Origin of the sequence: Glutamicibacter protophormiae (genome assembly GCF_014647495.1) — a bacterium.
GTDB lineage: Bacteria > Actinomycetota > Actinomycetes > Actinomycetales > Micrococcaceae > Glutamicibacter > Glutamicibacter protophormiae.
In genome coordinates this window covers 1-115,343 of sequence record NZ_BMPH01000013.1, presented here as the reverse complement: position 1 = coordinate 115,343, position 115,343 = coordinate 1, and the positions used below count along the sequence as shown (strand labels likewise).

Below are 115,343 nucleotides of genomic sequence, written 5' to 3'. Positions count from 1 at the left end.
TCCGGTGGCCCAGTCCGGAGCCGAATCTTCCGCGGATTCAGGCGAACTGCTTGAGCGGTTCGGGCTCCAGGGGTTGGACCCGGCGCAGATCATCGACCATCTGGAGCAGCTTCCGGTCGCCGAGCGCCCCGCCAACCTGATGGCCTCTGTCCGGCCGGGCCAGCTGGTGCTCAGCGACGAGGCCGGTCGCCAAGCCGCCATGCAGCTGCCCGAGGACAAGTTCTACCTTTCCGTCGCTCCCTACGAGAGCCAGACCCATGACTGCCACTTCCACAGTCTCACCACCTGCCTCGGGGAGCTGCAGAATGCTGACGTCATCATCGATTTCACGACAAACGATGGCACAAAGGTTCTGGACGGCAAGAAGCTGGCAACCAATGACAACGGGTTCGTCGGCCTCTGGCTCCCCAGCGGAGTCACCGGTGAACTGACGATCACCGCCGATGGCAAGACCTCGACGCAGTCCATCTCCACGGCAGGGTCCGAGGACGCCACCTGCCTGACCACCATGCAGGTCGCCTAGGGCCGGATCCCCATGGCCAGATTCGGCACCGCAGGGCGCTGCGGTGTCGAACCGGTAGGGGCAAGAACCCCAAATATGCGATTTCCTGCCCGAGTTCGGGCGCATTGCGCGCTCGCGTGGCGCGAAAATCGCCAAGCTCCTAAGGAAATCTGGCCGTTACCGTTTTGTCCCCGAATAGCCGTTGACCGGCCATGGGGGCGCTCCTACATTTAAGGTGACTCCCGTCGGGGGCCCTCTGAAATCTCATGTTGGAGGTCGGATTCAAATGAAGAAATGGACTCGGTGGCAAGACTGGGTCGGTGTCGTGGCAGGTCTGTATGCCGCAATCGCATCCATCTGGCTCAATGGAACAACAACATCCATGACGCTGATGATGGTCTTCGGTTTGCTGATGGTCGTCACCGCAGTGTGGAGCGTTGCGATGCCGCGTCTCGTTTCGATGGAATGGGCACTTGCCATTTCCGGTGCGCTGCTCTTCGCCTCACCGTGGATGGGACAGTTCACCAGCTATTCCATGAGCACTTGGGTGTCGTGGATCTGCGGTGCCGTTGGTGTCGCCGCCGGCTTGATGGCTCTGGCCCCGGCCATGGAAATGCGCCATGCAACAGGGGGATCGAGCACCGCGCACTAGATTCCACGCATACGATCTGTGAATTCGCATTGCCTGGGCTCCGGATGAATTACGATCCGGAGCCCAGGCAATGGTTCGTCACGAGTTCAGGCGCCTTCAGCGGTGAAAGCGGCATCGAGCTCAGGGATACCCTCAAGCAACCACTCAGCTAAATGCTGCGTGGGCGCCCTCGGCGACGTAGCGGAGTTCCAGATGGCAGCCGATGGCTTCCGCATGCCGGCGCAGGGTGGCCAGCTGGATGCGGTCCAGGTCTCCCGACTCAAGCTTCTGCACCCGGTCGGTGCTGGTCTTGAGTCTCCCGGCGAGCTCCTTGGTACTCAAGCCTGTAAGTTCGCGAAGTTGTGCCAGTGAATTTTCCTTTGAGGATTTCTGGGTTCGAGCTTCATGCTGGCGGCGATGGACTTCTAGGTCCTGTCGTTGTTGCGCCGATAGTTCGCGCGGATCAAGGAAACCAAATCCCATGGGTGCTGTTCTCCCCCGAATGATCGAACATCTGTCAACCTAAAGCCAGTGTAGGTTCGGCAAGTTGCCCGAAGATTGCGGCTCGGGGGCTACAGCATGAACGCGACTTGCGGTTCGGGAGCCAAACTGCGCGGGCGGCCAACACAAGGTTTCCTAACGCCCCAAACCAACAACGCTGCTGACGCGGGCGCAAGGGAGGATACGCCGGCTGCTGGCTTCGGCAGTTGGGCAGGATGATCCGTGGGAGTGTCGGTCGTGTTTCTAAATGCGACCGATTCTGCGTGCTTCGAGCCGCCGGCGTACCGCGGTTCCGGCTTGTTCCACGGAATCGGCGATGTCCAGACCTTGATGCAGCCCTGCCACGATCGAGGCGGCCATGACGTCCCCGGTTCCCTTGACGCGCACGTCCAGGCGCTCGTAGCCGATGGCGGCGACCTCGTCTGCTGTCACCACGAGATCCTCACCGTGTTGCCTGTCCTGTCCGTCCAGGCCGGTGGCAACCACCCATTGGCAGCGTCCGTGCAGCAGTCGGCGCGCGTCCTTGATGATCTGGTCGACGGGCTGGTCGCGCTCCGGGGAACTTTCAAGCAGGTGCTGCAGTTCAAAGAGGTTCGGAACGATCCCGGTCGCCAGCGGGAGCAGCTCCTTGCGCAGGGCCGAAGCCACCTCGGGATCGGTGTAGGCGCCCACGTCGTAGTCCCCAAGCGTGGGGTCGACGACGACGCGCAGCTGCGGGCGGCGTTCCAGCAGCACGCGAAGCCAGCCGGCTACGGCGATTACCTGGGCCGGCCCGGCGAAGTACCCGGTGTAGACGGTGGAGACCTCATCTGCGATGCCGAGCGCGGTCAGGTCATGCAGCGCGTCCGCAACCCACGGGCCCGACAGATCGGCGGCATGTACCTGCGGGTAGTGCGGCAGGTTGCTGAGCATGGCGGTGGGCAGCGCCGCGACCTTCAGGCCGCGCTCCGTCAACACCGGCACCGAAGCGCTCAGGCCGACCGTGCCGTAAACCACCTGGGAGCCGATGGCGATGACATCCGCCGGGCGGGAATCCAGTTCCCAGCGTTCCCGCGACAAGGCGCTGTGCTCATCCAGTTGTTCCACACCCATATCTTAACGGGAGAGGACCCATGACGCTCATTCGGAGTGCTTCGATTAAACGCCAACGGGTGGCGTACTCCCCTTGCGGAGAGTGCGCCACCCGTTGAACAGAAAGCAGGTCTAGAAGACTTACTTCTTTGCAGCAGCAACAACCTGCAGGCGCAGGTTTGCAACGACGTCCTCGTGAATGCGAACGGTTGCGGTGTAGTTGCCAGTCGACTTGATGTGGTCGCTGACCTCAATGTTGCGCTTGTCGATCTTGCCCAGACCAGCGTTTGCAACAGCAGCAGCAATGTCTGCGGTCTTCACGGTGCCGAACAGGCGGCCGTTGGAGCCAGCCTTGACGGTAACCTTGACCGGCTGGGACTTCAGCGATGCTGCAAGAGCCTGAGCTTCCTCAAGGTTTGCAACGGCGCGAGCAGCGCGAGCAGCCTTGATGGAATCAACCTGCTTCTCACCGCCCTGGGTCCAGACGATTGCGAAACCGCGTGGCAGCAGGTAGTTACGGGCGTAGCCGTTCTTTACCTCGACAATATCGCCAGCAGCACCGAGACCGGATACTTCGTGAGTCAGAATGATCTTTGCCATTTTGCTATCCCTTCTTCCTTAGCCTCGGCCAGCGCCGGAGTAAGGCAGCAGGGCAACTTCACGTGCGTTCTTGATTGCCTGTGCGATCTTGCGCTGTTCCTGCACGGAAACGCCGGTCACACGACGAGCGCGGATCTTGCCGCGGTCGGAGATGAACTTGCGCAGCAATGCGGTGTCCTTGTAGTCGATGACGGTGATGTCAGCGGCCTTCAAGGGGTTGGACTTTGGTTTGGGCTTACGGATTTCAGCCTTAGCCATCGTGGAGCTCCTTTAGTTTTGGAGCCCGCAGATTCTTCTGCGGGATGGTGAATAAATTGTGGTTAGAAAGGCGGTTCGTCGTTGCCCGGGTTGCCCCAGCCGCCACCGTTGTTTCCGCCAGTGCTCCACGGGTCGTTGGCTGGAGCGTTCCAGCCGCCACCCTGCTGCGGCTGCTGTTGCTGCGGCTGCTGTGGTGCATTTTGCTGTGGTGCGTTGGAGAAGCCTCCCCCACCAAATCCGCCGCCGCCACCGCCGGAGCGCTGGGTGCGGGTTACCTTGGCGGACGCAAAGCGGAGCGACGGGCCGATTTCATCGACTTCGAGCTCCATAACGGTGCGACGTTCGCCTTCCTTGGTGTCGTAAGAACGCGAGCGTAAACGACCCTGGGCGATGACGCGCATGCCCTTGGTCAGCGTTTCTGCAACGTTCTCTGCAGCCTCGCGCCATACCGATGCACGCAAGAACAGGGCTTCCCCGTCCTTCCATTCATTGGTCTGGCGGTCAAAGGTGCGAGGAGTCGAAGCGATCGTGAAGTTCGCTACGGCTGAACCGGACGGCGTAAAACGCAGCTCCGGATCGGCGGTCAGGTTTCCGATAACGGTAATAACAGTCTCGCCTGCCATTGACTCTCCTTAGAAAAGTTTGAACGTTTGTTCTACGACGGAAGTACTTGCGTAATTAAACGCGAGCCTCTTCCGGGCGGGTGACCTTGTGGCGCAGGATCAGTTCGTTGATCTTCAGCTGACGCTCAAGCTCAGCCGAAGTAGCTGGATCTGCGGTGTAGTTCACCACGATGTAGGTGGCTTCTGCCTTCTTCTTGATCTCGTAAGCCATCTTGCGACGACCCCAGACATCAACCTTGTCGATGGTGCCACCGTGGGAGCGAACAACCTCGAGGTACTTCTCGATGGTTGGCTCTACGGTGCGGTCATCGACCTCTGGATCGATGAGGACCATAAGTTCATAAGCACGCATGTGAACCCACCTCCTTTGGGCTAAACGGTCGCGGCATTTCCGCAACAGGAGGTTCTTGCGTTGCCTGAGCCGGACACACCCAAGTTTCGGGCATGCGGTAGCACAGACCTTCCAAGCTTACCCGAGGGGACCCGTCATGCAGTAGTCATGGTGTCGCAGATCATGAAATGGGTGTCGTCCCAGGGTTTATCGGCAACGTCCTAGTTCCCCAGATCCCGGTCGATCAGCGGCTGGATCCGCTCGATGAACTCCGGGGCCACGGTGCGCATATACGTATCCGAGACATGGTGCTTGTCCCGGTACACCAGAACGTTGCCCACGAGCGCAGGGCAATCTTCGCTGGTGCAGAATTCATCGGTGAGGTCCAGGACCTGCACCCGCGGTTCCAGCCTGCCGGCTTCTTCTGTGACGTCCCCGGGCGGAAGCGCCTTGGTCCGCGGGGTCGCGCACCTCTGCGGATCCCCGGGATTCTCCGCCAAGCAATCCCTGGCGTAGCCCTTGAGTGCCGGGCGAGGTGTATCAACCAGCGAGATGACGTTGATCCCGGCATCTTCGAGCTCGGACCAGGCCTCGGCGAAACCTCGTGCCGGGTCCGAAGCGTAAGCCGGTTCAGCCCAATTGGCGGTCAGCACCACGTCGATGTCGCCGCGCTCGGCCAGCCGCCGCGCGGTCTCCGTGTTGGCCTCGCTGCAGGAAATCGATCCGTCCGCCTCGGCAGTGCGCTGGGCCGTGGAGAAAGGGCAGGAGTCTTTCAGATAGGTGACCAGCTTCCAATCGTTGGCATCAACCAGCGCCTGCACCGCCTGATACCAGTGCGTGGCGTGCGAATCGCCGACCAGCGCAATGGTGGTCTGGGCTGACGGGTTGCCGAATTCGCATTCCTTGGATTCCTCGGACTGGGGCTTTTGCACACAATCGCCGATCTGCGGGGAATCACCGCTGGCTTCACTGAGCATGGGAACGATCTGCCGGTTCTCTCCCAGATAGGCCGGCGCCCCCTGGGCCAGCGAGGCGGCGCCGAAACCGGGAGGAGGATTGCGGGTCAGCTCGGCGGCTTGCTCGTTCTGCTTCTCAGCAAGGGCGGACTGCGCCTGCTGCGGGACGAACCCCAGCGTTGCGACAAGCCCCACGGCGGCAGCCCCGGCCAGCACTGTGCGGCCGGCCCCGCGCGACAGCGCTGGCCAGCGGCGCACCGGATTCTCGACATAGCGGAAGCTGAGCTGCGCCAGCAGCAGCGACAAGGCGAGCAGCCCCACGGATTCCAGCGGGCCGGGATCGCCGCCCATGAGCTGGGTGGCAAAAACGATCAACGGCCAATGCCACAGGTACAGGGAGTAGGACACCGCTCCGACCCATTGGACCGGGCCGCTGTCGACCACCGGATGCAGCGAAAGCCGTCCTTCGGTGCGCTCCGCAGAGATGATCAGAACGGTGGCCAGGACCGGGACCAAGGCGGCAATGCCGGGAAAAGCGGTGGCGCCGCTGTAGGTAAACGCCGCACCGGCAAGCGCGGCCAGGGCGAAAAGAACCAGGACGTTGCGCAGCACTGCGGGGATCCCTTCCAGAATTCTCTGCCCGGAGCGTGCTCGCCGCGCGGCCACCAATGCCAGCAATCCACCGGTCGCCAGCTCCCAGACACGGGTGGTGGTGACGAAATAGCCGCTGGGATCCCCGGTGAAACCCAGGTAGGCCGAATAGGCCAGCGAAGCCAGCGCTGTCGCGGAAAAGCCGATCCACAGTGCACGGGTGGTCCATCGGCGACATATGCCGGCATAGGCGGCTACAACCAGCAAGGGCCAGAACACGTAGAACTGCTCTTCAACTCCCAAGGACCAAAAATGCTGCAGTGCGCTCGGCGCCTCCTCCGCCGCAAGATAGTCCACCGACGAAGCCGCCAGCACCCAGTTCTGCACCGAAAGAGCCGAAGCCACAGCTTGAATTCCGAGCGACTTCCACATGGTGCTGGGCAGGATCAGCAGCGCGCCCGCCACTACCACCACGATGACCAGCAATGCCGCTGGAAGGATTCGCCGAACCCTCCCGGCGTAGAAGGAGAGCAAGTCGATGCGGCCGGTGCGTTCGGCTTCGCGCAGCAGATGGGAGGTGATCAGGAAACCCGAGATCACCAGGAAGATATCCACCCCGATATATCCTCCCGGCAGGATCCGCGGCTCCAGATGATAGATCACCACCAGCAAGACCGCCAGGGCGCGCAACGCCTGGATCTCAGGCCGGAAATTTCTGATCGGGGCGGCAAACGAACTCATAATGCTTGATCGAACCAGCCCCGGGTAAACATCCGGTGAGCACCAGTCAACGGGCACAGAAACGGACAGTTTGAAATGACTGGAAGGGCGGGCGTAATTCAATTGTTTCGCGAGTCATTCGTCGGTAGCGTTGCCTGATGTTCCGTTGATTTTCCGCGCCACCCGACGTAAGGACATGCAATGCCCCAAGCCAAGTCGTTTGCAGTGGTAGGCGCTGGGATTATCGGCGCCGCTGTATCCCGCGAGCTGCTGGCCAGATACCCCGAGGCAAGCATCACTATCGTGGAAAAGGAACACAGCGCGGCCGCACACCAGACTGGACACAACTCGGGCGTGGTCCACGCTGGCCTGTATTACGAGCCAGGGGGCCTGAAGGCCAAGCTGTGCCGCCGCGGAGTCGAATTGCTCAAGGAACTTGCGGTGTCCCGCTCCCTCCCCTATGAGGAATGCGGAAAACTCGTGGTTGCACTGAACCCCGAGGAAGAACAGCGGTTGGAGAACATCTTCGAACGGGCACAGGCCAACGGGGTACCCGGGATCTCCATGCTCGGCCCGGACGGCATCAAAGCCATTGAACCCAACGCTACGGGGCGCATGGCGCTGCACTCCCCCAGTACGGCGATCATCAGCTATGCCGCGGTGACCGAGGCGCTGATTGACGAGGTCCGTCTGGCGGGCGGCGACGTACGATTCGGCTGCACTGTCGAGCGCATTGAGGAACTGGCCACCGGGGTCCGCCTGCACACCAGTACAGGGCAGATTCGCGCGGATCACGTCATCGTCTGCGCAGGTTCCCAGTCCGACCGCCTGGCACGTGGTTCCGGCGCCAGTGCCCAGCCGAGCGTGGTGCCGTTCTTCGGACAATATTTCCAACTGGAGGAAAGCTACCGCACCATCCTCAACGGGCTGGTCTATCCAGTGCCGGATCCGAAATACCCGTTCCTCGGTGTCCACCTGACCAAGCGGGTGGATGGACAGATGATGGTGGGACCCAATGCATTCCTCTCGCTGTCGCGGGAAAAGTACCGGGGACTTGGCCTGGATTTCAAGGATCTCGGCGAAGTTCTGGCCAACACCGGCTTTTGGAAGTTCGCCGCCCGGAACATGCCGACCGCGGTGCGTGAAGCCCGCACAGTGATCTCGGAGCAGTTCTTCTTGAAGGAAGCCGCCAAGTATGTTCCCTCCCTGGAGGGAGCCAAGGCAACCCGGCTAACCCGCGGCATCCGCGCCCAGGCCATGGACGCCGACGGCAAGCTGCTTGATGATTTCGCCATCGACTACCGCGAACATGCCACGCATATCCGCAACGCCCCGTCCCCCGGCGCCACGAGCTCGCTGGCCATCGCCGAATACATCGTGGATTCGCTGGCGCGCAAGAGCATCGCCTAGTCGCGCTTTTGCTTCTCCCGGATCAGGTCCAGGGCGAGCACCGAGCCGACGCCCACCAAACGATGGCCTGCGCTGATATTCGGGGCGAGCCGCACCGAGTAGGTGGATTTGCCCATCAAGGCGTTGCCCAGGCCAGACCAGTTGCGCGACACCGTCGCGATGACTCCGTCCGGTGCGCTGATCTGGAACTCGAAGTCCCAGAGATCGCCGATCAGATCGATCTGTTCACCCTGGAATTCCACGGTCACCCGGGTCTTGAACATGGTGATCCGTTTAACCAGGCTGGCGACCGGGCGGCCTTGGCCGTCCAGGATCTCCATGCGTTCACGCCCCAGGGTCATGGTGTCCTTGACCTGGAGGACCGGATTGCCCGGGCCGTCGAACACCGTTAGCTGCCGGGAACCGGCGAACATGCGACCCAGTGCGCTTCCTCCGGTCTCCACGTGGGCGACTTGCATCCCCTCGCCGTCCAGGATCGCAAAATCGTTCTTCATAAGGTTCTTGGTCTGTTGGATGACCAGCACGTCCGGTTCGAAGATCGTCATGCCAGCGATTATGCCATCAGCGCTTGGCCGCCACAGGCCAATCGGGACCGTTTGACCTCGCGCGGTTCGCTGCGAGTCAGCCAAGGATGCCGCGGTCGGCCTTGGATAGCGGGTACCGCTCGTCGAGCTTCGGATCCAGTGCCAGCCGGAAGACCGCTTCCAGCACCAGCCGCCCGGCACCCCAGTACACCGGGATCGCCAGCCAGCTGAACCAGCCCCAGTTCATCGAGAAGGCAAGGATCACCGTGGCGAAAACCAGCACAATGCCCACGCCTCGATAGATCAGCACCACGCCCTTGGTATAGGAATCGCGCTGCTCCTGTTGCTGGGCCATCCGTTGCTCCAGGCCGTCGACGGATGCCTGGAACTGCGGAGTCTGGACACTGGCAAACAGCTCACCCACCGGCACCTGGAGGGCGGCGGCGATCCTGGAGAGGGTGTCCATGCTGGCGTCCTGCCCGGCTTCCAGCCGCTGGATCGTCCGGACTGTGACCGAGCTTTGGGCGGCCAGCCGTTCCTGCGTCCAGCCCTTGGAACGGCGAATTTCTGCAATTCGTGATTCATTCATACCAGTCACCCTAGCCATGCTCGGCCCGACAGCACCACGACTTCGACCCGACAACTACCCGACAGCACCGCGACATGGCACGGAAGAGCGGTCCGACAGACCCCAACTCCCACTATATTCCTCAAAGGGCATAGATCCTGGCGGTGCCTGCCGCGGCAGGATTCCATGGACGGGAGTCCTGCCGCGGTCTGGATGCCGCTACTCGCCGAAGAAGACGCGGGCCACCTTGGACAGGTACCACGGGTCATCCACGCCGCACATCTCGCGAGCCGAGTGCATGGACAGCAGCGCCACGCCCACATCCACGGTGCGGATGCCGATGCGGGTCGCGGTCAGCGGACCGATGGTCGAGCCGCAGGGAACCCGGTTGTTGGAGACGAACTCCTGGTAGGGCACCCCGGCGGCTTCGCACCAACCGGCAAATGCGGCGGCGCCCACGGCATCGGTGGCGTAGCGCTGGTTGGCGTTGATCTTCAGCAGCGGGCCGGCGTTGACCTGCGGGCGGTTCGCCGGGTCGTGGCGCTCGGCGTAATTCGGGTGCACTGCATGGCCGGCGTCGGCCGACAGGCATACGGAGTTGGCCAGCGCGCGGGCGGTGTCCTCCACCGAGGCGCCCAGCGAAGCCTGGATGCGCGCCAGCAGTTCCTCCAGGAACGGGCCGCTGGCGCCCGAACGCGACTCGGAGCCCAGTTCCTCGTGGTCGAATGCCGCCAGCATGGCGATGCGTCGGCCCTCGGGCTTACGCGCATAGTCGGTCAGCGCGATCAGGCCCGCGTGCACCGAGGACAGGTTGTCCAGGCGCGAGGAGGCGAAGAAGTTCTTGCCTTCGCCGAACACCTCGCCGCGCTGCGCCGGGGCGGTCAGCACGTCGTAGCCGGCGATGTGGGCCGGGTCCACGCCGGCTGAGGCGGCCAGCACGGCCAGGATATCCGCGTCGGCCAGATCGCCGGCGCCGAAAATCGGGTTGGTGTGGGTCTGGCGATCCAGGGCCAGTCCGTCGTTGACCTGGCGGTCCAGATGGATGGCCAGCTGCGGGATGCGCAGCAGCGGCTCGGTCTGCGCCAGATGCACCGAGCCGTCGCGCAACACCAGGCGGCCGGCGAGTACCAGTTCGCGGTCAAGCCACGAGTTCAGCAGCGGCCCGCCGTAGACCTCGACCCCGGCCTGCCACCACCCATTGGATCCGGTGGTCGGCTTCGGCTTCAGCTTGAAGCCAGGCGAGTCGGTGTGCGCGCCGAGGATGTGGAAGCCGGTCGTGGCGGTGGCGCCCTCGGGCTGCACCCAGGCGATGACCGCGCCGTCGCGCACCACATAGTAGGCGCCGGGCCCGAGGTTCCATGCCTCGGCTTCGTCCAGCGCGGTGAATCCAGCGGCATCCAGCCGCTTCGCCGCGCTCGCGGCGGCGTGGTAACTCGACGGGGAGGTCGCTACGTATTCGGCCAAATCTGCAATGTGTGCCATTGCCGCGGCTTGTGCCATGACTGGATGCTCACTTCTTTCGAGATCGGTTGTCATCAAGTGCTGCTGCCCGACGGGATCTGCCGGGTTATCTCCAGCTTAGTAGCCTGCGTCGTGGATTGGCTCGGTGCATGGCCCGGACCGCGCCAGCCGGGGAAATGCCCGCGAATTGCGCCACCGGGCTTGACGTGGACCTCGCTCGGCGTAAATGCTGTGATCAGGCCTACGCCGACCAAGAAAGCGAGTACAACATGCCAAAGACCAACCGCACGCCCGAAGATTTCCCGGAGCACCGTGAATCCCTCGAGCCGCAGTCGGAGACCGAGGCCGGAGTAGACCTTGAGCCGGTCGATGAGCCGAGCACCACGCTGAGTTCAGGCCCTGCAATTGTCGACACCGAGCCCTACGTCCCGGCGGAGCCGGACCCCGAGGGGATGCGTCCGCTGCCGGTGGAGGACACCGAGGACCGGGCCCAGTCGACCAGGCTCGCCCGGCTGTGGACGGCGACCGTCATCAGCGTGCTGCTGCTGATCCTGCTGATTGTTTTTATCGCGCAGAACCAGAATCCCGTGACCGTGCAGTACTTCGGGCTGCGCGGCGAAATCAGCCTGGGGCTGGCCCTGTTCATCGGGGCGCTGGGCGGCGCACTGGTGGTCGCGGCCATCGGGGCGGCGCGCGTGATCCAGCTGCGCGCCACGGCCCGCAAGAAGCGCAAGGCCGAGCGGAAGAGCCGGTAGCTAGAAATCCAGTCCCTGCGAGGGGATGACCAGCCCGGTCTCGTAGGCGTAGACCACCGCCTGCACCCGGTCGCGCAGGTGCAGCTTGGTCAGGATGCGTCTCACGTGGGTTTTCACCGTCGCTTCCGAGAGGAAGAAACGGTGGGCGATCTCCGCGTTGGACAGCCCCTCGGCGAGCGCGCGCAGCACTTCCTGCTCCCGAGGGGTCAGATCGTCCAGCAGCGGGTCGCGCTGCGGCGTGGCGGCGGTCTGCGCCTTGCCGCCGTTGCGCACATAGGTCTCCAGCAGCCTGGCGGTCACGCGCGGCGCCACCACGGCGTCGCCTGAGGCCACCAGGCGCACGGCGGAGACCAGCTCCTCCGGGGCGACGTCCTTGAGCAGGAAGGCGCTGGCACCGGCCTGCAGCCCGGAGAATGCGTATTCGTCCAGGTCGAAAGTCGTCAGGATGATGATCTTGGTATCCGGGTGCGCCTTGGCGATGTGGTCGGTGGCTTCGATCCCGTCCATGTTGGGCATGCGCACGTCCATGAGCACCACGTCCGGGTGCAGGGCCGCGGTCTGCGCCAGCGACTCCAGCCCGTCGGCCGCTTCGCCGACGATCTGGATGTCGTCCTCGCCCTCGAGGATCAGGCGGAAGCCCATCCGCAGCAGGGGTTGGTCGTCGACCAGAAGCACCTTGATTGTTTCGTCCATGTCCTACCCCTTTGCAGCTTTCTGGTTACCATTCTTCGCGCTGCACTCGGGCAGCTGCAACATCGCCTTCACAATCCAGCCGCCGCTGGCCACGGGGCCGGCGTCCACCGTGCCGTCGAAGAGCTCGGCGCGCTCGCGCATGCCGCGCAAGCCCCGGCCGCTGCCCACGCTCGGCACCCGGGTGGCGTCCCCGTTGTCCATGATCTCCAGCCGCACCTGGTGCCTGCCGCGTTCCAGGCGGACCTGGACGTCGCTGACGTTGCGCGCGTAGCGCAGCGAGTTGGTCAAGGACTCCTGGATGATGCGGAAGATGGTCAGCGCGAACGCCTTGTCATCCGGCAGCGGCTCGCCCACGTAGGTGTAGGTCAGCGGCAGGCCGGCGGCCCGGAAGCCCTCGAGCAGGTGCTCGATGCCGCCTGAGGTGGGCTGCGGGGCCAGGTCCCCGCCCTCGCCCTCGCGCAGCACGCCGAGCATCCGGCGCATGTCCGCCAGCGCGGCGCGGCCGGTGCCGGACAGCTCGGCAAGCACCTCCTCGGCGCGCTCCTGGTCGCGGCGGCCCACCACGCGGGCGCCTTCGGCCAGCGCGATCATCACCGACAGCGAGTGCGCCACCACGTCGTGCATCTCGCGGGCAATGCGGTTGCGCTCCTGCACCTGCGCCAGCCGCGAGACCTGCGAGGCCCAGTGGTTCAGCTCGGCCTCGTGGATGCGGGTGTTGCGGATGTACACGCCGATGGCGGCCGCGGTGACATAGAAGCCGATGAGGAACGCCGCGAACACCCCGATGATGACGATGGCCAGCGTGGATTCGCTGATTCCGTCCGAGGGGTCGATCTCCATGCCGCTCATGTCCGGGAAGCCGACCAGCACCATCAGCACCATCTGGAAGCTGCCGGCCAGGATGGCCAGCGGAATGGAGCGCCGGGCCGAATAGCTGGTGGCCACCATGTAGAGGGCGATTATCATGCCCAGGCCCTCGGCCCCGTAGACCGAGCCGACGTCCAGGACCGAGATGCATTCCAGGGCGAACACGATGCACAGCACCGTCATGGGCGCCCGGCGGCGGAACAGCAGCGTGCCGGCGGTGGCCAGGGTGATCAGCAGCAGCACCAGCCCGTGGTTGCCCGGCATGTCGGCCATCAACAGCACCCCGGGCAGTGTTCCGAGCAGGTAGAAGATCACGACGCCGACGGACACCAAACGCGGATGGGTCCTCAGGTACCTGCGTACCCGGCCCATCCGCTTGGCGGCCAGTTCGTCGAAGGAGGCTACCGACTCCTGCAGCGAAAGGTTGCTCATGGTTTCCAGTCTAGTTTTCCGGTTCCTACTTGATATCGCGGCTCTTGAGCAGGATGCCGGCCAGCAGCAGCGGGAGCAGAACCCATCCCGCCACCCCTGCCAGCTGCTGCCAGCTTTCCAGCGTGCTCGGGTAGCTCAGCGGCAGGGCCAGCCCCAGCCCCAGCTGGTCCGGCATGAACCGCGCGTAGTCCTTGAACCAGTCGGTCACCGCCATCAGGATCTGCGCGATCAGCGGCAGCACGAAGAACACCGCCACCAGGCTGGTGATGCCGCCGGCGGAGTTGCGCAGCAGCAGGCCCAGCGCCAGTCCCAGCAGGGAGGCCATCACCACGGCGAGCGCCCCGTACCAGAGCACGCGCTGGAACGCCTCGCCGCCCAGGTCCAGGGTCAGCGAGTAGTTCTCGGCCAGCGGGCGGCACACCAGATAGGCGGCCAGCGTGGATACCAGCTGCACCACTGCGCTCAGCCCGGTGATCACGATGATCTTGGCGGCCAGCACGCGCAGCCGCTGCGGGCTGGCCAGGAAGGTGCTCACCGCAGAACCGGTGGTGAATTCGCCGCTGAACAGCAGCACGCCGAGCACGCCGAGGATCAGCTGGGAGAACATCAGCCCCGAGGCCATGGTTTCCACGGTGAAGTCGGCGGTGCCCATGCTTTCGGTGCCCGGGATCTGCCCGGCATCCGGTGCGCTCTGCAAGAAGGAGCCCACGCCCCACACGCCGACCGCGGCGATGCCGATGTAGACCACCATCGAGACCAGGATCAGGATGCGCGTGGAGTTCAGGGAGAAGAAGCGGATCATTTCACTGCGCAGCACGCCGCCCAGGGTGACCTTTCCGCCGGTGCGCGGTGCGGCCGGTGCCGCAAGTTCGGTGCTCATGGTTTCCTACTTCCCAGCCGGATTGTCGTTGGACACCTGCGAGCGGTACTCGATGGCGTCGCGGGTCAGTTCCATGTAGGCGTCTTCCAGGGTGCGCTGCAGCGGACGCAGTTCGCTGAGCACGATCCCGGCTTCCAGCGCACGGCGGCCGATGTCCTCGGATTCCGGCCCGGTGACCTCCAGCGTGGTGGCGTCCAGCCGGCGCAGCTGCACCCCCTCGGCCGCCAGGGCGTTCATCAGCAGTTCGATGTCCCGGGCGCGGACCACCGTCTGGGCCAGCCCGTTGTCGATGAATTCGCTGATCGGGGCATCGGCCATGATCCGGCCCTTGCCGATCACGATCAGGTGGTCTGCGGTCTGCGCCATCTCGCTCATCAGGTGAGAGGAGATGAACACGGTTTTCCCGGCGGCCGCCTGCTGGCGGGCCAGGTTGCGGATCCAGGCCACGCCTTCGGGGTCCAGTCCGTTGACCGGCTCGTCGAGGATGAGCACCTGCGGGTCGCCCAGCAGGGCGGTGGCGATGCCTAGGCGCTGTCCCATGCCCAGGGAGAAGCCGCCGACCTTCTTGCGCTGCACCGGCCCCAGGCCGGTCAGCTCCAGCACCTCGTCCACCCGGGACTTGCCCAGGCCCGCGGTGGCCGCCATGGCCCTCAGGTGGGAGCGCGGGGTCAGCGACTTGTGGACCGATTTGGCTTCCAACAGGGTGCCGACCTCGGTCAGCGGGTGGGTGGAGGACTTGAAGTTCTTCCCGTTCACGAGCACCTGCCCGCGGGTGGGGTTTGCCAATCCAACGATCATTCGCATGGTAGTTGATTTGCCTGCGCCGTTGGGGCCGAGGAATCCGGTGACGATCCCCGGTTGAACCGTGAACGACGCGTGGTCGACCACGGTTTTTGCACCGTAGTTCTTGGTCAGTTCCTGTACCTGGATCATATATCCAGCATAGGAACCCGCCGGGGTTCGCGAACCGGCCGGAATGCTGATCTTGGGCCTCCCTCGAAAGGAGGATCCGCATCCGCCCCGGCGCCGTTCCATGCACCCGAGGGTGCATTAATCGGGGTGTGCTCCGGGTTTCGGGGTGCGGGTCCTAGGAGACCGAGGTGGCGACGAACAGTGCGCCGACTATCATCAGCGCGAACGGCAGGCCCAGGAGGAGCATGAACTTCAGGTTGTCGCGGGCGATCGCCACGCATTCGCGCAGGAAGGCGCTGGGACGGTAGTAGGCGGCGGTTTTGCCGCCGAACGAGCGCGCGTCCAGCCCCAGCGTCCGCGAGGCCAGCCCTGCACGCAGCGCGTGGTAGTCGCTGGTGACCAGCCACAGGCGCCCGTCACCGCGCTGTGCCCGGACCAGCTGGTTGGAGAATTCCAGGTTTTCGATAGTGTCCTTGGCCCGGTCCTCGACCAGGATCTGCTCCTGCGGGATCCCCTGCTCCGCCAGGTAGCGGCCCATGCTCACGCCTTCGGGCTCGATCTCGTCGCGCCCCTGTCCCCCGGTGGGAACCATGTAGGGTTTCGGGTCGCGCTGGGAGCCGTAGAGCTCGATGCCCTTGTCCAACCGCCCGCGCAGCAGCGGGGTGACCTGGCCGTTGATGGTCCGGGCACCGAGCACGATCACCGCGGCGCCCCGGCCCTTGGCCGGGAACCTGGCGTTCACCCAGGAATACAGCAGCAGCATGGCGAAGATGCTGGCGCTGAACACGGAGGCGAAGAACATGATGAATGCCAGGGACAAGCTCCACCATTGGGAGATCATCACCAGGCCGAGGGCCGCCACCGGTAGCGCGAACACCAGGATTCCCGCGATCAGCGAGAGCAGGTTGGGGATCTTCGCGCCCTCGCGCCGCCACATCAGGATGCCGTTGTAGATCAGCGCCCCGCCGAACACCACCAGCATCAGCGGCATGAGCACAACCAGGATCGCCATCAGGAACCCGAAACCGGGCACGAAGCTCGTGAGCATTTCGGAGATCGTGGACAAGGTGAGCAGCACCAGCGGCAGCAGGGCCGCGGCGAGCACGAGCCTGCGCGGCTCCTTGCGGTACAGCAGGATGAATGCCGTCCACAGCACCGCGAGGAACGCCAGGGAAATTAAGTCGTAGCCGAAGTCTTCCATCACGATCCAGCTTAGAGATCGCGCCAATAGGAGTGAAACATCCGCAGTAAGTATTAACGCCAGCGTAATCAACCACGCCAGGCACGTCATCAGGCAATGAAGCAGGCACGGACAGCGTCAAGCAGGGTTTGCCGGGAACCGTTTACACGAGAAGGTCACGCGCCTGCCCTCCCGAGATTGTCAGGTTGTTTGCGTAAGCCCCTCGTCACGTCCATGCTGCAGGGCTTCGTCATACTTATCGGTGGGATGCAAGGCCCAATCGAAAGCCTTCAGAACCAGCTGTTTCCTGTTGGCACCGTCTCTTAGATGGAATCCTCCCAAGTGATGCCGAATTCTCGTTTCAGCATCGACTTGGCGCCGAGGAACCCTCCCATGCCGTGGACCGATGGTCCGGGCGGGACTGCCGAGGAGACCAGGTAAAGCCCCTTGCTGCCCAGGTACCAGGGATCGGTTGAAATCACCGGACGGCGGATGCTGCCCAACAGGTCCATGGTGCCGCCGGACAGATCGCCGCCCACCAGCGCGGCGTTCTGCGCTTCCAGCCCCTGCGCGGTGACTACATGGGATTCGATGATCAGCTCGCTGAATCCCGGGGCGGCGGCCTCGATCATCGAGCGGATCTGTCCGCTCATGTCCGCAGGGGAGCCCAGCGGCACATGGCAGTAGGCCCAGAGAACCTGCCGGCCGTGCGGCGCGCGCGAGCCGTCGAAGACCGAAGGCTGGGAAACGATCATGAACGGCTTGCCCGGCGCGCGGTGCTTGGCTTCGCGCTCCGCGCGGCCCACCTGCGCGGCTGTCCCGCCCAGGTGCACGGTCCCGGCCTGCGCCAGCACCGGGTCTTTCCAGGGCACCGGCTCCGAGAGCACGAAATGGACCAGGCAGCTGCCCGGAGACCGACGTGTGGCCGCCAGCGCCTTGGACAGCTTGGACGGCAGCCGGTTTCCGGCGATCTGCCCGGCCATCTCCGCGGACGTGTCGAACAGGACGACGTCTTCGGGCAGCTGGCCGAGGCTGGTGACCCGCTGGCCGGTGCGCAGGCGCCCGCCGCGGGCTTTGACCTGTTCGGCGAGCGCATAGGAAATCGCCTGGGATCCGCCGCGCGGAATGGGCCAGCCCTTGGCATGGGCCGCCGCCGCAAGGAACAATCCCGCACCCGCGTTGGCCGGGCCGCGCGATCCCCCGGCCACGTGGGCGGAACAACCGGCGTACAGCGCCGCGGCCCGTTCGTGCTTCGAGGAGAACAGGTCCTTCAGCCCCATGCCGCCCAGTGTGCTGGCGCCGAAGGCGGCCAGCGTCACCGGGTGCGAGGGGACCTTCAGCAGCGGGTTGAGCAGGGTGTCGCCCAGCTCGTCCATCCGCTGCACCAGCGGAGACAGCAGCCGGGAGTACAGAGCCCCGCCGGCGCCCAGGTCCTGCGCGGTGCGCTCGAGGTCCCGCCAGGCGTAGGCGGTGCGATCGTCGAGCACATGGGCGAAGGACAGCTCCGGGATGATGAAGTCCACCGCGTCCAGCACCCCCAGCTCGCGCATCGCCGGGGACTGCAGGGCCATGGGATGCACTGCGCTGCCCAAATCGAAGCGGGCCGCCGACCCGCCCAGCGGCTGCGTGCGCGCCGCCCCGCCCAGGGTGTCGTTGGCCTCGTACACGGTGACGTCCAGGCCTGCACTGGCGGCGACCGCGGCGGCGGCCAGCCCGTTCGGGCCGGAGCCGATGACCGCTACGGCGCTCATGCGGTGGGTCCCGTGGTGGTCGATGCGGGTTCGGGATGGCCTGTGGATTCCACTGGTTCCTTTTCTTTCTGCGGGTTCCGGGTCCCGCGGGCCCTCGAGCCGCGCAGGGTGAAGGCGTCGGGCACGCCGGCGAACGGGCCGGCCAGCGGGTCGTCCTGCCCCACTGCGCGGATGGGATCGCGGCGCGGATCGAGCACCGAACGCGCTACCAGATACATCAGGTACGCCAGCATCAGCATGTGGGCGAGGACCAGGAAGATGTAGCCGTTTTCCGGGAACACCTTGTGGATGTCGTCGGCGTCCAGCGAGTCCAGGTAGAACCAGAGCCCGTAGAAGTGGGCGACTTCCACCAGCATCCAGATCGCGAATTCACGCCAGCGCGGCAGGGCCAGGGCGAACAGCGGGATCAGCCAGACGACGAACTGCGGCGAATACACCTTGTTGACCATGACGAAGGAAGCCACGATCAAAAATGCCAGCGAGCCCAGCCGCGGGGTCCGCTGCGCGGCCAGGCCGAGCACCGCGATGCCCGCGCAGCATAGGAAGAAGATGGCCAGCCCCCAGAAGGACATCTGCTCGGCGTTGACAGGCTCGAGCACCTCGGACTTGCCGGCCAGCAGGTTCCAGACGTGCCAGAAGCTGGAGAAGCCGGCGCCGCGTTCGGAGGAGAAGGCGAAGAAGTGCTTGAACGAGTCCGGGTAGGCCAGCGCATAGGGCAGGTTGACCAGGGCCCAAGTCAGCGTCGCGGTGCCGGCCGTGACCCAGAATGGTTTGAGTTTTCCGGTGCGCACCGCGATCACCAGCACCGCGCCGAGCACGAAGAACGGGTAGATCTTCATGGCGGCGCCCAGGCCGATGAGGATGCCTGCCAGCACGGTGTGCCGGCGCGCGAAGCTGAGCATGCCCAAGGCAAGCAGGGCCACGGCCCACAGGTCCCAGTTGATGCTCCCGGCTAGGATGATGCCCGGGGCAATGGCCACCATCGCGGCGTCCCACGGGCGGCGGCCTCCCATGCGCAGCGTGCAGACAACCGTGATGATCCACAGGATGGCCACGAGGAGCAGGTTCATGTCGAAGTAGAGCAGCGAGCGGTTGGCGGCCCCCTCGGGCACCAGCCAGGCCACCACGGAGGCGACCGCGCTCATCAGCACCGGATACTCGAACTGCGCTTGCGCGGAGAAGGGCACCCACGGGTTCTCGGCGAAGCCGCGGGCGCCGAAGAGCGGCACCCAGTCGCTGTAGCAGGCGTAGACATAGGGGTTGCTGCCGCCCCAGCCGTTGAGACGGCAGGGGTTCTTGGCCAGCAGCATCAGCAGCGATGCGGCGACGGTCATCAGGATCAGCACGCGTTCCACCGTGAAGAATCCGGGATTCACCCGTCCGGGGTCGCTGTGCCTGCCTAGCGGGCCGCCGATCACTGCGGTGAATTGGCGCAGGAAACCGTCGGCCCTCGAGGGCACGGTGATCCGCAACGGGCCCCGGGTGGACTGTGGCTGCTTTGACTCGCGCATACCCTCCAGCCTAGTAGCTCGGCCTATTTGTACGGTGCTGCCAGCGACTGTTTCATCACTTGGGTTCACAAAATTACGGAGGGCGCGGCGTGCAGGACACCGCAGGTCCCGACCGGTCCTGCGCGGGCGGGCGGGCGCCGCCCGAACCCTGCCCCTGCCCCGGAACATGGCATCGAAAGGGTTGCTGACAAGGCGTTCAGCAAACCAGCAGGTAATTAAACCCGCACTTCACCCTGCGTTTACCCGAGTGCCCCCGGATGGTTAACTCCGGTGATTAACGTCGAACCCGTGAGCAACACCAACCAGCCGCAGGTCCTGGCGATCATCCCCGCACGGGGAGGGTCCAAGGGCATCGAGCTTAAGAACCTACGCCGGATCCATGGCAAGTCCCTGCTGGGACGCGCCATCGAATCCGCCCAGGCCGCAGCGTCAGTCAGCGATGTTGTGGTGAGCACCGACCATCCCGGGATCAAGGCCGAAGCCTTGTCCTACGGGGCCCGCGTGGTGGACCGCCCGGCAGAAATCGCCGGCGATACCGCCACCAGCGAATCCGTCCTGGTTCACGTGCTTGAACGCGAACCGGCCTTGCCGCAGGCGACCGTCTTCATCCAGTGCACCAGCCCGTTCATCGATCCGACGGATCTCGACGCGGCAGTCAACCGGGTGCTGCGCGGCGAGCTGGACGTCAGCTTCGCCGCCGTCGCGGACCATGGATTCCACTGGTCGCTGGATTCCGCCGGGCTCGCCCAGGCGGTAGGCCACGACAAGTCGGTTCGTCCGCGCCGGCAGGACCGCGAGCAGCGTTTCCGCGAAACCGGCGCGTTCTACGCCATGGATTCTGCGGGATTCTTGGCAGCAAACCACCGATTCTTCGGCCGGGTCGCGATCCAAGAGGTGCCCGCCGAGCACGGAATCGACATCGACACCGAAGCGGACCTGATGCTGGCCTCCCTGCAGGAGGAACAGCATCCGGACCCGGTGCTGGTGGACGCGGTCGTCACCGATTTCGACGGGGTGCACACCCCGGACACTGCCTACGTCGACCAGTTCGGCACCGAAACCGTACGGGTTTCCCGTTCGGACGGCATGGGCGTCTCCCGGCTGCGCGCCGCCGGGGTGAAGTTCCTGATCCTGTCCAAGGAGACGAACCCCGTGGTCGCCGCCCGCGCCGCCAAGCTGAAGGTCGAAGTGGCGCACGGCATCGAGAACAAGGCCGAATACCTGGCCCGCTGGCTGGCCGACGAGTCGATCAACCCGGCCCGCGTGGCCTACGTCGGCAACGACGTGAACGACCTGGGCGCCATGGCCTTGGTCGGTTGGCCGGTCGCCGTCGCCGACGCCCAGCCTCGTGTCGCCCAGGCGGCCCGACTGAACCTGTCCCGCAACGGCGGGCACGGGGCGGTGCGCGAGGTGGCCGAGCTGGTGCTCGCAGCCCGCAGCGACGCCGAAGCCGCAGCCAAAAGTTTCCCAAGTTTCACCCACTGAAAGGCAATACCATGACCTCTATTACCACTGACATCAAGCCGGTAGCCATCGGCGAAAACCTGCTCGGCGCAGGACAGCAGGTTTACGTGATCGGCGAGATCGGCATCAACCACAACGGCGACATTGAAATCGCCAAGCAGCTGATCGACATCTCCGCCGAGGCCGGCGCCAACGCGGTGAAGTTCCAGAAGCGCACCCCGGAGATCTCCACCCCGATGGACATGCGCGACAAGATCCGCTCCACTCCGTGGGGTGACATGACCTACATGGACTACCGCTACCGCGTGGAGTTCGACGCCGCGCAGTACAAGGAACTGATCTCCTACGCCGCCTCCAAGGGCCTGCACGCCTTCGCCTCCCCGTGGGACGTCCCATCGGTCGAGTTCATGGAGGAGCAGGGCGCGGTGACCCACAAGGTAGCCTCCGCCTCGGTCACCGACATCGAGCTGCTCACCGCCCTGCGCGAAACCGGCAAGCCGATCATCCTGTCCACCGGCATGTCCACCATCGAGCAGATCGACAAGGCCGTGGAGACCCTGGGCACCAACAACCTGGTGCTGATGCACGCCACCAGCACCTACCCGCTGCCTCCGGAAGAGGCCAACCTGCGCATGATCGAGACCCTGCGCGACCGCTACCAGGTTCCGGTGGGCTACTCGGGCCACGAGCGCGGCCTGCAGATCTCGCTGGCCGCCGTCGCCCTGGGCGCGGTGACCGTGGAGCGCCACATCACCCTGGACCGCACCATGTGGGGCTCCGACCAGGCGTCCAGCCTCGAGCCGAAGGGCTTCGCCGCGCTGATCCGCGACATCCGCATCCTGGAAGAAGCCATGGGCGACGGCGTCAAGAAGGTCTTCCCGGGCGAGCTGGCACCGCTGTCCCGCCTGCGCCGCGTCGACGGCTAAGCAGCACACGCACCGCATATCCGGCGGCCGGACCATCCCGGTCCGGCCGCCGGATGCTACCCACCGACGTCAGCACCGAATACAAGGAAGCCGAGCAGCAATGACGAGCTTGACCCCCGGCCGCATCTCCGTGGTCATCCCGGCCTACAACCAGGAGGCGTATATTTGCGATGCGCTGGCCTCGCTGGCCCGGCAGAAGCTGGGCCGCTGGGACCTCGAGGTGCTGGTGGTGGACGACGCCTCCACCGACGCGACCGCCGCGCTGGCGGACAGCTTCCGCGACTCGCTGCCCGGGCTCCAGCTGATCCGGCTGGAGCAGAACGCGGGCGTCTCCGCGGCCCGCAATGCCGGGCTGCAGCGGGCGACCGGCGAGTACTTCACCTTCCTGGACCCGGACGACTGGTACAGCCCCGAGCACCTGTCCGTGCTGGCCGACGCCCTGACCGGGCTGCATGTGGACTTCGTGCGCAGCGACCACGTGCGCGTCACCGGCACCAACCGCGTCATCCACCGCGCCCCGCAAGCGCTGCGCGGCATGCCGCTGAACCCGGCGGACGACATCGAGCCGATCGATTCGCCTTCCATGGTCGACTACGCGTTCGTCTGGGCGGGCATGTACCGCACCGAGTTGATGCGCCAGCGCGGCCTGTTCTACTTCGACGAGGACCTGAGCAGCGCCGAGGACCGGCTGTGGCTGTGGAAGGTACATCTGGACACCGCCCGCTACGCCGTGGTCTCCTCCCCCAGCGTGTTCTACCGCCGCGGGCTGCCCGGTTCGCTGACCCAGGTGTTCGACGAACGCCAGCTCGGGTTCATCCCCGCCTACGAGCGGATCCTGTCCGCCGTGCGCAGCCACCCTGACGCCGAGTGCCACCTGCCCAAGGCGCTGCGCCAGTTCTTCGCGATCGTCTGCCACCACGAGAAGCGCGCCAAGCACTACCCGCCGGCGGTGCGGCTGGCCATGAAACAGCGGCTGCGCCAGGTCTTCACCTCGATCGACCCGCAGTCCGCCCTGCAGGTGGCGCTGGAGATGGATGTGGCCCGACGCCGGCACATCCTCTCCTTCCTGCAGCCCGGAACGATCGGAGCCGCAAAGTGATCGCATTAGTCGAGGCCAGCAGCTACTTCCAGCTCGCCTCCCTGGCCGCCATGGCCGACGCCGGCCTGCTCCCGGCCGCCGACGAGCGCATCCTGGTGCTGGCCAACGGTTCCCAGGTGCCGGAGCTGACCACCGCATTGCAGGACGCCCCCGGTTTCGAGCAGCTGGCCTCCCGCTTCGACCGCGTGGTGGACTACGCCCAGCTGATGGCCCCGCGCCGCCCCGCGCAGTTCAACCCGCGCGAGGACGAGCTGCTGGTCTTCGAACGCCTGCTGCGCGACGCCTGGGACCTGGACGACGAGCCGCTGGTACTGGTGCTTGAATCCATACAAGTCAATCCATCGCAGGCACTGGCCAGGATCTTCTTCGACGCGGAGATCTGGGTGCACTCGGACGGGCTGATGTCCTACGGGCCAACCCGCAACCGACTGGCCATGCCGTTGCGCCAGCGCATCACCCGCACCCTCCATGTTGACCTGGTGCCGGGGCTTGAACCGGCGCTGCTGGCCGAGCTGAATCCGCTGCGCGAGGTGCTGCCGGCTTCCGCGTTGGCCGCCGTGTTCGAGCAGCTGGCCGCGCAGGCGGCCCTCGAGCTGCCGCAGGGAGCGGCGCTGGTGCTCGGGCAGTACCTGGGCTCCCTGGGCTTGCTGGATGCCGAGGAGGAATTCGAGCTGCACCTGCAGATGCTGCGCGAGGTCGGCCACGCCGGGCTCGGCACCGTGCTGTTCAAGGCCCATCCGTCCGCCAGCCCCACCGCCGCCGTCCGGCTGGCACAGGCCGCCGCGGACCTTGGCCTGGAATTCCGGCTGCTGCGCACCGACCACCTGGCCGAAACCGTGATCGCGCTGGCCCGGCCGCAACTGGTGGTCTCCTGCTTCTCCACGGGCTTGGCGACCGCCCGCTACATCCTGGGCACCGAGGTGCGCGCAGTGGGCACCGGCATGATGCTGCAGGCGCTGGCGCCGTACGAGAATTCGAACCGGATCCCGCTGTCAATCATCCATGCACTGTTCGTCCAGGACCTGCCGGTCCCCCGCGACAGCGGAATTCCTGCCGGACAAGACATGCTGTCGCGCCTGCTGGCGGCCGTTTCCTTCTGCATGCAGTCGGCCCGGGTCCCGCACCTGCGCGAGCAGGCATCCGCTTTCCTGGACGAGCACTACGCCGAGTATTCCGTGCATTTCAAGCGGCGCCGCATCACCAAGCTGGAGCTGCCGCCGCGCTGGGCCCACCTGCCCACCCGCCGCAGCCTGCCCTCGAAGGTTCGCGGGGCATCGCGCCAAGTGCTGCGCCGCGGTTCCAAGGGGTTAGACTCCTTGTCCAAGTCGCTGAGCCGCCTGGCCCAATGACTTCCGCCGTCCGCAGCGAAGGAATCGCCCGTTCCATGTCCATGAACCTGTCCCGCCGCGATACCTCCGAGGTGCCGCGACCGCGCTTCGGCGCGGCCTCGGTCTGGGTGGAGTCCCCGCTGCAGCTGCTCTCCGCGGTGGAAACCCACGCGGCCGGGCTGCTGGGCCACGAGGTACGCATCGTGCCGAGGCAGGGCATGCCGCTGGAAGCCACGACCCAGGCGCTGCTGTCGAAGGCCCCGGCCGGCGTGGAATTCATGCGGGCTTCCCGCAGGCCTCCTGCGCCGAAATACTCCACTGACCGCTTCGTCGCGGGGGATGCCTACTCTGGCAAGGTCCAGCGAGCACTGCTGGCCGGGGTGAAGGCCAAAGAAGTCATCATCATCGATGACGGCCTGGCCACGCTGGCACTGATCAACCAGCTGGTGGCCGGGGAACCGACCCCGCTGGTCCGCGCTCGAGCGAGGAATTCCGCGGCGCGCAGCGCCATGGGCCTGGCCATGTGGCATCGGCTGCGCCAGCTGGCCCGCGAAGGGCGGCTGCTGATCGTCTCCGCGCTGCTGGTTTCCCCTGCGACCCAGCGCCGCATGGCCGAGCTGGGCATCAAGTTCGCGCAGCACAAGTTCGAATGGCTTTCGACCCAGCCGGTGGCCGAACGATTCACCGAGCCGACGCTCCTGATCGGCTCCGCCATGGTCGCCGACGGGCTGATCCACGAGGAGCCCTACCGCGAATGGATCAGCTCCATCGCCGCCGACGGGCCGGTCGCCTATTTTCCGCACCGACGCGAAAGCACGGAATTTCTGGAGAAAATCAGCCAGATCAAGAACGTTGTTCCCAAGCAGCACACGGTTCCGATCGAAATGCGGCTGCGTGAGCTGCGGCCCGGCCAGGAGATCCGCGCACTGCCTTCGACCGTCATCCCGTCCTTGCGCCTTCTGCTGGGCAAAGACGCGCGTCAGCTCTACCCCCAAGCAGTCCCGGAATCATGGTGGACTGAGTCGACCCCGGTGACGCTGCGCGAACACCTTTCCAGCTCCTTGAAGGTTTGACATGTCAGCGAATCAATCCATTCTCGCCATCGCCGATTCAGATTCCTACCTGAAGCTGGCCGTGACCTTTCTCGACCGACTCGGCCCGGCATGGGACAGGCGGGTTGCCCTGGTGCGCACGCCGGTAATACCTACCGAGGAACAAATTGCCGCAGCGTTTGACGGCACGAGCCTTGATCCGCAGGATTTGCAGTTCATGACCCTGCATCAGCTGAATGCGGAGTCGATCCCCGAAGACATCGTCTTCGCTGCGGCCACCGGTCCGGTGGTTGCCGATGCCTATGCTCGGATCCTGCGCACGGAGCCGGCGCAGGCCCGCCGTACCGCCCTGATCTCCGCACTACCGGGTGTCGCCTACCCTGCGACGGCCAAGGGGTGGAACTACCGCCGTGCCGGAGATGCGTTCATCTGCCATTCCCACGCCGAAGCCCGGGATTTCTCCTTCATGACCGAGGAACAACCAGGACACCAGCCAACGATCATGGTCAGCAAGCTGCCCTTCCTGCATTCGTCGGGTTTCCCACCGGAACCGCATGGGGAGATCCAGAGGGTCGTCTTTGCTCCGCAGGCGAAGGTGCCTTTCACCCGCGAGGATCGCGAAGCGATCCTGTTGACCCTCGAGCGGACCGCTCGGTTGAACCCCGGCCTCGAGGTGATCGTGAAGTTGAGGGCCCGCGAGGGAGAACCGCAAACCCACCTTGAAGCTTTTCCCTATGATCAGCTCTGCAACGAGTTGCAGGCTACCGGCAGGCTGGGACCGAATTCCCACCTACGGTTCGAAACCGGCACCATGTCCAATGTACTGACACCCCGCAGCGCTCTGGTCACCGTGTCATCGACCGCCGCACTCGAATCACTCGACCGGGGCCTTCCGACGATGATCCTCTCCGATTTCGGAGTGAACGAGCAAATGATCAATGAAGTCTTCCGCGGCTCGAATATTCTTGGATCCATGCAGGATCTTGAAGCGCTCTCTTTCGCGGTTCCCACCAAGGCCTGGTTACGGGAGAACTATTTTCACCGCATGGACGGCAGTTTCAACGAGTCGATGGCGATTTTGGCCTCACAAGCCCGCAAAGGACGACTAACGACCAACCCAGAAGTTCTTGCACTCATCAGAAACCCACCGATGCGTCAGCGGCTGCGAACGGTGCTTCCCACGCCCGTAGTGCGCATGTTGCAGAAAATAAGAAGATTCCTGAACAGCCAGGGCCGAAAGAATCTCAGATCCACGTCATGAACAAAAATAATTTTGATACTGACATTGATTTGACCTTGAATTCCTCGGCAGTGTCATTATTAAACTTATTTATAGCCCTGTACAAAGTACCTTCGAAACGCCGTCATGGGCAACTACAACATTGATCTGATCTGACCCGCGTTCAGGGCACGATTCGTTGACCTACTGTGATTACCGGCAATTCCGGGAATGTTTCAGGGCCCTAAGGACTTAAGATCAATAGGGGCATATCTCTGTGCCGCGTCTTCTGCGCGCCCAGTTGCCCGGAGGTTTATACATTTCAATAAGGAGTTCATGTGTCGGCGAACCCGATTCGCGTTGCCATCGTTGGCGTAGGCAACTGCGCCACTTCACTTATCCAAGGTGTCGAGTACTACCGGAATGCCGATGCAAATTCCACCGTTCCCGGTTTAATGCATGTGCAGTTCGGCGAGTACCACGTCGGCGACGTGCAGTTCGTCAGCGCCTTCGACGTTGACGCCAAGAAGGTTGGCCTCGATCTGTCCGAGGCAATCCTCGCCAGCGAGAACAACACCATCAAGATTGCTGACGTCCCGACCACGGGCGTGACCGTTCAGCGTGGCCACACAATGGATGGCCTGGGCAAGTACTACCGCGAGACCATCGAAGAGTCGGCGGCCGAGCCGGTCGACATCGTCCAGTCGCTGAAGGACGACAAGGTCGACGTACTGGTTTGCTATCTGCCGGTTGGTTCCGAAAAGGCCGCAAAGTTCTATGCCCAGTGCGCCATTGACGCCGGCGTCGCCTTCGTCAATGCCCTGCCCGTCTTCATCGCAGGCACCCCTGAGTGGGCCCAGAAGTTCACTGATGCAGGCGTCCCGATTGTTGGCGATGACATCAAGTCCCAGATTGGCGCCACCATCACCCACCGCGTGATGGCGAAGCTCTTTGAAGACCGCGGCGTGGTGCTCGATCGCACTTACCAGCTGAACGTCGGCGGCAACATGGACTTCAAGAACATGCTCGAGCGCGACCGCTTGGAATCCAAGAAGATTTCCAAGACCCAGGCCGTCACCTCCAACACCTCGGCCGAACTGGGCGAGGACGACGTGCACATCGGCCCGTCGGACTACGTTGCTTGGCTTGACGACCGCAAGTGGGCGTTCGTGCGCCTTGAGGGCCGCAACTTCGGCGACGCCCCGGTCAACCTGGAATACAAGCTCGAGGTCTGGGATTCCCCGAACTCCGCCGGCGTGATCATCGACGCTGTGCGCGCCGCCAAGATCGCACTGGACCGTGGTATCGGTGGACCAATCCTGTCGGCATCCAGCTACTTCATGAAGTCGCCACCAGAGCAGTACGACGATGAAAGCGCCCGCCAGAAGGTCGAAGCCTTCATCCGGGGCGACATCGAGCGCTAAGCCTCATTGAATCAGCAGCCGGTGCCGGGATCATTGATTCCAGCACCGGCTGCTTTTTTGTTGCCCGCAACCCCCGAATCAAAACCATGGCTGGTCTATTTCCGATTGGCGGCCGCATTTGGCACTTAATGCGGGAAGCCCGCCGGCTTGCAGGCCGGCGGGCCTCTGAGAATTGATCGGCGAGTTCATGATGTACTCCTAGGTTCAATGGTGCTGATAACGGTAATGGCGTTATCAGCATCTATCGAATGCGGAAGTACATTTCTGGCGGCACGTGGTTCTTCAACTCACGCTGGCGCATGTTGCGGCTGAATTCGGCGCTGTCAAGGTAGTTGATCTTGCGCTTGTCCTGGCGTTTGGTCATTTGCTTTCCCTCCCTTCGCGCAGCATCAAAGGGGCAGGAAGATCTTGACGGGTAGTAGAGATTGCACGAGCCTTCAGGCTTTCCGGTCCAGCGAAGATTAGTTCCGAGGTCCGAACTGCACGTTGGGCTGCCGTGGCGAAAAGTGGAGCAGACATGAAAAAAGTTCCTAAGGTGGGAGTCGATTACTGACTTTCAACCTCAGGAACTTTGTCTGGATACCTAGATGATGTTAGGAGTCCGCTGTTCCGGAGGTTGGGGAGACGAAGCGATGGCCGTTGGGCGCAGAAATGCCTTTGCCGAATCGCACCGGGCGATCGATCACATAAGTCTGATTCATATTCATCGTGTCCCACCTCCTAAAATCTGCTCTGAGTCAATCGCGTGCAACGCGAGACTGTGTTCGGATAACTTTTCGATTCGAAATTCTCATTGAGACTTCCCAATCACAATATTCAGCATACATGCACGACGAGACGCACGCTAGCTATTTCAACATTTTATTTAAGAAAATTTCAGCCGCGCATGCGAAGAGCCGGATTCCCTGCGGGGAATCCGGCTCTTCGCTGCTGAACTAGTCAGACGCTACTATTCAGTAACTCCCGCTTGCGCCTCCGGTTGCAGTGCCCACCATTGACGGAGCCGCTCACCGGCAGTTTCCTCACCAAGCACGCCTTCATCAAGACGCAAATTAAGCATGAATTTATAGGCCCGCCCCACGACGGGGCCCGGGCGAATTCCGAGGATGGCCATGATCTGTTCGCCGTCCAAGTCCGGGCGGATCGAATCAAGCTCCTCCTGCTCCGCAATGGCTGCAATGCGTGCCTCGAGATCGTCATAGGCGAAAGCGAGCCGCTCTGCCTTCCTACGATTGCGCGTAGTGACATCCGAACGAGTCAGGCGATGCAGCCGCTCCAGCAAGCTGCCGGCATCCGTGACATAGCGGCGCACCGCCGAGTCGGTCCACCCGGCATCGCCGTAGCCGTAGAAGCGCATGTGCAGTTCGACCAAGCGGGCCACGGCCTTTGTGGTGTCCTTGTCGAAGCGCAGGGCGCGCATGCGCGCCTTGACCAGTTTGGAACCAACCATGTCGTGATGGCGGAAGGACACCGCGCCGCTAGGCTCGAACTTCCGGGTTGCCGGCTTCCCCGCATCGTGCATGAGCGCAGCGAAACGCAGAACAAAATCCGGGCCCGGAACGGCTCCCTCCGCGTCCGTTTCCAGTTCCATGGCCTGTTCTAGCACCGTCAGAGAATGCTGGTACACGTCCTTGTGGCGGTGGTGTTCGTCGATTTCCAGACGCAGGGCGGACACCTCGGGCAGGACGCGATCGGCAAGACCGGTATCCACCAGCAGGTCGATGCCAGCACGGGGATCCGCTCCGTTGATCAGCTTGACCAATTCATCACGCACGCGCTCTGCGGAGATGATTTCGATGCGGTCGGTCATTTCACTCATGGCCTGGCGCACTTCCGGGCTCACTTCGATCTTCAGTTGCGAAGCGAAACGTGCCGCTCGCATCATGCGCAGCGGATCGTCCGAGAAGGAGATATCCGGCGAACCGGGAGTCCTGATCTGTTGGTCGGTCAGCGACGAGACACCGTCGAACGGGTCGACCAGCTCTAGCTCGGGCAGACGCAAGGCCATGGCATTCATGGTGAAGTCGCGGCGGAAAAGATCATCATGCAAGTTGTCGCCGAAGGCCACTACCGGCTTGCGTGAATCCTTGTCATAGGCATCAGCTCGGTAGGTCGTGACTTCGAGCGTGTATGTGCCCTTTTTGAAGGCAATGGTGCCGAACTCCCGACCCACATCCCACGTATTGTCTGCCCAGCCGGCAATAATTTTCAGGGTATCCTCGGGCCGTGCACTGGTGGTGAAGTCGAGATCGGGTGAAACCCGGCCGAGGTACAGGTCGCGGACCGGACCGCCCACCAGGGATAGCTCATGACCTGCCCGGACGAATCGGTCGGCGAGCTCAAAAATGACCGAGGGCAGGATTTGACGCAGTGCGTCATGAGTGGGGAGTACATGCATAGTTCCTTAAGCGTGCCAGAAATCCCGCAAGTTTGCTTCAAAAATCAGTGACATTGCCAGCGAGATCACTTACTTGCCCACGTCGATAAGGCGAAGGAGGGCACTTTCTAGATAGAGTGGATCCATGAACCGACCGATCCCGTCTGCCCCAAAGCGCACGCCGTTGACTGCGTCAATGGCCCGCGCGCAGGCAACTGGCGGTCATACGAGTCTGCCGACCGTCGAGGAAGTCTCCTCCGGAGGCATCGTCATCGACTTCGAAAAACCGGATTTTCCGGTGGCGATCATCGCTCGGTATAACCGCGGCGGGCGCCTGGAATGGTGCCTTCCCAAGGGGCACCCGGAGGGCGAAGAAACCAACGAGGAAGCGGCCATCCGCGAAATCGAGGAGGAAACCGGCATCGCCGGCAAGATCCTCGCACCCTTGGGTTCGGTTGACTACTGGTTCACCGTGACTAACTACCGGGTGCACAAGACCGTACACCATTTCCTATTGGAAGCCACCGGCGGGCATCTGACCATCGAAAACGATCCAGATCACGAAGCCGTGGATGTTGCCTGGGTGCCGCTCGATGCCCTGGGCAAACGCCTGTCCTTCCCTAATGAGCGCCGGATCGCAGAACTGGCACGCGAGGTTCTAACGAAGTATGTCTCAGGTTCCTAATTCGTTTCAGGGCTCCGACCAACCGGTAACAGGAGCGTTGGAAATGGTTCCCGAACCAGTGGCCAAAACCCCGGCTGCCTCCGGCGGCTCCAGGTCAAAGGTCTATGCCCTGATGGCCTCCGGCACCTTGGTGTCCAGAATCCTGGGCTTCGTGCGCACTGCCCTGCTGGCCTTGGCCATCGGATCGGTGACATCGGTGGCGGACATCTTCGAGAAGGCGAACGTCATCCCGACGATCATCTTCATGCTGCTGGCCGGCGGCATCTTCAACGTGGTGCTGATCCCGCAGCTGATCAAGGCATCCAAGGCCGCGGACCGGGGCGCCGCCTACACCTCCAAACTGATCACCCTCACCATGGTCGTCATGGGCGCGATGGCACTGGTCCTCACGCTGTTCGCCAGGCCCCTGATCGTGGCGCTGACCCACAACTGGACCGAACCGATGATTGTGCTGGGCACGGCCTTCGCCTACTGGTCGCTGCCCCAAGTCTTCTTCTACGGCCTGTATGCCGTGCTCGGCCAGGTGCTCAACGCCAACGGCAGGTTCGCCGCATTTATGTGGGCCCCGGCGGTCAACAACATCATCCAGCTGCTGGTCATCGGCGCATTCATCATCACTTTCGGCGCCTATTCCTCCGGGGACCCGATGGATACCTGGACCACCGGCAAAACCATCTGGCTGGCCGGCGGCGCAACACTGGGAATCATGATGCAATCGGTAGTGCTGCTGTGGCCGTTGAAGAAGACCGGCCTACAGCTCAAACTCGATTTTTCCTGGCGTGGCATGGGCCTGCGCCACGTGGGCAAGCTGGCCATCTGGACTCTGGCAGCCATGGTCATCGGCAACGTCTCCTCGCTGCTGTACTCGAAGATCGTCTCCGCTGCGACGGCCGCCCGAACCGAGCTGCCTGCGGAGCAGGCGGCCTCCGTGGCCGGCGAATACGCGCTGAACACCTCTCAGTTGATCACCGTGCTGCCGCATTCGCTGTTCGCGCTGACCGTCGCCACCGTGCTGTTCAACGACTTCACTCGGGCCTTCCACGAGAACCGCCGGCATGACGTGGGTGGGCTGCTCAGCCAGGGAATGCGCTCGACAGCCATACCCATCATCTTCTGCACGCTGGTTTTCATCGTGCTCGCTGGTCCGCTGGGGCGTCTCTTCGCCGGCAACTCCGAATACGCCGCCCAGGCCGCCGGAGCGCTGGGCCAGTTGCTGGTGCTCACTGCGCTGGGCCTTCCGTTCAAGTCCCTGCAGTTCTTCATGCTGCGCGTGTTCTTCGCCGATGAGGACACCCGCACCCCCATGTTGATCCAGACTGCCACCGCCGCCCTGGGTCTGGTGCTCGCCTTCACCGCGGCCGCAGTGGTCGACCCGCTGCACATCGCCGCGGCCATCGCCTTCATCTACGGCCTGACCAACGTGCTCGGCGCCATCGGCACACACTATTTGGTCAAGCACAGGTACGGGGACTACGGCATCACCCGGGTGATCGACACCTACGTGCGCATCGGCTGGATGGCAACCATTTCCGCATTGGTGGGCTGCTTGGTGCTGTGGTTCATGGGCGGTTTCAACTTCGGATTCGCCTACGATTCGCTGATCACCGCCATCATCACCGTGATCGTCGTGGGTGGCGTGATGGCCGTGGTCTTCATCGGTTTGCTCTACAAGACCAAGGTTCCGGAACTGGACGGGTTCCTGGGCCCCCTGCTGCGCCGAATCCCGGGACTTAAGCGCTAGCAGCGGCGCCGCGAAGAACCAAGGTGATTCTGCCCAAATAGCCACCAATCCGCCGACATCGGCAGGTAACATGGCAGATGGCGGTGCCTCACTGCCATCGAACCGCAAACCAACCCCTTGGAGATGCACGTGTCGCAGCCAATCGATGTCGGCTCCGTTCTCAGCGGCCGTTACCAGGTCACCGAGACCGTTTTGTCATCCGCAGAAGGCGATCTGGTCCTAAGCGGCATCGATCAGGTGCTCAACCGCGCGGTCAGCATCATGGTGGCTTCGGTTCACAATTCATCCCAGCTGGCCACCAGCGCCCGTGAAATCGCCATGGGCGAGCGTACGTCCAATGTCCAGGTTCTTGACTTGGGCATCACCGATTCAAATCAGACCTATCTGGTCGCCAACGTGGCCCGTTCGTCGGACATGCTTGATCTGGTGCTGGAAACCGACGAGGCGCCGTACGTGGAGCCGTTCTTCACCGACACCCTGGGCACCGAGATCTTCGGCGAATCGCGCCAGTCCGTCCCGGAGACCTACGCGGACGATGACGAGTACTACGAGAACCTTCGCTACGAGGACGCGTCCGAACAGCAGGGCAAGGTCGGCACCGCGCTGTCCAACGGCTTCGCCGGCTTCAAAAACCGCTTCGGCAAGAAAAACCAGCAGCAGTCTGCCGAGGACGTCTACGACGATTCCGGCTACCAGGAAGACGACGGCCAGCAATATGCGGCTCCGGCCGATGTCGACGACCAGACCGCTCCGAATGTCCAGGTGACTCCGACCGCCGCTACCCCGGTGGCTCCTGCGCAGCCCGAGGCTCCCAAGCCGAAGGTCACGCGGCTGGACGACAAGGTCGAGCCCAACGTCACCGCAACCGCTGCCCTGGCCGCCGCGGCACAGTCCAAGGGCCAGGCTCCCAAGGCCAAACCGGAAGAATCCAGGCCCCAGCAGCAGAAGCAGCAGCCCAAGTCTGCCGCTGCCTCGAGCGACGCCAAGAAGAAGGCCGCAGCGGCGGCTGCCGGCGTTGCAGCGGGTGCGGCCAGCGCAGCTGCACCCAAGGCCTCGACTTTCCCGGCAGCGGCCAAGAACGCTCCGGTGCAGAACCAGGCCGTCGAACAGGTTGACGAGGAGGAGAGCACCTCGCGCGGCACCCGCCTGCTGGTCGGTGCCGTACTAGTGATCGTTCTGGTCATCGGCGTGGTCTTTGCCTTCAACTTCCTGGGCGGCGACAAGGACAACCAGGCGGATGACAACGGGGCCCCGACCGTCAACGAAGCTCCAACCACCCCGGGTGAGTCCAATACCCCGGAGGAATCCGAGACCCCGTCACTGCCGGCTCCGGCTGTCGCCGACGTCTCCCGACTGGTTCCGGGCAATCAGGAATTGAATTCGGCAACCGACGATACTTTGTCGAAGATGACTGACGGGAATGCCTCGAGCAGCTACAAGTCCTTCTCCTACACCACAGGCAACTTCGGCGGATTCGCCTCGAACATGGTTTTCATCCTCGAGCTTGAAGAGAAGTCGGCTGTTTCCGAGATCTCGCTGGATGGCCTGAACGCCACCGGTGGCGCCTACGAAATTCTCGTGGGCAGTTCGGATGATCTGGGCAGCGCCACGTCCGTGGCCAAGGGTTCCTTCTCCGGCCCATCGGTCACCGTCCCGGTCAAGGATGGGGACAAGGACTTCATGGAAGGCCAGTACATCTTCCTGAATGTCACCGATCTGCCTCGCCGGGCCTCGGGTGCCAATCCTGATCGTCCATACGGTCTGCAGATCGGCGAATTCTCCGCCAAGTAACACGCGCGGAATTTTTTACCAAAGCAATGCGTTGAGGTGGATAGTGAGGTTAGCCCTCGCTATCCACCTCGCATTATAAGAACGAAAGGGTTCTACCCCCGTGACTTCAGTACAGAACGATGAAATCCGCGACGTAATCATCGTGGGTTCCGGCCCTGCCGGTTACACCGCTGCGATCTACACCGCGCGAGCAAACTTGAATCCCTTGGTGATTGCAGGTTCCGTAACCGCAGGTGGCGAGCTGATGAATACCACGGACGTGGAGAACTTCCCGGGCTTCCCTCAGGGCATCATGGGCCCGGACCTGATGGACAACATGCAGCAGCAGGCAGAGCGCTTTGGTGCCGAGATCCTCTTCGACGATGTCACCGAAATGAATCTAGAAGGCGAGATCAAGACCCTCTCGCTGGCCGACGGCACTGTGTACCGTGCCCGTTCCATCATTGTTTCCACCGGCTCCGCATACCGCGAGCTGGGATTGGCCGATGAGAAGCGCTTGTCCGGACACGGCGTTTCCTGGTGCGCTACCTGCGACGGTTTCTTCTTCCGCGAACAGACCATCGCCGTGATCGGCGGTGGCGACTCGGCCATGGAAGAAGCACTGTTCCTGACCAAGTTCGCTTCCAAGGTCATCGTCGTGCACCGCCGCAGCGAGCTGCGTGCTTCCAAGATCATGGCTGACCGTGCCCTGGCGCACGAGAAGATCGAGTTCGTCTGGGACTCCGAGGTTGTCGGCATCACCGGTGCGGACAAGGTCAACGGACTAGTCGTCAAGAACCGTAACACCGGAGAAGTGTCCACTTTGGACGTTACCGGTGTCTTCGTGGCCATCGGTAACGACCCTCGCGTGGATTTGGTCAAGGACCAGCTTGAGCTGACTGCAGAAGGCACCATCGCCGTCGACGGACGCAGCTCCAAGACTTCGCTGCCAGGCGTGTTCGCCGCGGGCGACGTCATCGATTCCACCTACCGTCAGGCCATCACTGCTGCCGGCTCCGGCTGCGCAGCGGCGCAGGACGTCGAGCACTTCCTGGCCAACGTCAAGACCCCGGCAGAAGCCGCAAACTAATTCCTCAGAAAGGGGTTGCATCTCATGAGCAACGCTAAAGCAGTTACCGAAGCAACGTTCCAGGCAGAGGTTCTGGAATCCGACAAGCCGGTCATCGTAGACTTCTGGGCAGAATGGTGCGGTCCATGCCGCCAGCTCGGCCCTATCCTGGACCAGATCGCTGAAGAGCACGCTGAAAAGGTCACCGTCGTGAAGCTGAACATCGACGAGAACCAGGCCCTGTCCGCCAAGTACGGGATTACCTCCATCCCAGCCATGTTCGTGTTCCAGAACGGCGAGCACGTAGCTTCTTCCCTGGGTGCCAAGCCCAAGGCTGTCATCGAGAAAGAATTTGCAGCCTACCTGTAGCCAGTAGCCGGCATTTTGAGTGGTGCGGCGGGAATTGTTCCCGCCGCACCACTTTTTTGTCTAAAAGGGATCACAACTGCCCTTACCATTGTTCGAGTGAGCGAGGCGTTCTACCTTAGAGACGTTACGCGCATCATTCCAGTTAAACATATTCATACGCTTGTTTTTCACTGAACTACAAGAGGTGATCCTTTATCTCTCGTTGTCGTCCGTGCCAGCTGTGCATAACTGTAAGCAGTTGATGCAGGCTTTCACCAAAGTCGCCAGAACCTCGTCCTCCAGTCGTATAGGAGATTCTGATCCGCGGCTCCAATCCGCAGGCAGCCGAATCTTGGTGAATCGCATTATTCTGATCTCGAACTGGCAGGATGCTGATTGTATTGGTTCGGAAAGCCCTGGCCCCTACGAGCTACCAACTCCCGTCACCGTCGAGCGAACACTCCGTCCGGATATCTGAACAGTCGATATCGGGACCTCCCTGCCGCCATTCCACGCGGAAAAGACCCGTACCTGCAAAGTTAGCCATTACACCAGTAAACGATTTCACTCAATCCGATAGAACCTTTGCGTCCTAGGGCTTGCCCGCACCACCCCACATAACTGGAACACAATTGAAAGAGAGCGGAATTTCTTAGGCCATCAAAACGAAACCATTCTGGGTCCGGAACTTGTATGCCTTGAGCAAAGGCTACCGAAACTTGGTCACTCAAGACGCGACCAAGCCTGCAGTCCTCAGCGTCATTGTATCGGCGCCCGATGGCTCAACGCCAAGTTCATATAATCGGCAGCACTGCAAATCGTCGGCCCAAAGATTCCCCGATGCGTGAATATTCGAATCGTCGAGAGCCATCAATATTGCCGTTCATGGCCAGTAGCGGAGAACAACATTATTGTCGGTGAGGGGCACCAGATGTTCTCTTTCAGAGCCACCACGCGCCGCTGTTTAGACTCCCGACCACCGTTCCCCCAAGCACTGACTGCGCAGGAGATTCCGACTGCCACTGCTTCCGTGTGATTTACAGCGAAAGCGATGAGAGTCCTTGCATCTGCTGCCGCAGAAATCTTCCGAGACCTTAGGAGTGGTCTTCGCGCGCCGGCACAATTCTATCGACCATCAGTGATGGGTATTTTCCTGCCTGTCGTTGGGCAGAAACCAATCTCCAATAAAAATGGCCAAGTCGGCAGCTGCGAGTCAATGTGCACACATGGGGATCCGTGCGGCCCAATAAGCGTTTGAGCTTCCGGAGCGCGGATATCGTTGAGTCGAGTCGGTGCAATGTCCGCCGAGTCTTTTACGAGTGCATAAAGTGGGCAGGTGGCTCTGAACGGCAGTATTGGTGGTTCACAAACATCTTAATATTCAATACACTCGTCGAGTTTAGCGAATACTCACTTTTGACCCCGTGACGCGTGCAGAATGCATACGCCTTCTGCGTACGGTCTATGCAAGCATGAAAACTGCCACCGAAGAACTCGTTGTCACCCTGGTATTAAGATCTGCTAATCATTCGCCGCCTTCTACAACAAGACGTAGGCACTCCCGTTCTTGGTCCGTATCCTTTTGAGGTTTCTAGGAAACTGTCGCTGGCACCGCTGCAGCTCTAGGCACAACATGGCCCGCACAGCCGTCTGGACCGAAATTCTCCTCAAGCAATCTATCCAAATATGAGTTCCCATCTCCTGTGCAGGACAAGGTCGTCGCAGTGAACCATCGAAATCCTCATTGAGTTCCCCTCATGCACGTTGGCACGCTCGCGGCTTCGACAACGCTGTCGGGATAGGTGAATCTGTTCGTTGCCGCAATTCGATGTTTGCTGTTGAATGGCACTTCCAACCGTTGGCATCGCATTCATACTTACGGCAACCATTCATTCCATCATGATGCCAAGTGTGTGTGGCGATAAGCTTCTATGGATTAGTTCCAAGCTGTCCTGCGTTCGGTGATTCGCAAATTTGACGACATTTACACCTGTGTCCTTATGGCGACTGCTACCTTGATTGGCACTCATATCTCGCATCATTCGCGCATTTCAAGTGTTCATAGGAGTGGACCTATGTATCTGCCTATGTTGACCGGACCCTTAGCTTCTCTTGCTAACGGGCCATTCCCCCTGCATTGTTTCACGTGAAACACGATTGACGTCGATACCTTATTGGCGCATGCTGTGCACGCTCAGTCACGATTGCTTCAACGGATCTGTTTCACGTGAAACATGTTTCGGGCCAGACCGGGGCTGCGGGAATGATGATGTTTCACGTGAAACTCCTCGCGGAAGACTAGCCGGCCGCTGGCACCTCGCCGTGTTGTTTCACGTGAAACATGCCCTGATCCAAATGGCAGCATAGAGTCTCCGTCCTGAACCAGTAGGCCAGTGCCGCGCACCGCGGATCGGCACCTCGGAGCGCCATGGTGAAGGTCAACCACTCCCCCAAGCAACCACTCCCCCAAGCCCTGGCGGAAGGCTGTCGAGGCGGACTGCATGTACAACCACACCTTGGGAAGCTCGCGGGCTTCACGTGCTGCGCTGGGAATATCGTGGATCGCGGCGCAGTCGCAAAATGAGTCACGGGTGCCGGAACCTCCCGCCACCATTCCAAGATATCGCCTCATGGGCCTCCCATCGTTCCGCCCAGAAAGCTACCTAGCAGCCGGCAAGGAACTAGGCTTCTTGGCCTGATTTCCCGCGGGATGCAGCTGCCGGCACCACCGCAACTGTGAGGAAGTCTCGGAGTCAGCCGTATGTTGGCCGCCAGATCCCCCGCATTGCAGGCGTCAGCCTACTTCCGGTCGTTGGTGTCCGCGCAGAAAAGCCATTCCTACGACCAGCTGCGAGCAAGTCGGTTCGCTGTCGAAGCCTTCTTTCCACGGAGATTCTCTCCTGCGCGCAACCTAAGCCGACCGTGTCGATCATAGTTAGCGTCATCTCCTTGAACCAGAATTCTTCCCATCTCCGGCTGTTCCAAAACGTGATTCCCGATCGAATTGCTTCCAGAAATTACCCGCTGGTCATACCGGCGGAGAGCCCGATGCAGGTCGAATACCAAAGCAGCCCTCTCAGCCCGCCTAAGTGCTCCTCTGCGATGTTTCAGGCTCCACTTGCTAGGGGAAGGCGCTACGAAGCGCTCAGACGCCGCAGATCACTCTCCACGAGCTTCTGAGCGCGACAATGAATATTAAGAGTCAAACAAATGAGCACGGACAGGCTACGTTGAAGTTCAAATATCCACCTCGGGTAGATCTGATGTAGTTTGTCCTGGCTACGACTCCATCTGCTTCTAGTCCAACTCAGCACAGCACTCGCGTGGCCACAGTAGCTCATTTCTAAATCAGTTCCCCTTTGCCCATCATAAAGATTCCTTGGGATCTTTCTCCCATCAGAAGTTACCAAACTGAAAAGGAAACGCGCGTAGGCAACGGGAACTACACAACGGAGCAGTCTTCATAATTTTGTCCCTGAACCGGTATGCGCATGTAAATTATCGAGGCATGCGAATTTAGCAGGAAATGTCGGTCCAACAATAGCGGCGGTAGATACAGCCGCACCCGGAATCACTTATCAGCGAACTTTCTCTTCACATTTTGGAAGCTAGGCGGGCAGCAGTGAGAGAGGCGAACTTCTAGTGGCCCGATAGCAGCAATCGCTGTGTCCGATTCACAGACACAACCCAACCAAGGCACCAGCACTTCTTCTGTGACTCAGTTAGCTGAACACGGCAGAAAACTCCCTGGCCAGTATCTCGCGAAATTCGTACATCTTTTTGCGTGGCCAGTCTTGAACGAGATGAAAGACTGCCCGAAGAAGACCGACCATCTCATTTCCATAGTTCGCTTCGGTTACCAACAGCATTCAAAGAATCGATTTCCTAAGGTGAGGGGGCATCCCTCATCGGGCTGGCAACCGATATGCGCTCATCCCTTCAGATCAATGGAAGTTGAAACTCATTTTCGATTCTTAAGAACCACTGCCGAAAACATCAATTCCATTTTCGGGGCGGAGGCAATCTTCTAACGGAGGATTCGCGAAGCCGTAGAGTTGCCAGCGGGAATGCGGCATATGGTGTGCCGAGCCCCACCTGATAGGCCAAACTCATCAGACCGCCAAAAGGAAATCATTGAATTTCGCAAGACTATCTACCTGAGCTCTTGGTTCTGTGTATTCGAACATCTCTGGAATCTTCGGGTCGTAATCCACCCCTAGTAGCCCAGATGAGCATTGTTGAGTTACCTTCCTTCAGCAATACCTGCAGATGTTCACTGCAAGAGTTGACTGCTCAAAAAATTGCTTCATTATGCAAGGATGCTACTTCCACCGTGCGCAGGAAAGAATCTCGCTGGCGTGGCCGAGCGATGTCCTGCGCTGAACAGTTGGAGATGCTTGATACGGGCAGAAGCTACCCCGTCGGGTAAATGTGAGAGGTTCAGAATGCGTTGGATTGATGGTGCCAGGCTACTCCCCTGCTGTCAGCATCTCCCCTCCAAATCTTTTCCAATGTGAAGGAGACTGAATATTCGAAGCTTTGAGAGCCACCATTATTCCCGATCAGAGCCACCCGTTATTACGGTTCGGAGCCACCCATATATTCTTGTTCAGATCCACCTGCTTGATTGGCACGTTGCCTAGCGAATTGGCAGACATTGCACCGGACGAATGAAACGGTACTCGTGCTACGGAAGCGCGTAGGCCACTTGTCTCGCGCCGCACGCTACAATGATACGTTTGCTCACTGTGGCCTACCTGACCTTGTTCAGGGGAATGGTTTCGTCCTAACAACGGGCAGGAAGAATGCTCGCTGAAGGCCACTAAAACTGCCCAGTCGAGCGTAGACCGGCGCTCAGGCCTTGGGAGACCAATAGTGCTGCAGATGTAAGGCCCTTATCACCTTGACTGCAAATCACACGGACGAAGTGGTACCCCGCGTCTCCGACGCAGGCCGTGTTAGGGACACTGACACCTACGGAGAGAAAACAGCCACAGAAAGCGGATCTGAAAGGCAATGCTGGGTGGCACTCACGGGCAATAATACTGTTCTCCGCTAGTGGCTCTGAACGACAAATTTAGTGGCTCTCAATGAGTCAAATATTCAGCAGTGTCTAGCCAGCGAAATATTTGAAGAGGTACTCATTGCCGAGAGGATGAGTCCATCTTTACTGCTTTGATCTTGGCTTCATAGTTCACTGTGGAAGTGCATCATCTTGGGAAGAATCCAGAGAACTCTACTCAACTAGTAATTGCCCCTGTTATTTTGCCGCTGTAATTTCCTCCTGGGTTGACACCAGTTCGGTCTTCATCCGTGGCGGGCTTACGCCAAATTGCGCATGAAACTGAGCAGCCCAAAGCAGGGCCCGAAGAAGCTCCGAAGTCAGTTCTCGATCATTTTGGTGGTGAGCGGGAAAAGCGTCAGCGTTACCCAAACGTTGATGGAATCAGAGGATGCCGTATCGCCTTCCAGCTAAGCAGCAACTCCCTGGGCGATGCATAAGGACGGCAACACCTTGCTGTGCGGCTCAGGAGGCCTCTGGGGGTCCTGGACGCCCTCAGACATGGGTTGGAGGCTTTGGGGATCGTAGTGGCGCTGTGTGCGGTTCCAGCGGCCCTCGGGGCAGATTATGATACAAAATCATCCGAGCTTCACTTAAAGGTAGTAGTGCCATGCATGGAAGATTCGACAGAGCAACTACATGCATGGCCGGCGGTACTTTAATTGTCCGGTGTATCGCGCAGGTCAGTCGACTCACCAACCGTAGCTACTCTCCCCTGCCTTATCCGATGTCTACATCTTTCGTGCGGGCCGGTGTTCCACTTACGGTTAACTCTTCATCCGAGAAATTTACTGTCGATCAGCAGAGTTTGTTGCCAGCTACAGCGCGCTCCTCTGTTTCGGTGCCGCAGACTGATGTTCGAGGGTGCGTCCTGCTCGACCGACAGCATCTGCTTCTGACCAGATGGCAGCTTTCCAGCCTGGTTCATGCGTCAAAGCGCCCAAGGAATAAGACCCGCACTAGCGACGATGAACGTCTCCGTTTCCCCCTTCGGTAGTCCGAGCTGATTCGGTCAGGTTTAGTCAACCAGGTTCGGCTCGATAGGCACGTCCATCCCCAAGGTCGTGCTGTTTGCAGCTGGCAGCTTCTAAAAGTTTTCGCAGCCGTGATGGCAGTTTTCTCCAATGCAGTAAGCCGATCTCAAGATCATGAACGTCGGATCATCCGAGTCGTGGAGTGCGGGCCTATTAGCCGGATTGCTCTCCAGCAATACAGCAAGTAATGCAATCACGCTCGCACTAACCAACGACCGCGGAAACAGTTAGTAGCGGATTGCGCACGTTACGTCAGCCTTTGAATCTGCACTATTGTCCCGGCAGACTGGTGACCATTTAGAGAATTGTGACTGCTAAGTTCGGAGCCCTGCTTGTACCAGTTGCCTTGGTCGCTGCAGCAAATGCCATGCTCGCTTTCCATCCTTCGTGGTCGCTCCCCCGAAGGCAGGAAGTGGATATCTCAGATGACTTGGAAAGGCGTACTCACTAGTCTGCGTTGCGTCTTTAAGTTCTTTTTCGATCAGGGTGTCGAAGTAGAATTTTCAAACCAATGATCCATGGCCTCGCCGCGTCGAAGCAGTTCCTTCGACAGCAGGATAGTTGTTTCACGTGAAACACGGTTCATTCAAAACGCTATTAAGGCAATCAGGGTGTATGTTTCACGTGAAACATACACCCTGATTAGACTGGCCTACTAAGCTTTCATATTCGGATCGAGAACTTCCATGATTCGATTCAGATCTTCGACAGAGGCGAATTCAATGCTGACTTTGCCCTTGCGGCTGCCAAGCTGGATCTTGACGTTGGTATCGAGTCTGTCGGCAAGCGAAGTTGCGATAAAGTCGAGCCGCTCGTTCCGTTGCGTCTCGCGTACCTTTCGACCCTTCGGTTTCGGCTTGTCATCGCTCAAAGCGACTGCTTCTTCCGTGGCGCGCACGGACAGGCCTTCGTTGATAATACGCTGGGCGAGCTGCTCAATCGCCTCATTATTGGAAAGCCCAAGAAGCGCGCGTGCATGACCTGCAGAAAGCACTCCGGCGGCAACACGACGCTGCACCAGTGCCGGCAACTTCATGAGGCGGATCGTATTCGAGATTTGCGATCGAGAGCGCCCGATACGTTCAGAGAGCACTTCCTGAGTGCAATTGAACTCTTCCAACAACTGCGAGTATGCCGCAGCTTCTTCCAAAGGGTTAAGCTGCGAACGATGCAGGTTCTCCAAAAGAGCGTCACGCAAGAGATCAGTGTCTTGCGTGTCCCGAATGATCGCTGGAATTGTCGAAAGGCCGGCTTCCTGGGTTGCCCGCCAACGGCGTTCGCCCATGACCAGCTCATATGGTGCCTCGTTGTTTTCTCGTGACGGACGCACCACGATTGGCTGCAGGAGACCAATTTCGCGGATCGAGTGGATGAGTTCATCCATGTGTTCCTGATCGAAATTGCTACGCGGCTGTTTGCGATTCGGGTGGATCTGCTTGACGTCGATCTCGGCAAACTGTGCGCCAGGAACATCGACGAGCCCATCGGTTTCAGGCTGGATACTGGGTTCCGCAGGCTTCGGCTTAGTTGAAGCTACCGTGGAGGTGAGCCCCGGCATCGTTGCCCGAGGCTTCTTAGTGGAACGCGACGATGTACTCCCAGTTCCCGATGAAGAAGATTTCCTTCCCGGTTCGAAGAACATATCTACGGGTCGTGCAGGCTTAGTTTTAGACGGTGGAGCAGTCGTTTCTGTCGCGCTCGTTTCACGTGAAACATCTACATGTTCTTCTGGAACAGTCGCTGCCGGCGAGCTGGAGATCAGCGCACCCAGCCCCCTACCCAAGCCACGTTTCTTCTCAGCCATTTAATGCACGCCCTTTCATCCCGAATCTCAGCCCACGACTAGTCTACTGTTACCTGCGTTAAGAGTTGGGACGCGTAGTACATGAAAGGTGAGTGTTTCCGTCACTTCCGGAAAATCGACCCAATACTCCTGTCTTAAACAACTAAAAGCAGGAGTTTTCCTGCTTTTAGTTTCTGAAATGCTTCGTGTTACTTTTTGGCCCCTCGATCAGCGATTTCCTGTGCAGCCTCCGAGTATGAAAGCGCACCAGTAGAATTCGGATCGTATGTAATAACGGTCTGTTGATAACTTGGTGCCTCAGAAATACGGACAGAACGAGGAATCACTGCCTTGAGAACCTGTTCGGGGAAATGCTCACGAACTTCGTTGGCCACTTGGGCCGCCAAGTTCGTTCGCCCGTCGTACATGGTCAGCAAGATAGTGGAGACTGTGAGGCGAGAGTTCAGATGCTTCTGAATCATCTCGATGTTCTTCAGTAGCTGACTCAGGCCTTCCAAAGCGTAGTACTCGCACTGAATCGGGATCAATACCTCGCGTGCTGCAACGAACGCGTTAACTGTCAGCAGCCCTAGGCTCGGTGGACAGTCGATGAACACGTAGTCCAAACGTGGCTGCCCCAAGCGCTGCCGGGTACGGGCATAATCGTCCAGTGCGCGCTGAAGACGCTGCTCTCGGGCTACAAGGGACACTAATTCAATTTCGGCGCCAGCCAGGTGGATAGTCGCAGGCGCTACCTGAAGCGAAGGCAAATCAGGGCAGGTGGCTACAACGTCGGCCAGCGGTACGTCGTTGATGAGAACGTCGTAGATGCTTTCGACCTCGGCGTGATGCTCAATTCCTAAAGCGGTCGAAGCGTTGCCCTGCGGATCAATATCGATCACCAGGACATTCAAGCCACCCTTCGCTAAAGCAGCAGCCAGGTTGACGGTCGTAGTTGTCTTACCTACGCCACCTTTTTGGTTTGAGATAGTGAAATAACGGGTCTTGTCAGGCTTGGGCACCTTACGGGCCTCCAAAGCTTCGCGTCGACGATGTTCACTCGCCAGCTGGCTGGCTAGCGGCGAGGAAGAGTCATTAAAGTCAAAAACACTGCTCGACGAATCCTTGGTCTTAGACAAGGTGAAACTCCTCCTCTTGAAAAGATGCAGTCGCAGTTTCCGACTGTCATCGACAATGTTTCACGTGAAACATTCAAAACAAGTCCTTAAGATTGCAATCCGCTTTTCAGTGAAATTAATTCAACAAAACGCGTCTGGCGCACCTAAAGCTGTTTTAAGCCTAACTTGTTGGACTAGCCAACCTTGATACGAACCACCGTAGTGGGTTCGCTGAGCAGACCTTCCCCGATCACGAGTACCTCGGTCTCCTTGCCACCCAGCTTGCGGATAGCCTTCGATGCCTTGTCGATTTCCTCAGCAGCGGAACGCCCCTTAATGGCGATGAGCTCCCCTGAACCGTGGAGCAGCGGAATCGTCAGCCCAGCAAGATTAGTCAGCGCTGATACAGCGCGTGCGGTCACGTAACGGGCGTTGACGACATCGACCATCTGTTCAGCGCGCCCCCGCATTACGGTGGCGTTGGTCAGTCCGAGGTCATCGATGACCTCGGAGAGCCAGATGCAGCGGCGTTCCAGAGGCTCGATGAGCGTCAGATTCAGGTCCGGGCGGGCGATGGCCAGGCAAAGCCCTGGCAGGCCAGCACCTGAGCCCACATCGGCCACCTCGGCGTCCTTCTCCATAACTGACTCGATGACCGCACAGTTCAACACGTGACGGGACCACAGACGGGGTACTTCCCGCGGGCCAAGCAGGCCGCGCTCGATGCCGGAGGTGGCCAGGTGCTCTACATATCGCTTGGCAAGATCGAGGCGGTCGCCGAAGATCTTTTCGGCGGCGAGTGCCTCTTCTGCGGTAAGGCTGAGATCCTCAGTCATTGCATGGTCCTTTGCTTGTTCACGTACGCTAGTGGCCAGCGCGGCTTAATTGTCCAGCGTTGACACAACGATGTGCCGGCGGCCCGACTCACCCTCGGATTCGGAATGCAGTCCAGCGTCGGCGATCACGTCGTGCACCAACTTGCGCTCATATGCGCTCATTGGTTCAAGATGGACTTCTTCGCCGGTCTCCCGGGCTTTTTGGATAGCTTCATCCGCGATTGTGCGCAGCTGATCAGCACGATCCGAACGGTAACCTGCAATGTCCAGAACCAGTCGCGATCGCTCTCCGGTGGCATTCAGAACTGCTAGGCGGGTGAGCTCTTGGAGCGCATCCAAGACCTCGCCGTCCTTACCTACAAGGCCGCTCAGGTCCGTCCCTGCTTCATCGGTCACGATGGAGATGTAGGTGCGACCGCCGCGGATTTCGATGTCGATGTCGCCATCGAGATCCGCGATATCCAGAAGTTCTTCAAGATAGTCGGCGGCTACGTCGCCCTCGTCCAGAACTTCCTGCTCGGAATCGACCTGGTTTTCCAGATCGGGCACTTCAAAATTTTCGGCTGCAGTCATGGCTATTTCTTCTTCCGGCGGTTCTTACGCTGTGGCTGCTCTCGCTGGCCCTTGGCCTGCTCAATGACAGGCTGCTCTGCTTCTGCGGTCTTCTTCTGGCCAACTGGCGGCAGGCCCTTGGCAGCACGGCGGGCGTTGAGCTCACGCTCTGCTTCAGAACCCGGGGTTGGGTTGTTGTGGATAACCCAGTACTGCTGGCCGAGGGTCCACAGGTTGGTGGCGGTCCAGTAAATCAGCACACCGATTGGGAAGTTGATGCCACCGATGCCGAAGACCAGAGGCAGGATATACAGCATCATCTTCTGCTGCTGCATGAACGGGCCCTGCAGGGCTTCCGCACTCATGTTCTTGGTCATCAGCTGCCGCTGGGTGAAGAACTGCGAAGCGATCATGGCAAGGATCATGATCACGGCGACAACAACAACAGCCCAGTTGGTGTTGCCGGAGTTGAAGGTGCCCAGGAAAGTCTCGGACAATGGGGCACCGAAGATAGATGCCGAGTCGAAGCTGCGGATGTTCTCGACCGACAGCGCACCGACGGACTGATTGGTCTCGCTTGCATGCGAAGCGTTATTCAATACGCGGAACAGCGCGAAGAAGAACGGCATCTGGATCAACAGCGGGAGGCAAGAAGACAGCGGGTTCGTCTTGTGCTTCTTGAATAGCGCTTGCTGTTCTTGCACCATGGCCTGACGCGACATCTGGTCAGTCTTGCCCTTGTACTTCGCCTGCAGCTTCTTAAGATCCGGCTGCAGTGCCTGCATGGCACGCTGAGACTTGATCTGCTTGACGAAGACCGGGATCAGCAGGGTTCGGATCAGCAGCACGAGGAAGATGATGGACAGGGTCCAGGTGACGCCCGAGTCCGGATTCATGCCAATGATCGTGAACAGTTCGTGGAAAGCCCACAGAACCCAAGACACCGCATACGTAAACGGAGTCAATATCGTGTCTAGGAAGTTGTTCATCAGAGGTCGCGCTCCTTGCGGCCGCTATCCGCGGCGTCTTCATCGTCGGGAATCACAGGATGATTCAGAACTATGATCCTCGGCAGTTTACCTTCTGGCCAAATCCTCGGTCCCTCGGGAACGTGGTCGACACCACCGTGGGACCACGGATTGCATCGAAGGATGCGCCATGCAGTTAGCCCGGCCCCTTTAACGACGCCATGCTGGGTAACTGCTTCGAGCCCATAGGCAGAACAGCTGGGGAAATATCTGCATACATCGCCGTACAACGGCGAAATGATTTTTCGGTAAATCTTGAGCAGGCCGATGAGGATATTGCGTGGCAGGTCAATAACGAACCACACAACACCTGTACGGGGTGCTGAATCCTTGCGCATCAGCGTGCCTCGGCTTTTCTAACCGCAGAGGCGAAGGCCGAGGAAACCTGCGAATGAATTTCATCCCAGGAAATTTCTGCAGCTCCTGGAAGCGCACGTACGACGATGTCCAGATTTCCATCTGCACGCCGAAGCTCATGGGCGATTTCGCGCATTCTCCGCTTGGCAAGGTTCCTTTTAACGGCAATACCTACAGCCTTGGACACAATGAATCCAAATCTATCCCCCGATTCTTCATCAGTCCGGGGTCGTGCATATAGCACGACGTTCCGGCGTCCGCTTCGGACGCCGGAACGTACAGTGGCTGTAAGGTCCTGCGCTAGGCGCAGTCGCTGATTCTTTGGCAACATGGGATTTCCTCGTGACTCTTAGTCGAGTCCAGGAAAACTATGCTGCCAAGAGCTGTGTCGCAAATTTATGCGGACAGCTCGCTGCGGCCCTTGCCACGGCGTGCCGACAGAATGGCACGACCCGCACGGGTACGCATACGAAGGCGGAAACCATGCTTCTTGGCACGGCGACGGTTGTTTGGCTGAAAAGTCCGCTTGCTCACGGTGATACTCCAAGACGATTAGTGATACGCCCTACCCGTTGCTAGCTAGCTGGATAACAACATTGGTGACGCACATTTATTTTTGAAAAACGCGAGGCTCCGCGGGCTCTTCTAAAACTGAGCAGGTCGCAAAACGCACGCATGGGACTTAGTAACAATAGAAAAAACTGCGCGCCAGGTCAAATTGGCACAGCTGTACCTCCCCGTTTGAACCAGCGGGGCAGTGCCTGTGAATAATCTACCCCAAACTTGTGGATTATCGGTGGACTTAACGAAAGAAAGTTCACATCCAGACCCGTGCTTCCATGTCATCGCGTGCTTGAAAACGCTTGATTTCAAGGGAAAAATAGTTTTCCACAACCAAAACCTCGAGTTTTTCCACCGAGCTGTGCATAACCATGTGGATGACGGATAGAATCAGGGGAGACGATGCCGCTTTGGCACCATCGGCGGCACCCATTTACGGAGTGTTAAGTGACCAAGATTGCATTAATTCGACGGAAAGCGGGGCGCCCTTAGTGAGCAGCGACGAGACCAATAGCATTGGTAGCTCATGGCGCCAAGTAGTCCGGAAGATCGAGGACGACGACCGCGTTAAGGCCCGCCATCGGGCTTTCGTTTCTCTCGCCAAGCCACAGGGATTGATCGGGACTACCCTGCTGGTGGCTGTGCCCAATGATTTGACCCGCGACATGCTGCAGACCCAGCTTCGAGAGCCACTGGATGATGCGTTGCGCGCGGTATTCCAGGACGACATTCGCTGCGCTGTCAGTGTTGACCTGTCGTTGTCAGATGAATTGGAAGCCGAAGAACCTGAGGTTCCGGCCGCGCCGGCAGCACCACAGGCAGTGACTGAAGCGCCTGGTCCGCGCCCGCAGCCAGCACCGCAACCCACTCCCCCATCAAATTCGCAGGAATTCGGGCGCCTGAACCCGAAGTACATTTTCGATACTTTCGTCATCGGGTCCTCGAACCGTTTCGCGCATGCAGCCGCTGTTGCCGTCGCAGAGGCCCCGGCCAAGGCATACAACCCGTTGTTCATCTACGGTGATTCTGGCTTGGGCAAGACACACTTGCTGCATGCCATCGGCCACTACGCTCGCCACCTCTACAAAGGCATCCGCGTACGCTATGTGAATTCCGAGGAGTTCACTAACGACTTCATCAACTCCATCCGCGATGACGAAGGCGCCAGCTTCAAGCAGACCTATCGCAACGTCGACATTCTGTTGATCGACGATATTCAGTTTCTGGCAAACAAGGATGCCACTCAGGAAGAGTTCTTCCATACGTTCAACGCGCTGCACAACCACAACAAGCAGGTTGTGATCACTTCGGATCTTCCGCCCAAACAGCTTCAGGGTTTCGAAGACCGTATGCGTTCGCGTTTCGAATGGGGCCTGCTTACGGATATTCAGCCGCCGGAGCTAGAAACGCGTATTGCTATTCTGCGCAAGAAAGCCGATGCCGAGAATCTTTCCGCACCCAGCGATGTCATGGAGTACATCGCTTCACGCATCTCCACCAATATCCGCGAGCTCGAAGGCGCCCTCATCCGTGTCACTGCCTTCGCCTCGCTGAACAATCAGCAGGTGGACCTGGCGCTAGCTGAAACCGTGCTCAAGGATTTGATTAGCGACGATGGCGCGCAGGAGATTACTCCGTCGACCATTATCAAGCAGACCGCCGAATACTTCGGGTTGACCATTGAAGAATTGAACAGCAAATCGCGTACCCGCACGCTGGTCACTGCACGTCAGATAGCCATGTACCTGCTGCGTGAATTGACTGAGATGTCTCTTCCGAAGATCGGCGCGGAACTTGGCGGACGCGACCATACCACCGTGATCCACGCAGACCGCAAAATCCGCGAATTGATGGCCGAGCGACGCGCGATCTTCAACCAGGTGACGGAACTGACAAACCGCATTAAACAGAGCCAGCGGGAGCACTAAAAAGCCGAAACCACAGGTGTGGATAAATCTGTGGAAGATCTGGTGATGATCTGCGGATAAGTACGTCTTTGCATGTGGACGTTAAAAATCATGGAACTGAGTTTCAACAAGGTCATGGAACTGAGTGTCACTTCCAAACACATGTTGTTCACATGCACAATCGGCCTCAGGTCTGGCGTTATGGCACTTGTCCACAGTATCCACAGGGGTTATTAACACTTCTACCTTTAAGACTTATTCATCCAAATAACGAGTCCACTCCCTGACCAGGACTTCGAAACTGTGCAGAACCCTGAATTTTTGTTGTCTCTTCCACACTTTGGGTCCCTCGCTGAGACAGCGTCGGATGGACGTGGCAAAATTATTTGCAGAGAACGTGCAACTACCTGATCTATGCTTAAGAACTTGGCGGGAAACTACCTTCTTGGCCTGGCTTAAGACTTATGGGTTTCGAAAGGCGGATTTTTCGTGAAGTTCAGCGTTGAAAAGGATGTTTTGGCAGACGCCGTATCTTGGACCGCCCGGTCCTTGGCGCAGCGACCACCTTCGCCTGTATTGGCTGGCATTCTGATCACTACCCACGAAGGCATAGTTCGCCTCGAGGGATTCGATTACGAAATTTCGTCCCACATCGAAATTCCTGCGGACATCTCCGAGCAGGGATCAATCCTGGTCTCAGGCAAGCTGTTAGCAGAAATCACCCGCTCGCTGCCAAATTCCACAGTCACCCTCGAAACCGAAGGGTCAAAGATTTCCTTGGCCTGCGGCCGTTCACGCTTCCATCTCGCAACGATGCCAGTCGATGAATACCCAACCCTGCCTGCATTGCCTGAAATTGCTGGCACCATCGATGGGCAGGCATTCGCAGAATCCGTTTCGCAGGTCATCGTGGCTGCATCGAAAGATGACACTCTCCCGGTACTGACCGGTATCAAGGTCGAGATCGAAAACGATCTCATCACCTTCCTCGCTACCGACCGTTACCGGCTGGCCATGCGTGAACTCAACTGGACTCCGAACCAATCAGAAATCTCTACGTCGTTCTTGATCAAGGCAAAAACACTCAGTGAAGTGGCCAAGACCCTCTCGAGCTCGGGTGAACTCAAACTTGCCATCAGCAAGAACGGCGAAATGATTGGTTTCGAGAGTGCGAACCGTCGCACCACTTCATTGCTGATCAATGGTGAATACCCGAAGATCCGTTCCTTGTTCCCCAGCGACACCCCAATCCATGCCACGGTTCGTACCAGTGAATTGATTGAAGCCGTGCGCCGCGTCTCGGTGGTGGCCGAGCGAAATACCCCGGTACGCATGGCATTCACGGATGGACAGCTGACCTTGGATGCCGGTACCGGCGAGGATGCCCAGGCGGAAGAAGCCATTGTTGCAGCCCTGCGCGGCGAAGACATCGTGGTGGCATTCAACCCGACATTCCTCTCCGAAGGCCTGAACTCCTTTAACACCGATTTCGTTCGTTTCTCCTTCACCAGCGCACCCAAACCGGCAATGTTGACCGGGCAGGAAAAGCTGGATGAGGAAGACCAGGACCAGTACCGCTATCTGGTCATGCCAGTTCGCCTGCCGAACTCCAACTAACAATTTTTCGGTGGGTGGCAGCTGCCACCCACCGCTTCTTCGTGTCAGGATTCCGGTGTATATCTCGCAGCTTTCACTCACGAGCTTCCGCTCGTATGCGCAAGCCGACGTGCACCTTGTCCCGGGGATCAACGTCCTGGTGGGGCCTAACGGCGTGGGCAAGACCAACATCGTCGAATCCATTGGTTATCTGGCGAATCTTGCCTCCCATCGGGTCAGCAATGATGCACCGCTATTAAATTTTGGTGCCGAACGCGCGTTGATCCGAGGCACGCTGCATCGAGGAAACCAGCAGACGCAGCTCGAAGTGGAGATCACCAGCGGAAAGATCAACCGAGCTCGCATCAATCGCGCGAATCCGGTGCGTGCCCGGGAAATCCTTGGCATGGTGCGCACCGTGCTCTTTGCGCCGGAGGATTTGGCCTTGATCAAGGGCGATCCCTCGAACCGCCGCCGGTTCCTCGATGAATTGCTGGTGACCCTGCGCCCTGTCGAAGCCGGGACCAAAAACGACTACGAACGCATTGTGAAGCAGCGCAACGCGCTGCTCAAGTCGATCCGCGGGAAGTCCAAGCCGACTACCTCGCAGGAAAACACGCTGCAGGCGTGGGACTTGCAGCTGGCAGCCTGCGGAGCGCGACTGATCCGCGGCAGGCTCAACGTCCTGTCGCTGCTGCGTCCCTACATGCAGGCCGCTTATGCGGATCTTGCCGACGGCGCGAAGGAAGCCAGCGCGGTATATCGTTCATCGCTCGAGGGAGAAGTGGATGATGCCAGCCTGCCGGCCCGGGATCTCGAGACCCTTGGACAGGAAGAAATCCAGGAATTGCTGCTGACTGCGATCGAAGCGAATCGTTCCCGCGAGCTGGATCGAGGCATTTCCCTGTTCGGCCCGCACCGTGACGATCTGGTCCTGACCCTTGGCGCGGCACCGGCTAAGGGCTACGCCTCGCACGGCGAAACCTGGTCCTTTGCGCTGTCGCTGCGTTTGGCGGCCTACCGCGTCTTCGGCGACGACGACCCCCGTCCGGGCTCCGGGCCGATCTTGATCCTGGACGATGTTTTCGCCGAGCTGGACGCAACCCGCCGCAACCGCCTGGCCCATATTGTCGCTGGAGCCGAACAGGTGCTGGTCACCGCCGCCGTGGTAGAAGACGTTCCCGAGGCTTTGAAGGGGCATTTCTTCCAGGTCTCCCCTGGGCAGGTTGTCGATGCCTAGCCAGAATTTCGACGACGAGCATCGCATGGATCCGGAAATCGACGCCGCCAGGGCGTTGCTCAACCGCATGCGCAAGCTCGCCGAGGAACGCGGCGATTCGCGTCTGGACGCGGCACGCTTGGCCAAGGTGCGCAAACGCCAGAACTCCCGCAATACGCCGGGCGCAGGCAAGAAAACGATAGACGACGATGCTCCCCGCGACCCGCGGTCCATCGGCGCCGTGGTGGCCAGAATGTCCAAATCACGCGGCTGGAGCACCCAAGTGGCCGTCGGATCGGTGCTCGGCCGCTGGAACGAGCTGGTCGGCGAGAACATCGCAAAGCACTGCCGTCCGGAGTCTTTCGAGGACACCGTGGTGGTGGTCCGCTGCGATTCCACGTCATGGGCCACGCAGCTGCGGCTGCTGAGCCACCAGCTGCTGAAGAAGTTCGACGCCGAGCTCGGTCCGGGCATCGTGACGGTCATCCGGGTGATCGGTCCGAACGCACCTTCGTGGCGCCACGGTTTGAGATCGGTGGCCGGTCGCGGCCCCCGGGACACCTACGGCTAAAAATGCTGGCATGGCATATGAAGCTCTAACGCACCTCCCGGCTGGATCCCCCCTCAGTTGATCACCCAAACTCGCTCAGATGGTCTATTCCGTGCCTTCTGCGGCTGATTTAGGCCACAGAATCCCCGATAATTTTGCTGTAGGCGGTAGAATTAGGGGTAGTGAATTGACTGTGCCGTGGGTGAACCCACGTCTACGTCGCTCCAGACCAAGATCGCTGGACGCGTCCGGGCTCGGACCGCGCATGGTGGTCGCGCGCCAAAATCGAGGAGTTCGTAGCACCCGTGTCTAACGAAAACGCTTCATCGCAGGAACCGGACAACATCCCAGTGCCTGCAGAATCGATGACTTCAAAAGTCGAGCACACTTACGGCGCCCAGGATATTACCGTCCTCGAGGGACTCGAAGCGGTACGCAAACGCCCGGGCATGTACATCGGTTCCACCGGCCCCCGCGGCCTGCACCACCTGGTTTATGAAGTCGTTGACAACTCTGTCGACGAGGCGCTGGCCGGATACTGCGACACCATTAACATCACCCTGCAGGCCGACGGCGGCGTGCGCTGCGAGGACAACGGCCGCGGCATCCCCGTGGACATCCACCCCACCGAGGGCAAGCCCACCGTCGAGGTCGTCATGACCATCCTGCACGCAGGCGGCAAGTTCGGCGGCGGCGGCTACGCCGTCTCCGGCGGCCTGCACGGCGTGGGCATCTCCGTGGTCAACGCGCTGTCCCGCAAGGTCGACACCGTGGTCCGCAGGCAGGGCCACGCCTGGCGCATCGGCTTCTCCAACGGCGGGTTCACCACCACCCCGCTGACCCAGGGCGAGGCCACCGAACAGACCGGCACCACCCAGACGTTCTACCCGGACCCGGAAATCTTCGACACCGTCGAATTCGACTTCGAGACCCTGCGCGCCCGCTTCCAGCAGATGGCGTTCCTGAACAAGGGCCTGCGCATCACCCTCACCGACGAACGCATTCCGGAGACAGCTGAGCCGGAGGCCGAGGTCGAGGAGGAGATCGAGAACCAGGTCGTCAAGCCGCGCCGCGTCGACTACCTGTACAAGGACGGCCTGCTGGACTACGTCAAGCACCTGAACGCCGCCAAGAAGGTCGAGCTGGTCCACGACGAGGTCATCGCCTTCGAGTCCGAGGACTCCGCCCGCGGCATCAGCCTGGAAATCGCCATGCAGTGGACTACCGCCTACGCCGAGTCCGTGCACACCTATGCGAACACCATCAACACCCACGAGGGCGGCACCCACGAAGAGGGCTTCCGCGCCGCGCTGACCAGCCTGCTCAACCGCTACGCGCGGGACAACAAGATCCTGCGCGAAAAGGACGACAACCTCACCGGCGACGACGTACGCGAAGGCCTGACCGCGGTGCTCTCCGTGAAGCTTTCCGAACCGCAGTTCGAAGGCCAGACCAAAACCAAGCTGGGCAACTCGATGGCCCGCGGCTTCGTGCAGGGCGTGGTCAACGACGAGCTCGGCGACTGGTTCGGCCGCAACCCGAACATCGCCAGGGACATCATCCGCAAGGCGCAGCTGGCCTCCCAGGCCCGCATGGCCGCGCGCAAGGCCCGCGACAACGCGCGACGCAAGTCCCCCATGGAATCCTTCGGCATGCCGGGCAAGCTTTCGGACTGCTCCTCGAAGAACCCCATCGAGTGCGAAGTGTTCATCGTGGAGGGCGACTCCGCAGGCGGCTCGGCCAAGCGCGGACGCGACCCGCACACCCAGGCCATCCTGCCGCTGCGCGGCAAGATCCTGAACGTGGAGCGCGCCCGGCTGGACCGCGCGCTGGGCAACGCCGAAGTGCAGTCGATGATCACCGCCTTCGGCACCGGCATCGGCGAAGAGTTCGACATGTCCAAGCTGCGCTACCACAAGATCGTTTTGATGGCCGATGCGGACGTCGACGGCCAGCACATCACCACGCTGCTGCTGACCCTGATCTTCCGCTTCATGCGTCCGTTGATCGAGCAGGGCTACGTCTTCCTGGCCAGCCCTCCGCTGTACCGCATCAAGTGGTCCAACGCCCCGCACGACTATGTGTACACCGACAAGGAACGTGACGCGGCCCTGGTCGCCGGCGCCGCCGCCAACAAGCGCCTGCCGAAGGAAAACGGCATCCAGCGCTACAAGGGCCTGGGCGAGATGGACTACTCCGAGCTCTGGGACACCACCATGGACCCGGATCGCCGCACGCTGCGCCAGGTCACCATGGACGACGCCGCCGCCGCGGACGAGATTTTCTCCGTCCTGATGGGCGAGGACGTCGAGTCCCGCCGCAACTTCATCCAGCAGAACGCCAAGGACGTCCGTTTCCTGGATATCTAGGCGATACCACCGCGGACCGTAGAACTTTTTTGATGTGTAAGGGAAGAAATTGAGCGACGAGCAGACTCCTGAGAACGAACCGCTGGACGGCGAGGTCGTAGCGCACGAAGGCGGGCGTATTGACCAGATCGACCTGCAGGCAGAAATGCAGCGGTCCTACCTGGACTACGCCATGGCCGTGATCGTCGGCCGCGCGCTGCCGGACGTGCGCGACGGCCTGAAGCCGGTGCACCGCCGCGTCATCTACGCGATGTTCGACGGCGGCTACCGCCCCGAGCGCGCGTACAACAAGTGCGCCCGCGTGGTCGGCGAGGTCATGGGCCAATACCACCCGCACGGTGACACCGCGATCTACGATGCGCTGGTCCGCCTGATCCAGGACTGGGTCATGCGCTACCCGTTGGCCCTGGGCCAGGGCAACTTCGGCTCCCCGGGCAATGACGGCGCGGCCGCCCAGCGTTACACCGAAACCAAGATGGCCCAGCTGGCCATGGAAATGGTCCGCGACATCAACGAGGACACCGTTGATTTCCAGGACAACTACGACGGCAAGAACCAGGAACCCACGGTCCTTCCGGCTCGTTTCCCGAACCTTCTGGTCAACGGCTCTTCCGGCATTGCCGTGGGCATGGCCACCAACATCCCGCCGCACAACCTGCGCGAGGTCGCCGAGGGCGTGCAGTGGTACCTGCAGAACCCTGAGGTCTCCCGCGAGGAACTGCTGGCCGCGCTGATGCAGCGCGTGAAGGGCCCGGACTTCCCGACCGGCGCCATGATCCTGGGCACCAAGGGCATCTCCGATGCCTATCGCACCGGCCGCGGATCGATCACCATGCGCGCCGTGGTCAACGTGGAGGAAATCCAGGGCCGCACCTGCCTGGTGGTCACCGAACTGCCGTACATGGCCAACCCGGACAACCTCGCGGTGAAGATCGCCGAGCTCGTGCGCGACGGCAAGATCGCCGGCATCGCGGATATGCGCGACGAGACCTCCGGCCGCACCGGCCAGCGCCTGGTAATCGTGCTCAAGCGCGACGCCGTAGCCAAGGTGGTGCTGAACAACCTCTACAAGCACACCGAGCTGCAGTCCAACTTCTCCGCCAACATGCTGGCGATCGTGGACGGGGTGCCGCGCACCCTGCCGCTGGACGGCTTCATCCGCCACTGGGTCACCCATCAGATCGAAGTCATCGTCCGCCGCACGAAGTACCGCCTGCGCAAGGCGGAGGAAGAGGCGCACATCCTGCGCGGCCTGCTCAAGGCCCTGGACGCCTTGGACGAGGTCATCGCCTTGATCCGCCGCTCCTCGACCACCGAGGCGGCGCGCGACGGGCTGATGGAGCTGCTGGACATCGACGAGGAGCAGGCCCGCGCCATCCTCGACATGCAGCTGCGCCGCCTGGCCGCACTGGAACGCCAGAAGATCCAGGACCGGCATGCCGAGCTCGAGCGCATGATCACCGAGTTCAAGGAGATCATCGCCGATCCGCAGCGCCAGCGCACCATCGTCTCGGAAGAACTGGCCGAGATCGTGGAGAAGCACGGCGACGACCGCCGCACCAAGATCCTCATGGGCTACGACGGCGACATGAGCGTCGAGGACCTGATCCCCGAAGAGGAAATGGTGGTCACCATCACCCGCGGCGGCTACGTCAAGCGCACGCGCATCGACAACTATCGCTCGCAGGCCCGCGGCGGCAAGGGAATCAAGGGCGCCAGCCTGCGTGGGGACGACGTGGTGGAGCACTTCTTCGTCACCTCCACGCATAACTGGCTGCTGTTCTTCACCAACCACGGCCGCGTCTACCGCACCAAGTGCTACGAACTGGCCGAGGCCGGCCGCGACGCCAAGGGCCAGCACGTGGCCAACGTGATGGCCTTCCAGCCGGACGAGCACATCGCCCAGGTGCTGGACCTGCGTACCTATCAGGACGCCCAGTACCTGATGCTGGCCACCCGCAACGGCCTGGTGAAGAAGACCCGGCTGGAAGACTACGACACCAACCGCACCGCCGGCGTGATCGCAATCAACCTGCGCGAGGACGACGAACTGGTCTCCGCCCAGCTGGTCAGCGAATCCGATGATGTGATGCTTGTCTCGCGCAAGGGCCAATCGGTGCGCTTCACCGCCACCGACACCGCGATGCGCCCGATGGGCCGCGCCACCAGCGGCGTGACCGGCATGAAGTTCCGCGAGGGCGACGAACTGCTCGCCGCCGACGTGGTCCGCGAAGGGTCCTACATGTTCACGGTGACCGACGAGGGCTATGCCAAGCGCACCACGGTCGACGAATACCGCGTGCAATCCCGTGGCGGCTTGGGTATTAAGGTGGCCAAGCTCAACGAGGAACGCGGCGAGCTGGTTGGCGCCATGATCGTTGATGAAACCGACGAGGTGCTGGTTGTCATGGGTTCGGGCAAGGTCGTCCGCTCCGCGGTTTCGCAGGTTCCTTCCAAGGGCCGAGACACCATGGGCGTGATCTTCGCGAAGCCAGACAAGAAGGATTCGATCATCGCGGTCGCCAAGAATACTGAAACCGAGCTTGAAGAGAACTCGGAGGAAGATACCGTAATCTTGGATCCGGAAAACATCACTAATGAGTCATCCGGCACGTCGGAAAGCACTTCCGAGTCCGCAGAAGATGACACCACTAACGGAGGTAACGCATGAGCACGCCCTCGACGCCACGCCCCAGCGGCAGTGCCCCGAAGAGCGCAGCGCCGCGACCTACCCAGGTAAAGCGACCTGCGGCAGCCGGCAGCCGCCCAGCACCGGGCCAGCGCCCGGCGGCCGGGCAGCAGCGTCCAGCCGGAGCTCCCCGTCCGGCGGCTCCACGCCCAACAGGCCAGCAGCGTCCCGCTGGAAACCAGGAGCGTCTTGTGCGCCCTGCGCCGAAGGCCAAGGTCCGCAAGGCCCGCCTGCTGGTTTCCAAGGTGGAACCATTTTCGGTCCTGAAAATCGCCTTCCTGCTCTCGGTGGCTTTCGGCGTCATCACCGTGGTGGCAGCGGTAGGTATCTGGGCCGTGCTGGATCTCAGTGGAACGTTCGATGCCTTCAACCAGCTGATGCGCGAGGCCATTGGCGCTGAAGACAGCTTCGACCTGCGCGATTCTATGTCCCTGGGCCAAGTGGCTTCGTACGCCACCATCCTCGCCGTGGTCAACGTGGTCGTGATTTCGGTGGTCGCCATGCTGGGATCGGTGTTGTACAACATCGCCTCCTCGCTGGTGGGCGGCGCCGGCGTGACCCTCACCGACGACTAGAATCACCCCAAGTCGAGCCCGGGATTAGTGCTGTGATGCACGACACCCGGGCTCGATTTGTATCTTCGCAGAAACCCCGGTAAAGTTTTATTTCGTTCCGAAGAGAACAAAAACAAAAGCAAGGGCGTATAGCTCAGGCGGTTAGAGCGCTTCGCTGATAACGAAGAGGTCCCAAGTTCAAGTCTTGGTACGCCCACCGAATCCTTGCTGGAGGGAAAGAGGAAGTAATGAAAAAGTTCCTGGTTCTCGCAACGATCGCAACTGCTGCCGCAGTGCTGATCAAGAAGGTAAAGGCTTCTTCGGAAACCAAGGATACCTGGCATCAGGTAGCCGATAAAGTTTCCTAACGCTTTTGGGGCCTTAGCTCAGTTGGTAGAGCGCCTGCTTTGCAAGCAGGATGTCAGGAGTTCGAATCTCCTAGGCTCCACAAAAGGGAAAATGGAAAGCGAAAGCTTTCCGTTTTTGCTTTAACCCGCACTGGCCGGTAAATTTATTTCTTGCCATTGGGGGCCTTAGCTCAGTTGGTAGAGCGCCTGCTTTGCAAGCAGGATGTCAGGAGTTCGAATCTCCTAGGCTCCACACGAGAAGACGACGGAAAGCGAAAGCTTTCCGTCGTTTGTTTGTTAACCCCGGTTTCCAGAGGTCGAGCTCCAATCAGAACCGGGCGCGATGCGCTGCCCGGTGCAACCGCACCGACCTGTAGTGCTCCAGCAACTCGTCACCGATCTTCTCCCAAGTCTTGCCTTGGACGCTGTCCATCGCCGCAGCAGCGAAAGCCTCACGTTTGCCGCCGTCGAAGACAAGATCATTGACTCGATAGGCGAGATCGTCGAGCTGGCCTGGCTCGTACAACCACCCCGTTCGCGAGGAATCCACCAGATCCAACGGTCCTCCCCTGCCCACGGCAACTACTGGAACACGGCTGGCCATTGCCTCCTGGATGGTTTGGCAAAACGTCTCTGACTCCCCCGGGTGCACGAAGACATCAAGGGAGGCCATGATTTCAGCCAGCCGGCTCCCGGACAGGAACCCGGTGAAATGGGCTTTTGGCATCAGCGTCCGCAGCTCGCGCTCCATCGGGCCCGAGCCCACGACCACCAAGCGTGCCCCAGGCAGCTCGCTAAGCGCTCGGAGGTCCCCTACCTGCTTGTCTGCCGAGAGGCGGCCTACATAGCCGATGAGACGCTCTCCGGAGGGTGCAACGGCTCTGCGGAAGGCTTCGCTTCTTCGACAGGGCGAGAACAGCGCAGTATCCACACCCCTTCGGAGCAATTTCAAGTTATTGATCCCGAGCCCGTCCAGCTGGGCCATGGAGAAGCTGCTGGGTGCCAGTGTCAGGTCTGCTGCAGTATGAATGGCCCTGACATGCTCCCAGAGCCTGTCAGCCAGCCAGGGGAACTTGTAGCGCGCCGCATAGGTAGGCACTTCTGTCTGGTACACCGCAACGGTCGGTAATCCAAGCTCGCCTGCTGCGCGCAGCGCGCTCCAGCCCAGGAGAAACGGGCTGGCAAGATGAACCAAGTCCACTTGCTCCCGGAGCAGGATCCTTCGCAGCTTCTGCGATGACGCAGTGGAAAGCCGCACCTCGGGATACTTTGGAAGCGGCACCGAAGGCACGGTGATGACGCGGAACCCGCGGTAGCGCTTCGGAACCGCCTTGCCGGTGAACTCATTGGCCAGCGAGCCTGCCGGGGCGATGACCACCGCCTCGTGCCCTCTGAGTGCCAGATGGTCAAGGGTCCGCAGGATTGAATTGGTGACCCCGTTGATGTGCGGAAGAAAGGATTCAGCGATGATTGCTACTTTCACACCTACAGCTTCGACCTTGTACATGGCCGTGATGTGAACTGGACTTGCAGGGGGCATGAACAGCAATGCTTCGCCTGAGCTGTCCGCAGTTGAAACCAAGCACTAATGATTGACAGGATGTCAGGGTGCTGAATGACGATGCGACGACACAGGATACCGGTGCTGGCCAGACGAAGACCGAAAGGGAGTCCCAGATTGCGGTGTTGCTCTTCCCCGCTCTGATCCTGCTCGGCGGCGTGTCCGGAGTTCTGGTTCCCCAGGTATTTTCCGGGTTGTCGTCATGGATCAACCCCTTGCTGATGGTCATCATGTTCTGCATGGGTCTGAGCCTCACCCTGCCCGACTTCGGGTTGGTCTTCAAAAATCCCCTCCCGGTGCTCGGCGGTGTTGCAGCCCAGTTCATGGTGATGCCGGCGATGGGTTGGCTGGTCGCCTGGGGCCTGAACCTGGATCCCGCGCTAGCTGCCGGGCTGATTCTGGTCGGTTGCGCGCCGGGAGGTACCGCTTCCAATGTGGTCGCCTACCTCGCAAGGGGAAATGTAGCGCTATCGGTGTCCATGACTTCGCTGTCCACCCTTGTCGCACCCGTATTCACCCCGCTGCTGGCATTCTGGCTCGCCGGACAGTATCTGCCGGTGGATGCCCGGTCCATGGCCGGAACGGTCTTCCAGGTCGTTTTGATACCGGTGGTGCTCGGTATCGTGCTTCGAATGCTGCTCAACAGCGTAGTGCTGGGGATCTTGGCGGCTTTGCCGTGGCTCTCGGTTGCAGCTATCACCATCGTGGTGACAATCATCGTGGCTGGAAGCTCGGAGGCGATCATGTCCGCCGGGTTATTGGTATTCCTGGCTGTTGCCCTGCACAATGGTCTCGGATTGCTTCTCGGATACGGAATTGGGAAATTACTGCGTGTGCCAGAAGAATCCCGCCGGACCATCGCCATCGAAGTCGGCATGCAGAATTCCGGTCTTGCAGGCGGACTGGCGAAGCAGTATTTCACTCCTGAGGCGGCGCTCCCGGCCGCGGTATTCTCCGTTTGGCATAACTTGTCAGGTGCTGTGATTTCTTCTCTCTGGAGGAGGAAGGATCGTGGAGAGTAATCTAATAAATGCGCTTTGACATATATGTATGCTTATTGATGAATATATTTTCTGGTACTGAACCGGGACCATCGCGGGCGTGAAGAGGCTGATTTAGAAGCCCTATCAACAGCGGGTAATCTTAGCCTGTGACATTTTTGCTTGCCGCGCTGGGCATTCTGGGGATTTCGGCCTCCGGCCCAATCATCGCCGCTTTTCCCCAAGTTCCCGTGCTTTCCATGGCCTTGTGGCGAAACGGCGCTGCCGCGGCTGTCCTGTCCGTTCCCGTGCTCAAGAAGAATCGGCAGTCCTATCGGCAGATCACTGGCCGCGAATGGTTCTTTACCAGTATCGCTGGCGTCGCCTTGGCACTGCACTTCGTCTGCTTCATGTACTCGATGCGCCTGACAAGCGTCGCCGCCGGTACCGCGCTAGTGTGCATCCAAGGCGTGTGGATCGCTCTCTTCCAAGCGTCGCGCGGGGTCCGGTACCGCAAACCGGTTTTCTTCGGCATGGGTATCGCCATCGTGGGCGTCGTGCTGATCACCGGCTTCGATGTGGGACAGGGGCGCGATGCCATCATTGGAGACCTGCTCGCCCTCGCAGGAGGTGTTCTGGCTGCCATTTACACGCTGGCCGGTGCCGCAGCGCGCAAGACCATGAGCACCGCAACCTACTCGTCCAGCTGCTACGGCATCACCGCGGTGATTCTGCTGGTACTTTGTCTCGCGGTTGGCCAGCCTGTCTGGGGATTCGACGCCACAGGGTGGCTTGGCATCATTCTGCTTACGGTGTGCGCCCAGCTCCTCGGGCACACTGCCATGAACCACCTGCTCAATGTGCTGGGCCCGCTGACAGTCTCCACGCTCATTCTGCTGGAGATTCCAGGCGCTGCGCTGCTTGCGGCTCTTGTACTGGGGCAGGTCGTCCCGGCAGCGACCTATCTGGGACTCGGGGTAATCCTCTTGGGGCTGGTCCTCGTGGTCAGGGGCCAAGTACCGCCAAAATCCGGGACATGAGCTGGTTACTGGTCTTCACTCAGGATTTCGCGAACTTCTTCCACGGTGGCTTCGCGCGATGAGACCGGCTGTTGTGGTTCGGCGCTGGAAGGCTCGTTTTCCCATGGGTCCTCCACCGGCTTGGAAGCCTTCCATGCGGCTACCAACAACGCAACGAGTCCGACAATTAGGCCTACGGCTAGTAGCTTTCCAGCACTGCTCTTCTTGCTCATCTTTACTCCTTTGGGTTCAACCCGTTGTCCAACAGGTACCTTCAGCCTAGGCATATGCCACTGCCGTAGCCAGCGTTAGGCCTCTGTGCATTGAAAATTGCCCGAAATTTTCACTGACCGCGTAGGCCGCTTTTAGCGGCTCGGGCTGTGCTCATGGAAGAATGAGAGCATGACCGCAAACGCAACGCACAAAGCTACGATTCACACCTCTTTGGGCGACATTGTTGTCGATCTTTTCGGCAACCACGCTCCGAAGACTGTCAGCAACTTCGTCGGCCTGTCGACCGGTGAGCAGGAGTGGGTTCACCCAGAATCCGGCGACAAGAAGACCAACACCCCGCTGTACAGCGGAACCATTTTCCACCGCATCATCGCGGACTTCATGATCCAGGGCGGCGACCCACTGGGCCAGGGCTTTGGCGGCCCCGGCTACCAGTTCGATGATGAGATCCACCCGGAACTGAACTTCAACGAGCCTTACAAGCTGGCCATGGCCAACGCAGGCATCCGCATGGGCCGCGGCACCAACGGTTCGCAGTTCTTTATCACCACCGTTCCAACCACCTGGTTGCAGGGCAAGCACACCATCTTCGGTGAAGTTACCGAAGCTGAGTCCCGCAAGATTGTCGACGCCCTGAACGCAGTCGCCACCGATGGCCGCGACAAGCCTCTGGAAGACGTAGTTATCAAATCGGTCGACATCGAGGCTCTGTAACCTCTTCGTCCCGCAATTTGAAGGCTCCGGCGATTCCCTTAGTGGAGTCGACGGGGCCTTCGATGCTTAATCACCGCTGATCCATCCAACGCTAGGTAGAAAACTAAATGTCCTACGGGCAAGTGAATCCTCAAGGTCAATCACAGCCGACCTGCTATCGGCATCCAGAGACGGTCTCTTATGTCTCGTGCAACCGCTGCGGCCGTCCTGTCTGCCCGCAGTGCCAAGTTCCAGCTCCTGTCGGTGTTCAGTGTGTTGAATGCGTCAGGCAGGCGAATAAGAATGTTCCGACGCAGAAGACGCAGTTCGGAGGCCGCGCTCGTGCTGGTGCTCCCCTGGTCACGATGATTTTCATCGGATTGAATGTGTTCGTCTATCTGTTGCAGTGGATTATTCCGGGCTTTACGAGGGAATTGGTGCTGATCCCGGCGATCGCAGCGTACGAGCCATGGCGCCTGATCAGCAGTGCATTCGCGCACTCCACCGGATCGTTCCTGCACATCCTCATGAACATGTACGGGGTATATATTTTTGGCACGCTTCTCGAACCGCGACTTGGTAGGCTCCGATTTACTTGGCTTTACCTTCTCAGCGCCTTGGGTGGCTCATTGGGAGTCATGCTCCTGAGCCCGGTCACAACGGCAACGCTGGGAGCTTCGGGTGCCTTGGCAGGACTCTTCCTGGCCACATTCGTCGTTCTGCGCGGCAACAAGCAGGCGCTGCGCCAAATGGCGATCATTCTGGCGCTGAACGTCGTCCTCGGCTTCGTCGTTTCCGGGATCTCATGGCAGGCCCATCTTGGCGGCGCCGTGGCCGGCATAGTCGCCGCTTCCTGCATCATGTTGATTCCTCGAAGTAATCCACAGCGTTCGAAAATTCAGCTCTCACTCCTGGGCGCATTGAGTGCGGCAATGTTGATTTTGACCTATCTTGCAGTCGAAGCCGCTAAATGGCCTCTGGCCTGATTCGAAAACACGTCAGCAAAGATATCCACACTGCTTATCCACACTGTTAATAACTTACAGCCATGTAACTCTGCGGCGGCAAAGTTATTAACAGCCCGGAATGACCGCATTCTCAGGGAATAAGCCATCCGAAGAGTAGATACTCACACCTTTCTCCCCAGCTGTGGATAACTTTTAAACACGGCTGTAGATAGTGCATTTACGAACTGGAAACCTGTTAATAACCAGCGCTTCGAATCTTTAAACGAAGAGGGCAACGCCCGCCCAGGATGCGCCAAAAGTGATGTTTCCACAAGCAGGATCCACAGTGTTAATAACTTTTGTACACACCTAATTTGTTGCACAAAAACCTTTTGACAAGGCGTTTTGATTCAAAAAGCCCACTAATGCCCAAGTTGTCCCCAGCTGTGGATAAAGTTGTGAACAAGTTGTGGTTGAAGGTAATCCACAAGACCTGTGGATACCTGTGGATATCCGCAGGTTAACTGGTGAAAAGTGGCGCCAGGAGCATGATGGCGAAAGCCAGCATGAAGATGCAGATGAGCCCGTCCAGTACTCGCCAGGCTGTGGGTTTAGCAAAGAATCGCGACAGGAAACGCGACGCATAGCCAAGGGCGCTAAACCAGAGCACGCTGGCCAGCATCGCTCCTACGGCAAATGCACCGGATTCTTCTCCTTGGGATGCCCCGATGGAGCCAAGCAGGAGTACCGTGTCGATGTAGACATGGGGATTAAGCCAAGTCAGCATGAGTGCAGTCCCTGCAATAGACCACGCAGTGGTTGGCGATGGCGTGCTCGATGACTCCATGCCTGACGGGGCGATCGTGCGCCGCAACGCAAAAAATGCATAGGAAACCAGGAAGATCGCTCCCCCGATGCGGGCGATCGTCAGGATCCACGGAGCCTGCTCCACAACGATGCCTATGCCGGTAACCCCAGCGAAGATGAGCACCACATCTGACAATGCGCAAAGGGTCACTGTCAACAGAACGCGTTCTCGACGGATTCCCTGTCGTAGAACGAACGCATTCTGCGCCCCGATGGCGACGATGAGTGACAGTCCTGTTGAGAACCCGAGAAAAAGGGAGGTGGTGATCATGGAACGACAGTACGAAAAGCGACAAGATGATGTCGAACTTAAGTATCTACATCTGCATTAGGGTAGCTAATGTGAAATTCGATGTGGAACACCTTCAGACCCTGCTTGCAGTTGTGGACGCTGGAAGCTTCGATGATGCGTCCATTGACTTGGGGATTACTCCGTCAGCCGTGAGCCAGCGGATCAAGGCGCTGGAGAACAGGTTGGGGGCCGTGCTGGTAGTGCGCAGCAGGCCTGTCATTCCTACAGACCAGGGAATCAAGGTATTGCGATATGCGCGGCAGATTGCGGCGTTGAGTGCGGAATTCTCCTACGAAATTACCCAAACCGGCCACCAACGCGTTGCCGTGGGCGTGAACGCTGATTCGCTCTCGACTTGGTTCACCCCGGTTTTCGAAGAACTGGCCCGGTGGGACAACGTTTCAATCGAAATCATGCGCATGGATGAGAGCCGATCGCTGGACATGCTGCGCAGCGGGCGGGTCAGTGCGGTGGTGACAAACAGCTCGGCCGCGGCCCAAGGCTGTTCGGTGCGCAGGCTGGGGGCGTTGCGCTATCGGGCGGTGTGCAGTCCAAGGATGGCCCGCGAATATTTTGCCAACGCAGGCGCTGACGGTTTCCTGATGGCGCCCATGATGATTTTCGACAGGGAAGACCGATTGCAGCATCACCTGCTGGAGCAGTTGGGACTGGATCCGGCTCAGCGGAAAGGGGCCATGCATACGGTTCCGGATTCATGGCAGTTTTTGCATGCGATCCAGGCCGGAATGGGCTGGGGGATGATCCCCGACCAACAGCTGGCGCAAGTTGAAGGGCTCATAGAACTCGATGAGCTGTGGTTCATCGACGTACCGCTGTATTTCCAGCGCTGGGCAGTAGATTCTGAAATTCTCGGACGTTTGGAATCCACACTGCTGAAGGTAGCCAGCGACGGCGGTCTGAATTTGCTAACGTGAGTGCCAAGCGGGCAGTTCGGTCCGCGCCCGGACGAGGGAGCCGTACCCGGAATCAGGACAAGACGGCCAGAGAAGGAATCTGGTTATGTATTGGCTTGTCTTGATTGTTTCCGGCCTCTTTGAGGCCGTCTGGGCGACCGCTTTGGGGCTTAGCGACGGCCTGTCGAAGCTGGTACCCACGATCGTTTTCTTTTCGGCGCTGCTGCTCTCCATGGGCGGTTTGGCCTATGCGATGAAAGAAATCCCCACCGGTACCGCCTGCGCGGTATGGGTGGGGATTGGCGCATCGCTGACGGTGGTCTATTCCATGGTCACGGGGCAAGAGCCAGTGACACTCTTGAAGATGGTATTCATCCTCGGCCTTGTCGGATGCGTGATCGGCCTGAAGGCCGTAAGCCATTGAGGATTGCTATTTCCAACCGGTGGTCATGAAGAAACCAACCATGGCGATGCCGAAGCCGATGACGATGTTCCAGCCGCCGATATTCGGGATCGGGAACAGGGTCTGGGACAGGTAGTACACCATGATCCATACCAGACCCAGAAGCATCAGACCGAACATCACCGGCTTGTACCAAACCGGCATCGGCTTATCCACGGAGTGGGTTCCCTGGCTCTCCTGGGACCGTGGCTTGTTCTTGCGTCGTGGCTTTGACTCCGGCACTCGAATGCTCCCTTGGCTTCTTCCGCATAATGTAGTAAATGTGGGAGACGATTGGGTCTTCCCGGTACGCTAGGTGCAGGAGAACGTTCGCATTGTTCCGGTTTTCCTGCGTAGCTTCCATACTAACGGTAATGTGTCCTGCCCAGAGAGTCGGGATATCTCCTCGCGAGAGAGCTTCCGCCCTTCCGCCGCCCGCCCCGTACCAAGGAGCAAGATCGACGTGAACCGTGCAGCAACTGCACCAGGCCGCCGAACAAGCCGTCCGCGACAGTCCCTGGGCGGCCGAATCGCCGGCTTTTTCGGCGAACTGCTGATCACCCTCGGCATCGTGCTCATGCTGTACGTCGCGTGGGAATTGTGGTGGACAAATATCGACTCCGCCCAAGCCCAGCAGGAGGTCACGAACAACCTGGTTGAAAACCTTGGCGATGTGGTTATCCCGGAGACCAACGACGACGACAAGGACTTCGGCCCGGCCCCGGTGGCCAAAATCGGGGCGGGGGAAACCTTCGGCATCATGTACTTCCCGACCTGGGGAGCAGACGGAACCTACCACCCGGTTACCAACGGCGTGGGAGACGACGTCATCAACAGCTTGGGCATCGGGCACTACCCGAACACGCAGCTGCCCGGCGAAAAGGGCAACTTTGCCGTGGCAGCGCACCGCCAGACACATGGCCAGGTGTTCTGGGACATCGACAAACTCCACGAGGGGGACAAGATCTATCTTCAGACCAAGGACGGCTATTACACCTACACCTGGTCCAAGACGGAAATCGTGAATCCCTCCGACGGGGAGGTCCTTCTTCCCGTACCGCACCAATGGGGTGTCGAACCGACAGACTCCATCCTCACCATGACCACCTGCCACCCGAAGTACACGACGCGCCAGCGCATGATCGCGTACTCGGAGCTGACCAATTGGCGCCCGCTTGATGCCGGACCGCCATCGGCAATTCGCGACCTTGTTGCCAAGGCAACGAGCTAGGGGAGAAAGAATGTACGCCTGGATTTTCCGCAACCTGCCCGGTCCTTTGTGGCTTCGTATTATTGAAGCATTGATTCTCATTGCAGCTGTCGTGCTATTACTGATGATGTACGTCTTCCCATGGCTGAATGAGTACATCAGCCCGTTCACCGACTCGACGATTGGCCAAAGCACCCAGTGAGCAGCATCAAGATCCTCGTGATCGACAACTATGACAGTTTCGTCTACACCTTGGTGGGATACCTGCAGGAGCTGGGCGCGCAGACAACCGTCTACCGCAATGACGATCTCTCCTTCGCTCAGGCGGCCGAATTGGCCGCCGAGCATGACGGGGTATTGATTTCCCCCGGCCCCGGAGACCCGGCTGGCGCCGGAGTGAGCATTGAGCTGATCAAATGGTGCGGCGAGCAGGCTAAGCCGATGCTCGGGGTCTGCCTGGGCCATCAATCGCTGGCAGAGGCCTACGGCGGCGTCGTGACCCACGCCGAGGAATTGATGCACGGCAAGACTTCGCTGGTCTCCCACGAACGGCATCCGATCTTCGCCCGGGTTGCCAATCCGTTCACCGCAACCCGCTACCACTCGCTGGCCGCAGTGCGCGAGAGCATCCCCGACGAGCTGGAAATTATTGCCCAGACCGAAGGCGGAGTCATCATGGGGCTGGCACACCGCACCGCACCGCTGTGGGGCCTGCAGTTCCACCCGGAATCGGTGCTGACCGAGCAGGGTTACCAGATGCTCGGCAACTGGCTGGAATTCGTCGGCCTGCCTGGGGCGGCCGAGAAAGCATCTACGCTTAGCCCATTGTTCAGCGGCGAGTAAGCAACAGATAAAATACATCGCGTCGGACCACATGGTCCGGCGCGATGCGTTTTAAAGGCGGTTATTCGGTCTTGGGGCCGGTGGTGGGCCGGGTGCGATCTCGTCCGTTATTCGACGAATTGCCGTTGTTTCCGTTATTTCCACTGTTTCCCTGGCCCTCATTGTCATCCGATGCGGAAGGAGGATCCTGCGGGTCTTCGCTGTCCGTCGCACTCGGCGTCGGGGTAGGCGTCGGCGACGGCTTCGGCTTGGCCACCGAGATCTTGACCAGACTGCCCTGCGCGACATCGGCTCCGGCTGCCGGATCCTGCGCGAAGAGCGTGCCGGGTTCGTGGTCATCGGTTTCCACGTCCACGAACTGGACCTTGAGCTGGAATTCATCGGCAGTCAGGGCCTTCGTGGCCTCGTCCTGGGACATGTTGGTCGCGGCGGGCACCGTGACCTGCCCGGTGGACAGGATGAGGTCGACCTTGGAACCGGCCTTGACCTTCGAACCCAGCTCAGGGCTGGTGCCGATGACCCAATCGGTCGGGATGGTGGCCGAGTTCTCGCGGCTGACCTCGCCGACTTCGAGTCCGGCCTGGCGCAGCGCATCACGCGCCGCGGTTTCCGACTGGTTTTCCAGGTTTTTCGGGATCGTGCGCTGTTCCGAGCCATCGGAAATATACAGATCCACCGTCGATTCCTTGGCGATCTCCTGGCCGGTGATCGGGTCGGTGCGGGTCGCGTTCCCCTCGTCGACGTCGTCGCTGTATTCGTGTTTTACGCTCACATTGAAGGTCGCGTTGCGCAGCAGGCTGGTGGCATCCTCCTCGGACAGGTTCAGCACGCTCGGTACCGCGACCGGGGCCTTGCGCTCTTGGTCGGCCTGGATGGAACGGATCACCAGGAAGCTGGCGATGCCCACGGCGAACAGCGCGATGATGGTCAGCAGCACGATCAGGCCGCGGTTTGACTTGTGCCCAGGCTGGTCGTTGGCCCGCGACTCGGCCCGCGATGCGAAGACCGGGTGCTCATTGGTCAGCGGAGCCGGTTCGGCCGCGTACAGCGTCTCGGTGGAGTCATGGGTGCCGTAGATCGGCATGGTGTAGGTGGGCACCGTGGACTCGTGGAATTCCACGCCGCGGGACGCATCCTCCAAGGCGTCGGCAAAGGCGCCGGCGGATTGGAAGCGTTCGTCGCGGTCCTTGGACAGCACCTTGAGCACGATCGGATCGTAGATCGGGTTGATGTCCGGGTTGGCCTCGCTGGGCGGAACCGGGGCTTCGCCGACGTGCTGGTAGGCGACCGACACCGGCGAATCGCCGGTGAAGGGAGGTTTGCGGGTGAGCAGCTCGTAGAACAGGCAGCCGGCCGAGTAGATGTCGGTCCGGTAGTCGACCTGCTCGCCACGCGCCTGTTCGGGGGAGAAGTACTGCGCGGTGCCGACCACCGCGGCGGTCTGGGTCATCGTGGCCGAGTTGTCCAGTGCCTGGGCGATGCCGAAATCCATCAGCTTCACGTGGCCCGACTCGGTGACCATGACGTTGGCCGGCTTGATGTCGCGGTGCACCACGTTCTTCGAATGCGAGTGGTCCAGCGCGTCGCAGACGCCGCGGATCAGCTCGACGGCATGGTGCTCATCGACGTCTCCGTCGATGATGACCTGCTTCAGGGTGCGGCCGGTGACGTATTCCATGACCATGAAGGGCAGCGCCTCCGCGGACTGGCCGGTCGCCGGCAGCAACCCGGTGTCATAGACCGCGACGATGTTCGGGTGGCTGAGCCCGGCCACGGCCTTGGCCTCGCGGCGGAATCGGTTCACGACCATCGGATTGCCCGCGGTGTCCTGGCGCAGCACCTTGACCGCGACCTGGCGCGCCAGCACATGGTCGGTGGCAAGGTAGACGTCGGCCATGCCGCCGCGGCCGATCAGCGACTCGATCTCGTAGCGCTCGTTGATCAGGCGCGGCAGTCCCGCAGGCAGCGCTTCAAATTCGCTCATTACTCGCCGCCTGGCGCCTCATCCTTCGCAGCGCCGGTGGAGGTGGCGGACTGCGTTGGAGTCGGGGTAGGGGTAGGGGTCGGGGTCGGGGTCGAAACCGGCTCCGGGCCCTTGGAAACCGTCAGGCTCACACTGGTCCCCGGGGCGACCTCGCTGTTGGCGGGGACGCTCTGGGAGAGCACGGTGCCGGCCACGGAATCGTCGAATGCTTCCGAGCCCTTGACCGCGGCCAGGCCGGCGGACTGCAGCAGCTGCTGCGCGGCGCTGAAGCTCATGCCGGAGACCGCGGGAACGTTCACGGTCTGCGAGGCCATGGCGTAGACGACCTTGATGGTCGAACCGGCCTCGACGCTGCCGGACGGGCTCACGGAGAGCACGGTGTTCGGAGACGCTTCGGAGGTCTCCTGAGCGACGTCGTTCACCTTCAAACCCAGGGATTCGAGCTCGGCGATGACCGTGTCGATGTTCTTGCCCACCAGGGAGGAACTGACCTGGACGAATTCCTTCTGCGGCTTGCTCGGTGAAGAAGTGCTGGAACTCTGCGTGGGCGCAGTGGTTTCCGTGCTGGACTCCGTGGTCTCCGCGGTGGTTTCGGTGGCCTCGGCAGACTGCGTATTTGTTGCCCCCGTCGGCTTGTCGCCGCCCGAATTGCCGGTGAAGGCGGGGATCAGCCAAGCGGCCAGGCCGATGAGCGCAGCGAGCGCGATGATCGCGACCAGCGGGATCACCCACGGGCTGCGCTTGCGCTCCTGGTCCTCATGGTATTCCTGGACGTCGGCATCCTCGTCGTCGAAGCCATCATCCGCACCGGAGCCGGCGCTTGAAACGGTGAATTCGTCCTGCGCCGGGCCGACCGGGGCCACCACGGTCGGCATGGCGTTGGTCATCGCCGGCGCCGAATCCGCCGGGGAGAAGGCCTGGGTGGCGTCGTCCTCGAGGTTCAGCGCCTGGGTGGCGTCCTCGGCCACGCCGGCGGCCAGAATGCCGGGCACCGCCAGCGCGGCGGTGTTGGTGTCTCCGGCGCGCAGGGCGTCGGCCGCCTGGGCCAGCGCCGTGGCGTTCTCCGGGCGGTCCGCGGGGTTCTTGGCCAGCATCGACATGATCAGCTGGCGCACCGGGGCCGGAATGGTTTCCGGCAGCGGTGGCGGCGCATCGTTGACCTGTGCCAGGGCGATGGCGATCTGCGATTCGCCGGTAAACGGCCGGCGGCCGGCCAGGCATTCGTAGCCGATGACGCCCAGGGCGTAGATGTCCGAGCTGCCGGTGGCGTTCTGCCCGGTGGCCTGCTCCGGAGCCAGATACTGGGCGGTGCCCATGACCTGTCCGGTGGCGGTCAGCGGGACCTGGTCGGCCAGGCGGGCGATGCCGAAGTCGGTGATCTTCACGGTCCCCGAGGGCATGACCAGGATGTTGCCTGGCTTCACGTCGCGGTGCACCAGCCCGTGCTCGTGCGCGGCGGCCAGTGCCCGGGCGGTCTGGGCAATCAGCGACAGCGTACGGTCCACGTCGAGCTTGCGCTCGCGTTCGATGATGGTCGACAGCGGCGGGCCTGGAACAAGCTCCATGACCAGGTAGGCCGAGCCGTCCTCCTCGCCGTAGTCGAAGACGCCGGCGATGCCGGAGTGGTTCAGCAGCGCGGTGTGCCGGGCTTCGACACGGAAGCGGGTCAGGAACGACTCGTTGTTCGTATATTCCTCTTTGAGGATCTTGATCGCCACAAGGCGCCCAAGGACCTGGTCCCGTGCTTTCCATACTTCGCCCATGCCGCCGATTGCAATGCGATCGGTCAACTTGTAACGCCCGCCCAAGGTGGTGCCGGTTATTGGCCTCACTTGTTGAACACCGCCTCTACCATCTTCTTCATGATTGCCCCGGCCGTGTTATGGCCAGTGTTGTAGTCTACTTGCTGGATTGTCACCGTGATGGCGACCTGCGGATCGTCCGCCGGCGCGAAGCCGGTGATCCAGGAGTTCACGATCGGCACGCCATTTTCGTTCCTGACCTGGGCCGTGCCGGTCTTGGCGCGGAGGTCGACTCCCGGAACCGCCGCATTCATGGCGGTGCCCGACTGCACCGGCCCCTTCATCAGGGACTTCAGGTCAGCCGCGACCTCGGGAGTCGTCGCCGTGGAGAACTTCTCCGGCTTCGGCTCCTCGATGACCCGCAGGTCCGGCGCGGTGACCTTCTTGACCATGTTCGGCTTCATGATGACCCCGTCGTTCGCGATGGCCATGGCGGCCATGTTCATCTGCAGCGGGGTGACCTTGTTGTTGTACTGGCCGATGGCCATCTGCGCCAGCTGCGCGGCGGTGATGTCCTTGGTCGGGAACTGGCTCGGGGTGACCGACTGCGGGATATCCAGCTGCTGGCCGAAGCCGAAGCGCTCGGTCACGTCCGCGAACTTCTCAATCCCCAGCTTCTGGCTGATTTCCATGTACGGGGTGTTGCAGCTCTGCGCGAAGATGAACTCCAAGGTCGCCTCGGAACGGCGCCCGCAGATGCCCTCGTAGAAGTTGTTCATCTTGTCCTTGGATCCCGGGTAGTTCACCGACGCGGGGTTCTTGATCACGGTGTTCATGTCGTAATCGTCTGACTCGAGCGCGGCGACCGTGCTGAGGATCTTGAACGAGGACCCGGGGGAGACCAGGTCGCCGATCGCCGGGTTGACGTACGGGCTCAAACCGTCGATCTCGCTGATCTTTTTCATGTTCTTCGCTGCCTCGGAGGTCGAGTGGACCGCCAGGTCGTTGGTGTCGAAGGTCGGCTTGGAGACCATGCTCAGGATTTCGCCGGTCTTCGGGTCGGTGACCACCACGCTGGCGCGCAGGCCGTCAGGGATCGCATCATAGGCGGCCTGCTGCAGCTTGCCGTCGATGGTCAGCTCCACCGAGGCACCCTCGGCCTTCTGGCCGGTGAACATGCCGGCAAGACGGTCGAAGAGCAGGTCGGAACTCGAGCCGGTCAGCCAGTCGTTGAGTTCCGACTCCAGCTGGGTGGTGCCGTTGGCCAGCGAGTAGTAGCCGGTCAAATGCGCATACAGCTCGGGATCGGTGTACTTGCGCTGGAAGTTGAACTGGCCATCGTCGGTTTCCACGGATTCGGCGATCGGCTTGCCGTCCACCAGGATCGCGCCGCGCGGAAGATCGAACTCGCGGAACAGCTGCCGCTTGTTCAGGGCATTGTCGTTGAGGGTTTCGGCGTTGAAGAACTGGATGTAGCTCAACGCACCGAGGCAGATGACGAACATCGCCGTCAGGGCCACCCATACGTGCTTGATTGCCTGATTCACTGATTGGTCACCGCCTTCCGGTCCTTGAGCCTGCTGGTGGTGGGAGTTGCGATTTCATCGGTAGGTCCTACGGAGCCGCTCATGGGGCGGCGTGCATTGTGTGAGATGAGCAGGAGCAGGGCGATGATGATCCAGTTGGCCAGCAGCGACGAGCCGCCGGCGGCCATGAACGGAGTAGCCAGGCCGGTCAGCGGAATGAGCCGGGTGACGCCGCCGATGATGACGACGCACTGCAGCCCCAGGGTGAAGGCCAGGCCGCTGGCCAGCAGCTTGCCGAAGGTGTCGCGGGCGCCCAGCGCGGCGCGCAGGCCACGCGAGACCAGCAGCATGAACAGCAGGATGATCGCGGTGACGCCGATCAGGCCGATCTCCTCGCCGAAGGAGGCGATGATCATGTCCGAATTGGCCAGCGGGACGCGGTACGGTGAACCGCCGCCGAGACCCGTGCCGAACAGGCCGCCGTCGGCCATGCCGAACAGGCCTTCGACGATCTGCGCGCTGCCGCCCCGGGCCTGGTAGATCTCCGGATCGAAGGCGTTGAGCCAGACATTGACGCGGCGTTCGACATGGCCCATGGTCAGCGCGGCGAAGACGCCGCCGACGGCCACCATCAGCAGGCCGATGATCACCCAGGAGATACGGGCCGTGGCCACGTAGATCATCAGGATGAACAAGCCGAAGAACAGGATTGCCGAACCGAGGTCCCGCTGCACCACCAGCACGCCGATGGACAGCAGCCAGGCGATGATCATCGGAGCCATGTCGCGCATGCGCGGAAGCTGCAGCGGGCCGAACTTGCGGCCCGCCATCAGGATCAGGTCGCGGTTCGAAGAAAGGTACCCGGCGAAGAAGATCGACAGGGTGATCTTCGCCAGCTCGCCGGGCTGCAGCGAGAACGGGCCGACATGGATCCAGATGCGCGCGCCGTTGATCGTGGCGCCCAGACCCGGAATCAGCGGAAGCAGCAGCAGGACGATGGATGCCAGCAGGGCGATATATGTGAAGCGCCGCAGGACGCGGTGGTCCTTCACGGCCCAGAGCACCAGGGCGGCAACCAGGATGGCGATGGCCGTCCACATCAGCTGCCGGCTGGACTGGGATGTGCCTTTGGCGAGGTCAATGCGGTGGATCATTGCCAAGCCCAGGGAGTTCAGCGCCACGGTGATCGGAAGTATTACCGGATCGGCATACTTGGCGAAAATGCGCAGCAGCACGTGGATGACCAGGGCCAAGGCACCCATGATCCCCATCTGGATCAGGAAATTCTTGCTGTCGTTGTCCTCGGTGGCGCTGCCGACCAGGAAGAAGGCGGCACCGCCCACGCATAGGGCCAGAAGCAGCAGCAGGAGCTCGAGATTGCGCCGAGGCACCGGTGCGGTTTGCACTTCGGTCATTGCATGATCTCCTGACAGTAGGCCGGCAGCGGCGATTGCGTTGATTGGTTGTTCGAGCTGCCCGGAACCTGCACCGGGCAATTCTGCTTCGCGGTGACCAGCAGCTCCTGGATGATGGACTGGGCATGTTCCCGGCTGTCGGCCGGAATGGTGGATTCAACGCGCTGGCGCGAGTACTCGGGCAGGGCCTCGAGCGGGACCGAGCTGACGGTGTCGATTTCCGAGAGGGAAATCGGGCCGAGCTCCTGGGGCACGCCCTTGTAAATGGCGACCTTTCCGTCCACCGGGCCGACGAAGTACTGGGTCTGCGTCCACATGTAACCCCAAGCGCCGAGGATGACCACCAGCACGGCGGTCAGGGTCAGCAGGATCGGCATCAGCCAGCGGCGATGCGGAAGGGAATCTTCGATGGGATCCAGCACGTCCCGGGCTGCGGGGGAGCGGTGAGTGAGCAATGCCGCAGCGCGGCGTTCTCCGGTGTGCTGCGTGACAACCGGGATCTGCCCGGTCTGCGTGGCCAGCTGGGCGGAGCCCACCAGCAGATGCGGGCGTTGGGAGATCTCGTGGCGAAGCAACGAGGCGCTGGCTTCGACATCCCCCTCTGCGGCGATGGCCAGCTGGCCGGTATCCGGAGCCGGTTCAAGCCTTGCCGGTTCATCGCTGCCGGGAGCCTGGTCTTCCACGATCTCGAACATCACCACGGTGACGTTGTCCGGAGCGCCGTTCTTCAGCGTGATGGCGACCAGGTCGTTGACGGCTTGGTCCATGTCGGGGGTTGAACGGATGATCTCTTCGATGACCGGAACGGCCACCGCATCGGTCAGGCCGTCCGAGCAGAGCATCCAGCGTTCGCCCACGCTTGCCTCGAGCTGCTGGACGTCGAGCTCGGGGGAAGCGTCCGAATCACCCAGCACGCGCAGGAGCACGTTCTTATGGGGGTGGATTTCCGCTTCCGCGCGGCTGATGCGCCCCTCGTCAACGAGGCGCTGGACGAAGGTGTGATCGGTGCTGATCTGCTCGAAGACACCATTTTTCAGGCGGTAGGCGCGTGAGTCGCCGATGTGCGCCATGTGCAGGGTCGTTCCGGACAGGAGCAGCGAGGTGACTGTGGTGCCCATCCCGGAAAGCTTGGGGTTGGCGCCGACCAGTTCGTTCAAGACGAGGTTGGCGGCCTGGATTTCATCGGGCAGTGCATTGCGTGGATCGGCAGTGACGGCGCGGTCCAGGTGCACCAGATCCAGCACGGTGGAGGCCGAGGCGACATCGCCGCCTACATGGCCACCCATGCCGTCGGCCAGGACCGCGAGGTGCTCTCCGACATAGGCGGAGTCGTCATTTTTCTTGCGGATTCGTCCGACGTCGGACTTGGCGGCAAATTTAAGCTTCAAAGCCATAGGCTAAGCCTTCAATTCCAGGACAGTCTTCCCGATGCGGATACGCTGCCCCGGCTCAACTGCCTGGGCGCGGGTCAGCTGGCTGTCTCCTACGAAGGTTCCGTTGGTGGAACCGAGGTCTTCAATGAACCAGCGCGAGCCCTGCGGGAACAGGCGGGCATGGCGTCCCGAGGCGTAGTCGTCTTCCAGGACCACAGTGGCATCCTGGGCGCGACCGAAGAGGATCGGCTGACCCTGCAGGGTGATGGTGCGCCCGGCCAGGGGACCCTCGAGGATCTGCAGTGAGCTTGCGGCCTTGCGGGTGGTCGGCTCCGGTTCTGCCAGCTCGGGGTTCTTCTTGAGGGCCCGAGCGCTGGGCTTTCCGGTGCGGGAACGCGAACCAATGGCCAGGTCGCGGCGCATCGACCCGACCACGCTGAGAACAAGCAGCCATATCAGGACAAGGAAGCCCAGACGGAGCAGGCTCAGAACGAGGTCATTCATGCATGGTCTCCGTTGTTCGTGGTAATCAGTCGGAAGACGATCTTCGTCTGTCCGATATTGATGATTGAACCGTCAAATATACGGGTTTCAGTGGAAATTTTCTTTCCATCGACGTAGGTTCCGTTGGTGGAACCGAGATCGGAAACGACATAGATGTTCTGCCCTCGGGTTTCCACGCGCACGTGCTGGCGCGAAACTCCGGAGTCGTCCACCGGGATGTCGGTGCTGGCCGAGCGGCCGAGAACGATTGAGTGATGGTGCAACGCGAAGCGCTGGCCGTCGACTTCCAAAATCGCCTGCTTGGGGATGGAAGGGGCCGTCGGCTGCGGCTTCGGCCGGCTGGTCGGGCGCGGCTGGGCGGTGGTCTTCGGCGCGGCGGAATCAGGGGGGACCGCAGCGGCGCCTGAGGGTTTGGGTGCGGGTTCGCGAACTGGTGCGGAGGCGGCCGGCTTGGAGCTGGCGTCCTTGATGGATCCGTTGATCTCCATTTCGCCGACCTTGAAGCTCGGATCGGAGACGAAGTGGATCATGATGTCGCTCTGCACCGAGTAGCCCTGGGTGCTTGCGTGTTCCGCAGTGACCTTGGCCAGCTCGTTGACTACGGATGAACCCCATCCCTTGGCGGTCTCGAAGTCCTTCTCGCTCAAGGAGACGACAAAGTCGTTCGGCGCCAGGCTGCGGCCCTCGCTGATTGGCAGGATGCCGCGATCCATCTCATTGCGCAGGGCCGTGGTCAGCTCCACGGGTTTGACCTCGCTGGTGCTGGTGCCTCGGAAGAAGCTGGTGACGACCTTTTCCAAGCCTCGTTCGACCTTGTCGAGAAAGCCCATTACTCGCGCTCCTTCCTACCTTTTTGGATGTCTGTTGAGTCCCGAGCCAAGTAGCCATTTCGGCCGGAACACGGAACTTCATTGTCGATCTTACTGTTTTCAGCTGTGCAATTGCCGGAAATTTGCTGGCGGACACATGGCGCAATAAGCCAACGATATAAGTGCCAAAAAGGTTGCAAATGTGTTGCTGACCACAAAGTACCGTTTCGATTAGGTGATCGGGAAAAGTGTGTGTAAGCTAATTCTTGTTGCCGAGACAGTGGGCGGCAAAAAAGTGAATATGCGCGAGTGGCGGAATTGGTAGACGCGCTGGCTTCAGGTGCCAGTGATCGCAAGGTCGTGGGGGTTCAAGTCCCCCCTCGCGCACAGAATGGATAACCTCCGGGTCAAGATTTAGATCTTGAACCGGAGGTTATTTCTTTTCCGAAAGCATTGTATTTCGCGGCCCGCCGCCGTCGGAAAAAACACGTTGTCGGGTCGCGGAGATCTCACTCGAATCAAACTACCCCGACCGCCGCCGCGTGTCGGACATCAAGATCCCCGGCGCTGCCCGCCGGTGGTGCCGCCACCGCTCCAGCGCAACAACCGCATAGGCGATGGCAGTTATGGCTGCGGCAAAACCGGCGACGTATCCCACGACAGGTCCATAGCCGCCTTGCAGGTGTGGTCGAGGAACGGGTACGGGTACCACCACGGGACTCCGGTGGCCGGGGCCGTCACGAACGGAGCGCGGATCAAGGTGTATCCGAGCCAGGCCAGCGGAAATATCAGCACCAAAGCCACCGATTTCCCGGGGAGCGTGCGGGGCCAGGGGCCGCAAAGCGCGTGGAGAAGCATGAAGGCCGGCCCCAACAGGTGCAAGACCTCGTTCGACCACGGCACGGTGGTTCCCTGATCCAGCGCGATGGACCTGAGTAGCAGGTTGTAGACCACGCCGGTGGCGATCATATAGGTCGTTGCGCAGGCTAGCAGGATGGCTAGCCAGGCGGCTTCCTGCGGCTTCGAGCGCGGTCTGGTCATCCACCATGCGGCAAGCAGCAGCACCACGGCGCAGAAGATATTGGACAGGATCGTGAAGTAGCTGAAGAAGTTGGCCATCGTGGTGGGCAAGTCCCGCCCGAGGCCTACGGTCCTTTCAACGGTCGCCCGGGCCTGGGCCGCGACCGCCGCGAGGATCAGCAGACCCATCGCGCCCTGCACGGCGGCCCAGGCCTGCCGCGCAGCATCTGTTGGTTCGGTCGCGCTCATGGGGCCACCCGCTCGATCCGGCCAAGGAGAAGTCATCTGATATTGCGGAGTTTACCAATTCGGGGACGTTCCGGTCACGTGCCCGGTGGCATAAAATCGGACTCGGAAAACCAATGAAGGGACAGGTCGATGGGTGCCAAGGGCGAAGCATTTGAACTAACCGGGACGGTGCGCATGATCGCCGACCGGCGGATCGTCGTCTTCGACCAGGAATCCAGTGACCGACTGCCCAGCCGTGGCCAGGTCGCGGTGGAGCTGGTCTTCGCCGGCAAATCGTCCACCGTCGTGCTCGACCCGGACGGGCGCAGGGGGCATTGGTTGTCCATCGACGGCAGCGGGCCGGTGGATATCGAGGCCGAAAGCGGTTCGTCCCTGGCTTTTACCGCCCAACTCAGCGGCTCCTGGCCGGAGACCGAGGTGCCGATGGATCTTTCCGCGGCGCTGAAGGGCACCCCGGAGCTGGATGGGACCTGGGCAGGGCTGACACCGATGGCACGCTGGGAATGGGTGCGCTGGGTCGGAGCGACCAAGAATCCGCAGACCCGGAAGCGCCGCGTGGAAGTCAGCATCTCCAAGCTGCTGGACGGCAAGCGCCGCCCCTGCTGCTTCGACCTGTCTTCCTGCACCGACCCCGAGGTTGCCAGGAGCGGCAAGCTGATTGGCTAGGACGGAACGTGCGGCACGACCCTGAACAGGTAGTAGCTGTCGATCTCCGGCTCGGCGTCGAAAATCAGCCCCAGCACGCCGCTGCTCATGACCACCATGCCCACCACCACCAACAGTGCCACGACAGCCGTGGCAACGGTGAAGAACTTCGAATTCCGCACGCCTAGAGCCCTCCGTCGGCGGTCGTGGACCCGCGGACCACAAGGGAGCTCGGAAGCAGCGACTGCAGCGACTGCGGCGTCTGGCCGTCGATCAGCTCGCGCAACTTGAGCGCGGCCTGCCGGCCGACCTCGGTGGCATGGAGCTGGACGCTGGTGATCGACGGGTTCGAGGTGGCCGAGTACGGCAGGTCGTCGAATCCGGCGACGGCAAGGCGGTGGGGGATCCGGATGCCCAGATGCCGCGCCGCGTGCAGCACGCCGAAGGCCTGGGTGTCGGTGGCGCAGGCCAGTGCGGTCACCCCGTTGGCCTCCCAAGCGGGCCAGTTGCGGCTGAATTCGTCGGAGGCCGAGCTGACGTCGATCATCGAGCTTGCCACATTGCCCGGCAGGACCTCGATGCCGTAGCGCTCGGCCGCTTCGAGGAACGCCTGGCGGCGAACCATCAGGGTGTCGGTGCCGGTGCTGCCGTCCAGATAGGCGGCCCTGGTGTGCCCCAAGCCGGAGAAATGGGCCACGACGGCCTCGGCGCCCTGCGCCACATCCATGTTCACCGCGGGAATCGAAGGGTCGATGCCCGGCGCGTCCAGTGCCACCAGCGGAAGCGGTCCGGCCAAGTCCTCGAGGAACGCCTTGGTCGGCGCGTGAACCAGCAGCCCCGCCGGGCGCAGGCCCAGCAGGCGCCGGGTCTCGGTCGCGCTGGGGGAGAGGCCGGCATCGGTCACCGACAGCAGCAGCTGGTAGTCGTTGCCCAGCACCGAACGCACGCCGGCGATCACCTTGGCGAAAAACGGGTTGGAGATATCGGGCGCCACCAGGATGACCAGCGAGCTGACACCCTTGGCCAGCGAGCTGCCGATGCCGTCCACGAAGTAGCCGAGCTCGCGGATCGCCTCCCGGACGCGTTCCTCGTTGTGCTTTGATACGCGGCCGGCGGATTTGCCGTTGGCTACCAGCGACACGGTGGCTGTCGACACCCCGGCGTGCTCGGCGACCATTGCAGCGGTCACGCGGCGCGGCGGCTGCTTGCCCGCAGTTTTTTCCCCAATGTTCATGGATCCATACTAGTGCGGATTCTGTGCTGCGACGGGCAATAGTTAAGCGTTTGACGATCATCGTTGTTGCCGGGAGAATCAAGGAAGAACCCGTAATCCATGCCGACGGCTCCCGCCCGGCGCCCAAAGGACAGCACACCATGACTCATGAGGCACCTGCCCCTCGCAAGATCATCCTCGACTGCGACCCCGGCCATGACGATGCTGTCGCGATGCTTCTGGCCCACGGCAGCCCGCTGATCGACCTGCTGGCGGTCACCACCGTGGCGGGCAACCAGACCTTGGACAAGGTCACCGCCAATGCGCTCGCCGTGGGAACCATCGCCGGAATCACCGGCGTCCCGTTCGCGGCGGGCTGCGCCCGCCCCTTGGTGCGCGACATTGAAACTGCGGGCGACGTGCACGGGGACTCGGGCATGGACGGCCCCTCCCAGCCCGAACCGAACATCGAACTCGATCCGCGCCACGCCGTGGACCTGATCATCGACACGATCATGGCCCACGAGCCCGGCGAAGTCACCCTGGTGCCCACCGGGGCCCTGACCAATATCGCACTGGCCGTGCGCAAGGAACCGCGCATCGTCCAGCGCGTGCGCGAAGTGGTGCTCATGGGCGGCGGCTACCACGTCGGCAACTGGAGCGCCGTGGCGGAGTTCAACATCAAGATCGACCCGGAGGCCGCGCATATCGTTTTCAACGAGCCGTGGCCAGTGGTCATGGTGGGCCTGGACCTGACCCACCAGGCGCTGGCCACCGAGCAGGTGGTCGAGCGCATCGAGCAGATCGGGACCGGTCCGGCCCGCTTCGTACGCGAGCTGATGGATTTCTTCGCCCAGGCCTACCGCGACAACCAAGGGTTCGACGCGCCTCCGGTGCACGACCCGTGCGCCGTGGCCTATGTGATCGATCCCAATGTCGTGCGGACCGTCAAGGCCCCGGTCAGCGTGGAGCTGCGCGGCGATCTCACCCTGGGCATGACCGTCGTGGATTTCCGCGCCCCGGCGGCTGACGACTGCCATACCTCCGTGGCGGTCGACCTGGACCACGCCGGATTCTGGAATCTGGTCATCGACGCGCTCGAGCGCATCGGGGATGTCGAGCTTCCGCAGCCCGCCTCCCGCTGACGCTGCGGGGGCTTTGCGCGGCCAATCGGCGGAGCATATCAGTAACAGCCGACACACTGGTGATTCACTGATATGTGACTAGGGTCAATGCAATTTCTGCCATCCGTTTCATAGACTGATTTCAAAGCGATATTCATTGAAACGAAGGTTGTGAGATGGCAGTCCGAACCCCGCACCAAAACGTAGCATTTGAATCCTTCGGCACCCAGGCGCATGGATACCTTGCCCTTCCGGAATCCGGCAAGGGCCCCGGGGTCATCGTCATCCAGGAATGGTGGGGCCTGACCGACCACATTCGCGACGTCGCAGACCGCCTGGCCGCCCGGGGCTTCGTGGCGCTGGCTCCGGACCTCTTCGGCGGAAGCATCACCCACGACGGCGAGGAAGCCGGGCGCATGATGTCCGAGCTTCCGGAGGAAAAGGGCGCCGAACTGCTGGCTGGCGCAGTCGACTTCCTGCTGGCCAGCGACAACGTCACGAGCGAAAAGCTCGGAGCCATCGGTTTCTGCATGGGCGGCGGGTTCGTCCTGCAACTGGCGGCGCAGCAGGGCGAGAAGATCGCGGCGGCCGTGCCGTTCTACGGCGTCGGCCAGGGAGTGCCCAACGACTTCAGCGGCGTGAGCGCCGCGGTCCAGGGCCACTACGCGAACTTCGACGACTTCTACCCGGTCGACCAGGCGCGTGAACAGGAACGGCAGATCCGCCGCGAATCCGGGTCGGAAGTCACCTACTTCTACTACGACGGCAAACACGCCTTCCACAACGACGAAAATCCGGCCGGAAACTATGATCCGGCCCTGGCTGGCGCCGCCTGGGAGCGCGCCGTGGATTTCTTGCAGGAAAAAGTCGCCTAGAACCCATAAAGTGGTATTCATCACAGCAAGCAGCATCACTACATAAGAGGAGAAAATATGTCTGAGACCATTATTGTCGGCGTTGACGGTTCCGAAACTGCGCTGCGCGCCGCGCGCCGCGCCGCCAACCTGGCCGTCAAGCTGGACGCCGAACTGGTCGTCGTCACCGCGCACGCTTCGGACAATACCGAGGTCGTCTCCATCGGATCCGACACCTGGATCCTGGATGACGCCGAGCAGGCCCGCAAGCTGGCCCAGCGCGTTGCCAACGACGTCCAGAGCGCGGTTCCGGGCGTGAACATTACCGCGGCGGCAGGCCACGGCAAGCCGGGCGACGTCCTGATCTCCGAGGCCGAGGGCCGCAATGCGTCGATGATCGTTGTCGGCAACGTGGGCATGAAGGGTCTGGGCCGCGTGCTCGGCTCCGTCGCCTCCTCGGTGGCCCACTCGGCTCCATGCGATGTGCTGGTCGTCAAGACCGACAAGTAAGCAGCAGACTTCACCCGCTGGCGGGCTCCGGAGCATTCCGGAGCCCGCCAGCGGCGATTAACCGCAATGCCGTGGGCGAAAGACAGTAGGCTTTAACCGTGCAAAAACTTCGAGTTTCCTACGTTGCAGGCGTCACCCCGGGCAAGTGGATGGACCGTTTCGTCGAACGCTACCCGGAAGTCCAACTCGTGGCAGCGCGCCACGACGACGGCGACATCCTCCAATTGCTGGCCGAGGATGCGGCGGACGCGGTGTTCGTGCGCTACCGCGGGGACTCGCCCAAGGACGCAACCCGCCACGTCATCCCGCTGTACGAGGAGTTGGAGGTGGTCTGCGCGGCCAAGGACCACGACGTGGAGTACTACGAGGAGTCCATCCCGGCGTCGGTCGTGGAATCCTTCCCGCAGCTGGATTTGGCCGACTACCCCGAGGGCGTCGGCGGCATTCCCACCGCCATGGAAGTGGTCGCCTCCGGCGCCCAGGTGGCCCGCGTGCCGCAGAGCATCGCCCGGCTCTTCCACCGCAAGGACGTCATCTACCGCCTCATCGAAGACGGCAACCCGACCCGGATCGGCATCGCCTGGCCTGCGGCGATGGAAGACACGACCCTGGTGGATGAATTCATCGGCATCGTGCGCGGACGCAGCGCCAGCTCCTCGCGCCAAGCCTCGGTGCGCCAGGACGAGCAGCAGGCGAAGCAGGCCAACGACAAACTGAAGGCCAAAGCCAAGGCCAAGGCGCAGGAAGCCGCCAAGAAGGCAAAACAGCAGGCCAAGAGCAAAGCCCGCGCTGCAGGTTCCAAGCCGCGCAAGCGCCGATAGGCACCGGCGCAATCTCCTAGGACGTGATCCGCAACTCATGAGAGAGTTTGGGTATGAAGCAATTCGATACCCTCACCCTGTCCGTCCAGGACCATGCCCTGATCCTCACCATCGACCAGCCCAAGAGCCTGAACGCGCTGGCCCGCGAGGTCGTCAACGACCTCGAGGCATTCCTCGACTGGTTTGAAACCACCGGCTACGAGTACCGCGGGCTGGTCGTCACCGGCGCGGGGGAGAAGTCCTTCGTCGCCGGCGCGAATATCGTGCAGATGAACTCCATGGACGAGGCGACCTTCCTGGCTTACGCCCGCCAGATGCACGTGGTCACCGAGCGCTTTGAATCCCTGCAGGTTCCGGTCATCGCCGCGGTCAACGGATTCGCCCTGGGCGGCGGCTGCGAACTCGCGCTGGCCTGCGACTTCATCTACGCGTCCGAGCGCGCAAGCTTCGGCCAGCCGGAGGTCAACCTGGGCCTGGTCCCGGGGTTCGGCGGCTCGGTGCGCCTGCCGCAGCGCGTGGGACGCGCCATGGCCCGCGAACTGATCTTCACCGGACGGCGCATCAAGGCCGACGAGGCGCTGCGCATCGGCCTGGCCAACCGCGTCACCGCACCGGACGAACTGCTTTCCGCCGCGGTGGCGACCATTGCGGAAATCGCCGCAGTGTCGCCGACCGCAGTGGCCATCGCCAAGCGCGCCATGGTGCAGATGGACGGGCTGGACACCCATGATGCCCTGGCCAAGGAAGCCGACGCGTTCATGAGCGCCTTCCACACCGAGGACTCGGTGGAAGGCCGGGCCGCCTTCGTCGAAAAGCGCACGGCGGAATTCCCGGGCAAATAGCCATGCACTACGGCGCCCATCCCGACCAGTGGCTCGAGTACTACGAGCCCGAGGCCGTCACCGCCCGCGGGGCCGTGATGGTCATCCACGGCGGGTACTGGCGCGAAAAATACACCGCCAGCCTGGGCGCTCCGCTGGCCGCGGACCTGGCCGCACGCGGTATTCCGGCCTACAACCTGGAATACCGCCGCGGCCCGGGCAGTGCCGCGCGGATGCTGGCCGACGCCAAGCTGGCCGTGGGGCTCATCAAGGAAGCCGGCCCCATCACGGTCATCGGGCATTCGGCCGGCGGGCAGCTGGGCTGCGTGCTCGCCGCCCATGACGAACGCATCACGCAGGTCATCAGCCAGGCCGGGTTGCTGGACCTGGGCCTGGCCCAGGCCCTGGGGCTCAGCGACGGGGCGGTGGACGAGCTGCTCGGCCCGCTGCCGCGCGCCTCCTACGACCCGGTGGAACTATGGCCGATGCGCGCCCGTGTCATAATCGTTCATGGACGGGACGACGAAGACGTACCGGTGAAAATCGCGCGGCGCGCTGCCCAGCGGGCCGCGGCCCTGGGGCAGGAGCACACCTTCTCGCTCTTCGAGGGCGACCACTACACCTGGATCGACCCGCACAGCAGCCAATGGGCCGCCTGCATCCGGGCGTTGTCCCCGGCGCACTATTAAAAGGAGCAACATGAACCCGACCGTCATCGGCGAAGCGCTCGTCGATGTCCTGGCCTCAGGCATCGCCCCGGCCCAGGAATTCGTGGGCGGATCTCCGCTGAACGTGGCGGTTTCCCTGGCCCGGCTGGGCTACCCGGGCACCCTGATTTCCCGCTGGGGCGACGACGAGAACGGTCGCAAGATCGAGTCCTACCTGGCCGGCAACGACGTGCGCTACATCGGCGGCAAGGACAGCGAGCCGACCGTGCTGGCCCATGGCATCCTGGACCCGGCCGGCGGCGCCAGCTTCACCTTCAACGCCTACTGGCAGATGCCGAAAATCGGCCCCGAGCTGCCGCAGGACACCGAGCTGGTGCACACCGGCTCCATCGCCACGCTCTTCAGCCCCGACGAGCTGTTGCCGCTGCTCCGCGCGGCCCGCGCCCACGCGACCATCAGCTACGACCCGAACCTGCGCCCCTCGCTGGTCTCCAGCCACGCGCAGACCGTCACCCAGGTGGAGCAGTTCGTTGGACAGGCCGACGTGGTCCGGGTCTCCGGCATCGACCTGAAATGGCTCTACCCCATGCGCTCGGTGCAGGACTCGGCCCGCGCTTGGCTGGCGCTGGGACCGGCGCTGATCGTGGCGACCTCCGGATCGCGCGGCTCCTGGGGCGTGGTGCGCGCCGGCGACACCGCCCATGAATCCCCGGCAGTGGAGGTCGCGGACACCGTGGGCGCCGGCGATACGTTCACCGCGGCGCTGCTGTGCTGGCTGGCCGAGCACGGCACCCTCGGCGCGGCCAACCGCGCCAAGCTGGCGGACCTGCAGGTCGAGCAGCTGGCCCAGGCGCTGGACTTCGCCTCCCGCGCCGCCTCGGTGACGGTGCAGCGCGCCGGGGCCAACCCGCCGCGCCGCGAGGAGCTGTAGATGATCAAGCTGATTGCCTCGGACCTGGACGGAACCATTGTCAACCATGACGGTTCGATCAGCGACCGCACCCGGCAGGCGTTCCTCGCAGCCCGGGACGCGGGCATCCAGATCGTTTTCGTCACCGGACGCCCGTTCCGCTGGCTGACCCCGGTGATCGAATCCTTCGGCGAGATGGGAACCGTCATCTGCTCCAACGGAGCGCTGCTCTACGACCTGGAGCACGACCAGGTCATCTGGTCGCGCACGCTGCCGGTGGAAACCGCCCGGAAGGCCGCGCAGATCATCCTGGACCACGAACCCCACGCCGCCTTCGCGGCGGAAACCACCAAGGGGCTGCATCTGGGCGAGGGCTTCGCCGACCGCCACCACAATTTCGGCATCCAGGCTCCGCTGGACCTGTCCAGCGACACGATCGACGCCGAAGGCATCGTGAAATTCCTGGCGCGCTCACCGCGCATGCCGATGGACGACTTCTACGCCGCGGTCGCCCCGCAGCTGGACAGCCTGCTCTCCGTGACCCACTCCGCCTTCGACGTCTCGCTGCTGGAAATGGCCCACGTGGACATCCACAAGGCAACCACGCTGGACGAGTACTGCCGCCGGCTGGGCATCGGTGCGGAAGAGGTCATGGCCTTCGGCGACATGCCCAACGACATCGAGATGCTGCAGTTCGCCGGCCACGGCTACGCCATGGCGTCCGGGCACCCGCTCACGCTGGCCTCCGCCCGCTATGTCGCCCCGCCGCTGGCAGAGGACGGCGTCGCCCAGGTCATCGAGGCACTGCTGCCATGACCCGCGCCTTCACCCACCGGGGAGTGCGCACCGGGCTGGAGGAGAACACCCTCATCGCCTTCCAGCGGGCGGTGGACCTGGGTGTGGACCACCTCGAATCCGACGTGCATGCTTCCGCGGACGGCACGGTCTACCTGTTCCACGACGAGACCCTGGACCGGGTCACGACCGCGAGCGGACGCTTCAACGACTACTCGGATGCGCAGCTGGCGCAGGTCCGCGCTGGGGGCCAGCCGCTGTGCACCCTCGATATGCTGCTGGACGCCTTCCCGCAGGCCCTGCTGAACCTGGACGTCAAGGACGAGCACGTCATCGGCCCGCTGGCCGAACTCATCGAACGGCGCCAGGCGCACGACTCCATCGCGCTGGCCTCCTTCGACACCAGGCGCAGCGCCGCGGTCGCCGCGCTGCTTTCCAAACCGGTCCGGCGCTCGCCGGGGCAGCGCGACATGGTGCTGATCTGGCTCTGCGCGCACCTCTTCGGACGTGTCCCGCACCGGCTGATCCGTGATTTCTGGGCCGTGCAGGTCCCGCTGAAGCAAGGCGTCATCCCCGTGGCCACAGCCCGCTTCGTGCGCGCGGTGCAGCGCGCCGGCGCGCAGGTGCACGTGTGGGTCGTCAATGACGAGCCGACCATGCGGCTGCTGGCCGCCCGCGGCGTCGACGCCATCATGAGCGATGATGCGGAGCTGCTGGTGAAGGTGCTCGGCGCGCAGGCCTAGGCCAGCGCGAGGGTATCCAGTACCAGCGCGGCGTTCTCCCTGAGCTGCTCGTCGCCGGCGTCCAGCAGCAGGCGCAGCCAGGTTTCGTGCTGCGCGAGCGGGGCCACCAGGCAGGCCGGGGCCACCAGGTCGTAGAGGTCGTCCGGGGTGCCGTAGGCGGAGAACTCGTCCAGGTAGGCCGCCAGCGCGCGCATGACCCGCTCATCCTCCACGCTGCAGTTCCAGGCCTCGGTCATCGACGCCAGCGGTGCGGCCAGCGAGGAGAACGGGTGCGCCCAGTGGGCCGCGCCCAGGTTCAGGATACGTCCGTGCTCGCCGGGTTCGGCCGGGACCACCACCTGCGCCAGGTCGAAGCCGCCGTGCTCAAGGCTCAGCGGCACCGGGCCGGCATGCAGTGCCTGGGCCGCACGGGAGAGCGCGTCCACGTTGGCGACCAGCGCATCGGCGCGGGCCGGGTCAAGGTACAGCGGGTGGGCGGGATCCAGCGAAACATGCAGCATGAGTGCCTGCTCGAACTGCTCGGGCAGGAACTGCGGATCCACCACGGTCACGCCGGCGTTGAAGAAGTCTTCCTCGTGGCCCATGAGCGCCACCTGGAAGGAACCGAGCGAAGCCATCGCCAGTTCCCAGTTCTCCGTCGAATGGCCCAGGTCGATCATGGTATGCCCGAAGTCCGGGCTGAGCATGTACCCGGCCATGCGGTCGATTGCCAACGGCATGACCACGCGGTCCGGCAGCAGTTCGCCGGCCTTCACTGTCGCGGCCGCCTCGGCGGCCAGCCCCGGGGCATTGGCGCTGAAGATCAGGTCGGCGGCGTCGGTTTGCACCAGCGCCGAGATCTGATGCAGGCTGGCAGGCCAAAAATCCGGGCCGCCAACCCGAGAAATCTTGTAGGCGCTGCACGCCTGGTCGATCCATTCGGCGGCCGCTTCACGCCAGTCATCGCTATTCCACACATCTATCCACTGAGCCACATTCTTAATCGTAGTATGCCGGGTCAAGTGCGCAATGAGTTGCTACGGTAGGAATCACGGCCAGTACTTTGCCCCTCTTTCGAAGGATTTCGAGCGTGAACGCTTTTCGACCCAGCTACAGGCACCGTGATTACAAAGCCGTCCTCTTCGACCTGGATGGGGTCCTGACGCCGACGGCGCTGCTGCACCGCTCGGCGTGGCATGAACTTTTCAGCGGCTACCTCGCAGCCGAACACCCCGATCTGGCTCCCTACACCGAAGCGGACTATTTCCGCCTGCTCGATGGCCGCCCCCGCTACGACGGGGTTGCAGCGCTGCTCGGCTCGCGCGGCATCGACTTGCCCTGGGGCATCCCGGACGACGCGCCGGGCTACGGCAGCATCTGCGCCCTGGGCAACATGAAGAACAGCGTGTTCACCGCCGTGCTGGAACGTGACGGCATCGAACCCTACGCCGGCTCCCTGGCCTACTTGCGGCAGGTGCTCGCCGCGGGTCTGGACGTAGCGGTGGTCTCCTCCTCGCGCAACGCCAAAGCCGTGCTGGCCGGATCCGGCCTTGGGGAACTGATCCCGGTGGTCATGGGCGGCACCGAGGCCGCCGCCCGCCAACTGGCCGGAAAGCCCGAGCCGGACACCTTCCTGGCCGCCGCCCGCGATCTGGGCTGGCGCCCGGAAGAATGCGTGGTCATCGAGGACGCCTCCAGCGGGGTCTGCGCGGCCCGGAACGGCGGCTTCATGGTGGTCGGCGTGGCCCGCGAGGACAACGAAGCCGACCTGATGGCCTCCGGCGCGCACTTCGTGGTGGGCGACTTGTCCGAACTGGTCTCGGAGGAGGCCGCCGACGCCTGGGAGTACGATCCGTGGTCCATCTCCCGCGACGCCGGGCGCGACGAGACCGGCGCCCAGGACACCGTGTTCTCGCTGGGCAACGGATTCCTGGGCTGCCGCTCCGCGCAGATCGGGCTGGGTGAGCAGGTCGGCGGGACCTTCATCAACGGGCTGCATGAGACTTGGCAGATCCGCCATGCGGAGGGCGCCTTCGGCCTGGCCGAAACAGGCCAGACCATGATCAGCGCCCCGGATTTCCGGACCCTGCGCGTGTTCATCAACGATGAGGCGCTGGAAATAGGCCGCACCGAAATGCTGCGCGACGACCTGCGTCTGGACTTCCGCGACGGCGCGCTGCTGGCCACCACGGTCTGGCGCACCGCGGAGGGCCACCGGGTCGCGGTCACCGCCCGCACCATGATCTCCTTCTCCGACCGGCACCTGGCTCTGCAGGATCTGCACGTGCGCTTGCTGGACGCCCCGGCCAACGTGATCGTTCAGTCCTCGCTGATCGGCTACCGCTCCCAGCGCCCGGTGGCCTCGCCCGGGGAGCTGGACGGTTCCGGCTCGGCCGCCGACCCGCGCCGTGCCGAAGAGGCCAGCGTGAACCCGCTGGTGCCGGCCGGCCACCGCCGCGACGGGGCCCGCATGGGCATCTCCTACGACGTGGCCGGCTCCGGCATGTCGGTAGCCGCGATGGTGGAGCATCAGGTCACCACCACCGGAGGGGGAACCCCGTTGGTGGACCTCACCCGCACGGTATCGGAGGAACGCGCCGAGGAGGTGGCCACCGCGCGGCTGGATGCCGGGCAGGGGCTTCGCGTGGCGAAATTCGCGGTCTTCCACTGCTCGCGCCGCCACCCGGCGGAGGAAATGCTGCACCGCGCGCACCGCGCGCTGAACCACCTGGTGCCCCGGGGCATCGATGAGCATTTCCGCACCCAGCGCGACTTCATGGCCGCTTACTGGGAACGCAGCGATGTCGTGGTGGACAGCGCTGATAAGGCCTTGCAGCGCAAGATCCGCTGGAACCTGTTCCAGCTGGCCCAGGCATCGGCCCGGGCGGACGGCATGGGGATCAGCGCCAAGGGGGTCAGCGGCAACGGCTACTCCGGGCACTACTTCTGGGACACCGAGATCTACGTCCTGCCTTTTTTGACCTACACCAACCAGCAGTGGGCCCGGAACACGCTGCGCGCCCGCGTGGCCATGATCCCGGCGGCCAAACGCCGGGCGCGGATTATGAACGAGGACGGCCTGCTTTTCCCGTGGCGCACCATCAATGGCGAGGAGGCCAGCGCCTACTACCCGGCGGGCACCGCGCAGTACCATATCAACGCGGATGTGGTGTATTCGCTCAACCGCTACGTCACCGCGGTGGAGGACGACGAGTTCCTGATCGCCGGGGGTGCCGAGATTCTGGTGGGCACCGCGCGCATGTGGTCCTCGCTGGGCTTCTGGCGCGGCGGAGGGGACAGCGAACGCTTCCATATCCACGGCGTCACCGGGCCTGACGAGTACACCGCCGTGGTCAACGACAACCTGTATACGAACGTCATGGCGCGCTTCAACCTGCGCCGCAGCGCGCAGCTGCTGGGCGAATTCGCGCAACGCCATCCCAAGGCGTATGCAGACCTGGCCAAACGCCTGAATCTGCAACCTGAAGAGCTTTCGAGTTGGGAACATGCCGCTTCATGCATACATATTCCGTACTCGGAACGGGTGGGAATCCATCCGCAGGACGAGCATTTCCTGAATCGCGAGGTCTGGGACCTGGAGAACACCGGAGCGGACAAGCGCCCGCTGCTGCTGCACTACCACCCGCTGGTGATCTACCGCTTCCAGGTCATCAAGCAGGCCGATACAGTGCTGGCGCTGTGGCTGCGTTCCAGCGATTTCACCGCGGAGCAGAAGCTCGCCGACTTCAACTACTACGACCCGCTGACCACAGGCGACTCGACGCTGTCCGCCACGGTGCAGTCGATCCTCGCCGCCGAGGTGGGTTACCGGGACCTTGCGTGGGAGTACTTCGAGCATGCGCTGAACGTGGACCTGGAGAACCTGCACGGCAACACGGCCGACGGCGTGCACGTCGCCTCCACCGGTGGGGTCTGGGCCGCGCTGGTCTACGGTTTCGCCGGGCTGCGCGATGACGACGACAGACTCTGCTTCGATCCCCGGCTTCCGGAGGAATGGAACTCCATGAGCTTCGCCCTGGCCTGGCACGGAACCAGCATCCGCATCACGCTGCGCCAGGACTCCATCGACTTCACCCTGCGCGGCCCGCATTCGCGCCCGGTGTGGGTACGCGGAGAGCAGCTGGACCTGCCGGTGGATGAGACCGTCACGGTGAAGCTCGATGGCCAGGGACCGCTGCTCGAAGGGCGCCCGACACTGGAGCACGTGCTCTCGCTGCAGGCTGACGTTGGGGCCGAGGTGCCGATCAAGCCCTGGTGACGGCGGCTACACTGCGCAATAGCCATTAAAAGTCCAAGGAGGCGGGAACTGTTGTGGGTTCCCGCCTACTTGCTTGAGCCATCCAGGCGGCGGCTACAGCGTCATGTCCTCCAGGGTGCGCCCCTTGGTCTCGCGGACCATGAAGGCGACGAAGACCAGGGAGAGCAGGGCGAAGAACGCGTAGATGCCGTAGGCCAGGGCCAGCCCGGCTTCGGCCAGCGCCGGAAAGGTCGTGGAGACCACGAAGTTGGCGATCCACTGGGCGGAAGCGGCCACGCCCAGGGCCAGCGCGCGAATGGAATTCGGGAAGATCTCGCCCAGCAGCACCCACACCGCCGGGCCCCAGGTGGCGCCGAAGCCGATCACGAACAAGTTCGCCGCGACCAGCGCGACCACGCCCCAGGAGCCGGGCAGCGACAGCGCCCCGTCAACGGTCACTGCCTGCGCGAACGCAAGGCTCATCGCGCCCAGCGACAACGTCATGAGCCCGGAGCCGATCATCAGCAGCAGCTTGCGGCCAAGTACATCGATCAGCAGCACGGCCACGATCGTGGCCAACACGTTGATGACCGAGGTGATCAGGGAGATGGTGAAGGAATCGGATTCGGTGAAGCCCACCGACTTCCACAGCGTGGTCGAGTAGTAGAAGATGACGTTGATGCCCACGAACTGCTGGAAGACCGAGAGCAGGATGCCCACCCACACCAGCGGGTGGAACCCGAAGCGGCCCAGCAGGTCCTTGAACTGCTGGCGGCGCTCGACGTGGACCGTGGCGCGGATTTCCTCGATCTTGTCCTCGGTCGACTTGCCCGGCTCCAGTCCCATGTCGCGCGTCAGGACGGTGGCCGCTTCGACGTAGCGCCCGCGCTCCACCAGGTAGCGCGGGGATTCGGGCAGGCGCAGGGCCATCAGTCCGTAGATGACCGCGGGCACGGCCAGCGACAAGTACATCCAGCGCCAGGCCGCCAGCCCGAACAGGCCCACCGCGTCGGCCGAGCCCATCACGAACACCAGCAGCGCGCTGACCAGGAAGGCCACGAAGATGCCCAGCACGATGGCCATCTGCTGCATGGAGCCCAGTCGTCCGCGGTGGCCTGCGGGGGAGATCTCCGCGATGTAGGCCGGGGCGATGACCGATGCGAAGCCCACGCCGATGCCGCCGACGATGCGCCAGATGATCAGGTCGACGGCGCTGAAGCACAGTCCGCAGCCGATGGCGGAGACCAGCAGCAGGCAGGCGGCGATCAGCATGGTGCGCACGCGTCCCACGCGCTCGGAGACCACGCCGGCCACCCAGGCGCCCAGGGCTGCGCCGAGCAGCGCGCAGGACACGGTGAAGCCGACGGTCACCGCGTTGAGCGCGAACTCGTGCTCCACGGAGTCCACCGTGCCGTTCACGATCGAGGAGTCGTAGCCGAAGACGAAACCGCCCAACGCCGCCCCGAGGGCGATGAAAATCAGGCGTGCAGAGATCTTTCCATCAGATGTGGTCGCAGTCATAGTTGCCCATCGTAGCGGAGTGATGGCTCCGCGTCACTTTTTGGAAGGCATCCTTACTATAGGTTTGGCCCGGCGGCTTAAATGGCCGCGGCGGCCGGCTTCCCCGTGGGGATGCCGGCCGCCGCAGCGCTGAAAAAGTGAAAACTAGGCGCTGGTCTGGGACAGGTCGTTCCCGCGCAGCTTCGCCGCGATGCTCATCAGGTGGAAGACCACCAGGGTGGCTATGGTTCCCAGCGCAATGCCGCCCAGCTGGAACTGCCCGAAAGTGATCTCGCTGGTCACCGCGATGGCGATGATCAGGCCGGTTCCCGCGGTCATCAGGTTGATCGGATTGCCGAAGTCCACCTTGGACTCGATCCACAGACGCGCGCCCACGATGCCGATCATGCCGTAGAGCACGATGCCCAGCCCGCCGATCACGCCTTCCGGGATGGTGCCGATCAGCGCACCCACCTTCGGCATGAAGGCCAGGGCCATCGCGGCGATCGCCGCGACCCAGTAGGCGGCCGTGGAGTACACGCGGGAGGCGGCCATGACGCCGATGTTCTCCGCGTAGGTGGTCGTGGCCGAGCCGCCGCCGAATCCCGCCACCATGCTGGCGGCGCCGTCGGCCATCAGCGCGCGGCCATTGAAGGCTGACAGGTCGCGGCCTGTCATCACGCCCACGGTGCGCACATGGCCGATGTTCTCCGCGATCAGCACGAAGACCGCCGGCAGGAACATCAGCGCGGTGTCCAAATGGAAGCTCGGGGTGTTGAAGATCGGCAGGCCGAGCCAGTCGGCATCGGCCAGCCCGGAGAAGTCCACCTGTCCCTGGGCCAGCGCGATCAGGTAGCCGACCACCAGGCCGACCAGGATCGACAACCGTCCCAGCAGCCCCTTGAACAGCACGGTGGCCAGCACCGTGGCGATCACGGTCAGGAAGGTAGTGGCCGGGAAGTCCTGCATCGGCTTGAGTGTGGCGCCGGCCAGGTTGAGTCCGATCAGCGCCACGATGGTGCCCATGACCACCGGCGGCATCAGCGCGTGGATCCAGCCGGTGCCGGTCTTCTGCACCACCACGCCCACCAGGAACAGCAGCGCGCCGGTCATCACGATGCCGCCCAGCGCCGCGGACATGTCGTGGGCCTTGGTGGTGGCCACCACCGGGGCGATCAGCGCAAAGGAGGACCCCAGGTAGCTGGGCACCTTGTTCCGGGTGATCAGCAGGAACAGGATGGTCGCCACACCCGTGAAGAGCAGGGTCGTGGTGACCGGGAACCCGGTGATGGTCGGGACCAGGATGCTGGAGCCGAACATCGCCAGGATGTGCTGCGTGCCGATGGAGATGGTCTGCGGCCAGTGCAGCCGCTCATCCGGGGCAACGACTTCACCGGGGGTGATCGTCTTGCCGTTGCCGTGAATGCTCCAACTCATGCAGTTCCTCCAGACTCTGCGGCCTTAACGCGTTTTAGGCCGTAGAGAATTCTACGCTCTCGGCATGGGCCTGGGCGAAAAAGGCCAGCTCATGTTCCGAAGACCGCAGGAATGCCTGGCGCATCCGTTCGCGCTGCCCGGCATCGGCCAGCATCCAGGCATCACGCACCATCTCGATGGCCTGCGCGGTGGATGCGTCGAATTCCTCCGAGGCGTAGGTCTGCAGCCAGTCGCCGTAGGGATGCCCCTCGTGGTTGGCCGCGGCCAGGCGCTTGCCGATGTCCTGGTACAGCCAGTAGCACGGCAGGATCGCGGCGATCAGCTCCGGATAGCTGGTGTTGCACGAGGCCAGGTGGTTCACGTAGTTCAAGGTGGTGGCCGACGGATTCGCCAGCCCCTCCACCAGGCGGCTGCGGTGCAGCTGCAGCTCGCCCTTCAGGATCTCCCCGGCGCCCCTGGCCCAGAAACGCTGGGAATCCAGCTCCGGGGCCAGCGCGCTGGCCTGCGCGAGCACCTGCGCATAGCGCTGCAGGTACAGCGCGTCCTGCGCCAGGTAGTATTCGAACTTCTCGCGCTCCAGGGTGCCGTCGGCCAGCTGCACGATGAATGCCAGCTCGTCGATGCCCGAGCGCAGCGGAGCGATGTCCTCCCACCACGCGGCCATCGGATCCGCGGCACCGAAGAAGTCGACGAAGTGGTGCACCGGGCCGTGCCCGGAGCCCACCTGCAGCTGATCCGCGGCGCCGATGGCGCGGTCCAGGTACCCTTTGGCCTGCTCCAGCGCCGCGGACCAGTCGCCGGTCGCGGCAAAGCGGGTGGCCAGCGCGCTGGACAAGGTGCAGCCGGTGCCGTGGGTGTTCTTGGTGGCATGGCGCGGGGAGGTGAATTCTGCCAGCACCCCGGCGGCGGAGACCAGCGCGTCCGGGCATTGCGCCCCGGACAGGTGCCCGCCCTTGGCCAGCACCAGCACGTCATGGGCCTCGGCCAGGCGCTGCGCCTGGTCCAGGGCGCCCGACCAGTCCTGCGCGGCGGCAACGCCGAGCAGCGCGCCGAGCTCGGCGGTGTTCGGGGTGATGACCGTGGCGCGGGCCAGCAGCGGGTGCAGCGCGGCGGCGTCTTCCAGCAGAGCATCGCCGCTGGTCGCCACCATGACCGGATCAAGCACCACCGGGACGCTGACGGTATCCAGCCAGGCGGCCACCGCGTCGATGATCTCCTGGTTGGCGAGCATGCCGATCTTCACCGCGTCGATGCGTACATCCGCGCTGATCGCTTCGAGCTGCGCGGTGACGAAGTCCGCGCCGATGGCCTGCACGCCGCTGACCCCGAGGGTATTCTGCGCGGTCAGCGCCGCGATCACCGCCATGCCGTAGCCGCCGTTGGCGGCGATGGTCTTCAGGTCAGCCTGGATGCCGGCGCCGCCGGACGGGTCGGAACCAGCAATGGAAAGGATGTTCACTTCGCCGCCTCCCATGCGGAGACCAGCTGGGCGCTGGCGGCGCGCGGATCAGCGGACTGGCAGACCGGCCGCACCACGGCCAGCCCGGCGCCGCCCCCGGCGCGGATGGCTGCGGCGTCGTCGGCGGTCACCGCGCCGATGGCCACGCAGGGCAGCTCGGTCCACCCGGTGCGCGCCGCGAAGCCGTCCAGGCCCAGCGGGGTGGGGTGGTCCTTCTTGGTCGGGGTGGCGCGCACGGCACCCACCCCCAGATAGTCGATGAACGCGGCATCGCGATTGGCCTGGGCGATCTGCTCCTCGGTGGAGGCGCTCAGCCCGATGATGCCCTCGCCGAGCAACTGGCGGGCCAGATGCACCGGCACATCCTTCTGCCCGATGTGGATGCCGGTCACCGCGGCCCCCGCGGCGCGCGCGGCCAGGAACACGTCGATGCGGTCGTTGACCAGCAGCTCGGCCTTGCCTTCGGTCAGCTTCGCGGCGGCGAGCGTCAGCTCGAAGAACTCGCGCGCGCTTTCCTCCTTGGCGCGCAGCTGGATCCACTGGATCCCGCCGGCCACGGCTGCTTCGATCACCTCAAGGGTGCTGTGCGGGGTGCAGCTGGCGGTGTTGGCCACCAGGTAGGCTCCGAGTTCACGCATGGGTCGTCTCCTCACAGTTCAGGCTCTCAAGTGCGGCGGGCTCGACGGCCGCCAGGGAATCAAGGAAGGCCACGGCAAAGCTGCCCGGCCCGGAGCTGGCGGCCAGCGCCTTTTCGGCGGCCAGGCCGTAGTATCCGTGGGCCGCCACGGCGGCTTCGAACGGGTCCTCGTGCACCGCGAGCATGCCTGCGCATACCGCGCCCAGGGCGCAGCCGCCGCCGGTGATGCGGGTCAGGCCGATGCCGTTGGTGTGCACCAGCACGGTGCGCTGCGCGTCGATGACCGCATCCGCCTCGCCGGAAATCGCGACCACCGAACCGTATTTCACTGCCAGCTCGCGCCCGGCGGCGATGGCTTCCTGCACGCTGTCCAGCGAGTCCACACCTCGGCCGGAGGATTCCCATCCGGCCAGCGCCATGATTTCCGAGGCGTTGCCGCGGATCAGCGTGGGGCGCCGGGCAACGATGCGCTGGGCGAATTCGGTGCGCACCGGCAGCGCACCGACGGCCACCGGGTCAAGCACCCAGGGGGTGCCTGCGGCGCTCGCCGACTCGACGGCTTCTTCCATGGCACGCAGCTGTTCGGTGGTGGGCGTGCCCAGGTTGACCAGCATGGCCGAGGCGACCGCGGCGAACGGCCCGGCTTCCCCGGGCAGGTCCGTCATGGCCGGGGCCGCGCCGGAAGCCAGCAGCACGTTGGCGGTGAAATTGGCAACCACGGTGTTCGTCAGGCAGAACACCAAGGGGGATTGTTCCCGGTAATTGCGGGCAACAATAGGCAGAGTCATGCGACATCCCTCCGCTAGCTTGACCTAGTTCAGGTTCAACGGGTCTCATCTCAGTCGGCTTCTCCGACACCCCGTGTCACTGATCCCGAGGGTACGCAGATAACCGCGCGAGGACAAATCCTAACGCCGCGGCGACCCGGTCCGCAGACGCTGGCCGCTATAGCCTCGGATCTTCGTAACCCCTGCCGCGATCGATATTCTTGCGGGCTTCTCGAAGGGCTTTGGAGATTTCAGGGTCCGATCCTTCGAGGTCGTCGGCGCGTCGGTCGAGACTGCGCATAGCCCCTACGGCAAACGGCAGCGCGCAAAGCATGAGCAATACGCAGACGATTAAAATCGAAACCGGATCCACTGATAGTCCATTCCAATGCGGCGAGATTAAAGCGAGCCCGTAGACAGGGTCGGGTTCCGTCGAGCATATCCTGGCTACGCAGGAATGATGGGCTGGTGAGGAAACGCCCGTGCTATCGCGCCCGGCGCTCCACCAGCGCCTTTACCGTCGCCGCGTCCACCCCCAGCTCCGCGGCCAGCTCCCAGACCCGGTCCACGGCCCGAATGAGGTGCTCGTCCAGCGGCTGCTGCCCGGGCAGCTGGTTGACCACGGTGCCCGCCCGGCGGCGCGAGGAGATCAGGCCTTCGGCCTCCAGTTCCTTGTAGGCGCGGGCCACGGTGCCCGCCGCCACTCCCAGGTCGGTGGCCAGCGCGCGCACCGTGGGCAGCTTGCTCCCGGCCGCCAGCTCACCCAGCGATATCAGCGAGGCCACCTGGGCCCGGATCTGTTCGTAGGGCGGAAGCGTCGAGTCCAGGTCCACGGTGATCTGGGCGCTCATGCAGGTTGCCTGTAGGGAATCGATGCCGTGGGCTTATTCAGCACAACCATGGAAGGAATGCAGCAGGGGATCAACCCGATCGCGACCATCGCTGGACCGAGATCATAGGCCCACGTGGGCATCAATAGCAGCGCGCTGCTCGACGTCCGCAGGATGCGCAGTTCCAAGACCTGCCGGTACCAGATTTCTTCTTCGGCGTTCAGCTTCCACGGCACCGCGCAGCGGCGGACCCACCAGATCGCGCCGACAACCGCGGCCGCAAGCGCCGAGACAACAGCGAGCGTTTCCCAGGTCTTCGCTGTTACGAGCATCGCGTGCGGATCATGAGGGGGAGCGAACAGGAGGACGATCCCCGTTGTCCCGACAACCCCGGCGACGCAGTAGATGTAGGTGGGAAGCCTGCTGGCCAGTCGGGGCAGCTGCCGGGCCGCGCCGGCCATCAAATGGCCGTAAGCGGTGAGTGAGCAGGTGATGAGCAGGTATGCCAAAGCAGCGACGAGCAGGGTGAACATCGTGGCCAAGGCGTGCTCGCCAATGATCGGACGGCTCCATCTGTCTACCTCGTCCGCGACATACTCGACGGCCGCCGAGGAAAGGAAAACGCTCAGCAAAGCCACCAAGGTAGCGACAAAGGCCATCACCAGTAGGTGATCGCGGGCTCGGCCGAAGGCATAGCAGGCAGCACGCCGGGGTTCGCCTTCGAAGTTTGCCTTCGGCCCCCAGAAGAACATCACGGCACTGACGGCGAGCATAAAGATATTCGAGGCCATCATCCATTGGCTGTCCGGCTCAACACCGTGAACTCCCATGCCCAACGGGGTCGCCACGACGAAACTGAGATTCTCCACTGCGGCAACTGCCAGCAGAAAACCGCCAGTACGCAGCAAACGGTTGAGCCATGTCGCGCGCAGCACCTGGTTGTCATGGTGCGAGATGCCGTTCAGCGGACTGCGACGCAGGATGACCAATGCAATCATTGCCATGGAGGTCATCAAGGCGATGATCTGCAACGCCGTATACGCGATGGCTTCCCTGCCGGGCATGATGCCTTGCTGGTCGTCCGTGGACAACAATTCCCCGGCGACAACCGTCTCGATTGCGGGGACTGGTACGAAACCCGGCTGGGAGAGCATCGGCCAGAGGCTGGCAATGGAAAGTGCGGCAAGCAGGCAAGCAGTGACCAGCAGCCGGCGGGGTACCGGTGTGGTGAGGGATCGCGGCTCCAGCGAGGCGCTGCGTACGCTTTTCAGTTCACGTGGCCAGCTGTAGAGCCCGATCAGATAGACCGTGCCAAGCCAGAGCGCTGGGCTGAGGACCGAGAACCAGATGTTTTCCGCCGGCCACTGCGTGGAACCATCAGCCGCAATCGACCAGAACGGCTGATCAGGGGTCGAAGTGCTGGCGAAGAAGGCAATGAGCGCGCACCAGAAGGAATGCGACTTGGCACGCGCCAGTGCAGGGGTATTTCGGTTGCGGGCTACGGCCCTGAGCCAGAGATAGATGACTCCGGCAATGAGTGCGAGGCCGATAGCGGCCGATGAAAACCCCTGCATGAGGCTTAATGTACCAACCAGTTGATACAAAATAAAGAGGGGTCTCAATCAGGCCAACTCCAGCGCATTGACGTAGTCTCGATTCATGGGCCTGTTTACTTCCACTCCGCTGCCCGATCCCGTCGGCGACTTCGCGCCGCCCGTGGACGAGCATCCTTCGAAAATCGCCGCCACGCTCGCCAGCCTGCGCCACTCGGCCGATTCCCGCATTACCCACCCGCGCCGCTTCCGCGTCCAGCAGCTGCGCGCGCTGGAGAAGATGCTCGACGAGCATTTGGACGACTTCCTGTCCGCGCTGAACGAGGACCTGGGCAAGGGCGCCACCGAGGCGAAGTTCTCCGAGGTAGACGTGGTCCGCGCCGAAATCGACTTTGCGCTGCGCCATCTGGCCGAATGGATGGACCACACCAACGTCAAGGTGCCGCTCGCACTGCAGCCGGCCATGGCCAAGGTCGAGCCACGTCCGCTGGGCGTAGTGCTGATCATCGGCCCGTGGAACTACCCGCTGCAGCTCATGCTGGCCCCGCTGGTCGCCGCCATCGCCGCCGGCAATGCCGCAGTGCTCAAGCCTTCGGAGATTGCCCCGGCGACCTCCGGGGCATTGGCCAAGTTCCTGCCGCTCTACCTGGACAACCGCGTATACGCAGTCATCGAAGGCGGCGTTGACACCGCCACCGAACTGCTGGCTGCGCGCTGGGACCACATTTTCCTCACCGGCGGCGAGAAGGTCGCCAAGGTGGTCGCCGCCGCGGCCGCCAAGCACCTGACTCCGACCACCCTGGAGCTGGGCGGCAAGTCCCCGGCCGTGGTGGACAACCAGCTGCCGGCCGTCGCCAAACGGCTGGCCTACGCCAAGTTCATGAACGCGGGCCAGACCTGCGTGGCGCCGGACTACGTGCTGTCCATCGGCGACTCGGCGCCGCTGATCGAGCGCCTGAGCCAGACCATCCACAGCTTCTACGGCAAGGACCCGCTGACGCACCCCGACTTCGGCCGCATCGCCAGCCACCGCCATTTCCAGCGCTTGCTGGACATGTTCGAACAGGGCGAGGTGGTGCACGGCGGACAGTACGACGAGACGACCCTGCGCATCGCGCCGACCATCATGCGCAACGTCGACCTCGACGGAACGCTGATGCAGGAGGAAATCTTCGGTCCCATTTTGCCGGTGATCGAGGTGGCCACCTTCGAAGAGGCGCTGGAATTCATTGCCGCTCGGCCTGCTCCGCTGGCGGCCTACCTGATGAGCGAAAGCCCGCGGCTGCAGTCGATCTTCTCCGACCGGGTGCGCGCCGGCGCCATCGTGCACAATGCCCCGTTGGCCCAGATGATCATTCCGTCCCTGCCCTTCGGCGGGGTTGGTCCCAGCGGAATGGGCTCCTACCACGGCAAGCACGGCTTCGACCGGCTTTCGCAAATACGCTCGGAACTGAGCAAAACTACGGTGGTAGATACCCTGAGCGCAATTTATCCTCCGTACTCATGGGCTAAGCGAAAGATTATTGATCGCTTACTGTAGCGCGGTTCATAGCGTTTGAGCTCGCCGTGGTGCTTGGATTGAAAGGTTGGATTTTTCTATGCACCAGGAGCTGTAACGCATGAGTGAGCCCGCACCGTCCCACGACGGTCTGAAGCGTGGTCTCAAGGCCCGCCACCTGCAGATGATTGCAATTGGCGGATCGATCGGAACCGGATTGTTCGTCGCCTCCGGAGGCGCGATCGCCGACGCAGGGCCCGGGGGAGCGCTGATCGCCTACGGGTTGATCGGGCTCATGGTCCTGCTGCTGATGCAGTCGCTGGGGGAGATGAGCGCGCGCCTACCGGTTGCCGGCTCCTTCCAGACCTACGCCACGGTGTTCGTCAACCGCCACTTCGGCTTCGCGATCGGCTGGAACTACTGGTTCAACTGGGCGATCACCGTCGCCGCGGAATTGGTTGCCGCGGGCATCATCATGTCCTACTGGTTCCCCGATTCACCGAGCTGGATCTGGGCGGCGATCTTCCTGGCGCTGCTCACCGGGCTGAACGCGCTGTCCGCCAAGGCCTTCGGCGAAGGTGAATACTGGCTGGCGATGATCAAGGTCATTACCGTCATCGTGTTCTTGATCTGCGGCGTCGCGATGATCTTCGGGATCATCGGCGGCAGCTCCCCGGGCTTCAGCAACTGGACGGATGGCGAGGCTCCGATCGTCGGTGGCTGGCTGTCCATCGTCTCGGTCTTCATGATCGCCGGCTTCTCCTTCCAGGGCACCGAGCTGGTCGGCGTGGCCGCCGGCGAGGCGGAGAACCCCAAGCGCGACATCCCGCGCGCCATCAAGGCGATCTTCTGGCGCATCATGCTGTTCTACATCGGCGCGATCTTCGTCATCGGCATGCTGATCCCGTACCTGGATCCCTCGCTGCTCTCCTCCGAGGCCTCCGACATCGCGACCTCGCCGTTCACCCTGGTCTTCGAGCGTGCGGGCATTGCCTTCGCCGCGGCCCTGATGAACGCCGTGATCCTCTCCGCCATCCTGTCCGCCGGCAACTCAGGGCTATATGCTTCAGCGCGCATGCTGTACTCGATGGCGCTGGACGGCAAGGCCCCGAAGATCTTCGCCCGGCTGAACCGCAACGGCGTGCCGATGCCGGCGATGCTGCTGACCGCCTCGGTGGGCCTGTTCGGCTTCCTCACAGCGATCATCGGCCAAGGCGCTGCCTACACCTGGCTGCTGAACGTCTCCGGCTTGTCCGGGTTCATCGCCTGGATCGGCATTGCGGTCTGCCACTACCAGTTCCGCAAGCAATACATCGCCAGCGGCCAGGACCTGGCCAAGCTGCCCTACAAGGCGCCGCTGTTCCCGCTGGGTCCCATCCTGGCCTTCGCGATCCTCATCGTGGTCATCGCCGGCCAGAACTACCAGGCGGTCGTCGAAGGCAACCTGCTGCAGGTGGTTTCCTCCTACATCGGCCTGCCGATCTTCCTGCTGCTCTGGCTGGGCCATTGGCTGGCCACCCGCAAGCAGCCAGCCGTGAAGATCGACCCGTGGACCGCCGAGCTGCACTAGGCGTTCAGCGCCGCATCCACGATCACCCGGGCCTCTGCCAGCACCTGCTGCAGATGTTCGGGTGATTTCGTTGATTCCGCGTAGATCTTGTAGATGTCCTCGGTGCCCGAGGGGCGCGCGGCAAACCAGGCATGCTCGCTGGAGACCTTCAAACCGCCGATCGCGAAGCCCGAGGCTTCCGTGGCCTTGGCGGTGATCGGGTCGCCGGCCAGCTCGGTGGCCTCGACCATGCCCGGGTTCAGCCTGCCCAGCACGGCTTTCTGCTCGCGGCCGGCCGGGGCGTCGAAGCGGTCGTAGAAGCTGCCGCCGTGGCGGGCGAGAAGCTCTGCGTGGATCTGGCTGGGGCTCTTGCCGGTCACCGCGCGGATCTCGCTGGCCAGCAGGGCCAGCATGATGCCGTCCTTGTCGGTGCTGAAGGCGCGGCCGGCGAAGTCCAGGAAGCTGGCGCCGGCCGATTCCTCGCCGCAGAAGCCCACCTGGCCAGAGGCCAGCGGCGCCACGAAGTACTTGAAGCCCACCGGGACCTCCAGCAGCTCGCGCCCGTGGGCGGCGACTACGCGGTCGATCAGCACCGACGAGACCAGCGTCTTGCCGACCTTCGCGTCGGCCGGCCACTGCGGGCGGTGGGTGAGCAGGTAGTCGATGGCCACGGCCAGGAAGTGGTTCGGGTTCATCAGCCCGGCATCCGGGGTGACGATGCCGTGGCGGTCGGCGTCCGCGTCGTTGCCCGTGGAGATGTCGTATTTGCCGCGGTTGGCCACCAGCGAGGCCATGGCATGGGCCGAGGAGCAGTCCATGCGGATCTTGCCGTCCTTGTCCAGCGTCATGAAGCCGAAGCGCGGGTCCACGGACTCGTTCACGACGCTCAGGTTCAACCCGTAGCGCCGGCCGATCTCGCCCCAGTAGTGCGCCGAGGCGCCGCCCAGCGGATCCGCGCCGATCGAGATGCCGGAGTCGGCGATGGCCTTGAAGTCGATGACCTGCGCCAGATCGGCGATGTACAGCTCGCGGAAATCGAAGGGCATGGCGTTGGGGGTGCCGCGCTTGATTCCGTCGCCGGCCAGCAGCTCGTTCGCGCGGGCGGCGATGGGCCCGGTGATCTCCGATTCGGCCGGGCCGCCGTGCGGCGGGTTGTACTTGATGCCGCCGTCGGCCGGGGGATTATGCGAGGGGGTGATGATCAGGCCGTCGGCCTGTTCGCCGCCGCGCGCGTTATGCACCAGAATGGCGTGGCTCAACGCCGGGGTGGGGGTCAGGCCGTCCTCGGCCAGCACCCGGACCCCATTGCCGGCCAGGACCTCCAACGCAGTGCGGTAGGCCGGCTCGGAGAGCGCGTGGCTGTCCTTTCCGACGTACATCGGGCCGGTGATGCCGGCGGCGGTACGGTAATCGACGACGGCCTGGGTGATCGCGGCGATGTGCGCCTCGTTGAAGGTGCCGTTCAGCGAGGTGCCGCGGTGGCCGGAGGTTCCGAAGACAACCGCCTGGTCCGGGTTCGCGCTGGAAGGCACGATCCGTGTGTAGGCGTCGAGCACCGCCTGAAGATCGATCAGGTCGGTTTCCTGCGCCGGCTGGCCGGCTCGTTCGTGTGCCACTGCGTATGTCTCCTAGTTGGTACGTTGTCCGCGAAGTCGTAGACAATGGATAGTCATGAGCTACTACCCATATCCGCAAAACCCCTACCAGCGCCCGCCGGAGTCGACCGGGCTGTCGGTGGCCTCGCTGGTGCTCGGCATCCTCTCGATGCTGGGCTTCGCCATCATCATTCTAGTTCCGCTGGCCGGAGTCATCACCGGACACCTCGGCTATCGGCGCGAACCGAACTCCCGCGCGCTGTCGCTGGCCGGGCTGATCACCTCATGGATTGCCCTGGTGCTTGCGGCGCTGCTCTACGCGTTCCTGATCTGGGTGATCTTCTGGGTACCGGAAACCTTCTACGAGTACTCGGACTACGTCTACGAGGACCTGAACTACTCCTAGACCCGGTGGCTGCGCCGTGCTGGCAACGGTCATCGCGCTGTGCAGCAAGCTGCTGGCGGGCAAGCCGTTCAGCGTCTCGCTGCTCCGCGCCGGAAGGCTTGCCGCCTGCGCCCTGGCCTTCGGAACGCTGATCGGCCAGACGCTCACCGGCATCGGCACCTACCGGGCGGGCGAGGAAACGCTGAGGGTGGACGGCTACGCCAGCACAGGAGACCAGGTATTTTCCGGATCCTTCCCGTGGCCGGACCCGACCTTCTCCATCAGCTACGAATTCACACCGCTCTTCATGGCCCTGGCCATCCTGGTGGTGGTGGAATTGGCCAACGCCGGCATGAAGATGGCGTGGCAGTACGAGCGGCTGCTCTGATCCGTGGAACTGCGCGCTGTGCACTGCAGGCTGACCGAATTGCTGGCTGAACGCAAGATGACCGTGGTCCAGCTCAGCGAACTGGTCGATGTCTCGGTGGTGAACCTGTCGGTGCTCAAAAACGACCGGGCCAGAGCCATCCGTTTCCGCACGCTGGTGGCCATCTGCCAGGCCCTGGACTGCGAGATCGGCGAGCTGCTGGTCCTCCATTAAACAGCTGCGGCGCGGATCCCCAAGGGGATCCGCGCCGCAGCTGCTTAGGCGATCGGGGCTTTAGTGCACCGAACCCATGAGCTTCTTCAGCGCCGGGGTGGCCGCCAGCATGGCGATGCCCAGGACGACCGCGGTGCCGCCCATGGCGATGAAGTAGGCAACCTCGTTGCCAGGGGTGTAGAAGCCGGCCAACACACCCGACAGCGTGGTGCCCAGCGAGATCGACAGGAAGAACAGCGCGATCATCTGGGTGCCGAAGGCGGCAGGAGCCAGCTTGGTGGTCACGGCCTGGCCGGTCGGGGAGAGCAGCAGCTCGGCGATGGTGCACAGCAGCAGGATGCCGATCATGGCCGGCAATGGCGTCATCTCCAGCGAGTTCAGCGGGATGAAGCACAGGAAGGCCGCGCCCACCACGACCAGCGAAAGGCCGAACTTGGTGCTGGTGCGCGGCTGGCGCTTGTCCAGCTTGGTCCACATGGCGGCGAACACGCCGGCCAGCAGCACAATGAAGACCGGGTTGATCGACTGGACCCAGCTGGCCGGCATCTCCCAGCCGAACAGGTGGCGGTCCAGGCGCTCGGCCGAGTAGGCAGCGATGAAGGTGAACTGCTGCTGGAACAGCGCCCAGAAGGCGGCCGAGGCGATGTAGAACGGGATGAACGCATAGACGTTCTTGCGCTCGCGAGCGGTGACGAGCGGGCTGCGCAGGATCAGCACGAAGTACACGACGCTGGCGGCGATCACCACGTAGGCGATGGTGGAGGCCAGGTTCTCCGGGGTGACGATCTTGGTGGCAAAGACGGCGATGATCGCCACGATGACGGCCAGGAAGATGACCACGTAGCGGGTGCGCTCGTTCTTCGGCAGCGGGTTCGGGACCTGGCGCACCGAGTCCGGCAGGTTCTTGCGGCCGAACGAGTAGATCAGCAGGCCAGCGCCCATGCCCACGGCCGCGGCGCCGAAGCCCACATGGAAGCCGAAGTTCTGGTGCAGCAGGCCGGTTAGCAGCGGGCCGACCAGGCCGCCGATATTCACGCCCATGTAGAAGATGGAGAAGCCGGCGTCGGCCTTCGGGTCATCCTTGGAGTACAGCGAGCCGACCAGCGCGGTGGCATTGGCCTTCAGTCCGCCGGAGCCGACGGCCACCAGCACCAGGCCGATGGACAGGCCGGTGACGCCCGGCAGGAATGCCAGGGCCAGGTGGCCGGCCATGATGACCAGCGCGGAGACGAACAGCACGCGCTCCGAGCCCCACAGGCGGTCGGCGATCCAGGCGCCGAGGATGGTGCTCAGGTAGACGGCGCCGCCGTAGGCGCCGACCAGCGACAGGGCCAGCCCCTGGTCCAGTCCGAGGCCGCCGTCGGCGACCGTGAAGTACATGTAGTAGGCCAGCAAAGCCTGCATGCCGTAGAAGGAGAAGCGCTCCCACATCTCGACGCTGAACAGGTTTGCGAGCGCGCCCGGGTGGCCAAGGAAGGTCTTGGCCGGGCGTTGGGTGCTCGGTGTTGCAGTAGACATACGTAATATTTTTCACTTTTCGACAGGCGAGTACCTACTTCTGTCGGAAAGCTCACATTGAGATCTGCAACGCTAAAGCCAGCAGCATTCCCTCGTCCGAACGCGGGGAAATCAGCTGGATCCCCAGCGGGAGGCCGTCTTTGCTGGTACCCACGGGTACGGTAACCGCGGCCGCCGAAGCCACGTTCACCATGGAGCTGTACGGGGAATACTGGCACTGCAACATATAATCGCGCTCCGCCGATCCTTGGGTATAGTGCCCCACCAGCGGCGGGATGCCCGACAGCGCCGGAGTGGCGATGACGTCGTACGCCGACCACTGCCGGATGAAGTCCGCCGCGATCTGCCGGACCCGGGTGGCCGCCCGCAGGCTTTCGCGCCGGCTGCGCTCCTGTGAACGGCGCCGGAAGTCCCGTGCCAGGGTTCCCAAGCGCGATTCGTCATCCAGCGGGATGTCCTTCAGCCCGTTGGTCCACACCGCGGTGAAAGCCTCCGGGTAGTCCTCCGCGTAGTCCAGCGTTGCCAGTTCCATCTGATGCCGCCGTGCGAGCAGCTGCAGTCCCGCGGTGAACGACTGCTGCGCCTCGGCGGAGACCGCGATGTCGTAGGCGCTCTGGAACGGCGAGTGGGTGCTGTAGCCGATGCGCAGGTTGGACAGCTCCTCCGGGAAACCGCCACGCAGCAGCGGCAGGAAATAATCCGATCCGCGCATCGCGTCCATCAGCAGCGCCGCATCCAGCGCGTCGTGGGCCAGCGGCCCGGAGACCGTGAGCTTCGGGGCGCCGAAGCCGTCGCTGTAGCCCTCCAGCACGTCGCTGGGGATCCGGCCCAGCGATGGCTTGAGCCCGACCAGACCGCAGGCGGCCGCCGGGATGCGCACCGATCCGCCGCCGTCCGAACCCGGACCGACCGGGATCATGCCGGCCGCCACCGCGGCGGCTTGCCCCCCGGAGGAGCCGCCGGAGGAACGCAGCGGGTCGTGCGGGTTGCGCGAGGGCGCGGCGATCAGGTTCTCCGAATAGCTGCTCAGCCCGAACTCGGGCACCTGGGTCTTGCCCAGGACGATCACCCCTTCCGCGCGCAGCCGCGCCGCGAGCGCGGAGTCCCGGGTGGCCGTCGTCTGCTTGATCGCGGCCGATCCGTAGGTGGTGGGCATGCCGGCCACGTCGTTCAGGTCCTTGAAGGCCGTGGGCATCCCGTGCATCCGCCCCAGCTTGCCGCGGTGCTTCGCGAACGCCTCGTCGGCCCGGGCGGCGGCGTCCATGGCCGCCTCGGAGACGTGGATGAAGGCGCCCAGGGCCTGCTGCTGATCGATCTGCTGCAGGTAGTGTGCGGTGGCTTCGCGGCTGGAGATGTCTCCGTCCGCCAGCTGGTCGCGCAATGTCAGGGCGCTGAGAGGCAACATATCGGCTTTCGAGGCAGGAATGATTAGTCTTTAAAGCAAACACCCAATTGAAAAGGAATTCCAGCCATGAGCGATTTCGAGACTGTTTCGGTAACCGACGTACCCAAGGACGCATTCATCCTGGACGTGCGCGAAGACTTCGAGTGGGAAGCCGGGCACGCCGCAGGCGCCACCCACGTGGTGCTCGGCACCCTGCCCGAGCGTGTTTCCGAGCTGGACCCGGACGTGGACACCTACGTCATCTGCCGCACCGGAGGGCGTTCGGCGCAGGCCGCGGCCTGGCTGACCGGCTTGGGCTACACCGCCTTCAACATCGCCGGCGGATCCGACGCCTGGCTCGAGGCCAAGCTGCCAATGGAATCCGAGAATGGTCAGGAGCCGACCGTTCGATGAAATATGCCTATCTAGGCCCCTCGGGAACCTTCACCGAATCCGCGCTGCTGCAGGTTGACGGCGCCCACGAGTCCGAACGCGTCCCCGCCGCCAACGTCAACGTCGCCCTGTCCATGGTGCGTGAGGGCGATGTCGACGCCGCCGTCGTGCCCATCGAGAACTCGGTGGAGGGCGGGGTTTCCGCGACGCTGGACTCCATCGCCACCGGCGATTCGCTGCAGATCGTGGCCGAGATCCTGGTGCCGATCACGTTCGTGCTCGCCGCCCGCGAGGGAATCACCGAGCTGGGCCAGATCAGGCAAGTGTCGACGCACGGGCACGCGTGGGCGCAGTGCCGACTGTGGGCCGAGGCCAACATCCCGGCGGCGGTCTTCGCGCCGGCGGCCTCCACTGCCGCCGGCGCGCTGGGCCTGCAGGATCCCGAACAGCACCACGACGCCGCGATCTGCAGCCCTCTGGTGGCCCAGGAGCGCGGCCTGAACGTGCTGGTGCGCGGGGTGGAGGACAACGTCGGCGCGGTCACCCGGTTCATCCTGGTCACCCGCCCGGGAAAGATCCCGGCGCCCACCGGCGTGGACAAGTCAACGCTGATCATCCCGCTGGCCGAGGACCGGCCAGGTGCGTTGATGGGCATCCTTGAGCATTTCACCGCCCGCGGAGTGAACCTTTCGCGCATCGAGTCGCGCCCCACTGGCGAAGGCTTGGGGAAATACTTCTTCTCGGTGGACATCGAGGGGCATATCGCCGAGGAACGGGTGGCGGCCGCCGTCTCCGGGCTGCACCGCCTGTGCCCTTCGCTGCGCTTCCTGGGGTCCTACCCCGCCGTGCAGGGTGAGAGCCCGCTGATCGAGGAGCACAATTCCAACGACGCCTTCATCCAGGCGCGCTCCTTCGTCGATTCCCTGCGCGCGCGGCTCTAGGGTGTGCGCAGGCGCAGCGAACCGGCGTTCACCGACACCTCGAGTTCGTTGACCTGGCCGGTGGGGTCGCCGTCGATCTGCGTATTCATGGGTTCGGCGCAGCGCAGGAAGACCCCGCTGGTCTGGTAGAAGCTCATGACCGGGATCTTGTTTTTCGCGCGGAACGCCGTCTTGAGCAGGATCCAAGTCCAGCCCGCGGCCGAGCGCGGGGAGAGCACCACGGCATCCAGCACGCCGTCGTCAATCCGTGCGTCCGGCACGAAGTCCAGCCCCTGCAGCTTGCCGACATTCGCGAACAGCACCGAGCGGACCTTGCGGGTTTGCCAATTGGAATCGTCGGAGAGCTTGAAGTGCACGCGCTTGCGCCGCCCCGGCAGCTGGCGCAGGCCCGCCTGCGAGTAGGCCAGCCAGCCGACCTTGGACTTCATTTCCTCGTCGGTGTCGTCGAACAGGTCTGCGTCGGTGCCCACCCCGGCGATCACCAGAAACGCGTGGTCCGCGGTGGTGCCATCCAGCAGGTTCAGCTTCATATGTCCCACATCGATGGGACGCACGGTGCCGCGCACGGCCACTAATGCGGCGGTATGCATGTCGTCCAGCGGGACCTCCACATTGCGCGCCAGCAGGTTGCCGGTGCCCAGCGGGATGATGCCCAGCGTGGCGTCGGTGCCTTCGAGGACTTCGGCCGCCGCGCGGATGGTTCCGTCGCCGCCCGCGGCGACGACCGTGTCGCACCCCGCTTCGAGTGCCTTGCGGGCCGCATCCTGTCCCGCATTGTCCGGGGTCGTATGGAAGACCAGCGGCGCATCCATGCCCGCCTCGGCGCAGACCCGGGTGACCGCCTGCTCCGCGTCGTCGCCTCCTGACTTGGAGGGATTGACAATTAGCGCGACTTTGCGCGGGTCGGTCTGCACGACCTCCTCGGCAGGCCTGCTCAGCGGTTGGCTTGAGTGGGAAAGCTTGCGCACCGAGTACCAGCTGGTTGCCGCGGCGGCGGCTGCTGCGGCCGCCGCAGAGAAAATGATCGCCCTTTTTGTCTGCATAGTGCTCTCATCGTACTCATGGTTGCTAGGCTTAATGTGTGATCGACCTGAAAATGCTCACCGAGAATCCGGATTTGTACCGCGCCTCGCAACGCGCGCGCGGTGCCGACGAGTCGCTGATTGACCAGCTCATTGAAGCTGATGCGGCTCGTCGCGAGACCATCGCCACCTTCGAACGCCTGCGCGCAGAGCAGAACGCGTTCTCCAAGAAGGTTGGCCAAGCCAAGGGCGAGGAGCGTGCCGCGCTGTTGGCCGAGGTCAAGGAGCTGGCTGCTTCCGTGAAGTCGGCGCAGGCCGAGGCCGACGCCGCGGCAGCCACTTCCGTGGCGCTGCAGCGTTCCATTCCGAACCTGATCATCGACGGCATCCCCGCCGGCGGCGAGGATGACTTCACCGTGCTCAAGCACGTGGGCACCCCGCGCGACTTCGCGGCCGAGGGCTTCGAACCGCTGGACCACCTGCAGATCGCCGAAAAGCTCGACGCCATCGACATGGAACGCGGCGCCAAGGTTTCCGGCTCCCGCTTCTACTTCCTCAAGGGCATCGGCGCACGCCTTGAAATCGCCATGATGAACATGGCCCTGGACGTGGCCATGGAGCACGGCTTCATCCCGATGATCACCCCGACCCTGGTCCGCCCGGAAACCATGCAGGGCACCGGCTTCGACGTCGAGCACGACGACGAGATCTACAAGCTCGAGCGCGACGACCTGTATCTGGTCGGCACTTCCGAGGTGGCTCTGGCTGGTTACCACGCGAACGAGATCATGGATCTGTCCGATGGTCCGATCCGCTACGCCGGCTGGTCCTCCTGCTACCGCCGCGAGGCTGGTTCGGCTGGCAAGGACACCCGCGGCATCATCCGCGTACACCAGTTCAACAAGCTGGAGATGTTCATCTACACCAGCGTGGAGAACGCCGAGGCAGAGCACGAGAAGTTGCTGGCCATGGAAGAGGACATGCTCGGCCGCATGGAGCTGGCCTACCGCGTGATCGACACCGCCGCAGGAGACCTTGGCATGAGCGCGGCCCGCAAGTTCGACTGCGAGGCATGGGTTCCGACGCAGGAAACCTTCCGTGAGCTGACCTCGACCTCCAACTGCACCACCTTCCAGGCGCGCCGCCTGAACATCCGCGAACGCGAGATCGTCGACGGCAAGCCCGGCAAGACCCGTGCGGTAGCCACCTTGAACGGAACGCTGGCCACCACCCGCTGGATCGTCGCCATCCTGGAAACCCACCAGAACTCAGACGGGACGGTAAACGTTCCGAAGGCACTGCAGCCGTACCTCGGCGGACTGGAAGTTCTCAGGTAGGACCTCGGTAAACCGGCCTTCGGGCCGGTTTACTCGTTTAAGGCGTACTGTACTTAATTCGATGTTCACCTGTGCTTGTGCCATGGATCATCGCAATATCTTGCGGGTGATGGTTCACTAGGGGCATGACAGTTTTAACTAGAACCGGCAACGATGACCGGTTGAACACACGAAAATTGATGATTTGCCTCGACGTTGACGGAACTATCGTCAACCACCGTGGCCAGATGAGCGAGCGCGTGCGCCGCTCCGCCCGCGAAGTCGTAGAGCGCGGCCACGAGGTCGTCATCTCCACCGGACGATCATTGGGCGCAGCCCTTCCGATCGTCCGCGAGCTGGGCATCGACCACGGCTATGTTGTCGCCAGCAACGGGGGAGTCCTGGCGAAAATCACCGGCGAAGACGTCGATGTCTTCCATCGAGAAGTCTTTGATCCTTCCTTGGCGCTGGCCGCCCTGTGGCGTTCGCTGCCCAATGCCAAATACGCGCTGGAGAATGAGCGCGGTGAATTCCTGTCCAGCGACGTTTTCACCGATGCCAGCTTCGGCGCCGAGTCCCAGGTCGTGGATTTCGAAGAGCTGGTCAACAGCAAAGCCGTACGTGTGGTCGTGTTTTCCACGGACGCGACGGCTGAAGATTTCGGCCATGCAGTGCAGGGGCTTGGACTCTCCGGCGTCACCTATTCGGTGGGCTGGACCGCTTGGCTGGACATCGCCGCTGAGGGAACCACCAAGGCCAGCGGCCTGGAGCGCCTGCGCGCGATCTTGAAATTCAACACCGCTGACACCCTTGCCGTGGGTGACGGGCGCAATGACATTGAGATGCTCCAGTGGGCAGGGCTCGGCGTAGCCATGGGCCAGGCTCCGGATGAGGTCAAGGACGTCGCGGATGCGATTACCGACGGTGTGGATGACGACGGTCTTGCGGTGGTTCTAGAGGAACTGCTGCAGCGATAGCCTACGGGTCGGGGTCCTCGGGCGGGTCCTCAAGCTCCTCACGCAGCAAGGTCTTCCCGCGCACCCATTTCGACTGGGTCAGCAAATCCGGGAACCGGCGGTGCCGGTACCCGGTCACCGGCGGCGCCACTGACTGGTAGTAGGCTCCGGTGCCCGGGTTGATGCGGATGGAGTGGGAGTACTCCCCGACGGGCACCTCGACCCAGTTCGGGGATTCCTTGGCC

At 62.5% G+C, this 115,343-nt stretch carries 107 protein-coding genes, 4 tRNA genes, 1 pseudogene and 2 riboswitches (1 of these 114 running past the window's edge); of the genes and pseudogenes, 57 read left to right on the top strand and 55 right to left on the bottom strand.

The window, feature by feature from the left end; genetic code table 11:
* Positions 1-523 carry the 3' portion of a CueP family metal-binding protein gene (locus IEY43_RS14765; RefSeq protein WP_188949332.1) on the top strand. The gene continues 119 nt to the left of window position 1, outside the view, so only the last 523 of its 642 coding nucleotides appear in the window; the start codon falls outside the window, past its left edge; its stop codon occupies positions 521-523.
* Positions 524-788: 265 nt separating this feature from the next.
* On the top strand, positions 789-1,154 hold the full coding sequence (locus tag IEY43_RS14760; protein ID WP_188949331.1) for an SPW repeat domain-containing protein: 366 nt from the start codon (positions 789-791) through the stop codon (positions 1,152-1,154).
* Between the two features lie 144 nt (positions 1,155-1,298).
* On the opposite strand, the gene IEY43_RS14755 is transcribed toward IEY43_RS14760, so the two are convergent.
* The 7 genes from IEY43_RS14755 to IEY43_RS14725 form a co-directional block, all read right to left on the bottom strand.
* Positions 1,299-1,616 (bottom strand): helix-turn-helix domain-containing protein, encoded by a 318-nt coding sequence (locus IEY43_RS14755; RefSeq protein ID WP_188949330.1) that lies wholly within the window; start codon positions 1,614-1,616, stop codon positions 1,299-1,301.
* A 261-nt stretch (positions 1,617-1,877) separates the two neighbouring features.
* On the bottom strand, positions 1,878-2,720 hold the full coding sequence (locus IEY43_RS14750) for a bifunctional hydroxymethylpyrimidine kinase/phosphomethylpyrimidine kinase (protein ID WP_188949329.1): 843 nt from the start codon (positions 2,718-2,720) through the stop codon (positions 1,878-1,880).
* A 126-nt stretch (positions 2,721-2,846) separates the two neighbouring features.
* Positions 2,847-3,305 (bottom strand): 50S ribosomal protein L9, encoded by a 459-nt coding sequence (gene rplI / locus IEY43_RS14745; RefSeq protein ID WP_188949328.1) that lies wholly within the window; start codon positions 3,303-3,305, stop codon positions 2,847-2,849.
* An 18-nt stretch (positions 3,306-3,323) separates the two neighbouring features.
* A complete protein-coding gene (gene rpsR / locus IEY43_RS14740) occupies positions 3,324-3,563 on the bottom strand; it encodes a 30S ribosomal protein S18 (protein WP_013350683.1) in 240 nt (79 codons plus the stop codon).
* A 62-nt stretch (positions 3,564-3,625) separates the two neighbouring features.
* A complete protein-coding gene (locus tag IEY43_RS14735) occupies positions 3,626-4,186 on the bottom strand; it encodes a single-stranded DNA-binding protein (RefSeq protein WP_047120540.1) in 561 nt (186 codons plus the stop codon).
* Positions 4,187-4,241: 55 nt separating this feature from the next.
* The gene (gene rpsF / locus IEY43_RS14730; protein WP_047120541.1) at positions 4,242-4,538 is read right to left on the bottom strand and encodes a 30S ribosomal protein S6; all 297 of its coding nucleotides are present in this window, start codon (positions 4,536-4,538) and stop codon (positions 4,242-4,244) included.
* 200 nt (positions 4,539-4,738) lie between these two features.
* A complete protein-coding gene (locus tag IEY43_RS14725) occupies positions 4,739-6,805 on the bottom strand; it encodes an acyltransferase family protein (protein WP_188949327.1) in 2,067 nt (688 codons plus the stop codon).
* A gap of 180 nt (positions 6,806-6,985) precedes the next feature.
* Here IEY43_RS14725 and lhgD point away from each other — a divergent pair, with 180 nt between their 5' ends.
* The gene (lhgD, locus tag IEY43_RS14720; protein ID WP_188949326.1) at positions 6,986-8,194 is read left to right on the top strand and encodes an L-2-hydroxyglutarate dehydrogenase; all 1,209 of its coding nucleotides are present in this window, start codon (positions 6,986-6,988) and stop codon (positions 8,192-8,194) included.
* Here lhgD and IEY43_RS14715 read toward each other — a convergent pair.
* The 3 genes from IEY43_RS14715 to IEY43_RS14705 all read right to left on the bottom strand — a co-directional run bounded on the left by IEY43_RS14715 (position 8,191) and on the right by IEY43_RS14705 (position 10,768).
* Positions 8,191-8,739 (bottom strand): LURP-one-related/scramblase family protein, encoded by a 549-nt coding sequence (locus tag IEY43_RS14715; protein ID WP_188949325.1) that lies wholly within the window; start codon positions 8,737-8,739, stop codon positions 8,191-8,193. The two genes, lhgD and IEY43_RS14715, sit on opposite strands and share 4 nt — an antisense overlap.
* 76 nt (positions 8,740-8,815) lie before the next feature.
* Positions 8,816-9,307: a helix-turn-helix domain-containing protein gene (locus tag IEY43_RS14710; RefSeq protein ID WP_188949324.1), complete on the bottom strand. Its 492-nt coding sequence runs from the start codon at positions 9,305-9,307 to the stop codon at positions 8,816-8,818.
* 198 nt (positions 9,308-9,505) lie between these two features.
* A complete protein-coding gene (locus tag IEY43_RS14705; RefSeq protein ID WP_229777430.1) occupies positions 9,506-10,768 on the bottom strand; it encodes a M18 family aminopeptidase in 1,263 nt (420 codons plus the stop codon).
* Positions 10,769-11,016: 248 nt separating this feature from the next.
* On the opposite strand from IEY43_RS14705, the gene IEY43_RS14700 reads away from it, so the two are divergent.
* Entirely contained in the window at positions 11,017-11,502 is a 486-nt protein-coding gene (locus IEY43_RS14700; RefSeq protein ID WP_188949322.1) for a LapA family protein, read from the top strand.
* On the opposite strand, the gene IEY43_RS14695 is transcribed toward IEY43_RS14700, so the two are convergent.
* The 7 genes from IEY43_RS14695 to IEY43_RS14665 form a co-directional block, all read right to left on the bottom strand.
* Positions 11,503-12,195 carry a response regulator gene (locus IEY43_RS14695; RefSeq protein ID WP_188949321.1) on the bottom strand — a complete coding sequence of 231 codons (693 nt, stop codon included), beginning with the start codon at positions 12,193-12,195 and terminating at the stop codon, positions 11,503-11,505.
* Positions 12,196-12,198: 3 nt separating this feature from the next.
* Complete coding sequence (locus IEY43_RS14690) at positions 12,199-13,494, bottom strand: sensor histidine kinase (protein ID WP_188949320.1); 1,296 nt, start codon at positions 13,492-13,494, stop codon at positions 12,199-12,201.
* Positions 13,495-13,519: 25 nt separating this feature from the next.
* Positions 13,520-14,374, bottom strand: a complete 855-nt coding sequence (locus IEY43_RS14685) for an ABC transporter permease (RefSeq protein ID WP_188949319.1) — start codon at positions 14,372-14,374, stop codon at positions 13,520-13,522.
* A gap of 6 nt (positions 14,375-14,380) precedes the next feature.
* Entirely contained in the window at positions 14,381-15,307 is a 927-nt protein-coding gene (locus IEY43_RS14680; RefSeq protein ID WP_188949318.1) for an ATP-binding cassette domain-containing protein, read from the bottom strand.
* Positions 15,308-15,461: 154 nt separating this feature from the next.
* Positions 15,462-16,514 carry a YdcF family protein gene (locus IEY43_RS14675; protein WP_188949317.1) on the bottom strand — a complete coding sequence of 351 codons (1,053 nt, stop codon included), beginning with the start codon at positions 16,512-16,514 and terminating at the stop codon, positions 15,462-15,464.
* Between the two features lie 275 nt (positions 16,515-16,789).
* Positions 16,790-18,217 carry a phytoene desaturase family protein gene (locus IEY43_RS14670; protein WP_188949316.1) on the bottom strand — a complete coding sequence of 476 codons (1,428 nt, stop codon included), beginning with the start codon at positions 18,215-18,217 and terminating at the stop codon, positions 16,790-16,792.
* Positions 18,214-19,728 carry a glycosyltransferase family 87 protein gene (locus IEY43_RS14665; RefSeq protein WP_188949315.1) on the bottom strand — a complete coding sequence of 505 codons (1,515 nt, stop codon included), beginning with the start codon at positions 19,726-19,728 and terminating at the stop codon, positions 18,214-18,216. The genes IEY43_RS14670 and IEY43_RS14665 overlap by 4 nt, the downstream gene beginning before the upstream one ends.
* Positions 19,729-20,016: 288 nt before the next feature.
* Here IEY43_RS14665 and IEY43_RS14660 point away from each other — a divergent pair, with 288 nt between their 5' ends.
* The 7 genes from IEY43_RS14660 to IEY43_RS14630 all read left to right on the top strand — a co-directional run bounded on the left by IEY43_RS14660 (position 20,017) and on the right by IEY43_RS14630 (position 28,240).
* Positions 20,017-21,213, top strand: a complete 1,197-nt coding sequence (locus IEY43_RS14660; RefSeq protein WP_188949314.1) for an acylneuraminate cytidylyltransferase — start codon at positions 20,017-20,019, stop codon at positions 21,211-21,213.
* Positions 21,214-21,224: 11 nt separating this feature from the next.
* Positions 21,225-22,118 (top strand): N-acetylneuraminate synthase family protein, encoded by an 894-nt coding sequence (locus IEY43_RS14655; RefSeq protein ID WP_053799271.1) that lies wholly within the window; start codon positions 21,225-21,227, stop codon positions 22,116-22,118.
* 100 nt (positions 22,119-22,218) lie between these two features.
* Complete coding sequence (locus tag IEY43_RS14650; RefSeq protein ID WP_188949313.1) at positions 22,219-23,217, top strand: glycosyltransferase family 2 protein; 999 nt, start codon at positions 22,219-22,221, stop codon at positions 23,215-23,217.
* Positions 23,214-24,566, top strand: a complete 1,353-nt coding sequence (locus IEY43_RS14645) for a polysialyltransferase family glycosyltransferase (protein ID WP_188949312.1) — start codon at positions 23,214-23,216, stop codon at positions 24,564-24,566. The genes IEY43_RS14650 and IEY43_RS14645 overlap by 4 nt, the downstream gene beginning before the upstream one ends.
* Positions 24,563-25,618 carry a hypothetical protein gene (locus IEY43_RS14640; RefSeq protein ID WP_229777429.1) on the top strand — a complete coding sequence of 352 codons (1,056 nt, stop codon included), beginning with the start codon at positions 24,563-24,565 and terminating at the stop codon, positions 25,616-25,618. The genes IEY43_RS14645 and IEY43_RS14640 overlap by 4 nt, the downstream gene beginning before the upstream one ends.
* 1 nt (position 25,619) lies before the next feature.
* Positions 25,620-26,858 (top strand): DUF6716 putative glycosyltransferase, encoded by a 1,239-nt coding sequence (locus IEY43_RS14635; protein WP_188949311.1) that lies wholly within the window; start codon positions 25,620-25,622, stop codon positions 26,856-26,858.
* 296 nt (positions 26,859-27,154) lie between these two features.
* Positions 27,155-28,240 (top strand): inositol-3-phosphate synthase, encoded by a 1,086-nt coding sequence (locus IEY43_RS14630; RefSeq protein WP_188949310.1) that lies wholly within the window; start codon positions 27,155-27,157, stop codon positions 28,238-28,240.
* Positions 28,241-28,481: 241 nt separating this feature from the next.
* On the opposite strand, the gene IEY43_RS18360 is transcribed toward IEY43_RS14630, so the two are convergent.
* Entirely contained in the window at positions 28,482-28,604 is a 123-nt protein-coding gene (locus IEY43_RS18360) for a hypothetical protein (protein ID WP_268240079.1), read from the bottom strand.
* A 585-nt stretch (positions 28,605-29,189) separates the two neighbouring features.
* Positions 29,190-30,638 carry a CCA tRNA nucleotidyltransferase gene (locus IEY43_RS14625; protein WP_188949309.1) on the bottom strand — a complete coding sequence of 483 codons (1,449 nt, stop codon included), beginning with the start codon at positions 30,636-30,638 and terminating at the stop codon, positions 29,190-29,192.
* Between the two features lie 124 nt (positions 30,639-30,762).
* Here IEY43_RS14625 and IEY43_RS14620 point away from each other — a divergent pair, with 124 nt between their 5' ends.
* From IEY43_RS14620 to trxA, 5 genes are all read left to right on the top strand, one after another.
* Positions 30,763-31,302, top strand: coding sequence for an NUDIX domain-containing protein (locus tag IEY43_RS14620; protein ID WP_188949308.1), 540 nt, complete (start codon positions 30,763-30,765; stop codon positions 31,300-31,302).
* A 43-nt stretch (positions 31,303-31,345) separates the two neighbouring features.
* Positions 31,346-33,043 carry a murein biosynthesis integral membrane protein MurJ gene (murJ, locus tag IEY43_RS14615; protein ID WP_229777428.1) on the top strand — a complete coding sequence of 566 codons (1,698 nt, stop codon included), beginning with the start codon at positions 31,346-31,348 and terminating at the stop codon, positions 33,041-33,043.
* Between the two features lie 129 nt (positions 33,044-33,172).
* Positions 33,173-34,834, top strand: coding sequence for a hypothetical protein (locus IEY43_RS14610; RefSeq protein ID WP_188949307.1), 1,662 nt, complete (start codon positions 33,173-33,175; stop codon positions 34,832-34,834).
* 100 nt (positions 34,835-34,934) lie between these two features.
* Complete coding sequence (gene trxB / locus IEY43_RS14605) at positions 34,935-35,903, top strand: thioredoxin-disulfide reductase (RefSeq protein WP_188949306.1); 969 nt, start codon at positions 34,935-34,937, stop codon at positions 35,901-35,903.
* Between the two features lie 24 nt (positions 35,904-35,927).
* Positions 35,928-36,251, top strand: a complete 324-nt coding sequence (gene trxA, locus IEY43_RS14600) for a thioredoxin (RefSeq protein ID WP_047120561.1) — start codon at positions 35,928-35,930, stop codon at positions 36,249-36,251.
* Positions 36,252-42,981: 6,730 nt separating this feature from the next.
* On the opposite strand, the gene IEY43_RS14595 is transcribed toward trxA, so the two are convergent.
* The 9 genes from IEY43_RS14595 to IEY43_RS14555 all read right to left on the bottom strand — a co-directional run bounded on the left by IEY43_RS14595 (position 42,982) and on the right by IEY43_RS14555 (position 48,994).
* Complete coding sequence (locus tag IEY43_RS14595; protein ID WP_188949305.1) at positions 42,982-44,130, bottom strand: ParB/RepB/Spo0J family partition protein; 1,149 nt, start codon at positions 44,128-44,130, stop codon at positions 42,982-42,984.
* 188 nt (positions 44,131-44,318) lie between these two features.
* Entirely contained in the window at positions 44,319-45,248 is a 930-nt protein-coding gene (locus IEY43_RS14590; protein WP_229777427.1) for a ParA family protein, read from the bottom strand.
* A gap of 173 nt (positions 45,249-45,421) precedes the next feature.
* Positions 45,422-46,063, bottom strand: a complete 642-nt coding sequence (rsmG, locus tag IEY43_RS14585) for a 16S rRNA (guanine(527)-N(7))-methyltransferase RsmG (protein WP_188949304.1) — start codon at positions 46,061-46,063, stop codon at positions 45,422-45,424.
* Between the two features lie 45 nt (positions 46,064-46,108).
* Positions 46,109-46,636, bottom strand: a complete 528-nt coding sequence (locus tag IEY43_RS14580) for a Jag family protein (protein WP_188949303.1) — start codon at positions 46,634-46,636, stop codon at positions 46,109-46,111.
* 2 nt (positions 46,637-46,638) lie between these two features.
* Positions 46,639-47,604 carry a membrane protein insertase YidC gene (gene yidC / locus IEY43_RS14575; RefSeq protein WP_188949302.1) on the bottom strand — a complete coding sequence of 322 codons (966 nt, stop codon included), beginning with the start codon at positions 47,602-47,604 and terminating at the stop codon, positions 46,639-46,641.
* Positions 47,604-47,981, bottom strand: a complete 378-nt coding sequence (gene yidD, locus IEY43_RS14570; RefSeq protein ID WP_188949301.1) for a membrane protein insertion efficiency factor YidD — start codon at positions 47,979-47,981, stop codon at positions 47,604-47,606. The genes yidC and yidD overlap by 1 nt, the downstream gene beginning before the upstream one ends.
* A complete protein-coding gene (gene rnpA, locus IEY43_RS14565; protein WP_188949300.1) occupies positions 47,981-48,331 on the bottom strand; it encodes a ribonuclease P protein component in 351 nt (116 codons plus the stop codon). Before rnpA ends, yidD begins: the two co-directional genes overlap by 1 nt.
* 65 nt (positions 48,332-48,396) lie before the next feature.
* Positions 48,397-48,534: a 50S ribosomal protein L34 gene (gene rpmH / locus IEY43_RS14560; RefSeq protein ID WP_188949299.1), complete on the bottom strand. Its 138-nt coding sequence runs from the start codon at positions 48,532-48,534 to the stop codon at positions 48,397-48,399.
* A 283-nt stretch (positions 48,535-48,817) separates the two neighbouring features.
* On the bottom strand, positions 48,818-48,994 hold the full coding sequence (locus IEY43_RS14555; RefSeq protein ID WP_188949298.1) for a hypothetical protein: 177 nt from the start codon (positions 48,992-48,994) through the stop codon (positions 48,818-48,820).
* Positions 48,995-49,052: 58 nt separating this feature from the next.
* On the opposite strand from IEY43_RS14555, the gene dnaA reads away from it, so the two are divergent.
* The 11 genes from dnaA (at position 49,053) to IEY43_RS14505 (ending at position 60,045) form a co-directional block, all read left to right on the top strand.
* Positions 49,053-50,489, top strand: coding sequence for a chromosomal replication initiator protein DnaA (gene dnaA / locus IEY43_RS14550; RefSeq protein ID WP_188949297.1), 1,437 nt, complete (start codon positions 49,053-49,055; stop codon positions 50,487-50,489).
* Between the two features lie 468 nt (positions 50,490-50,957).
* Complete coding sequence (gene dnaN / locus IEY43_RS14545) at positions 50,958-52,085, top strand: DNA polymerase III subunit beta (RefSeq protein ID WP_188949296.1); 1,128 nt, start codon at positions 50,958-50,960, stop codon at positions 52,083-52,085.
* 55 nt (positions 52,086-52,140) lie between these two features.
* The gene (recF, locus tag IEY43_RS14540; protein WP_188949295.1) at positions 52,141-53,304 is read left to right on the top strand and encodes a DNA replication/repair protein RecF; all 1,164 of its coding nucleotides are present in this window, start codon (positions 52,141-52,143) and stop codon (positions 53,302-53,304) included.
* Positions 53,297-53,854 carry a DciA family protein gene (locus tag IEY43_RS14535; RefSeq protein ID WP_188949294.1) on the top strand — a complete coding sequence of 186 codons (558 nt, stop codon included), beginning with the start codon at positions 53,297-53,299 and terminating at the stop codon, positions 53,852-53,854. The genes recF and IEY43_RS14535 overlap by 8 nt, the downstream gene beginning before the upstream one ends.
* A gap of 344 nt (positions 53,855-54,198) precedes the next feature.
* Positions 54,199-56,202 (top strand): DNA topoisomerase (ATP-hydrolyzing) subunit B, encoded by a 2,004-nt coding sequence (gene gyrB / locus IEY43_RS14530; protein ID WP_209550428.1) that lies wholly within the window; start codon positions 54,199-54,201, stop codon positions 56,200-56,202.
* Positions 56,203-56,251: 49 nt separating this feature from the next.
* Positions 56,252-58,873: a DNA gyrase subunit A gene (gyrA, locus tag IEY43_RS14525; RefSeq protein WP_188949292.1), complete on the top strand. Its 2,622-nt coding sequence runs from the start codon at positions 56,252-56,254 to the stop codon at positions 58,871-58,873.
* On the top strand, positions 58,870-59,466 hold the full coding sequence (locus IEY43_RS14520; protein WP_188949291.1) for a DUF3566 domain-containing protein: 597 nt from the start codon (positions 58,870-58,872) through the stop codon (positions 59,464-59,466). Before gyrA ends, IEY43_RS14520 begins: the two co-directional genes overlap by 4 nt.
* A gap of 122 nt (positions 59,467-59,588) precedes the next feature.
* Positions 59,589-59,662 (top strand) — tRNA-Ile (locus IEY43_RS14515).
* Positions 59,663-59,693: 31 nt separating this feature from the next.
* Positions 59,694-59,813, top strand: a complete 120-nt coding sequence (locus IEY43_RS18235; protein WP_209550362.1) for a DLW-39 family protein — start codon at positions 59,694-59,696, stop codon at positions 59,811-59,813.
* A 7-nt stretch (positions 59,814-59,820) separates the two neighbouring features.
* Positions 59,821-59,893, top strand: a tRNA-Ala gene (locus IEY43_RS14510).
* Positions 59,894-59,972: 79 nt separating this feature from the next.
* Positions 59,973-60,045, top strand: a tRNA-Ala gene (locus IEY43_RS14505).
* Positions 60,046-60,120: 75 nt separating this feature from the next.
* Here IEY43_RS14505 and IEY43_RS14500 read toward each other — a convergent pair.
* A complete protein-coding gene (locus IEY43_RS14500) occupies positions 60,121-61,299 on the bottom strand; it encodes a glycosyltransferase family 4 protein (protein ID WP_188949290.1) in 1,179 nt (392 codons plus the stop codon).
* A 101-nt stretch (positions 61,300-61,400) separates the two neighbouring features.
* Here IEY43_RS14500 and IEY43_RS14495 point away from each other — a divergent pair, with 101 nt between their 5' ends.
* Both IEY43_RS14495 and IEY43_RS14490 read left to right on the top strand, forming a co-directional pair.
* A complete protein-coding gene (locus IEY43_RS14495) occupies positions 61,401-62,375 on the top strand; it encodes a bile acid:sodium symporter family protein (RefSeq protein WP_209550363.1) in 975 nt (324 codons plus the stop codon).
* 128 nt (positions 62,376-62,503) lie between these two features.
* Positions 62,504-63,373 (top strand): DMT family transporter, encoded by an 870-nt coding sequence (locus IEY43_RS14490; RefSeq protein WP_188949289.1) that lies wholly within the window; start codon positions 62,504-62,506, stop codon positions 63,371-63,373.
* A 5-nt stretch (positions 63,374-63,378) separates the two neighbouring features.
* Here IEY43_RS14490 and IEY43_RS14485 read toward each other — a convergent pair whose 3' ends face one another.
* A complete protein-coding gene (locus IEY43_RS14485; protein WP_188949352.1) occupies positions 63,379-63,585 on the bottom strand; it encodes a hypothetical protein in 207 nt (68 codons plus the stop codon).
* A gap of 169 nt (positions 63,586-63,754) precedes the next feature.
* Here IEY43_RS14485 and IEY43_RS14480 point away from each other — a divergent pair, with 169 nt between their 5' ends.
* Both IEY43_RS14480 and IEY43_RS14475 read left to right on the top strand, forming a co-directional pair.
* Entirely contained in the window at positions 63,755-64,300 is a 546-nt protein-coding gene (locus IEY43_RS14480) for a peptidylprolyl isomerase (protein ID WP_188949288.1), read from the top strand.
* 344 nt (positions 64,301-64,644) lie between these two features.
* Positions 64,645-65,265 carry a rhomboid family intramembrane serine protease gene (locus IEY43_RS14475; protein ID WP_188949287.1) on the top strand — a complete coding sequence of 207 codons (621 nt, stop codon included), beginning with the start codon at positions 64,645-64,647 and terminating at the stop codon, positions 65,263-65,265.
* Positions 65,266-65,746: 481 nt separating this feature from the next.
* Here the strand turns inward: IEY43_RS14475 and IEY43_RS14470 are convergent, their stop codons facing one another.
* Positions 65,747-66,364: a LysE/ArgO family amino acid transporter gene (locus IEY43_RS14470; RefSeq protein ID WP_188949286.1), complete on the bottom strand. Its 618-nt coding sequence runs from the start codon at positions 66,362-66,364 to the stop codon at positions 65,747-65,749.
* Positions 66,365-66,435: 71 nt separating this feature from the next.
* Between IEY43_RS14470 and IEY43_RS14465 the strand changes: the two genes are divergently transcribed.
* Positions 66,436-67,320 (top strand): ArgP/LysG family DNA-binding transcriptional regulator, encoded by an 885-nt coding sequence (locus tag IEY43_RS14465; protein WP_188949285.1) that lies wholly within the window; start codon positions 66,436-66,438, stop codon positions 67,318-67,320.
* A 2-nt stretch (positions 67,321-67,322) separates the two neighbouring features.
* Positions 67,323-67,391, top strand: a riboswitch (guanidine-III (ykkC-III) riboswitch).
* Between the two features lie 14 nt (positions 67,392-67,405).
* Entirely contained in the window at positions 67,406-67,723 is a 318-nt protein-coding gene (locus IEY43_RS14460; RefSeq protein ID WP_188949284.1) for a DMT family transporter, read from the top strand.
* 6 nt (positions 67,724-67,729) lie between these two features.
* On the opposite strand, the gene IEY43_RS14455 is transcribed toward IEY43_RS14460, so the two are convergent.
* Positions 67,730-67,984, bottom strand: coding sequence for a cell division protein CrgA (locus IEY43_RS14455; RefSeq protein ID WP_188949283.1), 255 nt, complete (start codon positions 67,982-67,984; stop codon positions 67,730-67,732).
* Positions 67,985-68,204: 220 nt separating this feature from the next.
* Between IEY43_RS14455 and IEY43_RS14450 the strand changes: the two genes are divergently transcribed.
* The 3 genes from IEY43_RS14450 to IEY43_RS14440 are packed head-to-tail and all read left to right on the top strand — an operon-like array spanning position 68,205 to position 69,794.
* Complete coding sequence (locus tag IEY43_RS14450) at positions 68,205-68,972, top strand: class E sortase (protein ID WP_188949282.1); 768 nt, start codon at positions 68,205-68,207, stop codon at positions 68,970-68,972.
* A 10-nt stretch (positions 68,973-68,982) separates the two neighbouring features.
* Positions 68,983-69,153 carry a hypothetical protein gene (locus IEY43_RS14445; RefSeq protein ID WP_188949281.1) on the top strand — a complete coding sequence of 57 codons (171 nt, stop codon included), beginning with the start codon at positions 68,983-68,985 and terminating at the stop codon, positions 69,151-69,153.
* Positions 69,150-69,794, top strand: coding sequence for an anthranilate synthase component II (locus IEY43_RS14440; protein ID WP_188949280.1), 645 nt, complete (start codon positions 69,150-69,152; stop codon positions 69,792-69,794). Before IEY43_RS14445 ends, IEY43_RS14440 begins: the two co-directional genes overlap by 4 nt.
* A gap of 61 nt (positions 69,795-69,855) precedes the next feature.
* Here the strand turns inward: IEY43_RS14440 and pknB are convergent, their stop codons facing one another.
* The 7 genes from pknB to IEY43_RS14405 are packed head-to-tail and all read right to left on the bottom strand — an operon-like array spanning position 69,856 to position 79,168.
* A complete protein-coding gene (pknB, locus tag IEY43_RS14435; RefSeq protein ID WP_188949279.1) occupies positions 69,856-71,778 on the bottom strand; it encodes a Stk1 family PASTA domain-containing Ser/Thr kinase in 1,923 nt (640 codons plus the stop codon).
* Entirely contained in the window at positions 71,778-73,610 is a 1,833-nt protein-coding gene (locus IEY43_RS14430) for a protein kinase domain-containing protein (protein WP_188949278.1), read from the bottom strand. Before IEY43_RS14430 ends, pknB begins: the two co-directional genes overlap by 1 nt.
* Positions 73,607-75,067 carry a peptidoglycan D,D-transpeptidase FtsI family protein gene (locus IEY43_RS14425; RefSeq protein ID WP_188949277.1) on the bottom strand — a complete coding sequence of 487 codons (1,461 nt, stop codon included), beginning with the start codon at positions 75,065-75,067 and terminating at the stop codon, positions 73,607-73,609. The genes IEY43_RS14430 and IEY43_RS14425 overlap by 4 nt, the downstream gene beginning before the upstream one ends.
* Positions 75,064-76,461: an FtsW/RodA/SpoVE family cell cycle protein gene (locus IEY43_RS14420; protein WP_188949276.1), complete on the bottom strand. Its 1,398-nt coding sequence runs from the start codon at positions 76,459-76,461 to the stop codon at positions 75,064-75,066. Before IEY43_RS14420 ends, IEY43_RS14425 begins: the two co-directional genes overlap by 4 nt.
* Positions 76,458-77,855: a PP2C family protein-serine/threonine phosphatase gene (locus IEY43_RS14415; protein WP_188949275.1), complete on the bottom strand. Its 1,398-nt coding sequence runs from the start codon at positions 77,853-77,855 to the stop codon at positions 76,458-76,460. Before IEY43_RS14415 ends, IEY43_RS14420 begins: the two co-directional genes overlap by 4 nt.
* Before the next feature lie 3 nt (positions 77,856-77,858).
* Positions 77,859-78,338: an FHA domain-containing protein FhaB/FipA gene (locus tag IEY43_RS14410; protein ID WP_188949274.1), complete on the bottom strand. Its 480-nt coding sequence runs from the start codon at positions 78,336-78,338 to the stop codon at positions 77,859-77,861.
* Positions 78,335-79,168, bottom strand: a complete 834-nt coding sequence (locus IEY43_RS14405; protein WP_188949273.1) for an FHA domain-containing protein — start codon at positions 79,166-79,168, stop codon at positions 78,335-78,337. Before IEY43_RS14405 ends, IEY43_RS14410 begins: the two co-directional genes overlap by 4 nt.
* A 282-nt stretch (positions 79,169-79,450) precedes the next feature.
* On the opposite strand from IEY43_RS14405, the gene IEY43_RS14400 reads away from it, so the two are divergent.
* Positions 79,451-79,534 (top strand) — tRNA-Leu (locus IEY43_RS14400).
* A gap of 237 nt (positions 79,535-79,771) precedes the next feature.
* Here the strand turns inward: IEY43_RS14400 and IEY43_RS14395 are convergent.
* The gene (locus tag IEY43_RS14395) at positions 79,772-80,416 is read right to left on the bottom strand and encodes a Pr6Pr family membrane protein (protein ID WP_209550364.1); all 645 of its coding nucleotides are present in this window, start codon (positions 80,414-80,416) and stop codon (positions 79,772-79,774) included.
* A 129-nt stretch (positions 80,417-80,545) separates the two neighbouring features.
* Here IEY43_RS14395 and IEY43_RS14390 point away from each other — a divergent pair, with 129 nt between their 5' ends.
* Positions 80,546-81,082 (top strand): YdeI/OmpD-associated family protein, encoded by a 537-nt coding sequence (locus IEY43_RS14390; protein ID WP_188949272.1) that lies wholly within the window; start codon positions 80,546-80,548, stop codon positions 81,080-81,082.
* Here IEY43_RS14390 and IEY43_RS14385 read toward each other — a convergent pair.
* Both IEY43_RS14385 and IEY43_RS14380 read right to left on the bottom strand, forming a co-directional pair.
* Positions 81,079-81,243, bottom strand: a complete 165-nt coding sequence (locus IEY43_RS14385; protein ID WP_188949271.1) for a hypothetical protein — start codon at positions 81,241-81,243, stop codon at positions 81,079-81,081. The genes IEY43_RS14390 and IEY43_RS14385 overlap by 4 nt on opposite strands.
* 2 nt (positions 81,244-81,245) lie before the next feature.
* Positions 81,246-82,295 (bottom strand): LacI family DNA-binding transcriptional regulator, encoded by a 1,050-nt coding sequence (locus IEY43_RS14380; protein WP_188949270.1) that lies wholly within the window; start codon positions 82,293-82,295, stop codon positions 81,246-81,248.
* 140 nt (positions 82,296-82,435) lie between these two features.
* Here IEY43_RS14380 and uriH point away from each other — a divergent pair, with 140 nt between their 5' ends.
* The 9 genes from uriH to IEY43_RS14335 all read left to right on the top strand — a co-directional run bounded on the left by uriH (position 82,436) and on the right by IEY43_RS14335 (position 89,520).
* The gene (gene uriH / locus IEY43_RS14375) at positions 82,436-83,419 is read left to right on the top strand and encodes a uridine-preferring nucleoside hydrolase UriH (RefSeq protein ID WP_188949269.1); all 984 of its coding nucleotides are present in this window, start codon (positions 82,436-82,438) and stop codon (positions 83,417-83,419) included.
* Between the two features lie 155 nt (positions 83,420-83,574).
* Positions 83,575-84,273 carry a dienelactone hydrolase family protein gene (locus IEY43_RS14370; protein WP_188949268.1) on the top strand — a complete coding sequence of 233 codons (699 nt, stop codon included), beginning with the start codon at positions 83,575-83,577 and terminating at the stop codon, positions 84,271-84,273.
* Between the two features lie 57 nt (positions 84,274-84,330).
* Positions 84,331-84,762 (top strand): universal stress protein, encoded by a 432-nt coding sequence (locus IEY43_RS14365; protein WP_188949267.1) that lies wholly within the window; start codon positions 84,331-84,333, stop codon positions 84,760-84,762.
* 98 nt (positions 84,763-84,860) lie between these two features.
* The gene (locus IEY43_RS14360) at positions 84,861-85,583 is read left to right on the top strand and encodes a LysR family transcriptional regulator substrate-binding protein (protein ID WP_188949266.1); all 723 of its coding nucleotides are present in this window, start codon (positions 84,861-84,863) and stop codon (positions 85,581-85,583) included.
* Positions 85,584-85,636: 53 nt separating this feature from the next.
* Positions 85,637-86,425, top strand: coding sequence for an enoyl-CoA hydratase/isomerase family protein (locus IEY43_RS14355; protein ID WP_188949265.1), 789 nt, complete (start codon positions 85,637-85,639; stop codon positions 86,423-86,425).
* Positions 86,426-86,427: 2 nt separating this feature from the next.
* Positions 86,428-87,093, top strand: coding sequence for an alpha/beta hydrolase (locus IEY43_RS14350; RefSeq protein ID WP_188949264.1), 666 nt, complete (start codon positions 86,428-86,430; stop codon positions 87,091-87,093).
* Positions 87,094-87,103: 10 nt separating this feature from the next.
* A complete protein-coding gene (locus tag IEY43_RS14345; RefSeq protein WP_188949263.1) occupies positions 87,104-88,003 on the top strand; it encodes a carbohydrate kinase family protein in 900 nt (299 codons plus the stop codon).
* Positions 88,004-88,798, top strand: coding sequence for an HAD family hydrolase (locus tag IEY43_RS14340; protein ID WP_188949262.1), 795 nt, complete (start codon positions 88,004-88,006; stop codon positions 88,796-88,798).
* Positions 88,795-89,520 (top strand): glycerophosphodiester phosphodiesterase family protein, encoded by a 726-nt coding sequence (locus IEY43_RS14335; RefSeq protein ID WP_188949261.1) that lies wholly within the window; start codon positions 88,795-88,797, stop codon positions 89,518-89,520. The genes IEY43_RS14340 and IEY43_RS14335 overlap by 4 nt, the downstream gene beginning before the upstream one ends.
* Here the strand turns inward: IEY43_RS14335 and IEY43_RS14330 are convergent.
* Positions 89,517-90,494 carry a hypothetical protein gene (locus IEY43_RS14330; protein WP_188949260.1) on the bottom strand — a complete coding sequence of 326 codons (978 nt, stop codon included), beginning with the start codon at positions 90,492-90,494 and terminating at the stop codon, positions 89,517-89,519. The genes IEY43_RS14335 and IEY43_RS14330 overlap by 4 nt on opposite strands.
* Before the next feature lie 95 nt (positions 90,495-90,589).
* Between IEY43_RS14330 and IEY43_RS14325 the strand changes: the two genes are divergently transcribed.
* A complete protein-coding gene (locus IEY43_RS14325; RefSeq protein ID WP_188949259.1) occupies positions 90,590-93,778 on the top strand; it encodes an HAD-IA family hydrolase in 3,189 nt (1,062 codons plus the stop codon).
* Positions 93,779-93,871: 93 nt separating this feature from the next.
* On the opposite strand, the gene IEY43_RS14320 is transcribed toward IEY43_RS14325, so the two are convergent.
* The 7 genes from IEY43_RS14320 to IEY43_RS14290 form a co-directional block, all read right to left on the bottom strand.
* On the bottom strand, positions 93,872-95,278 hold the full coding sequence (locus IEY43_RS14320) for a sugar porter family MFS transporter (protein ID WP_188949258.1): 1,407 nt from the start codon (positions 95,276-95,278) through the stop codon (positions 93,872-93,874).
* 144 nt (positions 95,279-95,422) lie between these two features.
* Positions 95,423-96,694: a uracil-xanthine permease family protein gene (locus IEY43_RS14315; protein WP_188949257.1), complete on the bottom strand. Its 1,272-nt coding sequence runs from the start codon at positions 96,692-96,694 to the stop codon at positions 95,423-95,425.
* A 34-nt stretch (positions 96,695-96,728) separates the two neighbouring features.
* The gene (gene thiD, locus IEY43_RS14310) at positions 96,729-98,153 is read right to left on the bottom strand and encodes a bifunctional hydroxymethylpyrimidine kinase/phosphomethylpyrimidine kinase (protein WP_229777426.1); all 1,425 of its coding nucleotides are present in this window, start codon (positions 98,151-98,153) and stop codon (positions 96,729-96,731) included.
* Positions 98,150-98,791 carry a thiamine phosphate synthase gene (gene thiE / locus IEY43_RS14305; RefSeq protein ID WP_188949255.1) on the bottom strand — a complete coding sequence of 214 codons (642 nt, stop codon included), beginning with the start codon at positions 98,789-98,791 and terminating at the stop codon, positions 98,150-98,152. The genes thiD and thiE overlap by 4 nt, the downstream gene beginning before the upstream one ends.
* Positions 98,784-99,578 carry a hydroxyethylthiazole kinase gene (gene thiM, locus IEY43_RS14300; protein ID WP_188949254.1) on the bottom strand — a complete coding sequence of 265 codons (795 nt, stop codon included), beginning with the start codon at positions 99,576-99,578 and terminating at the stop codon, positions 98,784-98,786. The genes thiE and thiM overlap by 8 nt, the downstream gene beginning before the upstream one ends.
* Positions 99,568-99,662: riboswitch (TPP riboswitch) on the bottom strand. It overlaps the preceding gene by 11 nt.
* A 380-nt stretch (positions 99,663-100,042) precedes the next feature.
* A complete protein-coding gene (locus IEY43_RS14295; protein WP_188949253.1) occupies positions 100,043-100,408 on the bottom strand; it encodes a GntR family transcriptional regulator in 366 nt (121 codons plus the stop codon).
* Positions 100,405-101,961, bottom strand: a complete 1,557-nt coding sequence (locus tag IEY43_RS14290) for a hypothetical protein (protein WP_188949252.1) — start codon at positions 101,959-101,961, stop codon at positions 100,405-100,407. The genes IEY43_RS14295 and IEY43_RS14290 overlap by 4 nt, the downstream gene beginning before the upstream one ends.
* Before the next feature lie 85 nt (positions 101,962-102,046).
* Between IEY43_RS14290 and IEY43_RS14285 the strand changes: the two genes are divergently transcribed.
* Together IEY43_RS14285 and IEY43_RS14280 are read left to right on the top strand one after the other, a co-directional pair.
* Positions 102,047-103,480 (top strand): aldehyde dehydrogenase family protein, encoded by a 1,434-nt coding sequence (locus IEY43_RS14285; RefSeq protein ID WP_188949251.1) that lies wholly within the window; start codon positions 102,047-102,049, stop codon positions 103,478-103,480.
* A gap of 79 nt (positions 103,481-103,559) precedes the next feature.
* Entirely contained in the window at positions 103,560-105,008 is a 1,449-nt protein-coding gene (locus IEY43_RS14280; protein WP_188949250.1) for an amino acid permease, read from the top strand.
* On the opposite strand, the gene pgm is transcribed toward IEY43_RS14280, so the two are convergent.
* Entirely contained in the window at positions 105,005-106,603 is a 1,599-nt protein-coding gene (gene pgm, locus IEY43_RS14275; RefSeq protein ID WP_188949249.1) for a phosphoglucomutase (alpha-D-glucose-1,6-bisphosphate-dependent), read from the bottom strand. The two genes, IEY43_RS14280 and pgm, sit on opposite strands and share 4 nt — an antisense overlap.
* 55 nt (positions 106,604-106,658) lie before the next feature.
* Here pgm and IEY43_RS14270 point away from each other — a divergent pair, with 55 nt between their 5' ends.
* From IEY43_RS14270 to IEY43_RS14260, 3 genes are read left to right on the top strand one after another with little or no spacing between them, the layout of a single operon-like run.
* Entirely contained in the window at positions 106,659-106,988 is a 330-nt protein-coding gene (locus IEY43_RS14270) for a DUF4190 domain-containing protein (protein WP_188949248.1), read from the top strand.
* 16 nt (positions 106,989-107,004) lie between these two features.
* Positions 107,005-107,355, top strand: a complete 351-nt coding sequence (locus IEY43_RS14265; RefSeq protein ID WP_188949247.1) for a hypothetical protein — start codon at positions 107,005-107,007, stop codon at positions 107,353-107,355.
* A 3-nt stretch (positions 107,356-107,358) separates the two neighbouring features.
* Positions 107,359-107,568, top strand: coding sequence for a helix-turn-helix domain-containing protein (locus IEY43_RS14260; protein ID WP_268240078.1), 210 nt, complete (start codon positions 107,359-107,361; stop codon positions 107,566-107,568).
* Positions 107,569-107,628: 60 nt separating this feature from the next.
* Here IEY43_RS14260 and IEY43_RS14255 read toward each other — a convergent pair whose 3' ends face one another.
* The gene (locus IEY43_RS14255; RefSeq protein ID WP_188949246.1) at positions 107,629-109,086 is read right to left on the bottom strand and encodes a peptide MFS transporter; all 1,458 of its coding nucleotides are present in this window, start codon (positions 109,084-109,086) and stop codon (positions 107,629-107,631) included.
* A gap of 52 nt (positions 109,087-109,138) precedes the next feature.
* The gene (locus tag IEY43_RS14250; RefSeq protein WP_188949245.1) at positions 109,139-110,491 is read right to left on the bottom strand and encodes an amidase; all 1,353 of its coding nucleotides are present in this window, start codon (positions 110,489-110,491) and stop codon (positions 109,139-109,141) included.
* Between the two features lie 66 nt (positions 110,492-110,557).
* On the opposite strand from IEY43_RS14250, the gene IEY43_RS14245 reads away from it, so the two are divergent.
* Positions 110,558-110,884 (top strand): rhodanese-like domain-containing protein, encoded by a 327-nt coding sequence (locus IEY43_RS14245; protein ID WP_188949244.1) that lies wholly within the window; start codon positions 110,558-110,560, stop codon positions 110,882-110,884.
* Positions 110,881-111,804, top strand: coding sequence for a prephenate dehydratase (gene pheA, locus IEY43_RS14240; RefSeq protein WP_188949243.1), 924 nt, complete (start codon positions 110,881-110,883; stop codon positions 111,802-111,804). The genes IEY43_RS14245 and pheA overlap by 4 nt, the downstream gene beginning before the upstream one ends.
* On the opposite strand, the gene IEY43_RS14235 is transcribed toward pheA, so the two are convergent.
* Positions 111,801-112,847 carry a diacylglycerol/lipid kinase family protein gene (locus IEY43_RS14235; RefSeq protein ID WP_188949242.1) on the bottom strand — a complete coding sequence of 349 codons (1,047 nt, stop codon included), beginning with the start codon at positions 112,845-112,847 and terminating at the stop codon, positions 111,801-111,803. The two genes, pheA and IEY43_RS14235, sit on opposite strands and share 4 nt — an antisense overlap.
* Positions 112,848-112,885: 38 nt before the next feature.
* Here IEY43_RS14235 and serS point away from each other — a divergent pair, with 38 nt between their 5' ends.
* Both serS and IEY43_RS14225 read left to right on the top strand, forming a co-directional pair.
* Positions 112,886-114,163 carry a serine--tRNA ligase gene (gene serS / locus IEY43_RS14230; RefSeq protein ID WP_188949241.1) on the top strand — a complete coding sequence of 426 codons (1,278 nt, stop codon included), beginning with the start codon at positions 112,886-112,888 and terminating at the stop codon, positions 114,161-114,163.
* Positions 114,164-114,288: 125 nt separating this feature from the next.
* The gene (locus IEY43_RS14225) at positions 114,289-115,119 is read left to right on the top strand and encodes an HAD family hydrolase (RefSeq protein ID WP_188949240.1); all 831 of its coding nucleotides are present in this window, start codon (positions 114,289-114,291) and stop codon (positions 115,117-115,119) included.
* A gap of 1 nt (position 115,120) precedes the next feature.
* On the opposite strand, the pseudogene IEY43_RS14220 reads toward IEY43_RS14225, so the two are convergent.
* Positions 115,121-115,343: pseudogene (locus IEY43_RS14220) on the bottom strand (HNH endonuclease); the annotation flags it as partial.

Coding starts and splice junctions, on each gene's coding strand:
- IEY43_RS14625 (WP_188949309.1), bottom strand. CDS start 30,638: ATGCATGTACTCCCCACTCATGACGCACTGCGTCAAATCCTGCCCTCG.
- yidC (WP_188949302.1), bottom strand. CDS start 47,604: ATGAACAACTTCCTAGACACGATATTGACTCCGTTTACGTATGCGGTG.
- IEY43_RS14535 (WP_188949294.1), top strand. CDS start 53,297: ATGCCTAGCCAGAATTTCGACGACGAGCATCGCATGGATCCGGAAATC.
- IEY43_RS14620 (WP_188949308.1), top strand. CDS start 30,763: ATGAACCGACCGATCCCGTCTGCCCCAAAGCGCACGCCGTTGACTGCG.
- IEY43_RS14245 (WP_188949244.1), top strand. CDS start 110,558: ATGAGCGATTTCGAGACTGTTTCGGTAACCGACGTACCCAAGGACGCA.
- IEY43_RS14705 (WP_229777430.1), bottom strand. CDS start 10,768: ATGGCACACATTGCAGATTTGGCCGAATACGTAGCGACCTCCCCGTCG.
- rnpA (WP_188949300.1), bottom strand. CDS start 48,331: ATGTTGCCAAAGAATCAGCGACTGCGCCTAGCGCAGGACCTTACAGCC.
- IEY43_RS14690 (WP_188949320.1), bottom strand. CDS start 13,494: ATGAGCAACCTTTCGCTGCAGGAGTCGGTAGCCTCCTTCGACGAACTG.
- IEY43_RS14315 (WP_188949257.1), bottom strand. CDS start 96,694: ATGAGTTGGAGCATTCACGGCAACGGCAAGACGATCACCCCCGGTGAA.
- murJ (WP_229777428.1), top strand. CDS start 31,346: ATGGTTCCCGAACCAGTGGCCAAAACCCCGGCTGCCTCCGGCGGCTCC.
- IEY43_RS14340 (WP_188949262.1), top strand. CDS start 88,004: ATGATCAAGCTGATTGCCTCGGACCTGGACGGAACCATTGTCAACCAT.
- IEY43_RS14405 (WP_188949273.1), bottom strand. CDS start 79,168: ATGGGCTTTCTCGACAAGGTCGAACGAGGCTTGGAAAAGGTCGTCACC.
- IEY43_RS14270 (WP_188949248.1), top strand. CDS start 106,659: ATGAGCTACTACCCATATCCGCAAAACCCCTACCAGCGCCCGCCGGAG.
- rsmG (WP_188949304.1), bottom strand. CDS start 46,063: ATGACTGAGGATCTCAGCCTTACCGCAGAAGAGGCACTCGCCGCCGAA.
- rpsR (WP_013350683.1), bottom strand. CDS start 3,563: ATGGCTAAGGCTGAAATCCGTAAGCCCAAACCAAAGTCCAACCCCTTG.
- IEY43_RS14350 (WP_188949264.1), top strand. CDS start 86,428: ATGCACTACGGCGCCCATCCCGACCAGTGGCTCGAGTACTACGAGCCC.
- IEY43_RS18235 (WP_209550362.1), top strand. CDS start 59,694: ATGAAAAAGTTCCTGGTTCTCGCAACGATCGCAACTGCTGCCGCAGTG.
- IEY43_RS14760 (WP_188949331.1), top strand. CDS start 789: ATGAAGAAATGGACTCGGTGGCAAGACTGGGTCGGTGTCGTGGCAGGT.
- rplI (WP_188949328.1), bottom strand. CDS start 3,305: ATGGCAAAGATCATTCTGACTCACGAAGTATCCGGTCTCGGTGCTGCT.
- IEY43_RS14370 (WP_188949268.1), top strand. CDS start 83,575: ATGGCAGTCCGAACCCCGCACCAAAACGTAGCATTTGAATCCTTCGGC.
- IEY43_RS14470 (WP_188949286.1), bottom strand. CDS start 66,364: ATGATCACCACCTCCCTTTTTCTCGGGTTCTCAACAGGACTGTCACTC.
- IEY43_RS14225 (WP_188949240.1), top strand. CDS start 114,289: ATGACAGTTTTAACTAGAACCGGCAACGATGACCGGTTGAACACACGA.
- IEY43_RS14485 (WP_188949352.1), bottom strand. CDS start 63,585: ATGAGCAAGAAGAGCAGTGCTGGAAAGCTACTAGCCGTAGGCCTAATT.
- IEY43_RS14475 (WP_188949287.1), top strand. CDS start 64,645: ATGATTTTCATCGGATTGAATGTGTTCGTCTATCTGTTGCAGTGGATT.
- IEY43_RS18360 (WP_268240079.1), bottom strand. CDS start 28,604: ATGACCAAACGCCAGGACAAGCGCAAGATCAACTACCTTGACAGCGCC.
- IEY43_RS14290 (WP_188949252.1), bottom strand. CDS start 101,961: ATGCAGGGGTTTTCATCGGCCGCTATCGGCCTCGCACTCATTGCCGGA.
- IEY43_RS14250 (WP_188949245.1), bottom strand. CDS start 110,491: ATGTTGCCTCTCAGCGCCCTGACATTGCGCGACCAGCTGGCGGACGGA.
- rpsF (WP_047120541.1), bottom strand. CDS start 4,538: ATGCGTGCTTATGAACTTATGGTCCTCATCGATCCAGAGGTCGATGAC.
- IEY43_RS14695 (WP_188949321.1), bottom strand. CDS start 12,195: ATGGACGAAACAATCAAGGTGCTTCTGGTCGACGACCAACCCCTGCTG.
- IEY43_RS14280 (WP_188949250.1), top strand. CDS start 103,560: ATGAGTGAGCCCGCACCGTCCCACGACGGTCTGAAGCGTGGTCTCAAG.
- IEY43_RS14395 (WP_209550364.1), bottom strand. CDS start 80,416: ATGAGCGCGACCGAACCAACAGATGCTGCGCGGCAGGCCTGGGCCGCC.
- IEY43_RS14700 (WP_188949322.1), top strand. CDS start 11,017: ATGCCAAAGACCAACCGCACGCCCGAAGATTTCCCGGAGCACCGTGAA.
- lhgD (WP_188949326.1), top strand. CDS start 6,986: ATGCCCCAAGCCAAGTCGTTTGCAGTGGTAGGCGCTGGGATTATCGGC.
- IEY43_RS14365 (WP_188949267.1), top strand. CDS start 84,331: ATGTCTGAGACCATTATTGTCGGCGTTGACGGTTCCGAAACTGCGCTG.
- IEY43_RS14580 (WP_188949303.1), bottom strand. CDS start 46,636: ATGACTGCAGCCGAAAATTTTGAAGTGCCCGATCTGGAAAACCAGGTC.
- IEY43_RS14665 (WP_188949315.1), bottom strand. CDS start 19,728: ATGCGCGAGTCAAAGCAGCCACAGTCCACCCGGGGCCCGTTGCGGATC.
- uriH (WP_188949269.1), top strand. CDS start 82,436: ATGACTCATGAGGCACCTGCCCCTCGCAAGATCATCCTCGACTGCGAC.
- IEY43_RS14685 (WP_188949319.1), bottom strand. CDS start 14,374: ATGAGCACCGAACTTGCGGCACCGGCCGCACCGCGCACCGGCGGAAAG.
- IEY43_RS14555 (WP_188949298.1), bottom strand. CDS start 48,994: ATGGGTGCCGCCGATGGTGCCAAAGCGGCATCGTCTCCCCTGATTCTA.
- IEY43_RS14710 (WP_188949324.1), bottom strand. CDS start 9,307: ATGAATGAATCACGAATTGCAGAAATTCGCCGTTCCAAGGGCTGGACG.
- IEY43_RS14410 (WP_188949274.1), bottom strand. CDS start 78,338: ATGAATGACCTCGTTCTGAGCCTGCTCCGTCTGGGCTTCCTTGTCCTG.
- IEY43_RS14650 (WP_188949313.1), top strand. CDS start 22,219: ATGACGAGCTTGACCCCCGGCCGCATCTCCGTGGTCATCCCGGCCTAC.
- pknB (WP_188949279.1), bottom strand. CDS start 71,778: ATGAGCGAATTTGAAGCGCTGCCTGCGGGACTGCCGCGCCTGATCAAC.
- IEY43_RS14420 (WP_188949276.1), bottom strand. CDS start 76,461: ATGACCGAAGTGCAAACCGCACCGGTGCCTCGGCGCAATCTCGAGCTC.
- IEY43_RS14345 (WP_188949263.1), top strand. CDS start 87,104: ATGAACCCGACCGTCATCGGCGAAGCGCTCGTCGATGTCCTGGCCTCA.
- IEY43_RS14755 (WP_188949330.1), bottom strand. CDS start 1,616: ATGGGATTTGGTTTCCTTGATCCGCGCGAACTATCGGCGCAACAACGA.
- IEY43_RS14635 (WP_188949311.1), top strand. CDS start 25,620: ATGTCAGCGAATCAATCCATTCTCGCCATCGCCGATTCAGATTCCTAC.
- yidD (WP_188949301.1), bottom strand. CDS start 47,981: ATGCGCAAGGATTCAGCACCCCGTACAGGTGTTGTGTGGTTCGTTATT.
- IEY43_RS14460 (WP_188949284.1), top strand. CDS start 67,406: ATGTATTGGCTTGTCTTGATTGTTTCCGGCCTCTTTGAGGCCGTCTGG.
- IEY43_RS14380 (WP_188949270.1), bottom strand. CDS start 82,295: ATGAACATTGGGGAAAAAACTGCGGGCAAGCAGCCGCCGCGCCGCGTG.
- IEY43_RS14500 (WP_188949290.1), bottom strand. CDS start 61,299: ATGTACAAGGTCGAAGCTGTAGGTGTGAAAGTAGCAATCATCGCTGAA.
- IEY43_RS14655 (WP_053799271.1), top strand. CDS start 21,225: ATGACCTCTATTACCACTGACATCAAGCCGGTAGCCATCGGCGAAAAC.
- thiE (WP_188949255.1), bottom strand. CDS start 98,791: ATGCGTGAACTCGGAGCCTACCTGGTGGCCAACACCGCCAGCTGCACC.
- IEY43_RS14445 (WP_188949281.1), top strand. CDS start 68,983: ATGTACGCCTGGATTTTCCGCAACCTGCCCGGTCCTTTGTGGCTTCGT.
- IEY43_RS14320 (WP_188949258.1), bottom strand. CDS start 95,278: ATGACTGCGACCACATCTGATGGAAAGATCTCTGCACGCCTGATTTTC.
- IEY43_RS14670 (WP_188949316.1), bottom strand. CDS start 18,217: ATGAGCGCCGTAGCGGTCATCGGCTCCGGCCCGAACGGGCTGGCCGCC.
- IEY43_RS14335 (WP_188949261.1), top strand. CDS start 88,795: ATGACCCGCGCCTTCACCCACCGGGGAGTGCGCACCGGGCTGGAGGAG.
- IEY43_RS14295 (WP_188949253.1), bottom strand. CDS start 100,408: ATGAGCGCCCAGATCACCGTGGACCTGGACTCGACGCTTCCGCCCTAC.
- IEY43_RS14355 (WP_188949265.1), top strand. CDS start 85,637: ATGAAGCAATTCGATACCCTCACCCTGTCCGTCCAGGACCATGCCCTG.
- trxA (WP_047120561.1), top strand. CDS start 35,928: ATGAGCAACGCTAAAGCAGTTACCGAAGCAACGTTCCAGGCAGAGGTT.
- IEY43_RS14285 (WP_188949251.1), top strand. CDS start 102,047: ATGGGCCTGTTTACTTCCACTCCGCTGCCCGATCCCGTCGGCGACTTC.
- IEY43_RS14390 (WP_188949272.1), top strand. CDS start 80,546: ATGGGTGCCAAGGGCGAAGCATTTGAACTAACCGGGACGGTGCGCATG.
- gyrB (WP_209550428.1), top strand. CDS start 54,199: ATGACTTCAAAAGTCGAGCACACTTACGGCGCCCAGGATATTACCGTC.
- IEY43_RS14520 (WP_188949291.1), top strand. CDS start 58,870: ATGAGCACGCCCTCGACGCCACGCCCCAGCGGCAGTGCCCCGAAGAGC.
- IEY43_RS14735 (WP_047120540.1), bottom strand. CDS start 4,186: ATGGCAGGCGAGACTGTTATTACCGTTATCGGAAACCTGACCGCCGAT.
- IEY43_RS14725 (WP_188949327.1), bottom strand. CDS start 6,805: ATGAGTTCGTTTGCCGCCCCGATCAGAAATTTCCGGCCTGAGATCCAG.
- IEY43_RS14715 (WP_188949325.1), bottom strand. CDS start 8,739: ATGACGATCTTCGAACCGGACGTGCTGGTCATCCAACAGACCAAGAAC.
- IEY43_RS14595 (WP_188949305.1), bottom strand. CDS start 44,130: ATGGCTGAGAAGAAACGTGGCTTGGGTAGGGGGCTGGGTGCGCTGATC.
- IEY43_RS14415 (WP_188949275.1), bottom strand. CDS start 77,855: ATGGCTTTGAAGCTTAAATTTGCCGCCAAGTCCGACGTCGGACGAATC.
- IEY43_RS14480 (WP_188949288.1), top strand. CDS start 63,755: ATGACCGCAAACGCAACGCACAAAGCTACGATTCACACCTCTTTGGGC.
- thiM (WP_188949254.1), bottom strand. CDS start 99,578: ATGACTCTGCCTATTGTTGCCCGCAATTACCGGGAACAATCCCCCTTG.
- pheA (WP_188949243.1), top strand. CDS start 110,881: ATGAAATATGCCTATCTAGGCCCCTCGGGAACCTTCACCGAATCCGCG.
- IEY43_RS14680 (WP_188949318.1), bottom strand. CDS start 15,307: ATGATCCAGGTACAGGAACTGACCAAGAACTACGGTGCAAAAACCGTG.
- IEY43_RS14640 (WP_229777429.1), top strand. CDS start 24,563: ATGACTTCCGCCGTCCGCAGCGAAGGAATCGCCCGTTCCATGTCCATG.
- IEY43_RS14255 (WP_188949246.1), bottom strand. CDS start 109,086: ATGTCTACTGCAACACCGAGCACCCAACGCCCGGCCAAGACCTTCCTT.
- IEY43_RS14235 (WP_188949242.1), bottom strand. CDS start 112,847: ATGCAGACAAAAAGGGCGATCATTTTCTCTGCGGCGGCCGCAGCAGCC.